This is a genomic window from Ruegeria sp. (assembly GCF_965243365.1).
GTDB lineage: Bacteria > Pseudomonadota > Alphaproteobacteria > Rhodobacterales > Rhodobacteraceae > Ruegeria.
Genome location: NZ_CBDEUW010000001.1, coordinates 634,387 through 749,729 on the forward strand (window position 1 = coordinate 634,387; position 115,343 = coordinate 749,729).

Sequence of the window (115,343 nt, forward strand, 5' to 3'; positions counted from 1 at the left end):
ACGCCGAGAAGTACATGGCAACCAAAGAGGGTGTGTCGGGCGCGTACCGCTCGCAGCTGTTCAACGCTATCCGCGATGTCACTGCCGACACGCAAGGCGGCTGGCGCAAGGTGACCCATATCCAGTCCGGTGGCGGGTTGTTTGCCCAGCGGATCGTGATGCGCAAACACTATCCGATGGAACGCGCCAAGGCACGCGGGCTGCATGCTGCGGGTCTGGATACCGAGGCCACAGCAATGCTGAAACCAGCGGCCGAGTAACCAGATATGGAATTTTCCTTCACCGAAGATCAACTTGCGCTTCGGGAACAACTTTCCCGCATTCTGGGCGAGGATATCGGAACCACCGAGGCGCGGGCTGTTCTTGATGGTTCGGCGGCCTATTCACAGCGAACCTGGCGAGCACTTGCGGATATGGGCGTTTTGGGTATCGGCTTTGACGAAGAAGTCGGCGGCCTTGGGCTTGGTCCGATGTTTACCTGTGTCACGATGCAAGAACTGGGGCGCGTCAATGCGGCGGTGCCTTACGTATCTTCCCTGATCATCGTGGCAGAGGCCATCAGCAGGGCGGGAGACTCCCAGCAGCGCGATACGCTGCTGCCCGCCCTGCTGACAGGGGATCGGATTGCCACATGGGCCGTGGCCGAGGGTCGATTGCCGGAACAGGGGACAGATTTAACTGTCCGGCACGGATCAAACGGGGTGAACGGGATCAAAACGCCGGTGGTTGACGCCGGAATCGCCGATGAGTTCCTTGTGCTGGCCAGCGACGACGCCGGAGAAACCAAGCTGGGGCTGGTCAGTGCCAAGGACCCGGGTGTTTCGATTGAACCACTGAACAGTATCGATCCGTCGCGTCCGATTTCGCGCGTCACCTTTAGCAATGCCACGTTCGAGCCGCTTGACGGGGACGGGTTCCGTGTTTGGTCTGATGTTCTGAACAGTGCCGCAATCTTTTGCGCGTGGGAACAGATCGGCGGCGCCGAGGCCATTCTTGAGATGGCGCGGAACTATGTGATGGAGCGGCAGGCTTTTGGCCGTTCGGTGGCCAGCTATCAGGCCGTAAAGCACAGGCTGGCTGATATGTTTGTCAAAATTGCCATGGCGCGGGCGAATGCCTTGTATGCCGCCAAGACAATGGAGGCCGGGCAGGGTGACTTGACCATTGCCGCCGCGACGGCCCGGATTTCTGCTAGCGAGGCGTTTTCGTACTGTGCCCGCGAAGGGTTGCACCTGCATGGTGGATTGGGCGTGACGTGGGAGGGGGATCCGAACCTATACTACCGTCGCGCGCGTTTCTGCGATCTTCAGTTCGAAACCCGCCGCTGGACCGGGTCACTGGTCGACGCCCTGGCCGCACAAAGAAAGAAGGAACTGGCAGATGTCGCGATTTGACAGCCCGTCCGAAGCCCAATTTCGCCAAGAGGCTCGCGCGTGGCTGGTCGAAAACGCCCGCGCTTTTTCTCAGGAATTCCCCGGCGAAGCCAAAGACGAACAAGACGCGTTGATCCGAGCCAAAGCCTGGCAGAAACGTAAATTCGATGCTGGCTACGCGGGCCTGTTCATCCCGCGCGAATATGGCGGCGGCGGCCGAACTTTTGTCGAGGAGCTGATTTTCCGAGAAGAGCAGCGCCCATTCAAGATGCCGCGCGGTCCATTCGTGATTGGCCTCGGGTTGGCGGCGCCGGTCCTGTTGGCCTATGCCGACGAAGAAACCAAACGCGAATTGCTGCCGCGCGCGTTGAGCGGTGAGGAGATTTGGTGCCAGCTGTTTTCCGAACCCGGGGCAGGGTCCGATCTGGCAGGTATTCGCACCCGCGCAACGCGCGACGGCGATGACTGGATCGTGTCTGGTCAGAAAGTCTGGAACACCTTTGCACATCTGGCGGACCGGGCGATCCTCGTGACCCGCTCGGACCCGACGGTGCCCAAACATAAGGGGCTGACTTTCTTTCAGATCCCCATGACGCTGGGCGGGATTTCGACCCGGCCCTTGCGGATGGTGAACGGCGAGGCTGAATTCAACGAAACTTTTCTGGACGACGTGCGCATCCCGGATGCCTGTCGTCTAGGCGAACCTGGCGATGGCTGGCAGGTATCCATGTCGACCCTGCGGTTCGAGCGGTTTGAAGTTTCGAGCTTTCCGGGCGTGAACCATCAGGACCTGCTGGATTTTGCCCTTGCGCGCGAGATCGACGGGCAGCCCATGATCGCGGACTCTCTGGTGCAGGACAATCTGGCGCGTTGGTACGCGCAGGAAAAGGCCATTGAGAATACGCAACTGATCACATTGGCCGAGCTTTCTCAGGGACGTGAGCCGGGCCCCGAGGTTACGTTCGGCAAATTGGTCGATGCCTCAAAAATGCAAAGCCTGGGGGAGTTCGCCATGGACCTGATGGGGTTCGAAGGGGCTTGCGTTGACAGTTTGTCGGTTGATGCCCCGCAGAACTTTCAGGGCTGCTGGTTGTGGTCGCCGGGCGGACGCATTGCCGGTGGCACGGATGAGATCGTACGCAACGTCATTGCCGAACGGGTTCTGGGCCTTCCAAAAGAAGACCGTCCCGACGCCAATATTCCGTTCAATCAGCTATAATATTCGGCAGGGGAGGGGTCATGTATATACACAGATTTCTGGATTTCCTGGCAACGGATCTGCCGGATGCACTGATGGCGGCGGATGACTATGGGCAGATTGACTATGCTGGCGCCGGGCGCGCGGTAGACCTGCTTGCTGATATGCTGCGTCAAAGCGGTTTGCATCCGGGCGACCGTTTTGCTGTGCTGTCGGAAAATCGGTTTGAAGTCATTCTGCTGGTCTTTGCTGCCAGCCGGACGGGCACTGTCGCAACCATATTGCAGCCTGTAATGCCCTCGGCAGAGCTTGCGACCATTGTACGTGACAGTCAGGCGCGGATACTCTGGCATTCAGACAGCTTGAAGGATGTGGCGCATAGTGTGGCCTCTGATGTGGGGTTGCCGACGCCACTGCCCTTTCCAGAGCGCGATCAGTTAAACACGGCGACCGCCCAGCCAGTAGATGAGACCCCCTCTGACGTGGTTGTGCAGCTATATACCAGCGGGACGACGGGCCGGCCCAAAGGCGTGGTCATGGGGCACCAGACGTTTTCAACCAGCCCGTTATTATACTCTCAGGTCCTGATCAAAAAACCGGGGCCGGGCACTGTGCAACTGGTGGCTACGCCGCTGAGCCATATTGGCGGGCTGGGGTCCGCCATGTGGCCCTGCCTGACCGGCAGCGCAGCTGTCCTTCGGCAGAAATTCGACCCGCTAGGATTCCTCAATGACCTTGTGGATTGGAAAATCGACGGGCTGTTCGTTGTACCGACCATGTTGCAGATGTTGATCGAAGCGCATGAGAACTTTGATCGCGCGGACCAGATCGATGTCAGCCAGATCGCCTATGGCGCGGCACCGATGAGCGTCGATCTTCTGGACCGGGCCACGCGCACATTCGGGTGCGGGTTTTTGCAGCTTTATGGGTTGTCCGAGTCTTCAATCGTGACGGCACTGACACCCGAAGATCATCGAAAGGCCGCAAGCGGCCAGGCGCATATCCTACGCTCGGTCGGGCGATCTTTGCCGACAACGCGGATCGCGATCCGGGACAGGGACGGAAACACGCTGGCACCAGGTGAGGTTGGTGAAATCGTGGCTGAGGCCCCGTCGGCGATGCTGGAATACTGGCGGCTGCCGGATGAGACCAGTGAGGTCATGCGCGACGGGTGGGTTCATACGGGCGATATCGGTGTCATCGACAAGGATGGGTATGTCTATCTGCGGGATCGCAAAAAGGACGTGGTGATCTCGGGCGGAAAGAACATCTATCCGGCTGAAATCGAAAACGCCCTGCACGCCCACCCCAAGATCGATGAAATCGCCGTTGTCGGCGTGCCGGATGAAAAGTTCGGAGAGGTCCCGCTTGCCGCTATCGTCCTCAAACACGGGGAGACTCTGAACCTTGAGGAAGTCGATGCATTCTGCCGGCCTCGGCTGGCGGGCTACAAGATCCCGCGCCTGATCCGGCTGATGCCCGAACTGCCCCACAACGCGACCGGTAAGGTGCTTAAGCCGCGCCTGCGCGAACTGCTTGGAGCGGCGCAAACATTCCCTAATGACAACAAAGAAGACCAACATGACAAATCCTGACACCTCGGACCGGATCATTGCCGTATGCGGCGGCACGGGCGCGCTCGGCTCTGGCCTTGCGTTTCGTTTTGCACTTGCAGGCTATCGGGTTGTTCTTGGCTCACGTGACCCGGATCGCGCAGCGGAAACGGCCGCCGACCTAACGGCGCGCGCAAGGGAGTGGAACAAGAGCGTTACAATTATCGGTCAGGGGAATGCCGAAGCGGCGGGCGTGGCGCAGATGGTTGTACTGGCGGTGCCGTATGCATCACAGGAAGCAACACTGTCAGAAATTGCACCTGCCTTGCAGGGCAAGATTCTGGTGTCGGCAACGGTCCCCCTGAAACCGCCCAAAGTTGCCCGGGTTCAACTTCCGGCTTTGGGGTCAGCGGCGCAGGAGGCGCAGGCCCAGTTAGGGGATGGGGTTGCGGTTGTATCGGCCTTTCAGAATGTGGCCGCAGCCAGTCTGCAAACACCCGGACCTGTGGATTGCGATATTCTGGTGACGGGCGACAGTGTAGACGCGCGCGCGCAGGTTCTGCAGGTCATCCAGGATTGTGGCATGAACGGGTATCACGCCGGACCGCTTGATAATTCTGCGGCAACCGAGGCGCTGACCTCGCTGCTGATTTCGATCAACAAACGTCACAAATGCCATGCGGGAATCCGCATCAGCGGCGTTTCCGCCGAGCAGTAGGAAACTCGGTATGCGCATCACGGTCGAATGTCTGCCCGGCCTGCCCGAGATCAGGCCCGGCGATGACCTGGTCGGGCTGGCACTGGCGGCATGGCCCGGTGTGGGTTGTGCCGATGGCGACATTCTGGTGCTGGCGCAAAAGATCGTGTCGAAGGCAGAAGACCGGATTGTGAACCTTGGCTCGGTCACCGCGTCAGCTGAGGCAACGCGGCTGGGCGAGATCTGCGGCAAGGATGCGCGCCTGGTCGAGCTGATCCTGCAGGAAAGTCAGACAGTCATGCGCGCCGTGCCCGGTGTGCTGATTGTGCGTCATCGCCTTGGGATGGTCATGGCCAATGCGGGGATAGATCAGTCGAATGTCGGGCTTGGACCTGAAGACGTTCTATTATTGCCCGAAGACTCGGACAAATCGGCCAGCACATTGCTGGATCAGTTACAGCATCAGACGGCGAAGAACCTTGGTGTGATCATCGCCGACAGCTTTGGGCGGGCATGGCGTCACGGCACATGTGGCGTTGCCATCGGCTCTGCAGGCGTGACGGCCTTGCGGTCCATGACCGGAACATCTGACCTGCACGGGCGTATCCTGCAACATACCGAAATCGGTACTGCGGATGAAATTGCCGCTATGGCATCGCTGGCCATGGGGCAGGGTGCCGAAGGCACGCCCGCGGCGCTGGTTCGCGGGGCCGGGGCCTTTCTCGGGCAGGGTCGGGCGCAGGATCTGGTGCGCCCCGTTGATCAGGATTTATTCCCATGACGACCTCAAGTGGCAAACATATTCTGGCCCTGTGCGGCGGTGTTGGCGGGGCAAAGCTGGCCTTCGGGCTGTCACAGGTGCTGCCATCCGACAGGCTGACTCTGGTCGTGAATACCGGCGATGATTTCGAGCATCTTGGCCTTCCGATTTGTCCGGACCTCGATACCGTTCTTTACACGCTGGCAGGGTTGAATAATCGCGCGCAGGGTTGGGGACGCGCGGACGAAACATGGGGCGTGTTTTCTGAGCTTGGGCAGCTTGGCGCCCCGGATTGGTTTCAGTTGGGGGATAAAGATATCGCGCTGCACTTGCTGCGGCGTCACCTGCTGGAACAGGGCAACAGCCTGAGCGAGGTCATGAAACAGCTAAGCCTCTCATTGGGCGTCCAACACGGCATCCTCCCCATGTCTGATGATCCGGTACGGACGATGCTGGCGACCGATCAAGGCGAGTTGCCCTTTCAGGAATATTTCGTCGCCCGGCGCTGCACGCCGCGCCTGACCTCGATCCGCTTTGATGGCGCAGCGCAGGCCAAACCTTCACCTGGTTTTCTGGCGCGGTTAAGCAGCCCCGATCTGGCGGCGGTGATCCTTTGCCCCTCAAACCCATTCCTCAGCGTGGACCCGATCCTGTCGGTCCCCGGAATACGCGACAGCCTGATCGGGTTGAACGCGCCAATCGTGGCTGTGACCCCACTGATCGGCGGGCAGGCGGTCAAAGGACCGACGGCCAAGATATGCGCAGAGCTTGGCGTGCCGTCCTCGGCGCATGCTGTTGCGGATTACTACAGCGATTTTCTGGATGGGTTTGTTCTTGATGCTACGGATGCCGAACTTGTGGGCCAGATAGAAGGGCAGATGGCGGTGACCACGGCCCAAACCCTGATGAAAACCGATGAAGACAAGAAGGCGCTTGCCAGAACCGTTCTGGATTTTGCGCAAACCCTGAACCGTACTGATGAGGTGACGCCATGACCTGGTTCATCGTGCCTATGAAAAATGGCTCGAACGCCAAATCCCGACTGGAGAGCGTTTTAAACGGCGACGAGCGTGTCTCATTGGTCCGAGAGATGCTGTCGCATGTTCTTGGTGTTCTGCAAACCAGTGACCGGTGTACCGGTATTCTGGTGGTTACACGGGACGACATTCTGGCCACACTTGCCCGAACATTCGGGGCCGAGGTCTTTTCAACGCCGCAGGACACAGGGCTGAATGCCGCGCTTGGGGCGGCATGTGAACAGCTTGATGAGCGGGGCGTCAGAGATGCCGCCATCCTGCATGCAGACTTACCGCGCGTGTCTTTGCAGGATATCGCAGTCTTGACGAACCGAGCGCAGGGAACCGTTACGCTCGCTTGTTGCAAAAACGGAATGGGCACCAATGCCATTGGGTTTGACCTGCCCATGGTCGGTGATTTTACCTTCGGTGCGGGCAGTTTCAGTCGACATCGGGTACAGTTTGAACAAAGCGGGCGCTCGGTGGTGGTCCTCGACCGGCCCGGGCTGGCAAGAGACGTGGATGTGCCCCCCGATCTGGCCTATCTGGAACCGGACTCGCGGGCAACTCAGGGTATTCCACAGGAACTGGCCTATGCGCTTGTGGATGAACGCCCGGAGGACCTGTCAAAGCTGGCTGCACGAGTGGCGCGCAGAGGGTTCGGGCGTGTTGTTACCTATTCACCCAAAGTCTTCCTGCCACTGACCCAGCTATGCCGCGATGTGTGCCACTACTGCACGTTCGCTCAGTCGCCGAAAAAGCTGGATCAGCTGTACATGTCGCCGGATCAGGTGTTGGACGTGGCAAGGCGTGGCGCAGAGCTTGGATGCAAAGAGGCATTGTTCACGTTGGGCGAGCGGCCCGAGTTACGGTATCCAGCGGCGCGAAAAGCCCTTGAAGCATTGGGGTTCAGCAGTACGCTGGATTATCTTGGGCACATTGCCGGGATGGTTCTGCAAGAGACCGGGCTGCTACCGCACCTCAATCCCGGCGCGATGACCCGCAATGAGATGGAGCGTCTGCGCCCTGTCGCGGCTTCGATGGGCATGATGCTGGAAAGCGGCTCTGAACGGTTGTGTGAAAAAGGCATGCCCCATTTCGGATCCCCGGACAAACAACCCAATACGAGATGGGTAACGTTGCGGGCTGCCGGAGAGTTGCGCATTCCCTTCACAACCGGTCTTTTGGTGGGCATTGGCGAAACGCGATCCGAACGGGTTACCGACCTGCTGGCCATTCGGACACTGCAGGAAGAATTCGGCCACATTCAGGAAGTGATCATTCAGAACTTCTGCGCCAAACCGGGCACCCGGATGGCGAACAACCCCGATGCCTCGTTACCCGAACTGCTGTGGACGATTTCAGCTGCGCGCCTGATTTTGGGGCCAGAGATGAGTATTCAGGCGCCGCCGAACCTAAGCCCGTCGGATACGGGCGCGCTGATCCGTGCGGGGATCAATGACTGGGGCGGCGTGTCTCCGTTGACGCAGGATTACGTCAATCCCGAAGCCCCGTGGCCTCATCTAGAGCAATTGCGCAAGATCACCGAAAAGGAAGACCGGGATCTGGAACAGAGACTGACGATCTATCCGGGTTACGTACGCGAGGTCGAGGCTTGGGCGGCCGCACCCATGCATCACCCGATCCGCGCACTAGCGGATGGTGACGGCTTTGCCATGCCCGATGCCTGGCGGCCGGGATCACAAGCGCAGTTTCCGGCCATTGGACGCAGTACGGCCCGGGTCGCCCGTGGCTTTCAACGGCTTGTTGGACGTGCTGCGGATCGTAAGGAACTTGGGCTGGATGAGATCAAACGCCTGTTTCAGGCCCGCGGGGCCGAGTTCGATCTCGTTTGCCGCACAGCGGATCAATTGCGGCGCGAACAGGTGGGTGAAACGGTTACACATGTGATTAACCGCAACATCAACTACACCAATATCTGCTACTTCAAATGCAGTTTCTGCGCGTTCTCCAAAGGCAAAACGCATGAAGATCTGAGGGGCAAGCCCTATCGTCTCGGGCTGGATGAGATCGTCGCCCGTGCGGCCAATGCGCGGTCACGCGGCGCGACCGAGGTTTGTCTTCAGGGGGGTATTCACCCCGACTACACCGGCGAGACCTATATCGAAATCTGCTCGGCCATCCATGGCGCGGTGCCAGACCTGCATATCCATGCCTTTTCACCACTGGAAGTCTGGCAAGGCGCAAAGACAATGGGTTTGTCCCTGCAATCTTTCCTGCGCCGTCTACAATCAGCGGGGCTGCGATCCTTACCCGGTACCGCAGCTGAAATTCTGAGTGACGATGTTCGCGCGACCTTGTGTCCCGACAAAATCAGCACTGCGGAGTGGCTGCAAGTCATGCGCTCCGCACATGAGGTTGGCCTGAAATCCACCGCAACCATTATGTTTGGCCACGTTGATCGGTATGAGCACTGGGCCAGACATTTGATCCACATCCGCGATATGCAAGCCCAAACCAAAGGGTTTACCGAGATTGTTCCTCTGCCATTTGTTGCGGTACAATCCCCGGTTTATCTGAAACAAGGTTCCCGTTCTGGCCCCAGTGTCCGCGAGTCCGTGGTGATGCATGCAGTGGCGCGATTGGTGTTGGGAGAGCTTTTGCCGAACGTTCAGACCTCGTGGGTTAAACTGGGCGCGGATGGCGCGACCCAATGCCTGAACGCAGGGGCCAATGATCTTGGCGGCACTTTGATGGATGAAACAATCACCAGATCGGCTGGCGGGAAGAACGGATCCGAGATGTCCGTTGACAGGTTAAGAGAGATAAGTAACAGGGCGGGCCGTCCGCTGGCGCAACGGTATACAGACTACACCCTTAGGGATGCGCCGTCTCTGGTCGTTGGGAACTGAAAGTAGGTCAGGCTTTCACGCAAATGCCGTCAAAAATCAGATTACAGACCGCATCCTGCATCGAACTGATTTCTGCGGGGTCGTTCATGTCCACGTTAAACAGATTCATGATTGTTGGCTGGGCGCAGAACGGTTGCGCGCACAGCGACATTATCAAATTGACCAGAATATGAACCGGTTGGTCCCGGAACTGGCCCCGAGCGATGCCGGCCTCGATGCAATCGGCAAAAACCTTGAACCCTTCGCTCAGGAATTCGTCGCACAGCCAGTCCAGCCTCTCGCCCTTCGATACGCCTTCAATCATCACAAGGCGGGTGAACCGCGTGTCCCGTGCGCTTACGATCAGGAACTTTCGGATCAAAACCCGAAGGCGTGAGGAAGGATCTAGATCGACCAACTCAGGCGCGTTTAGCTGCATCTGCCGCCCCCGTTCCTTCATATTGTGCTCGATCGCCGCCTTCCAGATGTCCAGCTTCGATCCAAAATGATAGTGGATCATGGACTGCGCCACGCCCGAGTCTCTGGCGATCTCGGTGGTGGAAACGCCATCATACCCGCGCAAGGAAAAAAGGGTCAGGGCATTCTCAAGAAGTTCGACAAAAGTGGAACGGCGCGCCGCAGAGGCTTTGGCGGTTGGCCGGCCCGGGCGTTTTTTGGAAGTAGGTGCCTGTTTTTTTGGTTTTGCAGTCACTTTCCAGCCCTGTCCCCTGATCCGCATTTCGGTACATGTATGTGCCACAACGGGGGGCTTGCCGCAACTTCATACGTCATGGTCGGATGGGCGGCGCCAGACCAGAGTGATCCGGTATCTGGCGCCGCTGTCAGTTTTATTGCTGAAGCGTACCAAGCGTGTTCATGACATGGTCCAGAACTTCTTGTTGCTCTGCACTTGCCGCGCCCCAATTTACCCGGGCTTCTTCGAATATATCGGCAGCCTTATCAATTTCTGCTTGATCCAGATTCACAAAGGTTTTGCCTTCGGCTTCCTGTGTTTGCCGATCCGCCATCTCTGCTGCATCAAAGGTTTCTCCGTTAAAGCGGGCAAAGTTCTCGCCCATGTGTTTCTCGAACGCCGCTTTGGCCGGATCCGGTAAGGCGTTCCAGGTTGCTTCATTGATTGGCAGCATCAGTGCGAATGCACCAAAGGTAACATCGGTAAGGTAATATGGTGTAACCTGGTGCGACCGAAACGCCGACCCTGCCGCGAAATCGAATGCGACCGCGTCGACGGTCCCGCGGCTCAACCCTTCAGCGACTTCCGGCGCGCGCAGGTTTGAAATCGGCGTCGCCCCCAACGCCTTCACGGCTTCGGTCTGGGCCGCACTGGCCGATCGAATTCTCATACCGTTGAGATCATTCAATGATCCTATGGGCTTGGTCGAATGCAGTGTTTGCGGGAAAGTGGTGCCAAGCCCGACAACCACGACGCCTTCGGGCTTTGGCAGCAATCCGTCTGCGTAAGCGCGCCATAAGGCAACACTGGCCGTGCTGGAGTTTTCGGCGACGCCTGGAATTTCGGTGACCCCATATGCGTCAAGTTCGCCAGGTGTATAGGATGGAATGACAAAGGCCATGTCAGCCACGCCGTCAGTGACCAGTTTCAGTTGCTCTACGGGGCTGCGGCCCAACGCGCCGCTGGGAAAGAACTTGTATTCCAGCGTGCCTTCGCTGTCTGCAACCACTTGATCCAGGAACGGGACAAGTACCTTTGAGTTGAACAGACCTGTTGGCGGTGAAAAGCTGGCGACTTTCAGGGTTACCGTATCCTGCGCCGATGCTCCTGAGCCTATCAGAGCAGCCCCGGCCAGGGCGCAGATACTGCGGATGAGGTTTCTGTAGTTCATCATAGTTCCTTCCTGTTGGATTGGGCGGTGACGCCTGCGATGCAGTATATCACAAATATTGGTAGATCGAACAATTAATTATTACGCAGTTGGAAAGTCGCTTATTCACGCGGTGTATATCAGGTTTCGGCAAAGGCCCGCGCTGCATATCTGGTAGGTTTCAAAGCACTTTGGGTTTGTCAGAACAGCCCGCAAAGCAGTCGGATATGCGGTCGTTCATCCGGCACAAGACCAAGATTGCCCGACATTGGCCAAGCGTCGGGATTAACATTCTTCGTAAGTGCAAACCGCACAGAAGCGTACGCTGCGTTCCGAGGTATTTTCGACCCTAGTGCCGCGCAAATAACATCTGAAAAATAAACTACTTTGAGACTAAGCTCTCACTACTGAAAGAAAACAGGCTTCAAAGCCCCGAATGGAATCAGGTGCCAAGCGCAAACCGCACTTGGCACCTGATCTGCACCCGAACTCGGTTTTGAGGACTCCACCCCAGAACACTCATTCGGGCCGGCTGGGCGAATTAACTCATAACCGGGTCATGACGACCCATCACCACTACAGCCCCGCCAAAGCATAGAACTTAAAGGCAACTCGCTAAGCTTTTTGCCATGTTTCGAATAAGCTGCGGATAAAGATCCGATCCCGGCTCAAGATCCGCGCCAAGCGGGTCAATCACGCTTGTATTAGCATCGGTTCCATCCAGCACGGTATCGACAATTCCCGGGTTGAACTGGGGTTCGGTCAGCACGCAATCGACGCCTTCTTCGCGAATGCGCCCTTGTATCTCAGCAATCCTTGCTGGGCTGGGATCAGACGCGTCGCTGAGTGAAATTGCCCCAGATGCAGGAAAGTCGAACGAGTCCTCGAAATACTGATAGGCATCGTGGAACACGATAAAGCTGCCTCCGCGCACCGGTTCAAGGGTCTCGGCCACTTCGGCGGACAAAGCGTCCATCTCGGCGCGCGCTGCCGCGGCATTGGCAAAATACGCTCCGGCATTATCAGTATCAGCCGCGGAAAGTTGCGCAGCGATCACATTCAGCCATGTGCTGGCATTATCCACTGACAACCAGGCGTGAGGGTCATGTTCTCCATGCGCGTGTGCATGGTCATCATGGTCATGGCCATCTTCATCCGCATGATCGTCATGGTCATGTTCTGCATGTTCTTCATGATCGTGGTCGTCATCATGTGCATGCTCATCGTGGGCATCATCGTGATCGTCATCATGCGCGTGCTCATCGTGTTCATGGTCGTGATCATCTTCTTCTGCGTGTTCATCGCCATGATCATGATCATCGTGGTCCGCGTGATCCTCATGATCATCGTGGTCCTCATGATCGTCATCACCATGGCCATGAGCCTCGAACAGAGCGTTCTCGCGGAAGTCCAGCAAAACCGTCCCGTCTGTTTCCAGAAGAGTGGTTACAGTTGCACCTTCTGCCAGAGTGTCAATCGCACCTTCCATCCAGGGGGTCAGGTCTTCGCCCAGCCAGAACACTATATCGGCCTCTTGCAGCGCTGCTGCTTCGGACGGGCGCAGGTTGTATTCATGCGGAGAAGCGCCGGGCTGAATGACCAGTTTCGGCGCCCCAACACCATCCATGACACGTGCAACCAAAGAGTGGACGGGAGCTATGTCGACTGCCACATTGGGGGCATCCGCAAGTGCAGTTCCCCCCATCAGCGCCGCAGTGATCGAAACAGGTAGAAGCTTTCTGGACATCGGACTCTCTGTGTGATTTTATAACATTGCGAGCCACATATATGATATGAAATAACATGACAAGAGAAACGAGCCCCGTGCCCGCTGATGAGGCGGCTCCGGTCGGGTTCCACAAACATGACCATGCAGTCTGCGTTGAATCGGCCCTTGCTGCGGCCGAAACACGATGCCGCGACGAAGGTCTGCGCCTGACCCCTGTTCGGCGCAAGGTTTTTGAAATGTTGCTGCAAGAACACCGCGCGCTTGGCGCATACGCCATTCTCGATCGGTTGCGCGAAGCCGGGTATGGCTCGCAGCCACCAGTGGCTTATCGTGCGCTCGATTTTTTGGTCGCGAACGGGTTTGTTCACAAAATTGAGCGCCTGAATGCGTTTGTGGCCTGCGCACATCCCGGCTCGGCGCATTCGCCGGCTTTCATGATCTGCCGTCTGTGTGATGCCGTGGCCGAGGCGCAATCTGCACCAGCCAAAGGTGCATTGGGGGCCGCCGCGCGATCCGTTGGGTTCGAGATCGAACGAACGGTGGTTGAGGCCGAAGGTATCTGCCCCGACTGCAGCGAAAAGGCCTGAAGATGACTCTTGTGGCTGTCGAGGGTGTCAGCGTCAGCTATGGCGCAAACACGGTTTTGCGTCATGTCGACATGGCTATTGAACCGGGTGAGATCGTAACAATTGTCGGGCCGAATGGTTCGGGCAAAACAAGTCTGTTGCGAGCGATCATAGGGGCGACCAAACCTGCTGTGGGCCAAATCGCTTTAAAACCCGGGCTCAGGATCGGGTATGTCCCGCAAAAGCTGCATATCGACCCGACCCTGCCGATCTCGGTTGAACGTTTCATGCGCCTTACTCATCCCGTTTCGCGCAAGGACTGTGCGCGCGCGTTGGAAGCAGCGGGTGTCCCGGACTTGTTGAAACGGCAGATGTCCCAATTGTCCGGCGGGCAGTTTCAGCGCGTGCTGCTGGCGCGAGCACTGATCAATCGGCCCGAGATTCTATTGCTGGACGAAGCAACGCAAGGGCTCGACCAGCCCGGCTCTGCTGCGTTTTATCGTCAAATCGAAGCGGTGCGTGGCGAAACTGGCTGCGCGGTGCTGATGATCAGTCACGAACTTCACGTGGTCATGAGCGCATCTGATCGGGTGATCTGCCTGAACGGGCACGTCTGCTGTGAAGGATCACCCGCTGTTGTGGCCTCGGCTCCGGAGTACCGGGCGCTGTTTGGCACCGGAACGGGTGGGGCGCTGGCGCTGTATCGACATGATCACGATCACCATCACGACCATGATCACGGCTCAAACTCTCAGGAAGCAGCGGAATAATGCTGGATGATTTCATGACGCGAGCCACGCTCGCAGGTGTCGGCGTGGCGTTTGCTGCTGCTCCGTTAGGGTGTTTCGTCGTATGGCGGCGGATGGCTTACTTCGGAGATGCGACCGCACACGCTGCGATCCTTGGCGTGGCCCTTTCGCTTACCTTTCAGATATCCGTTTTCACCGGCGCGCTGGCGGTTGCTTTGGCCATGGCTATAACTGTGACGTTTCTGGCAGGGCGCGGCTATGCGATGGACACCCTGCTGGGGGTCCTGGCACATTCCGCACTGGCTTTCGGCCTTGTTGCGGTGTCGTTTCTGTCAGGCGTGCGTATCGACCTGATGGCCTATCTGTTCGGGGACATCCTGGCTGTTTCACGTTCTGATCTGCTGGTGATCTGGGGCGGGGCGGCTTTGGTCGTGGCGCTGATCGCGTGGCGCTGGTCACAGCTTTTGACCGCTACGCTGAACGAAGAACTGGCCTATGCCAGTGGGTATGATCCAAAGCGAGAACAATTGGTTCTGACCTTATCCTTGGCCGTGACGGTCGCCGTTGCGATCAAGGTGGTTGGGGTACTGCTGATCGCCGCACTGCTGATCATTCCTGCAGCAGCAGCCCGCAGCCTGGCCAGATCGCCGGAGTCTATGGCGCTGATCGCGGCAGCCATTGGCGCGATTTCAGCTGTTGCAGGCCTGCGAGCCGCCTACGTGCTCGACACCCCAGCAGGTCCGTCGATTGTTTGTGTGGCGGCCGTTCTCTTCGCATGTCTCAGCCTGATCGGATGGCAGAGTCAGCGTGGATCGTAACTGTTGGGCGCTACCATACTGGTTCAGGTAAAAAATTCTGAAATGAGATGCAATTTGGAATATTCTTCTTGAATGTGTGGTGGTCAATTCGAAGTAAACCCCATATCTAAAGCGCTACGACTCCATCAGGCAGAAAAAAGTCCCGTGTTCGACCTACCGGCGCAGCGTGCGCACCTCTCTGAAAAGTACGACCTCACCCCGTCGCCCGAGCTTGCCGCAAGCATGAGCGACATTTACGATCGCATGTCGCGGGTCGTGTCCCCGGCGGATTGGGCAATCTTTGCGCCGTATGTGAAGGCAATCAACGACCTGAAGGCCGAAAGAAACGCGGTCATTCTGGGCCATAACTACATGACGCCCGAGATTTATCACGGCATTTCGGATTTCGGCGGCGACAGCCTGCAACTTGCGATCAAGGCGACCGAGGTTGAGGCGGATGTGATCGTGCAGTGCGGCGTGCATTTCATGGCCGAGACGTCCAAAATCCTTAGCCCGGAAAAGACCGTGCTGATGCCGGATATGGAGGCGGGTTGTTCGCTGGCGGAATCGATCACCGCCGAAGGGATCGAAGAAATGCGCCGTCGCTACCCCGGCGCGCCTGTGGTTACGTATGTGAACACCACAGCAGAGGTCAAAGCAGCCTCGGATATCTGTTGCACCTCGTCGAACGCGGCCCAGATCGTGGCCGCGCAGGACAGTCACACAGTTATCATGACCCCGGATCAGTACCTTGCGCAGAATGTGGCGCGCGATGTGCCGCAAAAGAATGTGGTCTGGTGGGAGGGTTCGTGCATCGTTCATGAACAATACAGCGCCACCGATCTGCGCGATTTCCGCGAATGGAACCCGGGCACGCGCCTGATCGCACACCCGGAATGCCCCCCTGATGTGGTGGCCGAGGCTGACTTCTCGGGATCGACCAGCGGGATCATCAAGTACGTCACTGACGAAAAGCCGGAAAAGGCGCTGCTGATCACCGAATGCTCGATGGCCTCGAATATCGCCGATGCGTTGCCCGAGGTCGAGTTTGTCGGACCTTGCAATATGTGCCCCTACATGAAGAAGATTACGCTGGAGAAGGTGCTGTTTTCGTTGGATACCATGACGGGTCAGGTCGAAGTGGACGCCGATATTGCCGCCAAGGCCCGCCTTTCGGTTCAGCGCATGATTGATCTGTCGCGCCAGTTGGGCATCTGACGGAGACGATGGGTACTGTCACCACTCCTCGCGTTGTCATCATCGGCGCAGGCCTGGCGGCGGTCTACGCCGCGCTGAAACTTGCCCCGCGCCCGGTTGTGATGATCTCTCCCGAAGCTTTGGGCTCTGGGGCCAGTTCGGTTTGGGCGCAGGGTGGGGTGGCTGCCGCCATGGCACCAACCGACAGTACCGATTCCCATGCGGATGACACGATGCGCGCCGGGGCAGGGTCGGTCTTGCGCGAGGTGGCTGAGTTCGTGACACGCGCAGCACCCGGTCATGTATTGGACCTGTCCGATCTGGGAACGGGTTTTGATCGCACCGAGGACGGAGGATTTGTCCAGTCCCGCGAGGCAGCCCATTCCGCAGCGCGCGTTGTACGAGTCAAAGGGGATCAGGCTGGTGCAGAGATCATGCGAGCGCTGATCGCCGCGTTGCGCGAAACTCCGTCAATTCAGGTTATCGAAGGAGCAATTGCCGTTGGGTTGAACAGTGACGGTCACCGCGTTGACGGCGTTCATCTGGCCTCGGTCGATGCTCCAGACGCCGCTCCAATTCTACTAAAGGGGGCGGCCCATATTCTGGCGACCGGTGGCTCGGCTGGTCTTTTCGCGCAGACCACAAATCCTGCTCGCATCCGGGGGCAGGGGATTGGCATGGCGGCCCGCGCCGGCGCCAAAATCGCTGATGCAGAGTTTGTGCAGTTTCATCCCACTGCCATTGACGTGGGTGAGGATCCAACACCCCTGGCAACCGAGGCCTTGCGCGGCGAAGGTGCCAGTCTGATCGACAAAGCTGGCCGACGGTTCATGCCCGATATCCATCCGGATGCGGAACTCGCCCCGCGCGATGTGGTTGCCCGCGCGGTGTACCTGCAAACACAGGCAGACCAACGGCCTGCATTGGATACGCGCACAGCTATCGGTGCCGAGATTGGATCTCAGTTTCCGACAGTGACAATGGCCTGTGTTCGCAACGGTGTGGATCCGGTGTCGCAACCCATCCCTGTTGTCGCGTCCGCGCACTATCATATGGGCGGTGTAGCAACAGACATGACAGGGCGCAGTTCATTGGCTGGTCTTTGGGTTTGCGGAGAGGCAGCCTCAACCGGGTTGCACGGAGCCAACCGGCTGGCGTCAAACGGGCTGCTGGAGGCGCTGGTTTTTGCCCGCGCGTGCGCTCGCGATATTGCTGGCGCGATCCCTCAGACCGACGCTCCAAAGATAGAAATCTGTTTGAACACAGGCGGTTCGACAGCCGATGCAAATGCTGTGGCCGCGTTGCGGCGGACCATGACAGATAATGTAGGCGTAGTCCGGGACCATGCCGGGTTGTGTTACGCCCTGACAGAAATCGCGCGACTGGAAGCCGATAATGCTGGTTCTGCAACCTTCCTCAACATGGCCGCGACCGCTACTCTGATTGCAGCCGCAGCGCTTGACCGCAAAGAAAGCCGCGGCGCGCATTACCGATCCGACTTTCCACTAGCCACCCCCGGCCCTGGCCTGCGTTCGAGCATGACGCTGGTCGAAGCGTTGGAACTGCGGAAGGCTGTCGCAAAGGAACTTACATGAGTGTATCTGCATTGCCCAACCTGATCCTTGAACCTTTGGTTCGATCAGCGCTGATGGAGGATCTGGGATCCAATGGGGATGTAACTACGCTGACCGTTGTCCCCACGGATACCACCTATTGCGCGAAGCTGAACGCGCGTGAAGAGGCTGTGGTGTCCGGTCTGCAGGTGGCTCAACTGGCTTTCAAACTGGTGGATCCGACACTTCAAATCACTTCACACCTGTATGATGGGCAGCGCTGCGCAAAGGGTGATACGTTGATGGAGATCAGGGGCAGCGCAGCCTCGATCCTGTCAGGCGAACGGGTCGCGTTGAATTTCGCAGGGCGTCTGAGCGGGGTGGCGACCGCGACGGCGGGATTAGTGGCAGAAACGGCTGGAACCAGGGCCCGCATCACCTGTACCCGCAAAACCACGCCCGGGCTGCGCATTGTCGAAAAGCAGGCGGTGCTGCACGGTGGCGGGTTTAATCACAGGTTCTCTCTGTCCGATGCGATCCTGATCAAAGACAATCACATTGCCGCCGCCGGAGGTGTGCGTGCGGTGCTTGAAGCCACAAAAGCCCGGGCCTCACACATGATGAAGGTTGAGATTGAAGTCGACCGGCTGGATCAGTTGACCGAGGTGCTTGAGGTCGGCGGCGCTGACGTGGTGCTGCTGGACAATATGTCACCGGATATGCTGTCTGAAGCGGTGGCAATGGTTGATGGCCGTTTGGTGACTGAGGCTTCGGGCAACGTTACCTGCGAAACCGTGGCGGCCATTGCCGCGACGGGTGTCGACTATATCTCTTCCGGTGCGCTGACCCATTCTTATCGGACAATCGATCTGGGTTTGGATTTCTGATCGCGCAGCGGTTAGTTCAATCCTTTTTGGATTTATGCCCGGATTGTTTGCCCGAACCTTTATGTTTCTTACCGCTCCGTTGTGTGGCGACATGCACGGTCATTCCGGCCTTTTTCAACGTGGGAAGAAATGTGTCCGGCGGGGGCGCATCAAGCACCAGATCGGTCACCTGATCGAACCGGCAGGCCACATTGGCCGCCCGCTCACCAAATTTCGTATGATCCGTAGCCACAATCATGCGTTTGGTGTTGTTGCGCACCGCGCGTGTCAGTTCAGCCTCCAGCGGGTTTGAGGCAAGAACGCCACCGGCCAAAGACAACGCATCGGCCCCGCAGATTACCGCGTCATAGCTGTATTGAACTGCAAGCGCTTCTGCTGCACGGCCAAAACTGCCACGTTCGGCCCGGATCACCTCACCCCCAGCCAGAATAGCGCGGGTGCCGTTGTGGTCGGCCAGTGACGCAACCACGGACAGAGAGTTGCTGACAACGGTCAGGTTATGCAGATCGCGCAGCTGCTCTGCCACATGAGTCATTGTCGAGCCCACGGTAATGAACAACACCATGTCATCATCCAGTATCCGGCGGACCTGCTTGGCGATCTGCGTCTTCTCGGCAGCGTTGTGTTCCAGCGCGCCCGAAAACATCGGTGTGTCCTGCGCGCGCGAAAGGTAGGTGCCGCCGTGTACCCGCTCAACCATGCTTTCACGCGCCAGCGCTTTGACCAGACGCCGGACCGTTTCTTCCGACACGTCCATAACCTGCGCGATTTGCGTGTTACGGGCCGATCCACCCAAACGCGCCAGAACGTCCAGTAATTCGCGCCCGCGGTGAGGGATGTTGCTGCTGTCGTCGCTCATTTCGGAATTCCGTCTTGGTGCCACCCGTAAACCCACAAAAACGTAATAGTTTTGTGACAGTTTTGCGAACGCTGCCAAAGATTCATCAGAAATCCCGTAATTTGGCGCGGTTGGCGGACAAAAAATCCACCTAACGCACTCTATTTCGTTTCGGCCGTATGTTGTTCACCAATCCTGGGCATGTCTTCGATTAGGCGCGTCTCTAGCAATTGTCCGTTGCGATAGAGGATGGGATAGGCCACTGCCGCTATGTGGCTGTTGAATTCCCGGAACGCCCGCAATGTTTCCAGATGGATGTCGCTGGTCTCAAAGCTTTCAGTTTTGCCATGCTGCAATCGCCTGAGATGCCGTTTACGGCTATCCCTCTCGGCCCGCTTGATCTCGGTCTTTTCCAGGCTCAGCAGGCGGGCGCTTTCCAGATCGTCAGAAATCAACACATTTGAGGCGAGTTTGAGATTGGCCAGAATACTCTCATGCATCTCAACCAGTTCAGCCCACCCGTCTTTCGAGAATGAGGCTCCTTTCTTGCGCATGTCGCTGGCCAAAACGGTCAGGCGCTTGGCCACCACGTCACCGGCGGTCTCGAGCCGGATTGCGTACTCCATCAGGTCGCGCGCGACTTTGGCGTTCTCTTTGCCGAACGCGTCCGCCGGAATTGCCGCAACAAAGCTACGGATGCCGGACAAACACTCGTTCACTTCGTCATCCATATCGCGTACGGCGCGGATCTGTTCTTTGTCGCCTGATCGGTACAGTTCCAACGTGGGCCGGAACATGGCATCGATCAGATCACTCATCCGCAGCAACTCGCGCTTGAGGCTGGATAGCGCCTGCGCAGGTGTGCCGATCAGGCTTGTGTCCAACGCGCTGAGGGGGCGACCTGGCAGAGCATGAGCTTCGGAACTCTGAGGTTCCGGCAGCAACCGCTCAAACAAGGCGTTCAGGCGACCACAGAAGGGCAGGGCCAGAACCAAAAGCGTTGCGTTAAAGGCCAGATGCGCATTGACCAGCATCTGTCCACCCTGCAAGTCACCCAAAACGCCAGACCGCAGGGCCAGATTTGCGGCGAATAGAGTAACCACGGCCCATGTGCCGCGCAGAGCAAGGTTGGCGAAGGGTATGCGCCGTGCCGTAATATCCATACCGCGCGTCAGCCAGACCGGAATGAAGGCCGATCCGAAGTTTGCGCCTAACACCAAGGATAGTCCCGCAGCAAATGGGATGGCCCCGATTTGCACCAGCGTCACACACATAAGGATTGCCGCCACAGAAGAATGCATCACAAACGCCAAAGCCCCGCCCACCAAAAAGGCGGTGATATAATCCTGCGCGAGATAATCGGCGATTGCGGGCAAGAAGGCGCTGCCGCGGATCGGGTCCATCGCCTCACGCAGAAACCGTAATGATATAAGAATAAAGGCGATGCCCATCAGGATGCGCCCCATCTGGCGGGGTTTCTTGGCCTCGGCCTTGACGAACAGGTAGCCGCCGATGGCCAGAAGCATCGGCACCAGCCAATCCAGTTTGAACGACAGGATCTGAATGATCAGGGCCGAACCCAGGTCTCCGCCCAACACAATGGCCAGCCCGGCGGGAAAGCTCAGCAACCCTCCGGCGGCAAAGCCCGATGTCAGCAACGCAACTGCCGCCGAACTTTGCAAAACCATCGCCATCACCAGACCCACAAGGCTGGCCTGCGCATAGCTGTGCTGCCGCGTCATGATCCGTTGAAACGAGGCGCCATAGCTGCGTTCAATCCCGGTGCGCACCATGCGAACTGCATAAAGCAGCAGCATTGTCGCCCCCGCCAGACTTATGAGAAAACTGACAATTGCCATGAATCCCCCCTTGCACCAGTCGCCCGGCCTTGCAGCATGGGCACTTCATGTTCCAAAATCATCCCGACATAATCGCGCTAAAACCAACATTAGCAAGATAAAGCGGTCAAATATATTTCACTATGTGTTTTTTTGTGGATATTTCTGAGTTGTCACGCTTTTCCTATAGGGATCAGTTGTAACGATTCAGCCGAAATGGCAGGCAGCTTCAAAGAAAAGGTCACAGCCCCGCGGTCAGGAGCGGCATACGATGAATGATAGGCAAAACGTTCTATTTATCATAATTGATCAGCTACGTGCGGACTGTTTGTTCGGAAGCTTGGCAGACCACGTGGATCTGCCCAACTTACGCGCCTTGATGAATGACAGCGTTACCTTCACTCGGCATTTTTCGGTCACCAATCCTTGCGGCCCGTCGCGCGCGTCATTGTTGACCGGGCAATATTCGATGAACCACCGCTCGGTGCGCAATGGCACGCCGCTGCGCCACGATACGCCTTCGATTGCCAGTGAAATGCGCAAAGCAGGGTATTTGCCGATGCTGTTTGGGTACACGGATACAGCACAAGACCCCCGCGTATTTGATGAAAATGACCCAGCCCTCAAATCCTATGAATTCCATATGCCTGGCTTCCAGGAAATGGTTGAGATGCGGATGGAGATGTCTTTCCCGTGGCGGTCGCATCTGAAGAACCGGGGTTACAGATTCGACACTTATTTCGATGTGTTCAAGCCGGTCGCGCCAGATGGAGGTGCCCCCGCCTTGAACGATCCGGCACTATATAGGGCCGAAGATAGCGACACCGCCTTTCTGACGGATCGTTTCCTTGAAACTATGCCCGCTTACGCCGATGCGGGGCAGGGGTGGTTTGCCCACTTGACCTATCTGCGTCCACACCCACCGTTGGTTGCCCCCGCTCCCTATAATCGGATGTATGATCCGGATGCTCTGCCCCTGCCGAAATGCCTGGGCACACCCAAGGATGAAGACGCGGTCCACAGCTTTCTGGCGGCAGCTCGCGCAAGTAACCGGATCGCGAGCTTCGTCGAAGGGTTTCCAGAGCTGGAGCCGACCGAAAAGGCCGTGCGTGCGCTGCGTGCGATCTATCTGGGCCTGGCGACCGAGGTGGACCATCACGTTGGCCGCGTTGTGCAGTTTCTGAAAGAAACCGGTCAGTATGGCAACACACTTTTGGTGGTGACCTCGGATCATGGGGAAATGCTGGGGGATCGTCATTGCTGGGGCAAAATGTCGATCTTCGATGCGGCTTATCACACCCCACTGATCATCTGCATGCCTGGCGGGGAGTCCGGCAAGCGGATCACCGCGCCGACAGAGTCCATCGACGTCACGCCCACAATTCTCGATTGGGTTGGGCAGGCCATACCTGACGCGATGAACGGCCGGTCCTTACTGCCCTTCCTGCGCGGGGAAACCCCAACGGATTGGCGAGAATACTCATTCTCAGAGCTGGATTTCGCCCATCCGCTAGAGCCAACCCAATGGCAGCGCGATTTGGGCACCGATTTGGCCGATAGCTGTCTGAGCATCTTGCGGAATGACCGGTTCACCTTGGTCGAGTTTGCTGCTGATCTTCCACCGCTGTTGTTTGATAGCTCTGGGAAAGGTGAGTTCGAAAATGTTGCCGCTCGTCCAGAATACGCAGCAACATTGGCTCAGTTGACCCGAGAAATACTGCGCCACCGCATGCGCCACATGGACAAGACGCTTTCCAACTGGATGATCACACCCGAAGGCCCGCGCCATCCGGCCTCACATAAAGAATTGCGGCCCGGTTTCAGGTCGGGTCATCAGTAGCTTTTGGGTCGTTGTACCGGTTGAGATCCAAAATCCCCGCCTGAACGGGATCTTGCTGGGTAAAGAGGGCATGAATTCGGTCGCTATCCGACCAGAAGTCAGGGCTGGTCCTACGCACACCGTAATCCGCAACGAAGGACATCCAATCACTTTGGGTCCGGATCAACTTTAGCGCATCAACAAAACTGTTGAGCTGATCTTGCTGCACCTTGAAGATAAAGTTCGGATAGCTTGCGAACAGCCCCGGAAAGATCGAGAGTACGTCCGCCTCGGGATTGCGACGGGCAGCTTCATGGAACAAGAAAGCTATGTTGTAGTGCGCCTTGTCATGGGTGATCGTGAAAATTTCGGCGTCGCCGTCGCTCTGTTCAACCAGCAATAGAGAAAGGTCTGGCAGGAATTTAACCCACGGGCCGGGCTGGTTTGCGAGGTTACGAAGAGTTGTAACGGTCGCATCCCCGTGACCTTGCAGGCAGCTGTCATTCAGGCATCGGTTGATCGGGTCCACGGTGGGCCACAGACCTTGACCGCGGTCAAGAAGCGCCAGAAGGAACTCCTGTTTTGGTGCATCCGTTTCAAAGTGAGCGCCAGTTGGAAAGCTGTCGTCAATGCGACGCTGATGCCAGTATGTGTGGATTTCAGCCAAAATACCCTGATACCATTCTTCATGCATTCCGGCCCTGAGGTTTCGGGGCATGAAGGTCAAAAACAGGTCTTCGCTCTCCATCCTCAACTCGTCCATATACAGCCGCGTCGCAAGCTGATGTTCGACCCGCCCGAACACGTCATATCCGGCAACGAGGTTATAATAAATCCGCTCGAAAATCGGGAAATCGATGACCCAGGCGGTCTCGGGAATACCTCCGTGAAACCCGGTCGTGGCCGAGGCATTGTCGAAATGCCGGAAAACAGTGATCAGCGCATTGGGGTTTGTGCCTTCGCCATCCCAGATTGCACCATAGTCAAAGCCTGTTTCATGGGCAGAGCTGGCCTGATATCGGGCGTCCCGGAACTCCAGATATTTGGCTTTATTGTGGTGTGAAAACCCTTGCAAATCGCCCAACGTGCCGTGATCGACATCTGCAACCGGCAACTCAAGCACCGATGCGCCATCACGCAAAAAGGCAGGGTCGGTGACCGACAAATCGGCATCAGGGTCCAGAAAGCTGACCCAGAACCGATCTTCGATCACATCAACGGCGGTTTCCCCATGGCACACCGGACCTCGGATGAAGCTGCGAACGAAAAACAGGGCATCGTCCAGCAGGAACTGATAGCGGCTGCGCGCAGGGATCGCCGCGAAAGTACTGAATGGGTTGCCACCATCGGCAACACCATAGGGGGGCAGGTCCGCAACGCTCCACTCGGCATCCAGAAACAGCTCTGTGTATCGCGCCATACGGTCCGGTCCGATCGTGTAAACAAGATGTTCCTTGTGCACGATCGTTTCGCGTACCGGCTGAAGCCGATAGTAGAACAATTCGTAGCCCGGGTCGTCGAGCGGACGGCGGGTCGCAATGACTTCAATGTCAACACCGGACGGGGTTGAGGAACGCACCAATTGGAAAAACCGCCTTGGGTCATCGCCCGAAAAGTGAAGCCGTGCGAGGAACAGATGCTCGAAAAGGTATCTGCTTGTCAGCTGGTTTCGCGGGTCAGTAGCATTCAGAAAATCCTCCCACGCTGAGACTTGCGCGGCGATTTCATCAGGGATATCGACAGGCGATGTGAATGCCGGCGTGCCCGCATTGACCCAGGATTGCAGAGCCTGAAACTCCTGAGGATCCAAAGGTGCGGTGGCATAGGGCATTCCAGCCAGCGGGTGGCTGTCCTCAAACGAGTCGAACTCGTCCGCAGACGGGCAGACCAGTTTTCGATCCAGTTTAAGATCCAGTGCTTCCGGCAGCGGTTGATCTTCTGGCAACGTGGCTTTTCGGCCAAGCGCCAGATACCGCTCGAGCACCGACCCCGCCTGCTGAGGTTCGGTGACCGAATGAAACCCAAGCGCCCGCCACTCGGGAACCGTCTGGGCGTCGACCCCAAGGCGTGTTGGTGGTGCATCCCTCAGCCGTTCCGTGTGATAGACAGCCAGCTTGCTACCACCCCGCAACAGGCCGTCCGGCGAGGTCAGCTTTAACTGGCAGGGGGCGTCATAACAGCTGTGGCAAACGACGCAGCGATGGTCGAGGATCGACTGAACGTCCGCCCAATCTTCAACAGATTGTGCATCGGACGACTGTGCGCTGACTTTTGAGATGCCAATGAAAACAAAGACGGCCAGCGCGATACCAAGCCGAAATATCCAGCGTTCAATTGGTCCAGCGTTCAGCATTTTTGCCTCCTCACCAATAAAATCTCCGACCAACCTTTGGGAAAAGCCTGACCACATAACGCTGCGGTTGCAATCCCTTCACAAGCCGACTCGACGGGAAAACATCCCGGAATCCTTACCCCTGACGCAAGACGTCGGGTATTCGGACAGACACCCATCAATCGGATGAAGCCGACCCGCCGGTTTTGCGCCGATCTGCGGCATGGAAACGGTTCACGATGCTTTCATTCCATTCCAGTTGATCCCCGTCGGTTTCCAAGGCTTCAACTGTGCTGGCTTCCAGCAGGAATGTAGCGTGCATTGGTACAACGCCATCGATCACCATCATTCGATGATCGGAAGGGTCAATGGACAACACGCCTGTCAACCGAACTGGTTCGTGGAAATAAGACGGTGTCCAGTGGTTTTGCAGCCGCACGCGGATCATTTGGTTTGGCGGAGGCGGCGGCATATGACTGCACATGCCCGGTTCGGGCACAAGGTAGGCCACGGATTGGCCGTCAGCGTCAGGTGGTGCGGGGATCGCAAAACCGGCTATCGTGATGGTCTGCCCATCATACTTTGGGTTGCCCTCGGTTCCCGCCAGAGTTCTGCGTTCAATCACGGTCTCGCGCTGGGACAGCAACCAGTCCACGTCGATCTTGTCGGTGGCCAACGCCTCCTCGGTGGCGTTTAGAAGTGCATGCCATTTCTGGCGTTCCTTTTCACTGCCATGGCTCTGCTGCAATCTACCGCGCAATCGAATAACGAACAGAACATCGTCAAGCTGCTCTGCGCTTAGGTCGCGATAGGGGTCTTCGAAGGTTTGCGCCGAAGGGTCAGGAAGGTTCGACCAATCAATCTTCAAACCCGCCAGAACAGCGACGGGACAGACACAGGCCAATGCCAAAACTGTCAGAACCAAAACTGACTTCCGCATGAACAAACCTTTTCCGAACGTATACCTCTTACATCAAATCACTCATCAACCGCAGCCAAAACTAAAAAATCTCGGCTAGATTACTGTCAATTATGGGGATATTGGTATTGATTGAAGGTACGTTTTTGCGTCTTCGGTAGACCTTTTCCAATCATCCTGCTGCCGGAAATTTTAGTCCTACTAAAATAAATTTTGATCTTCCGGCAATAATTCTGTTCAATGGCGTGCACCATCTGAACCGCAGGAGACCCGTATGCAAGCCCCGACCGAGCGTACCAAATCCAAACAAAAAGGTAAGCCGACCGAGCTGGGGCAGGCCATACGTCGGCGTCGCAAAGCGATGGGGAAGACCCTGGAACAGGTGGCCAAATCTGCCGAGTTGACCACAGGGTTTCTGTCTCAGGTGGAACGCGGGCTTAGCTCTCCGTCACTGACGTCTTTGATGGCGATTGCCGCGGCGTTGCAAACCAGCGTCGAACAGCTGCTGAGCGTGCCCGAGGTGTTCTCTCAATATGTTGCAAAGGACAGCAGGCAGACATATTCACTAGGCACGCGCGGGCGATTTTATGAGAAACTGGGCCCGGGTTTTGCCGGAGCTTTGTTTCATCCCCAGATCGTGCATCGCCCCCCCGGACATGTGTCCGAACGGATGTGTCATACGGGCGAGGCGTTCTGTTACCTGCTGTCTGGACAGTTGGAATATCATCTGGGCGATCAGGTTTATACGATCTCACCCGGGGACGTCATTCATCACGATACGTCTACGCTTCACTACTCGATTGTGCTGGGCGAGACCGAAGCCGTCGAACTATGGGTAACAACTTCGCCCATAAGTGACTCGGCCAGGACCAAGTAGTTCGGTAAAAAAAATTCTTACAATACTAAAAATAACTTTAGTATTGCCAAGAATCGCTTATTCTTCCTCTCGTACAAGCACTTGCTTTTGCGGGAGGAGAATAGAATGAAACTAAGAACGGTACTGGGACTAACAGTTGCCGCAACGCTGGCCATGCCTGCGTTCGCGCAGGAAAGGGGCGGAACGCTGAACTTCGCCCGCTATGATGGATCGCGGCTGATTGACCCGATCTATGCGGATCGCAACCCCGACATTTGGATGGTCGGCAGCCTGTTTGACACCTTGTTGCGCAGCAGCCCTGACGGCAACTCGGTCGAACCCGGTCTGGCCGAGGAGTATTCGGTATCCGACGACGGTAAGACCGTTACGCTGACCCTGCGCGAAGGCATTCTTTTCGCTGACGGCTCGCCTATGTCTGGTGAAGACGTTGTGTTCTCTCTTGACCGGGCGCGGAACCCCGATCTCAGCCCTTGGGCAGGTCTTCTGGGGTCGATTGACAGCGTTTCAGCCGATGGCAACGCGATCACGATTGCCTTGAAAGACCCGGATCCGACGCTGCTGTCGATGCTGGCCACTTTCAACACTGCTATTGTCTCCAAAGCGGCATTCGATGCGGCCGCCGGTGAAACGGATCAGGACAAATCCGCCGCGATTTTTGCTTCGACCTCAGCCGGGGTTGGGTCTGGCCCGTTCTATCTGTGTGGCTTCGAACAGGGCGCATCAATGGATTTCTGCGCCAACGAGAATTATTGGCGTATGGGGGCGGACGGGAAGCCATTGCCATATCTTGATGGTGTACATTTCGAGATTATTCCCGACGATGCAACCCGTATCCTGAGCCTTCAGGCCGGTGAAGTGGATGCTGCTGAGTTCATTCCATTCAGCCGCGTGGCGGAACTGGAGGGTGATCCGAACATCCACATGCATCTGTACCCGTCGACAAGAATTATCTACTCGCCGATCAACAGCCGTGACACCCGCTATGACGGATCACCCAACCCGTTGGCTGATGCGCGCGTGCGGCAGGCGCTGAACTACGCGACTGACAAGAACGCACTGATCGGAGTTGTCCTGCACGGCGCGGGCAAACCCATGAGCTCGCCGCTTATGGCGGCGGCGACCCAATATTCTGCCGATCTGAGTGACCGAATGTACGCCTATGACCTGGAAAAGGCCAAGGCACTGGTGGCTGAGGCCGGGCTGGAACCAAATACCAAGGTAACCCTGACCACACTGGCAGGTTCTGCGGATGACGCGACGATCTTTGCCGCGCTTCAGCAGATGTGGGCCCCCTTGGGTATCGCGCTTGAGGTCGAGCAGGTCGATGGTGCAACCCGCGGCGCAAAAAACCGCTCGGGTGAGTTTGACATCCATACCTACGGATGGGTGAATGACGTCAACGATCCATCGCAGGTCGTGGGCTGGCTGGGCTACTCGCCAACCCGCAGCGCTGTTGGCACTGGTTGGGAAAGCGCCGAGTTCAACGAACTGTTCGAGGCCGCCGCGACCGAGATGGACCCCGAGGTCCGCAAAGGCCAGTTCGCCAGAATGCAGGAGATTTATGCCGAGGCATCCCCCCTCCTGTTCATGTATGAAACCCCGTTTGCAGTTGCTTTGGGAACCGCAGTCGAGGGCTATGTTCAGACGCCTTTGGGCAATAACATCTTCGATGAAGCCACAGTCAGCCGTTAAAAGCTGACACCTAAGCCTCGCCGCGAGATGCGGCGGGGCCCTTTGCGGAGCGTAGACTTGTCCAGTCTGAACTACATCTTCAAACGTCTTTTGATGATGGTCCCGACCTTCTTTCTGGTCATGGTCATCATTTTTCTTCTGGTTCGTCTGTTGCCCGGCGATCCGGCCATTGCGATGGCGGGGGACCGTGCTTCTGATGCCGATATCGCGGCGATCCGCGAACGGTTGGGCCTGACCGAACCGATGCTGGTACAATTCTGGCTGTTCCTCACCAACACACTGCAGGGCGATCTGGGTCGGTCGATCTTGATGCGGACGGATGTGATCGACGTGATTGCCGACCGCCTGCCGGTCACCGTGTTTCTGACCGTATATTCGGTTGTGCTGTCGCTGCTCATCGCCGGACCGCTGGCTTTTGTAGCCGCACTCAATCGCGGCCGCTGGCCCGACGCAGTGATCCGCACCGTGTTTCAGGTCGGGCTTTCGATGCCTGTGTTTTATATCGGCCTGGTTCTACTGACCTTCCTTGCCGCGCAACTCCGGTGGTTTCCGGTGGGCGGTTATGGCGACACGTTTGGCGAAAAGCTCTATCACCTGTTTCTGCCATCCGTCACGGTGGCGCTCTATACATCCGCAATCATCATGCGAAACCTGCGCAGCGCGATTATCGAGGTTCTGGACGCCGAATATGTCCAATTCGCCCGCGCCAAGGGGCTGCCTTCGCGTCTGATCCTTGGGCGGCACGTGTTACGCAACGCGTTGATCTCGACGGTTACTCTGCTGGGTCTGTCCATCGGCAACCTGATGAGCGGTACGCTGGTCACCGAAACCGTATTTGCGGTGCCCGGCATGGGGCGACTGATGCTCGAGGCGATTTTTGCCCGCGATTACCCCATGATTCAGGGCCTGACCCTGACCTTTGCCATTCTGGTTTCATTCGTCTTTCTGATGACAGACCTGTTCCAGAGCCGCCTTGACCCGAGGATGCGCCTGCAATGACTGATGCAACCTTTTCCGCAGACCGCCCGTCCTTTGTACGGATGGCGCTCCGCAAGCCGGGTTTTGTCGCCGGGCTGTTGATCATCGGGTTTTCGGTCCTGTTGGCCGTCTTCCCGGGCTTTTTCGCGCCCTATGATCCAAACGCGATCGACTATACGGCGATCCGGCAGCCGCCCTCATGGGTACATCCGTTTGGCACGGACCTGTTGGGTCGCGACAGCCTGTCCCGTGTGATCTGGGCCTATCAGGTCAATATGCAGATGGCTGTATTCGGTACGGTGTTCGCGCTGGTGACCGGAGTTATCGTCGGGGCCCTGGTTGGATATTACCGAGGCATCGCTGACCTGATCTTTGGCCGCATCGTCGATGCCGTTATTACCTTTCCGTTTCTGGTGTTGGTCATCGCAGTAGTTGCGGTGCTGGGACCGGGATTGGTCAACATGTATATCGCCATCTCGGTGGTCTACTGGGTCTACTATGCCCGTCTGATGCGGGCTGAGGTGATTGCCCAGATGGGCAATGACTATGCCTCTGCCGGGGTTGTTATGGGGTATTCCGACCGGCGCATTATCTTTCGCCACCTGCTGCCCAATGCGATTACCCCAGTCATCGTCTACTGGATGACCGATATGGCGCTTGTGATCCTGTTGGGGTCATCGCTGGGTTATCTGGGCCTGGGCGCTCAGCCTCCGCAAGCGGAATGGGGCGTGTTGATCGCCGAAGGGCGCAACTTCATTTCGACCGCATGGTGGCTGAGTCTGATGCCGGGCCTTGCCATCGTTCTGACGGGCCTTGGCTTTTCGCTGTTGGGCGATGGGCTGGCCGATCTGCTGAGACCGCGAGGGTAGGGGATGGACAAAGACACACCGATCCTGCAGGTCGATGGCCTGAACACCACGTTCCACCGCAATGGCCGCCCCTTGCCCGCGCTGCGCGATGTCAGCTTCTCGGTCGCTCGCGGCGAGGTTCTGGGGCTGGTCGGCGAAAGCGGCTCGGGCAAAAGCGTCACCCTGCGTTCGATCATCGGATTGGCGCGCCGCTACGGAGATGTGACCGGACAGGTGCGCTGGCAGGGTCGCGACCTGGTGGGGATGCCGGATCGTGCGCTCCGCCAGATCCAGGGCCGTGAGATTGCGATGATCTTTCAGGAGCCGATGACTTCGCTGAACCCGTTGCTGACGGTTGGCCTGCAACTTGAGGAAACACTGCGCGCCCATACCGATCTGTCACGCAACGCGCGGCGGGATCGCGCAATCGAGATGCTGGATCTGGTTGGTATCCCCTCAGCCGCGCAGCGGCTCAAGGACTATCCGCACCAGTTTTCCGGGGGCATGAGGCAACGTGTGATGATTGCCATCGCACTGGCGGCCAACCCAAAGCTGCTGCTGGCGGATGAGCCGACAACGGCTCTGGATGTGACCATTCAGGCGCAGATCCTCGATCTGATCCTGCGTCTGGCACAGGACATGGATATGGGCGTGGTGCTGGTTACCCACGATCTGGGCGTGGTGGCGCAGACTTGTGACAATGTTGCGGTCATGTACGCGGGCCGGATCGTCGAACAGGGCGCTGTACGGGATGTGCTGCGCGAGCCGCGCCATCCCTACACAGTGGGCCTGATGCGATCGGTGCCTGAAAATCTGCCGCCGCGAACACCTCTCTATTCCGTGCCCGGAGTACCACCCGGACTGGAAGATTTGCCTACGGGTTGCGCATTCGCGCCACGCTGCGCGGCCTGCGTTGCAGCCTGCGAACAGGACCGGCCTGCCTTGTCACTCATTTCGGATGGGCGGCAAGTGGCCTGCTTCAATCCCGTCACAAACTCTCAGGGGAACGCTGCATGACCGGTACGGTAATGGAAATCCGCGACCTGCACCTGCGCTTTCCCATGGGCCGCAGTCCGGCCGACTTTGTCACCGGTCGCCCGGGCCGGGTGGTGAATGCGCTGAACGGCGTCAGCCTGGACCTGATCAAGGGTGAAACACTGGGCGTTGTGGGAGAATCCGGTTGCGGTAAATCCACGTTGGCCCGCTGTATCGTGCGCCTTTACAAACCAAGTGAGGGCGAAATCCGATTTGACGGGCAGGATGTCTTTGACGGCGATCAGCGCAAGGATCGCGCTTACAACCGACGCGTCCAGATGATGTTTCAGGACCCGTATTCCTCGCTCAACCCGCGCATGACCACCGGGCAGATATTGGCCGAAGCGCTGCATGTGCACGAAATGCGCCCCGAAGCCGACATTCCCGGTCGCGTCGCGGAACTTCTGGAACTGGTGCGTCTACCGCAAGACTCACAGCACAAATTGCCCCATGAATTCTCGGGCGGTCAGCGGCAACGCATTGCCATTGCTCGCGCTCTGGCCGTTGAACCCGAGGTATTGATCGCGGATGAGCTGGTTTCGGCGCTGGATGTCTCGGTTCAGGCGCAGGTTGTCAATCTGCTGTTGGAATTGCAGGAAACACTGGGCCTGACGATCCTGTTCGTCGCCCATGATCTGCGTTTGGTCCGTCATGTGTCAAACCGGGTGGCGGTGATCTATCTGGGCCGGATTGTCGAGATCGGGGACAGTGAGACGCTGTTTTCGGCCCCGGCCCACCCCTACAGTCAGGCTTTGTTGTCGGCAGCCCCCTCGCTTAACCCCGATGACCGGGGCGACACGATCAGGCTGGAGGGCGAACTGCCTTCGCCGCTGAATATGCCCTCGGGTTGTCCGTTCCATGTACGCTGCCGCCACGCAAGCGACATCTGCAAACAAAAGGTTCCCACACTGATGCCATTTGAAGGCCGCGGCGAAGTCGCCTGCCATCATGTCGAAGCGATCAATACCCATGCTTGACGCCCCCGAAACAACGCGCGGCCCGGTCGTTGCAGCCCTGAGGGCAGAATTGCAGGCACGCAGATTGGACGCTTTTGTCCTACCCCGCTACGATTCACATCAGTCTGAGTATGTCGCGCCGCATGACGAGCGGTTGGCGCATGTCACCGGATTTACCGGATCGGCGGGGATGGCCATCATCACGATGGAAACGGTCGCTGTGTTCGTGGATGGGCGGTACGTCGTGCAGGCCGCCAATCAGTGTCCCGAACCCCTGTTTTCCCAACATCATCTGCTCAATGACCCACCCGAACATTGGCTGGCCACGCAATCCCAGCCGGGTTGGCGCATTGGGTTCGATCCAATGCATATTCCCCCGGTTTGGTATGATCGTTTCGCTGATGCCTTGCAGCAGGGCGAATTGGTTGCGGTGCACAACAACCCTGTCGATGCAATCTGGAACGACCAACCGTTACCCCCACTCGGCAAGATCGAGCCCTTTCCGGTTCAGTTCTCTGGCAAGTCCGCGCAGGACAAGATCAATGACCTTACGGAAAAGATGCGGGCAAAAGGGGCCGCATTTCTGGTCGAGACGCAGCCGGACAATATCGCCTGGCTGCTGAATGTTCGTGGCGCGGATGCGGAATTCGTTCCCGCACCCCATTCGTTTATTTTGATTGATGCCGAAGGTCAGACGCAGTGGTTTGTCGCGGCGCAAAAACTGGACACAGATGTCAGGGATCATCTACCGGCCTCGGTACAGGTGCACGCAACAGAGGGGTTTTTGCCGACGCTGGAAGCGCAGGTCGCAAAGGGGAAAGGCGTTTTGTTCGATCCCGAATTCTGTCCGTCTGCTGTTCGCTTTGGCTTGGAAAAGGCAGGCGCCAAGCTGATGCCATTGCCCAGTGTTGTAACGGCTGAAAAGGCCCACAAAAATCCGGTAGAACTGGAAGGCATGCGCGCCTGCCATCTGGAAGACGGTATCGCCCTGACCGAGTTCTGCGCCTGGCTTGCCAACGAAGTCCCCCATCGCGCCAAGGCAGGCCAACCGGTGACCGAGCGTGAAGCGGAACAATCGGTCCTGGGATTTCGCAGGGCGCGGTCCGGGTTCCTCGGGGACAGCTTCAACACGATTTCTGCAGCTGCCGGAAATGCGGCTATGTGCCATTACGCGACGCAAGAAGATAACAGCGTCCCGATCCCGGCCAATGCCACCTATCTTCTTGATTCCGGGGGACAATATGACACGGGCACCACGGACGCCACACGCAGTTTTGCCTTTGGCCGCAAGCGGCCCGACGGTTATGATCGGGCTTATACCGCTGTGTTCAAGGCTTTTCATGCCATCGCCACCCTGCGATTTCCCGAAGGAACACAGGGGCATCACATTGATGCAATCTGCCGCCGCCCTCTCTGGGACTTGGGGTTGGATTACGATCACGGCACCGGCCACGGTGTAGGGCATCGCCTATCTGTACACGAACACCCTCAGCGCATCGGCAAACCTTACAACCCGGTAGATCTTGCCCCCGGCATGATCCTGACCATCGAGCCGGGTTACTATGTACCAGAGCAGTTTGGGATACGCATCGAAAACCTGTTTGAAATCACACGGGCTCAGGACGGGTTCATGGAGTTTTCCAACCTGACCTGGTGTCCCATTCAGACCGACATGCTGATCGTCGATATGCTGACCCGCGCCGAGCGTGACTGGTTGAATACCTATCATGCACAGGTTTTGGATCACTTGGGCCCCGGGCTGTCCTCGTCTGCACTGACATGGGCAAAGGCCGCCTGCCAACCGATCGGATAAACGCTTAGTCAGCGACAACCAGATCTATTTCATGCTCGGCCAGCATATTCTGGATTTCGGATGACGGTCGGATGTCTGTGAAGAAAACATCAATCTTTTCAGATGAGTCCAGAGTAACCGGGCCACGTTTACCCAGTTTTTCTCCATCCGCCACCATAACACGGACCTGAGCGTTTCCGATAGCGATGCGGGCCAGATTGGCCTCTTGCAGATCATGCAACATGAACCCCAGTTCGGCGTTCACAGCTCCGGCAGAGAGTACGGCAAAACGAACGTTCAGCCGCCTGACCAAATCCTGTGCTTCAACGCCGAAGGCACCACCGTCATGAGGGCGCAGTTCCCCTCCCGCCATGTAGACCCGATTGTTGTTACGCGAGGCCAGTTCGTTGGCAACAAAGACGGAATTCGTAACCACAAACAGATCTTTATGTTCGCGCAAAGCGCGTGCCACATAGGCGGTGGTCGATCCGATGTCCAAAAAGACTGAATCCCCGTCGCTTATTATTTCCGCGACAGCCTTTGCAAGTTTTTCCTTTGCATCGACCTTCTTATCAAGACGGCTTTGCAAGGTGGGTTCCAAGACGTCCTCAACCAGATGAACCCCGCCGTGAACCTTTCGCACAATGTTGCGCTTTTCAAGGTTCCGTACGTTGCGCCGAATGGTTTCCAACGAAACCCCCAGCTCATTTGCCAAGTAGCTTACGCGGCAGGATCCGCCCGCCTGGAACAACGTCCTCAGGATCTCTTCTTCTCGCTGATTGGTGGTCGTCAGGTTCATGTGAGTGTGCTTTGCCGTGATCCTTTTGGGGTGCTCTAGGGCATAACACAAAACCCACAGAAAGCAACACAACTCGAATTCCCGGCAATCAGTTCAGCTAATTTTGTGGCTTAACGTGGTTTTTATTGACACAAAAGCCCACACTGTGTTCCTCTGCTGGCAATACCTCTGATTCACAAAAAAACCACGATAGGGAGAAGGTATAATGAAACTCAAAACAGGGCTTAGCGCGTTTGCTTTAGCGGTTGCCGGTGTAACATCGGCGGCCTGGGCTGTTGAATCGACCGACCCGATCAAACTGACCTTGCATGACTGGTCGGGGCAGTTGATCAACACCAAGATCATGGGCTCGATCCTGCAAGAAGCCGGATATAACGTAGAATATGTACAGGCCGACTACATCGCTCAGTTCGCGGGTTTGAAAACCGGCGACCTTCATCTGGCGATGGAAATCTGGGAAACAACCGGACGTGAGGCGCTGGATGAGGCGACCGCCACCGGCAATGTGGTCAATGCCGGCGAAACCGGTCTGATGGCGATCGAGGAATGGTGGTATCCGTCCTACATGAAAGATCGCTGCCCCGGCCTGCCCAATTGGGAGGCACTGAAGGACTGCGCAGAAGAATTCGCCACTGCCGAGACTGCGCCAAACGGGCGTTATGTTGGCGGTCCGGTGACCTGGGGTGGCTTTGACGAAGAGCGTGTCGAGGCATTGGAGCTTGAGTTTGAAGTCGTCCACGCAGGCACCGATGCGGCCCTGTTCGCAGAACTGGAATCTGCCTATCAGCGCGAAGACCCGATTATGTTGTGGGTCTATGTTCCTCACTGGGCGCCAGCAAAATACGATGGCGAGTTCGTGGAGTTCCCGCCGTTTTCGCCTGAATGCTACGCAGACCCGTCGGTCGGCGTGAACCCTGATCTGGCCTACGATTGCGGCAAGCCGCGTGGCCCGATCTGGAAGGCAGCCTGGTCCGGTTTGCAGGAAAAATGGCCGGGCGCATACGACATCATCGAAGCTTACACTATCAACAACGATGAGATGAGCGCCATGGTGGGCAAGGCCGATCTGGATGGAGTCGAGATTGACACCGTTGTCGCGGACTGGATGGAAACCAACAAGGACCGCTGGTCCGGCTGGATTTCCAAGTAATCCGCAATGGCCGGAGCGGTGACCCCGCTCTCCCCAACCGCTCCGGCTTTTTCCGCTTTTCAATCGGACACCCCAGATGACCCCCAAGACAAAACTGTCCTGCCGTAATGTGTGGAAACTTTACGGCCCCGGCGCCGAAACCCTGCTGCGACACAACTCCAACCCGTCAGCTGAGGACATCCGCAACGCGGGCGTCATCGGAGCTGTACGCAACGCAAATATCGAAATCGCCGAGGGAGAGATTTTCGTCATTATGGGCTTGTCCGGGTCGGGCAAATCCACTCTGGTCCGGTGTCTGTCGCGTTTGATCGAACCTACGGGAGGAGAGGTTCTGTTTGATGGCAGCGACTTGCTGCGCGCAAACGAAAAAGAACTGATCGAGATCCGACGTCACAAGATGGGGATGGTGTTTCAGCATTTCGCTTTGCTACCGCATCTGACCGTTTTGCAGAACGTGATGTTCCCTTTGACCATTCAGGCCACGCCCAAAGACGAGGCCGCCGCCAAGGCCAGTGAGGTGGTGGAACTGGTCGGTTTGAAAGGGCGCGAGGACTATTACCCGCGCGAGTTGTCCGGCGGCCAGCAACAAAGGGTAGGCATCGCGCGCTCGCTGGTGACCGAACCTGATCTGTGGTTTCTGGATGAACCGTTCTCGGCGCTCGATCCTTTGATCCGGCGTGAAATGCAGGACGAATTCCTGCGCCTTCAGGAACGGCTGCACAAGACCATCGTCTTCATCACCCATGACTTTGAAGAGGCCGTGCGCCTGGCCGACCGCATCGCCATCATGAAAGATGGTGAGGTGATCCAGATCGCCACCCCGGAAGAGCTGGTGATGAATCCGGCCACTGATTATGTCTCTGAATTCACAAAACATATCCCCCGCTCCAAGGTTCTGACCGTCGGCGGCGTCATGGCCCCCGGCGCCGCAGGTGAAGGAGAACCGATCCCTCAATCCGCCCGCGTTTCGGACGTGGCCGAACGGATCATCGCGGCAGATGCTCCGATCCCGGTTGTGGACGCGGACGGGCAGCCCGTGGGCGCGATTGACCGTAAGGCTATTGCGCATGTGCTGTTTGGCACAGGGGATGCAGCATGATCCGGCTGAACCGGACTCAGGCCATTGGGCTGGCGCTGGTTCTGATCACCATCGTGCTGGGCTATTATGGCCGCGATCTGGGCAAGGCGTTGGATGCGCGCTGGTTGACCAAGTTCCCGTCGGCATGGGTGATCCCGTTCAAGACCTATATCTCTTGGGCGATGACATGGCTGATCGAGGATGCCGCCATCGGGCCGGTGTCCTTCACCGATGTCACCCGCGCCATCGCGTGGCTGATCGAACAGCCCTATAATCTGGTGCTGGCCCTGCTGGCCGATGGGTTTGTCAGCGGTCAGGGCAATGACGCGCAGGTCATCCTGCCTGCGATTAGCTGGATCGTTGTGATTGCCGCCGTGATCGCCTTGGGTCAGTACTGCCGCGATTGGGCACTGGCCGCTTTGGTCGGGGCCTGTTTCATCTACCTGGCCGTCTTTGGGCAATGGGACAGCGCGATGGTGACGCTGGCCTCGGTCCTGATCGCGGTTCCTATTGGCGCGGGCGGAGGGCTGCTGCTGGGCATCCTCGCCTATCGCCACCCGCTGTTCGAAAAGATCATCTCGCCCGTTCTGGACCTGATGCAGACGATCCCGATCTTTGCCTATCTGGTGCCGATCCTGTTCATGTTCGGCTTCGGCCCGATCTCGGCTTTGGTGGCAACGATCATCTACGCCACGCCACCGATGGTGCGGATCACGACGCTGGCGCTGAAAGGCGTGGACCCAGAGGTCCTCGATTTCGGCCGCATGGCGGGCACGACGCAGCGGCAGTTGATGTGGCGCGTGCTGGTGCCCTCGGCCAGTCACAGCCTGATGGTGGGCGTCAATCAGGTGATCATGCTGACGCTGAACATGGTCATCATCGCCTCCATGATCGGGGCAGGGGGGCTGGGCTTTGACGTCCTCGCCGCGCTGCGCCGTCTGGATATCGGCGCAGGGTTCGAGGCCGGGATCGCCATCGTGGTGCTGGCAATCGCCGTCGATCGGCTGAGTCAGGCGTTCGCCGAGCGTATGGGGCAGGTGCATCACGAGGTTCCGGGCTCGTGGGTTGCCCGCCATCGCCGCACAGTTCTGGTGCTGATCCTGCTGGTGCTGACATGGGTGCTGGGCCAATTCTCGCCGCTGCTGCTGGAGTATCCCGAAGGCCAGACCATCACGACCGGCGCTTTCTGGGACAACACGGTCGAGTATCTTAACGTCAACTATTTCGACATGTTCGAGGCGATCAAGGTCTTCTTCCTCACGTGGTTCATGATTCCGATCAAGACGGTGCTGCTGGGTATCCCGTGGCCCTGGGCCATTGCGATGCTGACCCTGCTGGGCTGGCACGCGGGCGGCTGGCGGCTGGCGCTGCTGTGTGGCGGTATGGCCTCGCTGATCCTTGTATCGGGCCTGTGGTCCAAGGCGATGGTGACGGTCTACCTGTGCGGCGCGTCGGTCATTCTGGCCACCGTGATCGGAGTGCCTCTGGGCGTGCTGGCGGCGTTGAACAAACGCGCCGGCACGGTCATCAACCTGCTGATCGACACGCTGCAAACCCTGCCCAGCTTCGTCTATCTGATCCCGGTCGTGATGCTGTTCCGAGTTGGAGATTTCACCGCTCTGATCGCCATCGTACTGTATGCGCTGGCCCCGGCGGTGCGCTATGCCGCACACGGAGTGCGTTCCGTCAGCGAAGAACTGATCGAGGCCGGGCTGGTCTCGGGCTGTACCCGGTCGCAACTACTGCGCCACATTCGCTTGCCGATGGCGTTGCCGGAAATCCTTCTGGGCATCAATCAGACCATCATGCTGGCGCTGTCGATGCTGGTGATCACCGCGCTTGTTGGCACCCGTGATCTGGGGCAGGAGGTCTATATCGCCCTGACAAAAGCCGACACTGGCCGGGGGTTGGTCGCCGGTCTGTCCATCGCTTTCATCGCCATCATCGCCGACCGCCTGATCAATGCCAGCGCCCGTCAGGCCCGCATCCGCTTTGGACTGGAGAGTTGACATGAGCCAATCCGATCTGATGATCCGCATCCGCGATCTGCCGATCTGGCAGGGAGAGATTGAGGCCACCCCACTGACCGGCGGCATCACCAATGTGAACTACAAGGTCACGGATGGTGCCGGGTCATATGTGCTGCGCTTGGGCGATGACATCCCTCTGCATCAGGTGATGCGGTTCAACGAATTGGCCGCCAGCAAAGCTGCCCATGCCGCAGGGCTGTCGCCTGCGGTGGTACATTCCTCAGGCGATCTGACCGTGTTGGAGTTCATCGAAAGCCGCACGCTGACCGACGAAGACGTCCGCCACCCAGACATGCTGCCCCGCGTGCTGAAACTGGTGAAAGCCTGCCACACCGAGGTACCCAAGCACCTACGCGGGCCATCGTTGGTCTTCTGGGTCTTCCATGTCATCCGAGACTACGCCGCAACACTCACCGAACGCGGCAGCACCCATTCGGCGTTGATCCCCGATCTGGTCGACGCCAGCGCAATGCTGGAAAAGGAAGCCGGCCCCTACGACATGGTCTTCGGCCACAACGACCTGCTCTGCGGCAACTTTCTGGACGATGGCAAACGCCTGTGGCTGATCGATTTCGACTATGCTGGGTTCAACTCGCCGCTGTTCGATCTGGGCGGGCTCGCCTCGAACAATGGCCTGACACCCGAACAAGAAGACTGGATGCTGGAGACCTATTTCCAGACCCCCGTCACCGACGATCTACGCCATCGCTATACGGCGATGAAATGCGCCTCTCTGCTGCGCGAAACGATGTGGAGCATGGTGTCCGAGATCACCTCGGATATCGACTTTGACTATGCGGCCTACACGGCTGAAAACCTCGCGCGGTTTCGCGCGGCCCTTACCGATTTCAAAAATACCTGAGGACAGACATGACCGACCTTCCGACAACAGCCAAAGCCGTCATTATCGGCGGCGGGATCATCGGCTGCTCGACCGCGTATCACCTGGCCAAACTGGGCTGGACCGACACGGTGCTGCTGGAGCGCAAGAAGCTGACCTCGGGTACCACCTTCCATGCCGCCGGTCTGGTGGGGCAGTTGCGATCGAACGCCAATATCACGCAACTGCTGGGCTATTCGGTCGATCTGTATAACAAGATCGAAGAGGAAACCGGCCTCGGCACCGGTTGGAAAATGAACGGCGGCTTGCGGCTGGCCTGTAACGAGGAACGCTGGACCGAGGTCAAACGTCAGGCCACCACAGCGCATTCCTTTGGTCTGGACATGCAGCTTCTTACGCCCTCCGAGGCGCAGGAGCTGTGGCCGCTGATGGATGTCTCGGACGTGATCGGCGCGGCCTATCTGCCGACAGATGGTCAGGCAAACCCCTCGGACATCACGCAAGCGCTCGCCAAGGGAGCGCGCATAGCCGGGGCGAAGATTTTCGAGGACACCAAGGTCACCGATATCGAGATCGAAGATGGCAAGATCCGCGCCGTGATCACCGAACATGGCCGGATCGAATGCGAAAAGGTGATTTGTTGCGCCGGTCAGTGGACGCGCACCTTTGCTGGGCGTTTTGGGGTGAACGTGCCATTGGTGCCGATGGAGCATCAGTATATGGTCACCGAACCCTTTGATGTGCCCTCAAACCTACCGACCCTGCGCGACCCGGATCGTCTGACCTATTACAAGGAAGAGGTCGGCGGGCTGGTGATGGGAGGTTATGAGCCGAACCCGATCCCATGGGCGACCAAGGGTATTCCGCAGGGCTTCCACTACACGCTGCTGGACAGCAATTTCGACCATTTCGAACAGTTGATGGAACTGGCGCTGGGTCGTGTGCCAGCTTTGGAGAATGCGGGCGTCAAGACGCTGACAAATGGGCCAGAGAGCTTTACGCCCGATGGCAACTTCATCATCGGTGAAGCGCCCGAGTTGAATAACTTTTTCGTCGGCGCGGGCTTTAACGCATTTGGTATTGCCGCCGGGGGCGGCGCAGGTATGGCGTTGGCTGAATGGGTCCACAAGGGAGAACCTCCATTCGACCTATGGTCCGCCGATATCCGCCGCTTTGGCCGCCCACATTTCGACACCGACTGGGTCCGTACCCGCACAGTTGAGGCCTATGGCAAACACTACACAATGGGCTGGCCGTATGAGGAACATGACTCGGGCCGCCCCTGCCGGAAATCGCCGCTATACGACACGCTGAAAGATCAGGGCGCGTGCTTTGGTGAGAAACTGGGATGGGAACGCCCGAACTGGTATGCGGATAAGTCTCTGGGTGAGACTTCCAAGGATCAATACAGCTTTGGACGCCAGAATTGGTTCAACGCCGTTGGTCGCGAGCATAAGGCCGCGCGTGAGGCTGCGGTACTGTTCGACCAGACTTCGTTTGCCAAATTCGCCCTCAAAGGCCCGGATGCGCTGGCGGCGATGAACTGGATCTGCGCCAATGACGTGGACAAGCCGGTGGGCGCGCTGACCTATACCCAGATGCTGAACGAAAAGGGCGGGATCGAATGTGACCTGACCGTGGGTCGCGTGGCGCATGATGAGTTCTACATTGTCACCGGCACCGGCTTTGCCACGCATGATTTCGACTGGATCAGCCGCAATATCCCCGAAGGAATGAACTGCCAGCTTTTCGACATCACCTCATCCAACGCTGTGCTATCCCTGATGGGCCCGAAAGCGCGGGATATTCTGGCAGCCGTGACGCGCGATTATGTTTCGAATGACGGGTTCAAATTCGGCACCATTCGCACCATTGGTATCGCCGGGTGCCCGGTCAAAGCCTTGCGCGTAACCTATGTGGGCGAACTGGGCTGGGAACTGCACCTGCCGGTGGAATATGCCCAGACCGTTTACACCGCGCTTTTGGAGGCGGGCCAGCCCCATGGTCTTGTAAACGCGGGCTATCGCGCCATTGAATCGCTGCGGCTGGAAAAGGGCTATCGCGCCTGGGGTTCGGATATCGGGCCGGACCATACGCCGTTCGAAAGCGGGCTGGGCTGGGCTGTGAAGCTGCGCAAAGATATCAAATTCAAGGGCCGCGCCGCGTCCGAGAAACAAAGGGCTGAAGGTGTCAAAAAAATGCTGGCCTGTTTCACCGTCGACCCGGATGTGGTTCTGCTGGGGCGCGAGACGATCTACCGCGATGGTCAACGGGTGGGCTGGCTGACCTCGGGTGGATTTGGCTACACGGTGGGCAGGTCCATCGGTTATGGTTACGTCCGCAACCCAGATGGCGTCGACGCCGATTTTGTCAATTCCGGCACGTATGAGTTGGAGGTTGCGACCCAGCGCGTCCCTTGCGAGGTCACTCTAGAACCGCTCTACGACCCGAAAATGGAACGGGTCAAAGCGTGACGTTGCTGGATGAGGGGCAGAAGATGTCAGACACGATGGCGCTTGAGGGCCATGCCAGGGCTATCGCCGAAATCGCCTCAGCCACATCGATGCGCCATTTTCGGGGGCAATTGGGTGTCGAATTCAAAGAAGACGAAAGCCCGGTCACGCAAGCCGACAAGAACGTTGAAAAGGAAGTCCGTGCTTATCTGGCCCAACATTTCCCCGATCACGGCGTGTTCGGGGAGGAAGCGGGCAAAGATCTTGGGGACGGACGTCATATGTGGGTCATCGACCCCATCGATGGCACCCGATCCTTTCTTTCCGGGCATCCTTTGTTCGGGTTTCTTCTGGCGCATTTGATCGATGGGCAAACACAGCTGGGTGTCGTGGGTATGCCTGCCCTGAACGAGGTCTTTGTCGGCATAACCGGTAAAGGCGCAACGCTGAATGATCAGCCCATCCACGTTTCAGACAAGACAAGCTTGGATCGGTCGATCCTTTATGTGAATGAGGGCGACAAGATCTTTCACGATCACCCTGTGGTCTTTTCAAGGCTGATGCGGGCTGGGCAGACGCGCCGCTTTGCCTATGATTGCTACCCTCATGCGTTGCTGGCTGCGGGTCACGTTGATGCCGTGGTGGATTATGATCTGCAACCCTATGACTTTCTGGCGCTTTGCCCGCTTATCGAGGCCGCAGGCGGGGTAATGACCGATTGGAGCGGGAACGCTTTGACACTGACATCGGATGGTGCAGTTATATCTGCTGCAACGCCTGAGTTGCATGCAGAGCTTCTTGGCTTATTGAACGCGTGAAGCGGTCAGCCGGTATGTAATGTGAACGGAGTTTCGATGGACCAATTACCTGTTGAAATCCTGAACCCGGATGGGGCCGGGCGCGTTGTACTTTTGTGCGAACATGCCAGTGCCCGTATTCCAGATGAGTATAACGGGCTCAGCTTATCAGATGCGGATCGGCTGAGTCATGCTGCCTGGGATCCCGGCGCTCGCGACCTGACACTTTTGCTGTCTCAGGCGCTGGATGCACCTATTGTCGCTTCGACCGTGTCCAGGCTGGTATACGATTGCAACCGCCCGCCCGAAGCTGCCAGTGCGATGCCTGAAAAATCCGAGTGGATTGAAGTCCCGGGAAATGTCGGTCTCAGTCAGCAAGATCGGGACGCGCGCACGGCTGCAATCTACGATCCGTTCTGCGCGGCTGTTGCCAAAGTTCTGGACGGTCGGGGGCCCGATACGGTGGTGGTTACGGTGCATTCCTTTACGCCTGTCTATTTTGGTCAACCGCGTGCAGTCGAGCTTGGGTTGCTGCATGATGAAGACAGCCGGCTTGTGGATGCCATGCTGACTCATGTTGATCAGATCTCAGGCCGTAACATCGCGCGAAACGAGCCGTATGGCCCGCAGGATGGTGTGACCCATTCCCTGCGTCTGCACGCGATCAGCCGGAGTCTGGCCAATGTCATGATCGAAGTGCGCAATGATCTGTTGCGCTCGGATGAACAGGTCGCCACGGTGGCGGATGAGATACTGGCGCTGCTTCGGCCCGCCATGCAGGAAATCAAGGAGGATGCATCGTGACCGCAACTCTTACGTTTGAACACCTCAAGACGCAGGTTGCCGAGGGTGAGGTGGACACCGTTCTGGTCTGCATCGTGGACATGCAGGGCCGCCTGATGGGCAAACGGTTCCATGCAGGTCATTTTGTGGCGAGCGCATGGGAAGAAACCCATTGCTGCAACTATTTGCTGGCCACTGATCTGGAGATGGGAACGCCTGATGGCTATGCCTCGACCAGTTGGGAAGGGGGGTATGGCGATTACGTCATGAAGCCGGACCTGAGCACACTGCGACCGGTGCCATGGCTTGAAGGCACGGCAATGGTGATGTGCGATGTGCTGGATCATCATACGCATGAAGAGGTGCCGCATGCGCCGCGCTCGATCCTGAAACGCCAGGTGAAGCGTCTGAAGGCCATGGGCTATGACGCGATGTGTGCGACTGAGCTGGAGTTTTTCCTGTTCGAGAAGAGCTTTGATGCGATCCGCAAAGATGGGTTCCGCGATCTGGAACCGATTTCGGGGTATAACGAGGACTATCACATCCTGCAGACCACCAAGGAAGAGCATGTAATGCGCCCGATCCGCAATCACCTGTGGGATGCGGGCATACCGGTCGAGAACTCGAAAGGTGAAGCCGAGACCGGGCAGGAAGAGCTGAACATCAAATATGCGCCGGCGATGGAGACGGCCGAGTATCACTCGATCGCTAAGAACGCGGTGAAGGAGATCGCCTGGCAACATGGTCATGCGGCGACCTTCCTGCCGAAGTGGCATCATGACAAGGTAGGCAGTTCGTCCCATGTGCATCAATCGCTGTGGGCCGATGGCCAGCCTGCGTTTTATGACGCGGAAGATGAGCTGGGCATGTCGGCGCTGATGAAAAGCTACATGGCCGGGCTGCTGAAATACGCCGCCGATTACACGTACTTCATGGCGCCTTACATCAATAGCTACAAGCGGTTCATGAAGGGCACCTTTGCGCCGACGCGGATCATCTGGTCGGTGGACAACCGTACGGCGGGCTTTCGTTTGTGTGGGGATGGCACCAAAGCTGTGCGGGTGGAATGCCGTATTCCGGGCTCGGATATGAACCCCTATCTGGCGATGGCCGGGATGCTGGCGGCCGGTATCGCGGGCATTGAAGAAGGGCTTGAGTTACAGCCCGCCGCCACGGGCGATGTTTATAAGGGCGACACAGGCATGATCCCCGGCAACCTGCGCGCAGCGCGGGATGCGTTGCATGGCTCAGAGATGTTGCGGGCGGCCATAGGGGATGAGGTGGTTGATCACTATGCGCGCGCGGCTGAGGTTGAGATCGAAGAGTTCGAGCGCGTGGTGACGGATTGGGAAGTTGCCCGTGGGTTTGAGCGGGCTTGAGGCGTAGGGAGCGAGGGGCCAGCCCCTCGCGCTCCCCGGGATATTTATGGCCAGATGAAGCAGGGATCCTGCTCTCTTTAGAGATGGAGTGACTATGGGGCAGATGTTGCAATGTGTCTCGCCGATCGATGGATCGGTTTTTGCGGAACGAGAGGTTTTGTCTCGGGATGCGGCGTTTGAGGTGGTGGCGCGGTCGCGGGCGGCGCAGGCTGACTGGGCGAAGCGGCCGTTGCAGGAGCGCATTGATCTTGTGATGGCGGGTGTGGCCGCAATTGGCGCAATGAATGATGAGATCGTGCCGGAACTGGCGCATATGATGGGCCGTCCGGTGCGCTATGGCGGTGAGTTCGGCGGGTTCAACGAGCGCGCCAGTTATATGGCGGAGATTGCCGAGACGTCTCTGGCCGATATTGCGGTGGGGGAGGACGAAACCTTCAGGCGTTATATCAAGCGTATTCCGCATGGTGTGGTCTTTGTGGTGGCGCCGTGGAACTACCCTTACATGACGGCGATCAACACGGTGGCACCGGCGCTGATCGCGGGCAATACGGTGATCCTGAAACATGCCACCCAGACCCTGCTGGTGGGGGAGCGCATGGTGCAGGCTTTCCATACAGCTGGCGTGCCAGAGGACGTGTTCCAAAACGTGTTCCTGAGCCATGACATCACCAATGACCTGATCGCGGGCAACGCGTTCGATTTTGTGAACTTCACCGGTTCGGTCGGCGGCGGGCAGGCGATGGAGCGCGCGGCGGCGGGCACCTTTACCGGGGTCGGCACCGAGTTGGGCGGCAAGGACCCCGGCTATGTCATGGACGATGCCGATCTGGATGCGGCGGTCGATACGCTGATCGACGGGGCGATGTTCAACGCAGGCCAGTGCTGCTGCGGGATCGAGCGGATCTATGTACATGAAAGCCTTTATGACGACTTCGTCGCCAAGGCGGTGGAGATCGTGAAGGGCTATAAGCTGGGCAATCCACTGGAGGCTGAGACCACCATGGGGCCGATGGCCAATGTGCGCTTTGCCGAGGAGGTGCGGGCGCAGATTGCCGAGGCGGTTGCGGCAGGTGCGATGGCGCATATCGGCACCTTCCCCGAGGATGACGGCGGCGCCTATCTGACGCCGCAGATCCTGACCAATGTGACCCACGATATGCGGGTGATGCGGGATGAGAGCTTTGGCCCAGTGGTGGGCATCATGAAAGCGTCTTCGGATGACGAAGCCATCGCACTGATGAATGACAGCGAATTTGGTCTGACCGCATCTCTCTGGACCCGCGATGTGGACCGGGCCATGCGGGTGGGTGACCAGATCGAGACTGGCACCGTGTTCATGAACCGGGCCGATTATCTGGACCCGGGACTATGCTGGACCGGCTGCAAAAACACCGGGCGGGGCGGCGGATTGTCTGTCATCGGATATCACAACCTGACCCGCCCCAAATCCTACCATCTGAAGAAGGTAACATCATGAGCCTTGTTGGAAACTGGTCCTATCCGACCGCAATCAAGTTTGGCGCAGGCCGCATCAGGGAACTGCCCGAGGCCTGTGCGGCGGCGGGGATGAAACGCCCTCTGCTGGTCACCGACAAGGGATTGGCCGATTTGCCGATCACCCAGGCCACGCTGGACATCATGGAGGCTGCGGGTCTGGGTCGGGGTCTGTTTGCGGACGTGGACCCGAACCCGAATGAAAAGAACCTCGATGCCGGGGTGGCGGCCTATAACGCGGGCGGCCATGACGGAGTGATCGCATTTGGCGGTGGCTCGGGCCTGGATTTGGGCAAGATGGTCGCCTTCATGGCCGGGCAGACGCGGCCGGTTTGGGATTTCGAGGATATTGGAGACTGGTGGACCCGCGCCGATGCGGATGTGATCGCGCCGATCATCGCTGTGCCTACCACCGCGGGGACAGGCTCGGAGGTTGGCCGCGCCAGCGTCATCACCAATTCCGAAACTCATGCCAAGAAGATTATCTTCCATCCCAAAGTTCTGCCAACCGTGGTGATCTGCGATCCGGAGCTGACCGTTGGAATGCCCAAGTTTATCACCGCCGGCACGGGCCTTGACGCCTTTGCACATTGTGTCGAGGCCTATTCCAGCCCGCATTACCACCCGATGTCTCAGGGCATCGCCCTGGAAGGCATGCGGCTGGTCATGGAGTATCTGCCGCGCGCCTATGCTGACGGCACCGATATCGAGGCGCGCGCCCAAATGATGAGCGCAGCGGCCATGGGCGCGACGGCTTTCCAAAAGGGGCTTGGTGCGATCCACGCCATGAGTCACCCGATCGGGGCGGTGTTCAACACACATCACGGCACGACAAACGCAGTCTGCATGCCTACGGTGCTGGAATTCAACGCGCCCGCCATTGCCGACCGGTTCCAGTCAGCCGCCGCCTATCTGGACATCGAAGGTGGGTTCGACGGGTTCCGGGCATTCGTTCAGCAGTTCAACGACTCGTTGGGTATTCCGCGCAAGTTGTCCGATCTGGGCGTAACCGAAGCTGCGGTCCCCCAACTGGTACAAGGGGCGATCATTGATCCCTCTTGCGGCGGAAACCCGATCGAACTGACAGAGGACAATCTGGCGCCGCTTTTCAAAGCTGCCTTGTAACAAAAGCCGGGTTCGGCAATCGGTGCCAGACCCAGCCTTTATGTCAACTAGCTGGTTAACCGGGTGCGAGTGACATCACTCCAAAGACACCCACAAGACCTGTGCATCCTCATCACTAGTTGAAATACAACCGTGACCCATACCGCTGTCATAGTATAGAGAGTCTCCGGCCTTCATTGGAAGCGGACGATAGTGCTCGGAGACGAAGGTCAACTCGCCGCTCAGCACATACATGAATTCTTCACCCGAATGCCGGATCCAGTTCTCATATTCTGAGATGTCACGCGCCTTGATCGTTGCGATGTAGGGCAACATGCGCTTGCTGGTGAGCTCGGTGCATAGCAATTCATGCAGGTAGGTGGGCGTGTCTCTCAGCTCTCCCTGACCTTTGGGTGTGTAATCGCGCCGCCCTGTAATCCCGGTCTGCCCGGTTTGCAGAAACAATTGTGGCGTGTTCATATCCAGCGCCTGAGTCAGGCGTCGAACGATGTCAAAGCTTGGCTTGGTCTGGTTGTTCTCGATCTTTGACAATGTCGAACGCCCGATGCCGGCAGCACGGCCAGCTTCCTCTAATGTCCAACCTTTTGCGCGACGTGCATCGCGAATGGATCGGCCCAGTGCTGCGCCATCGTCTTGATCTTCCTGTCCGGAAACGATGCTCTGGTTCTCTTCGCTCAAATGGAATCCCCCTGTTTCAGGAAAGGTTACAAATTCCCTTTTCAGCATGCAACGTCACATTTTAAACAAATATGTTGCCATATGGGGATAAATTCCACTATAGGAAACACAGTTTCGAACTGAGGATTCGATACCGGAGGAAAAGACTATGTTCAAAACATCGCTTAGTGAGGCCGATCCGATCATCGCAGCATCGATTGCGCGGGAAGGCACACGTCAAGCCGAGCAGATCGAACTGATCGCATCTGAAAACATTGTCTCTCAGGCCGTGATTGACGCGCAAGGGTCGGTTCTCACCAATAAATACGCCGAAGGGTATCCCGGTCGTCGCTACTATGGCGGGTGCGAATACGTTGATGAGGTTGAGGTGGAAGCCATTGAACGGCTCAAAAAGCTGTTTGGGTGCGAATACGCAAACGTACAACCGCATTCAGGAGCTCAGGCCAACGGAGCAGTCAAGCTGGCATTGCTCAGCCCCGGCGACACGATCCTTGGTATGTCGCTGGATGCTGGCGGCCACCTGACCCATGGCGCTAAACCCGCACAGTCCGGAAAGTGGTTCCGCCCAATTCAGTATGGTCTGACCGATGCCGGGCTGATTGACTACGATCAGGTTGAGGAACTGGCCAAGGCTGAAAAGCCTAAATTGATCATCGCCGGTGCGTCGGCCTATTCGCAGATCATCGACTTTGCCCGCTTCCGCGCCATCGCGGACGAGGTTGGCGCTTGGTTGCTGGCTGATATGGCGCATATCGCTGGTCTGGTTGCGACCGGACTGCACCCCTCTCCGGTGGGGCATGCGCACGTCATCACATCGACCACTCATAAGACCCTGCGCGGCCCGCGCGGCGGGATCATCCTGACGAATGATGAAGCCTTGGCCAAAAAGATGAATTCGGCAGTATTCCCGGGTTTGCAAGGCGGTCCGCTGATGCATGTGATCGCGGCAAAGGCCGTCGCCTTTGGCGAGGCACTGAAGCCCGAGTTCAAGGAATACATGCAACGCGTGGTCGACAGCGCATCGGCGCTGGCCGGGGTCATGATGTCGCGTGGTTGTGACATTGTTTCAGGCGGGACCGAGAACCACCTGATGCTGGTCGATCTGCGCCCAATTGGGGTGACAGGCAAAGATGCCGAGGCAGCGCTAGAGCGTGCAGGCTTTACCTGCAACAAGAACAGCGTGCCGGGCGACCCCGAGAAACCCACGGTTACAAGCGGTATCCGCCTTGGCACCGCCGCCGGGTGCAGCCGTGGCTTTGGGCCGGAAGAGTTCAAACAGATCGGGAACCTGATCGGTGACGTCCTGGATGCGCTGGCAAAATCGCCCGAGGGTGATGCGGCAGTCGAGAAAGAAACCCGCAAAAAAGTTGCGGCGCTCTGCTCAAGCCATCCGATTTACTAAGAGAAGACCCAATGAGTACCTACGACCTTATTGTCATCGGTGGCGGGCCCGGCGGCTATGTCGCTGCAATCCGCGCGGCGCAGTTGGGCATGAAAGTGGCCTGTGTTGAGGGACGTGGGGCGCTGGGTGGAACCTGTCTGAATGTGGGGTGCATCCCCTCCAAAGCGTTGCTGACCTCCTCGGCCAAATATGCCGAACTTGCTCATCTCTCCTCCCACGGTATTGCGGTCGAGGGGGCCAGCATTGATGTGCCTGCAATGATGGGGCGCAAGGAGAAGATCGTCGGCGATTTGACCAAGGGCATCGCTTTTTTGTTCAAGAAGAACGGCGTTGATCTGATCGAGGGCTGGGCCAGTATTCCCGCCGCCGGGCAGGTCAAAGTGGGTGATGAGGTTCACGAGGCCAAGAATATTCTGATTGCCACCGGGTCCGAGCCGACCTCGCTGCCGGGGATTGAGATTGATGAACAGGACATCCTCAGCTCGACCGGCGCGATTGCACTGGACTCTGTGCCAGAGCATCTGGTCGTGATCGGCGCAGGTGTAATCGGCCTGGAACTGGGTCAGGTCTGGGCACGGTTGGGCGCAAAAGTCACTGTGGTCGAATATCTGGACCGCATCTTGCCCGGCATTGATGGCGAGATTGCCAAACTGGCGCAGCGGGCACTGTCCAAGCGCGGGCTGAAATTTCAGCTGGGACGGGCACTGAAGTCGGTCGAGAAAACCGAAGCCGGCCTGACCCTGACTGTTGATCGCGTCGGCAAGGACAAAGAAGAAGTGATCGAGGCCGACAAGGTCCTGATCGCCGTCGGCCGCCGTCCGGTCACGCGCGGGCTAGGCCTTGAAGACCTCGGCGTTGCTGAGAACCCGCGTGGCTTCATCGAGGTGGATGCCACGTTCCAGACCTCGGTTCCCGGTGTTTATGCCATCGGCGACTGCGTACCCGGCCCGATGCTTGCACATAAGGCCGAAGAAGATGGCGTCGCCTGTGTCGAGATGCTGGCCGGGCAGGGCGGACATGTCGACTACGACACCGTACCCGGCGTCGTGTACACTGATCCCGAAGTCGCCTCGGTCGGTCAAACCGAGGAGGCGTTGAAAGAGGCCGGGGTAGAGTATTCGGTTGGCAAGTTCGCCTTCATGGCAAACTCGCGCGCCCGCTCGACCGGTGAAACCGACGGTGCGGTCAAGGTTCTGGCTGATCCGAACGGCAAAATCCTCGGCGCGCATATCTGCGGTGCCCATGGCGGCGATCTGATCGCCGAGCTGGTTCTGGCCATGACCAAAGGTGCTACCGTCGCCGAAGTCGCAGCCACCTGCCACGCGCACCCGGCCATGGGAGAGGCGGTCAAAGAAGCCTGTCTTGACGCCATGGGCCGCGCAATTCACGCGTAAGGGGGAACCAGCCAGATGACCATCCAGCTTAGACCACGCCACCCTGAAAAGGCCAAGAAGGCTGACAGTGTCATCCCGCGCAAGCCCAAGTGGATTCGGAAGAAAAAGGGCGATAGCGCCGAGTACTACGAAACCCGTCGCCTGATGCGAGAGCATAATCTGGCGACCGTCTGCGAAGAGGCTGCCTGCCCCAATATTGGCGAGTGTTGGTCCAAACGCCATGCGACCATGATGATCATGGGCGAGGTCTGCACGCGCGGCTGTTCCTTCTGCAACGTCGCCACCGGTCGCCCCGACGCGCTGGATGCGTTCGAGCCGGGTCGGGTTGCGGCAGCGGTCAAGAAACTGGGCCTGCGTCATGTGGTGATCACCTCGGTGGATCGAGATGATCTGGCCGATGGCGGGGCCGAACATATCGCCCAGACCATCCGCGCCGTGCGCCATCAGAACCCTGGCACAACGGTCGAGGTTCTGACCCCTGATTTTCTGGGCAAAGGCAATGCAGCAGACATCGTATACGAGGCCGCGCCGGACGTGTTCAACCACAACCTGGAGACCGTCCCGCATCTGTACCCGACGGTCCGCCCCGGTGCGCGCTATTACACATCGCTGCGACTTTTGGACGACGCCAAGCGCGCCAATCCAGAAATTTTCACCAAATCCGGCCTGATGGTCGGCCTTGGCGAAAGCCTGAACGACGTAAGGCAGGTGATGGATGACCTGCGCGCGGCGCAAGTCGATTTTCTGACGGTTGGGCAATACCTGCAACCGACCCCGAAACACCATCCAATCGACCGGTTCTGGTCACCGGAGGAGTTCGCCCAACTGGAACAGATCGCACGTTCCAAGGGCTTTCTGCACGTGTCGGCAACCCCGCTGACCCGTTCATCGTTCCACGCGGACGAAGACTTCGCTGCTCTCAAGCAAGCCCGGCAACGGGCTATCGCGAACAGGGCATAACCAAACGCAAATGGGAGGGATACCATGGAAGCGTTAAATTCAATCGTAGGGGCCATCAATGGCGTCGTGTGGGGGCCGCTGATGCTGGTTCTCATCCTTGGCGTCGGCTTCTTCCTGCAGGTGGGGCTGAAATTCATGCCGATCCTGCGCATTGGCACGGGCTTCAGCCTGCTGTTCAAAGGCCGTGAGGGTCAGGGCGAAGGGCAGATCAGCCCGTTCAACGCGCTGATGACCTCGCTGTCGGCGACCATCGGTACCGGCAACATTGCCGGTGTGGCCACTGCTGTCTTCCTGGGCGGTCCGGGCGCTTTGTTCTGGATGTGGATGACCGCCCTGGTGGGCATGGCCACCAAATACGCCGAAGCTGTCTGTGCGGTGAAATACCGCGAAAAAGACGAGCTGGGCAACTATGTCGGCGGCCCGATGTACTACATCAAGAATGGCCTCGGCGCGAAATGGGCCTGGCTGGGTGTTGCATTCGCCCTGTTCGGCGCAATCGCAGCCTTTGGCATCGGCAACGGCGTGCAGGCCAACGGCGTGGCACAAGTTCTGGAATCGAACTTCGGCGTGAACACCTCGGTCACCGGTGTTGTTCTGATGGTCCTGACCGCAGCAGTTATTTTGGGTGGCATCACCCGCATCGGTGCGGTTGCCGGTAAACTGGTTCCGTTCATGGCGATTGCTTACATCATCGCCGGTCTGCTGGTTCTGCTGATCAACATCGGCAATATCGGCCACGCGCTGTCGCTGGTCTTCACCTACGCCTTCACCCCGTCTGCTGCCGAAGGTGGTTTCGCGGGTGCAGCCGTCTGGGCCGCCATCCGCTTTGGTGTGGCACGTGGCGTGTTCTCGAACGAAGCCGGTCTGGGTTCGGCTCCCATTGCACACGCAGCGGCCGAGACCAAAGGGCCGGTCAACCAAGGCCTGATCGCGATGCTGGGTACGTTCATCGACACCATCATCGTCTGCTCGATCACCGGTCTGGCGATCATCTCGTCGGGCGCATGGACATCGGGTGAATCGGGCGCGGCTTTGACCTCGCTGGCCTTCGCAAACTCGCTGCCGGGCGGTGGTCACCTGATCGCAATCGCTCTGTCGATCTTTGCCTTCACCACCATCCTGGGCTGGTCGTTCTACGGCGAGAAATGCGTCGAGTTCCTGCTGGGCGTTAAATCCCTGATGCCCTACCGCGTGCTGTGGATCATCGCGATCTACTTCGGAGCGACTGCGGATCTGGGCTTCATCTGGCTGCTGGCGGATACGCTGAACGCCATGATGGCGATCCCGAACCTGATCGCCCTGGCCCTGCTGAGCCCGATCGTCTTCAAACTGACGAAAGAGTTCTTCGCCTCGGGTGGACAGTCCGAAGAGCCCGGCGGCAAGCCTGCCGAATAGGTTCGAACCTGACAAATGCGGGGGGCCATCCCGGCCCCCCGGTTTTGAAACAGAATTCCCTATCTTGAGGAGAGACGTGATGGCCACGAAAATCCTGCTGCCCATTGACCATACCGACGAACGCTCGTGGAAAAACGCCTTGCCGCTCGCATTGGAGCAGGCCAAGTTCTACGGGGCCGAACTGCACGCGGTTGCCGTCATCCCCGAGATCATCCAGTTGCCGAACCTGCCCGCCAACTACGGCGCAGGCGCCAAAGATCACGTGCGGGGTGCGGTTCAGACCATTCTGGATCACGGCAATGCCTCCGACGTGCCGGTGCATGTAGAAGAAGGCAGCGTTTACCGGGAAATCCTGAAACTGGCCTATAAGGAAGGTTTCGATCTGATCGTCATGGCATCGACCAAGGGCGACTTCCCGAATTACGAAATTGGCCCGAACCTGTCACGTGTCGTGCGCAACGCACACTGCACGGTTATGGTTGTTCGCGACCAATCCCGCTGATTGAAAGGTTAGAAAGATGACCGCGATTAAACGCACGCCTCTCCACGCATTGCACGTTGAGTTAGGAGGAAAGCTGGTTGATTTTGCTGGTTGGGAGATGCCTGTACAGTATCCTTTGGGGATTATGGGGGAGCATAAGCAGTGTCGTGAGAAGGCGGCGTTGTTTGATGTGTCTCATATGGGTCAGGTGATTTTGCGGGGCGAGAATGTGGGGGAGAAGCTGGAAGCTTTGTGCCCGCAGGCCTATGCGACGCTGAAAGAGGGCAAGGCGCGGTACGGGTTCTTTACCAACGCGGACGGCGGGATCATGGATGATTTGATCGTGTCGAATGCGGGGGATCACTATTTTGTGGTGGTGAACGCGGCGCTGCGGCATCAGGACATTCCGCATATGGAAGCGAACCTCGAAGGTGTCGAAGTGACCGAGATCTTCGACCGGGCTCTGGTGGCTGTGCAAGGTCCCGCAGCGGAAAACGTCGTCGGCGAACTCTGCCCTGCGGCGCGGGATCTGAAGTTCATGGAAACCACCGTGGCGGATATCAACGGCGTTGAATGCCGTATCTCGCGTCTGGGCTATACCGGCGAGGATGGCTATGAGATCTCGATCCCCGAGGACAAGGCGATCGAGATCAGCAAGGCCTTCCTGGCCCATGAGGACTGTGAACCAGCGGGTCTGGGCGCGCGCGACAGCCTGCGGCTGGAGGCGGGTCTGTGTCTCTATGGCAATGACATTGACCAGAGCACCTCACCGATCGAGGCCTCGCTGGGCTGGGCGATCCAGAAACGCCGCAAGGAAGAAGGCGGTTTTCCGGGCGCGGATCGCGTGCAAAAGGAACTGGCCGAGGGCCCCGCACGCAAGCTGGTGGGCATCAAGCCCGAAGGTCGCGCCCCGGCGCGTCAGGGTGTGGAAGTGCAATGTACCAATGGCAACACCATCGGTCAGATCACCTCGGGCAGCTTTGGCCCCACGGTGGGTGGCCCGGTGGCGATGGGCTATGTGAGCAAAGGCCATGGCGAGCCGGGCGAGAAGGTGAACCTGATCATCCGGGGCAAGGCGCAACCGGCGCAGATCGTGGCGCTGCCCTTCGTCAAACAGAATTACAAGCGTTGAAGTCAGGAGAGAGACAACATGGCAACCTATTATTCCGAAGAGCATGAATGGCTGACCGTTGAGGGCGACACCGCCACGCTGGGCATCACCAAACATGCCGCCGAGCAGTTGGGCGAAGTGGTCTTTGTCGAGCAGCAGGAAGCGGGCGACGAGTTCGAAAAGGGTGGCGAGATCGGCGTGATCGAATCCGTCAAGGCAGCCTCGGAACTTTATGCCCCGGTCGATGGCGAGATTACGGAAGTCAACGAAGCGCTGGCCGACAATCCCGGCGCGCTGAACGAAGATCCCGAAGGCGAGGCCTGGATCTACAAGATCAAGATTGCGGACGCGGCGCAGCTGGACGACCTGATGGACGAAGCCGCCTACAAAGCCTTCATCGGCTAACCACATTCGGAGCCCCGCCTTTGGGGCTCCCCCCGCTTCATCAGGGGCTTCCGATTGGGGCTCCGCCCGTTCGGGCCTGAATCTGTCCCCCGGACAGATTCAGGGACGGCCCTCACCCCCCGCCGGAGGCATCTGCCTGCCCGGTCGGACCTGACCTATTCGACAGGAGCGCAACACATGGCCTTCAAACTGACCGATTACGAAGCCTATGACTTCGCCAACCGCCGCCACATCGGCCCGTCGCCCACCGAGATGCGCGACATGCTCAAGGTGATCGGCTTCAAGACGCTGGACGAGCTGATCGACGCCACCGTCCCGCCTGCGATCCGGCAGAAAGAGCCGCTGGACTGGGGTCCGGCGATGACCGAGCGCGACGCGCTGTTCCACATGAAAGAGGTGGCGAGCAAGAACACCGTTCTGACCTCGCTGATCGGTCAGGGCTATTACGGCACCACAACGCCCGCGCCGATCCTGCGCAACATTCTGGAAAACCCGGCCTGGTATACCGCCTACACGCCGTACCAGCCCGAGATCAGCCAGGGCCGTCTTGAGGCGCTGCTGAACTTCCAGACCATGGTCAGCGACCTGACCGGGCTGGACGTGGCCAACGCGTCCTTGCTGGACGAAGCCACAGCCGCGGCGGAGGCGATGGCGATGGCCAAGCGCGGCGGGCGGTCCAAGGCCAACAACGCGGCCTTCTTTGTCGATAAGAACTGCCACCCGCAGACCATCGCGGTCATTAAAACCCGCGCCGAGCCTCTGGGCATCGACGTGCAGGTGGGTGACCCCGACAGCCTTGAGGCCGGTGCCGTCTTTGGTGCGATCTTCCAATATCCCGGCACCCACGGTCACGTGCGCGACTTCACATCGGAAATCGCCGCGCTGCATGAACACAAAGCCATCGCCATCGTCGCCGCCGACATCCTGTCGCTGGCGCTGCTGAAATCCCCCGGCGAGATGGGCGCGGATATCGCCATCGGTTCGACCCAGCGCTTTGGCGTGCCGATGGGCTATGGCGGGCCCCATGCTGCCTATATGGCAACCACCGACAAGCTGAAGCGCTCGATGCCGGGCCGGATCATCGGTGTCAGCATCGACAGCCGTGGCAACAAGGCCTACCGCCTGTCGCTGCAAACCCGCGAGCAGCATATCCGGCGTGAAAAAGCCAACTCGAATGTTTGCACCGCGCAGGCGCTGCTGGCGGTCATTGCCTCGATGTATGCGGTTTATCACGGTCCCGACGGCATCAAGGCCATCGCGCAATCGGTGCACCGCAAGACCTCGCGCCTGGCGGCTGGTCTGGAAGAGGCGGGCTTTGCCGTTGAGCCGGAAGTGTTCTTCGACACCATCACGGTTGAGGTTGGCCACCTGCAAAAAACGGTGATGGAGGCCGCCGTGGCGCGCGGTGTGAACCTGCGCAAGGTCGGCGATACACGCGTGGGCATCAGCCTGGACGAACAGACCCGGCCCGAGACCATCGAGGCCGTCTGGGGTGCCTTCGGCATTGACCGCACCGATGACAGCTCGAACGTGGCCTATCGCCTGCCGGATTACGCACTGCGCGAAAGCGAATACCTGACCCACCCGATCTTCCATCAGAACCGGGCCGAGGCTGAGATCACCCGCTATATGCGCCGTCTGGCCGACCGCGACCTGGCACTGGACCGGGCGATGATCCCGCTGGGGTCCTGCACCATGAAGCTGAACGCCACGATCGAGATGATCCCGGTCACCTGGCCCGAGTTCGGCAATCTGCACCCGTTCTGCCCCGAAGATCAGGCGCAGGGCTATCATGAGATGATCGCCGACCTGAACGACAAGCTGTGCCAGATCACCGGCTATGACGCGATCAGCCAGCAGCCCAACTCGGGCGCGCAGGGGGAATATGCGGGCCTGCTGACCATCCGCAACTACCACTTTGCCCGCGGCGAAGGGCAGCGGAACGTCTGCCTGATCCCGACCTCGGCGCATGGCACCAACCCGGCCTCGGCGCAGATGGTGGGCTGGCAGGTTGTGCCGGTTCTGGCGGATGAAAACGGCAATATCGACCTCGCGGACTTCCGCGCCAAGGCGGAAAAGCACTCGGATCATCTGGCCGCCTGCATGATCACCTATCCGTCCACCCATGGCGTCTTTGAGACCACCGTGCAGGAGGTCTGCCAGATCACCCATGACCATGGCGGTCAGGTCTATATCGACGGGGCCAACATGAATGCCATGGTCGGTCTGTCGCGTCCGGGAGACATTGGCGGCGATGTCAGCCACCTGAACCTGCACAAGACCTTCTGCATCCCCCATGGCGGCGGCGGCCCCGGCATGGGTCCGATCGGCGTCAAGGCGCATCTGACCGAACACCTGCCCGGCCACCCGGAATACGGCACCGCCGTGGGTCCGGTCTCGGCGGCACCCTTTGGCTCGCCGTCCATTCTGCCGGTCTCATGGGCCTACGTGCTGCTGATGGGCGGTGCAGGTCTGACGCAGGCGACCAAAGTGGCGATCCTGAACGCCAACTACATCGCGGCGCGTCTGAAAGACGCCTATCCGATCCTCTACACGTCCGAGACGGGCCGCGTGGCGCATGAATGCATCCTCGACACCAGACCGCTGGACGCCGAGGCGCATGTCAGCGTCGACGATGTGGCCAAGCGCCTGATCGATTCAGGCTTCCACGCGCCGACCATGTCCTGGCCGGTGGCGGGCACTCTGATGGTCGAGCCCACCGAGTCCGAGCCCATGGCGGAACTCGACCGCTTCTGCGATGCCATGCTCTCGATCCGATCCGAGGCGCAGGACATCATCGACGGCAAGATCGACGCGGAAAACAACCCGCTGAAAAACGCCCCCCACACGGTGCGCGATCTGGTCGGCGACTGGGACCGGCCCTACACCCGAGAACAGGCCTGCTTCCCTCCGGGCTCCATGGGCGTCGACAAATACTGGTCCCCCGTCAACCGCGTCGACAACGCATATGGCGACAGAAACCTCATCTGCACATGCCCCCCAATGGACGCATACCAAGACGCAGCCGAGTAAAAACACAAAACAACAAAAACCCCCGCCAAAAAAGGCGGGGGCTAAGCACAATACTGGACAATGCCACACCCGGCATTGTCTGCACCCAACAGGTGGAGGAGCAATGAAACACTATGTCCTCGAGAACGAAGATGCGCGCACGACCCATTCCGCATCCATTGCACCTGACCGCACACGAAACATCGATATCATCCTGTCCGGCGAAAAAGCGGCAACGTCTGCAGAACTGGTCGTCGATTTTTTTCAAGCCCTGAACGATATCGTTGAAGACTATACCTATATCGTCAACACCCGAACCGTTGCGGAAAACCCTCCGGGCGGACCGCTGTATTGGTCTGGGCGAACAGCGGTTTTTTGGGGCGATATCCGCAAAACCTGGAAGTTTGCAGGGCAGGAGAAGGCTTGGATTTCTCAGGTATTGAACCTGTCTGCCCGTTCAATTCTGGTCGGTGATGCAGTTTTTCTGTTGGCGCGTTCGGCCCGCTCGGATCAAACTATTGCTTCCATTCACCCGAACTTTGCAGCGGCAGCACAAGAGGCTGGGCTGGTTGACTGTGGGTCTGCCCTGTACCGCTCGACCGAGGATCGGGTGCACAGCGCGTCCACCAAACTCAGCGCATTATGGCTGCTGTCAGAGTTTGTCTCATTGGACCATGGAGAACACCTTGCTGATGCGCTGCGCGGCTACATCGGGCTGACTGAACCCAGGCCGACATGCAAAAGCCAGCTTGCCACCCGTCTGGTTCAACGTTCAGGTGCCGATCCGGTGGTAGTCCAGGCCATTGATGAGATGCTGAAAAACGTCGAAGATCCATTGACGATTCCCGATCTGTCCCGGGCGCTTGGAACATCCACGCGCCAGCTTCAGCGCCGTTTCCTGGGCAAGACCGGCGTTAAGCTTCTGACCACTTATCGTGAACTTCGCCTTGAACGGGCGCATAGCCTGCTGCGATATACCGATATGACACGGCGTGAGATTTCAACGGCAACGGGCTTTTCTTCCGTCGTTTCATTTGGGCGCGCATTTCGCGCCCAATACAACATTACTCCCGAGCTTGTCCGCAATCGCCGTTATGCGGGAGAACTGTCATAGAACCGCAAGATGAGTCTCGGCTACGTGACTGAAGCGAAGGTCCGCATGACCGACGTGTGAAACTACGCACATCACCAATTCAATTATGACTTAGGATTTCGGGTGCATCGCGCGCCTAAAATGCCGCGTGCCTTGACCCCGGCGGGTGTAAATCCCTCAGCAGAGTTGCTTTCAAAAACTAAATAGTTGACATTCTTGCACACGTGTTCAAGATTTTCCAATGGAAGGGAGGAGAGTCAACTTGATATCCAACAGCGAAAAACTGTCATGAAACTGTGATTTTTCGATGTTGCTCAGCTTTTCTCAAAAATGAAGATCAAAAATTGGCTCTTGTCACACTGGCTACATGAATCGAGGATAACAGGTTTTTGCACACGTGTTCAAATCGTGCATGCCGATCAACAAGGGGATCATACATGACCAAATCAATCCTGAAACGCACTACGGCTGCTCTGCTGCTGAGCGCGATGGCAGTACCGGCGCTGGCCGAGGACGTCACCATCACGGTCTGGGCCGGTGGCTCGAACGACGCTGATGCATACCGCATCGACGCCATTGAAATTGCCGCCGATATGTTGGAGCGTGAAGCCGCAATCGAAGGCCGTGAACTGAACATCACCGTCGAAGGCAAGCGCGACTTTGGCGGTTGGGAAGAGTTCAAGCAAGGCGTGACTCTGGCCGCCGAGGCCGGCACAGCGCCGAACATCGTGGTCACCAGCCACCTGGACATCGCACCATGGAGCCAGGCGGGCTATATCGTTCCGGCCGAGGATTATCTGGATTTCGACGCCTGGCCGCTGAATGACCTTTACCCGAACCTGTTGGAAATCGCTGCTTATAACGGCATCCAGTGGGGTCTGCCTCAAGATGCGGAAAGCCGCCCGTTCTTCTTCTGGAAGGACACGATGCGTGGTATTGGCTATTCGGATGATGACATTGCGGCGCTGCCGGAAAAGGTTGCCGCAGGCGAATACACACTGCAAAACGTTCTGGAAGACGCTAAGAAAGCCGTTGACGCAGGTCTGGTTGAAGAAGGCTATGGCTTCTATCCCCGTCCGTCCAACGGTCCGGATTGGGGCCAGTTCTATCAATCCTTTGGCGGAGTTCTGCAGGACCCCGAGACCGGCAAACTGTTGCTGGACAAGGCCGCAATGGAAGGGTTCTATCAGTTCTTTGCCGACGCAGTTGAGGCTGGTATCACCCGCAAGAACCACCTGGGCACCGATTGGGGCCAGTGGTACACCGAGGTCGCCAACGGCAAAGCCGCGACCTGGCATGGTGGCACATGGCATTATGCCCGCTACACCGGCAAGGAAGGCAATGAGGATTTCTTTGGCACAATCGAATTCTCGCTGATCCCGGCAGGCGACGAAGGTGGCCGTGCCAACACCATCACCCATCCGCTGGTCTACCTGATCACCGATCAGGAAAACGACGACCATGAAGAGATCGCGGCGCAACTGGTCAAAATCGCCTCGGAACCGCGCCTGAACTCGCTGCACGCGATCAAGTCGGCGCATCTGGGCATCGGTCAGCAGCAAGCGAATATCGAGCTTTATGCCAACGACCGTTGGGCTTCGGAAGCGACCGAGCGCCTGCTGATCAGCGCCAATGCGCAGCCGAACAACCTGGATTACGGGGCATACTCCGAAGCCATGTTCAAGGGACTCGAAGCCGCCTGGACCGGTGTGAAAACACCAGCCGAAGCGGTGGCCGAGCTTGAGGCAGAACTGACCGCCAAACTGGGCGACAACCTCATCGTTCAGTAAGATCACCCCCACCGGCCGGGGCATGCGGTCTTGCCCCGGCCACCCTTTTTCGGAGTATGCCATGCCCCGCTTCAACGCGCTTGGGTTCGGATTTCTTGCACCCGCGATGATCGTGGTGACGCTGTTTTTCCTCGCCCCGGTTATCCTGACGGTGTTCTTCGCCTTTACCAACATGTCTACGTCGACGGGCATCACGGGGGGTGAGTATCTGCTGACCCAATCAGACTTGCGCGCAGTCAAGGCCAGCGGCGTGTCGGATGAGACTTTCGACAAGCTAGAAAACGCAGGCTATGTGGTTGATGAGGCCGGTTTGGCCCGTCTGGCAGAAGAGCGCGATCAGGCAACGGCAGACGAACTTGCAACGCTGCATGCAGGGGCCGAGTTTTCGTCACGGCGGGACATGGAGCGGGCGCTGAAGGACTTGCGTCAGAACCGCATCCGGTCAACCCGCGATCGCAAAGCGTTGGCCGAGCTGTTCACCTCAAGCGTGATGGACGAACGGTATCAGACTGAAAATGAGTTTCGCACTGCGCTGACCGCAGCGGGCATTCCCGAGTCAGATCAGAATATTCTGGTCAAAACCGCTTATACGGGCTGGGTCTGGACGACCGAGAACATGAAGCTGCTGTTCTCGCTGGACAGTTCATGGCGCTATGCGATGAACACGCTGTTTTATGTCGTGTTCACTTTGACATTCAACGTCGGTTTTGGCCTGTTTCTGGCGATCTCGACCTTCTATCTACCGTCCGGCATCGCCAATACCTTCCGCACCATCTGGTTTCTGCCACGCATCTTGCCGCCAGTGCTGTACGTGCTGATGTGGTACTGGCTGACATGGGATACCGGTATCATTTCGTCCTTCATGGGCTGGTTCGGCGTCGCCCCGCGAAACTGGATGTTGGATACGGCAACGAATGCCTGGATCCTGGTCATCCTGATCAACGGTTTTGTCGGGGCCTCGCTGGGCATGATCCTGTTTTCCTCGGCGATCCGCACAATCCCGGCCTCAATGCTCTATGCGTCTGAGGTCGATGGCGCGAACCGTTGGCAACAAATCCGCTACATCATCCTGCCGCAACTGCGCTGGCCGATCCTGTTTACCTCGTCCTACCAGACGCTGTCCCTGCTGACCTCGTTTGAATACATCCTGCTGGCCACCGATGGCGGGCCAGGTGGCGCAACCGAAGTCTGGGCCTTGGCCGCTTATCACACCGCGCTGAACAACTATGGTGGCAACCTGCAATACGGTCTGGGCGCGGCTTACGCGCTGGTGCTGGTTGTTATCGGCATCGTGACCAGCGCGCTGTACCTGCGGTTCTTCAACTTCAAAGACCTCGTGGCGAAGCCACGGATCGAGCAATAGAGGCCCCGAGATGACATCGAATTTCCGCGCCTTCCCCATCATTGCGCTCCTGACGATCCTGTCGCTGCCGCTGGTGATCATGTATGCTTTTACGCTGGTGGACTCGATCACCGATGCCGAACCCGGCAGCCTGATCCCATCCGAGATCACCTTCCATCACTGGCGGTTCCTGTGGGATGACACCACCGGGCGCGGCTCGGTCTGGATCGCGACGATCAACACTTTCATCTTTGCCGGATCGACGGCGGCGATTGTCTGCGCGACCTCGCTGACTTCGGCCTATGCGCTGTCGCGGCTGAACTTCCCGGCGCGGCGGTTCTTTCTGGCGGGCGTCATCATCCTGCACGCCTTCCCGACCATCACGCTGATCATCGCGATTTTCCTGATCCTGCAATTCCTTGGCCTTTTCGATACGCTGATCGGGGTCATCATGGTCAAGGCCGCGCTGGAACTACCCTTTGGTATCTGGGTGATGAAGGGCTTCTACGACACCGTCCCGTGGGAGATTGAGATGGCAGGCGTGCAAGACGGCGCCAGCCGCTTCATGGTCTGGCGCAAGCTGGTGTTGCCGCAGGTGCAACCGGGCCTCTCGGCGCTGCTGATCTTTTCCTTCCTGTCGGGATGGAGCGAATTCATCCTGCCCCTGGTCCTTGCTCCGGGCAGCGACGCGCAAGTGTTGTCGACCTATCTGGCCTATTTCCTGCTGGATGACAGTTTGGAAGTCGACTTCAACCTCTTCAAATCGGTGGGCCTGTTCTACGCGCTGCCGGTGATCCTGATCTATCTGATCTTCCAGAAGAAACTCATGAATATCTATGGCGGGGGCTCGAAAGGCTGATGCAACTTAGGCTCACTAACTTCACCAAAACCTTCGACGGCCTGACCGTTATCGACAAGCTGAACCTGACCGTTGAAAGCGGTGAGATGATGGCGTTGCTGGGGCCTTCGGGTTGCGGAAAATCCACCACGCTTTTCACCATCTGCGGCATTCATCGGATGAATGGCGGAACACTGCATTTCGGGGACCGGGATGTATCCGACCTGCCGTCGCAAAAACGCAATGTAGGCGTGGTGTTCCAGAACTATGCGCTTTATCCGCATATGAGCATCCGCGAGAACATCGCCTTCCCGCTGCGGGTGCAGAAGCTGGATAACGCCACGATCAAGCGCAAGGTCGGCGAGATTGCCGAGCTGGTCCACATCCCCGAACTACTCGACCGCCGTCCGGCGCAGCTGTCGGGTGGTCAACAGCAACGTGTCGCGTTGGCCCGTGCTTTGGTGCGGCAACCGGATGTGCTGTTGCTGGATGAACCGCTGGCCAACCTTGACGCCAAGCTGCGGCTTGAGATGCGCTCGGAAATCCGTCGCATTCAGTTGGAGACCGGAATCACCGCCATCCTCGTAACCCATGATCAGGTCGAGGCGATGTCGATGTGCGACCGCATCGCGCTGATGAAGGACGGCAAAATCGTTCAGCTCAGCGAGCCCGATCAGATGTATAACGACCCGGTCGATACCTTTGTGGCTGGTTTTCTGGGCAACCCACCGATCTCTTTCCTCGATGCAACTGTCGCGGACGGCCAGTTCCGCGTCGGCGACAGCGGCATTGCGATTTCCCAGGCGCTGAGGCCCAAGGTCACCGGACAAGTCCAACTCGGCATCCGGCCCGAGTATTTTGGCCCGCAGTTCGGCAACGGGCTGCAAGGCCAGATTAGCTTTGTTGAGACGCAAGGCAGGGAGGATCTTTATAACGTGACCCTGCCAAACGGCGCGGTTCTGCGTTCCATTCAACCGGCGGGCCCCAGGCTGAAACTGGGTGAGACCGTGAATTGGGGCGTCGCCTCGGATCATGCGCTTGCCTTTACACCCGAAGGCGCGCGCATCTGATGACGGGCTGGCTGACCCCCTCCCGGCCCTTGTCGATCGCGCATCGCGGGGCCAGTGCATATGCGCCAGAGAATACTCTGGCCGCGTTTGCACTGGCCGCCGATCTAGGCGCAGATATGTGGGAGGTCGATCTGCACCAAACGGCTGACAGCCAGATATTCGCGTTTCACGACTTCACCTTGCCAGACGGGCGGAACGTTTCGTCCCTATCCTATGCCGAAATCCGCGCCGCCGTGGGTGAAGACGAGGCACCGCTTCTTTCAGAAATCATCGCTCTGGCGCACGCCCGGGCCTGCGGTATCTATGCCGACATAAAGGCACCTGAAGCTTCTGTCCGAATATCCGAAATGCTTGAAGCTGCGGGTATCGAACAAGCCATTCTCGGCGCATTTGATCCCGGTGCGGTAAAGGATTTGCGGGCGGCACAAACACCGTACCCGTTGGCGTCTTTGATCCCCGTTGGGGTGGATCCTTTCGCAGTGTCAGCAGATGCAGACATCATCCATCTGTGCTGGGAACAACTGGACAGGCCTCAGGATTTGCTGGACGATGCCTTCTTTTCCAGATGCCATGAAACAGGTCAGAAAGTGGTTCTGTGGCATGAGGAAGACCCGACCCGAATGGCAGAGATTCGCCGTAAGCCCGTGCTTGGCATCTGCTCGGACCGGCCAGAGCTGGTGAATCCGATCCGGTTTCACAACGATCTGCTCGTTGTGTGCCACAGAGGAGCCAACAAAATCGCTCCGGAAAACACATTGTCGGCTGCGCATGCATGTTTCGCGGCAGGGTTCAGTCATGTCGAAATCGATGTGCATGTCACGGCAGACAATAATCTGGTCGTGCTGCACGATCCGACTCTGGATCGAACAACCAACGGCACCGGCCCTGTCTGCGAACACAGTTTTGCCGAGCTGCAACTACTAAACGCGGGCGCGTGGTTTTCGCCGTTCTACGCTCGGGAAATGATCCCGACATTGGATGACATGCTAAGGCTGGCGAAATCCTATGACGGTCAGCTTTACATTGAACTGAAATCCGCGCCCGCCCGTTTGGTGTGGAACCGGGTTGCGGCCCACCAGATGCAAGACCGGGTGTTCTTTTGGTCCTTCGTCACGCAGTCTCTGCACGACATGCGCGCGCTATCGGATGAGGCGCAGATCATGATGCGGCGACAGGATTTTCAGACACTGGAAGAGGCTATGGCCACGTTGTCTCCGTCTTTGCTGGAATACACCGTGGACGATGATTGGTCAGATTTCCCAGAGTTGCGACAACAGGGCATGCCGATCATGATCGCCTATAACGGCGATGACCGGGCTGTGTTAGAGAAGATCGCCGATGCGGACCCCGATATGGTCAATCTGGACCAGCCGTTTGTTTTTGCCGAAATCTGCCGCGAAAAAGGAGTTGCGAGTTGACGGATGAGCCGACAAAGCCAGTCACGTCCTTTGATGTCGCGCGCCGGGCCGGTGTATCGCGGTCGATGGTGTCTCGGGCATTTACCGAAGGGGCCCACATCTCGGAAAAGTCCCGGGAAAAGGTGCTGAAGGCGGCAGAAGAACTGGGGTACCGTGTGAATTTTCTGGCCCGAGGCCTGCAAACCCGGCAATCCAACCTGGTGGGCATTGTGGCTTCGTCCTTAGACACTCCGTTTCGTTCCCGCCAGGTGCGGATCGCAGCGCAGGAGTTCATCAGTCACGGCTATCGTCCTATCTTGCTGACCTTTGAACCTGATGATGATATCGAACAATGGTTGTCGGTCATGCTGAATTACAACGTAGCTGGCGTCATGGTCACGTCGGCCACGCCGTCACCGAAGATCATTCAGGAGTGTCACCGGCTGCGTATGCCTCTGGTTCTGATCAACAGGGGCAAAAACCAAGATATTGCTGACACCGTTCAGATCGACGTTCAGCAGGCCGGAGAGCTGGCCTATACCATGCTCACGCGATCCGGCACGGGACGGCTGGCCGTTGTGCATCCACAGGTGCCGTCTTACTCCGTGACTGGTCGAGCACGTGCTTTTGTTGACAAATGCCACGCTGAACATGTGGAGGTTCAGGAGTTCGTATCCGCAAATCAAAGCTATCAGGCTGGCTACGATATTGCAGGCAGCATCGGGATCGCACTGGACCGCATCGATGGTGTCTTCTGCGCGACCGATCTTTTAGCATTGGGCGTCATGGACAGGCTGCGCGCCGATTGGAATGTACGCTTTCCAGACGACATGCAAATCGCGGGATGTGACGACATCGAACAGGCCGGGTGGGGGGCCTATCAATTGTCGACAATGCGTCAGGACGCCGAAGAACAAGTGCTGGCCGCCGTCCAGCAAATGCTGGATCGCATCGAGAATCCAGAGATGGAAATACAGCATTTCAATCAAAAACTAACGCCGATTTTCAGGCAAACAACGCTGAGCAGTTATGACTGAACGATTTGACTCGAAACTGGAATTTGCAAAATTTCTTGCTGTTGAGGCAGGTAAACTGGCCCAGAAGCTTTATCAGGAGCAGGATGAAACGTTCATTTCGGTCAAAGGGCTTCAGGATTTTGTCACCGTCGCAGATCGACAGGTGGAAGAGAAAATCCGGGCGCTGATTTCCCAATGTTATTCCAGTGACGCCGTTCTGGGCGAAGAAGAAGGCCTATCGGGCAGCGGTGAGGCGATTTGGGTGATCGACCCCATCGACGGCACCGCAAATTTCATGCGCGGGTTACCCGATTGGGCTGTTTCGATTGGGTATTGTGAAAGGGATGAGATAGAACTCGGCGCAATTTATGCACCAGATCGGGACGAGTTGTGCTGGGCGGCCAAAGGGCAGGGCGCTTTTTGCAATGACCGGCAAGTGCATGTTTCAGATTGCAGTCGGGCGGAACAGGCTTTGCTGCTGTTGGGGCGCTCGACCCGCAATCCAGTGCAGGACTATCTGGCGACAATCGAGCGTACGGTGAACGCGCAGATGGAATACCGCCGAAACGGGTCTGCGGCGGTAAGCCTTATGAACGTGGCGCAGGGCAGAGCCGAAGGATATTACGAGGCACATCTAAACGCATGGGACGCAGTTGCCGGCGTTCTGATTATTCGCGAAGCGGGTGGTCTTGTGCACAGCGCACCAGTTCCCGAGCTATTGAAACACGGCAGCCGCATTCTGGCCGTCACGCCAAAGTTGGAACAGGTGGTTATTGGGTCAGTTGTTCCGTGCGATCGCAAGGTGTCAAGCAGGCCCTGAAAGCCTTATGCCCCGTCGCTTGCTCTCGAACTCCGGTCGGCAAGGTCTGGAAAGCTGCCGCTCAGCGATTCACCGGCATCAAATTAACAATTGAATTAGCTTGTAGGCGTTTGTTTCCATGTCACGGCTTTCTCGGGCCCAAAATGCCGTGAAATAGGGGAAATACGCCTGGTTTTGTTTCAATTCGAAACTCAACACATATGGTAGGTTCGCCACTTTGTTGTGTGGCACAGTAAGCTGAAGACGGCGGCAGTTCTGCTGTTTCAGTTTGGTGTTGTAACGAGTGTGCCGTTCCGATCCGTATCGGAACGGCAGTTCAGCGTCTCAAAGGAACAGCTGAACAATGTATTTTCACAGATTATATATCTATAATTATTTTAATAGCCAAAGTTATTGAATCTTCGCTGAACCTATGAGTTTCTGTCGCGCGGGAAAGGTCACCCAACGACCCAACGGCACAGTTTCCAGGGGAGGGAAACAGACGCATGGCTTGTTTGACAGTTTCAACTCCTGAAACTTTCATATCCTGTGTCGTGCCCAGCCCGGTCGGCCATCCTGCGGCGACGTTCACATGCAAGAGAGACCCTGTACTCTTGCCACGGGAAGAGGTTGAACCTCGCCGCAACCCGGTAGTGGCCAATCGGGCAATCCAGCAAGGCGACCTTTCCGTGACCCGGACCCATAAACGGTTCGCTGTCACTGAGGCAGATGGATCAACTGCGATACTTCAATCCGATGGCTGCGGCCCACTTGGACAGGCCCGCCTCGAGTCAATGGCCACCGGAATGATTTGCAGTTGGTCCTCTGCCCCATACCTGGCCCCTGTCAGGATCTGAATGCCACGATATCATACAAGTATCAGACCGGGCGACGTCGCCCCGGCCAACAAGACGTCTGCGCGGTGCGGTGCCACCTGCAAGCCAGGCCAAATGCAGGAGGAAATGTGTGCCACACAAGCTGAATGACCGGGCCGGGGGCGTCTATATCATCTCTGCCACCCCGTTTTTTGATGATGGGGCGATTGACTACGACAGCGCAACACAACTGGTCGAGTTTTATCTTGAGACAGGCGTTTCCGGGATGACCATTCTTGGAATGATGGGAGAAGCCCCAAAACTGTCGGACGATGAAAGCCTAACCTTCATGCGGCACATGATGAAGGCAGTGAACGGGCGTATTCCGGTCGTGGTCGGCGTGTCCAGTGCCGGGCTCGATACGATGAACGCCCTGACGCAGGCTTCGATGGAGGCCGGTGCAGCCGGGGTCATGGTCGCCCCAAACGCCGCCCATGACACGGACGAAAAGATCTACGGATATTTCGCTGCGGTTTGTGAAAAGCTGGGATCGGAGGTTCCGATTTGCTATCAGGATTTCCCGCTGGCAACCAAAGCACCCGTATCTCCGGCGCTCTTGACGCGGCTGTTCAATGATTTCTCGCAGATCGCAATGCTGAAGCACGAGGACTGGCCCGGATTGAGCAAGATTACCGCGCTACGGCAAGCGTCCGAAAACGGGCAGGTCCGTCGTGTTCCCATCCTTGTCGGAAATGGCGGACTGTATCTACCGCAGGAACTCGCCCGTGGCGCCGACGGCGCAATGACCGGTTTTGCCTTCCCCGAAATGCTGGTGCAGGTCGTCGATCTGTTCAAGTCAGGACAGGAAGACAAAGCGCAGGATCTGTTCGATGCCTACCTGCCAGTGACAAAACACGAACAGCAACCGGGATTTGGGCTGGCGGTTCGCAAGGAAACTCTACGGCGGCGCGGTGTTATTACGTCGGCAGCCACCCGCGCACCGGGCCCAAAACTCAGTGCGACCGATCATACCGAATTGGATAACTTGCTGAAACGCCTTGAAAGACGACTGGAGGAAGCGGGACATGGAGCTTGATCTGGCGGGTAAGAATGTTCTCGCGATGGCCTCCAGTCAGGGTCTGGGGGCAGCCATTGCCCAAACGCTGGTTGAGGAGGGGTGTAATGTTCTTCTGACCGGGCGCGACGGTGAAAAGCTGGAAACTCTGGCAAGCCGGATGGGATGGGCGGCGACCGGATCCGTGCATTACGTGGCCTGTGATCTTTCCGAGCCGAACGCGTCACAAACCCTGTTCCAGGCAGCGCAGGACAAGCTGGGACAGGTCGATATTCTGATCAACAACACGGGTGGTCCACCTGCTGGCCCAGTGACAGGCCCCGACGCCGACAGTTGGCGCGCGCAGTTTGACGCCATGGTTCTGCGGATTATCGAGATAACAAACCTTTGCTTGCCCGGGATGCGTAAACGTGGGTGGGGCCGAGTTCTGACGCTTGCCTCATCTGGCATTGTGCAACCGATCCCCAACCTGGGTATGTCCAACACCTTGCGCTCGGCGTTAGCGGGCTGGTCAAAAACCCTGTCCAACGAAGTTGCAGCGGACGGGGTTACGGTTAACATGCTCCTGCCCGGGCGCATCCATACAGATCGGGTTGATCAGTTGGACGCAGGTGCAGCCAGCCGAACCAATAGTACGATCGACGAGGTCCGCGCCAAATCGCGCGCGACTATTCCGGCTGGGCGATATGGTAAGGTCGAAGAGTTTGCTGCCGTCGCAACCTTTCTGGTGTCCGAGAGGGCAAGCTACGTAACCGGCAGCCAGATCCGCTGTGATGGCGGGTCAATCAAATCGGTCTGACACATCAATGGGGTGGAAATGGACGCTTTTGATCTGATTATCCAAGGGGGCACCGTCGCCACCGCGTCGGACACGTTCCGCGCGGATGTGGGCATTCGGAATGGGAAGATCACCGCTTTGGCCGATAATCTGTCGGGTGCAACGCGGACAATCGATGCGACCGGAAAACTGGTCCTTCCCGGCGGGATCGAAAGCCACGCGCATATCGAACAGGAAAGCGCAACCGGCGCGATGACGTCGGATGACTACTATACCGGGTCTGTTTCAGCCGCATTCGGCGGCAACACCTCGATCATCCCGTTTGCGGCGCAGCATCGGGGGCAGAGCATCGATGATGTACTGGACCTGTATCACAGCCGCGCATCTTCCAAATCGGTGCTGGATTACTCGTTCCACCTGATTGTATCGGACCCGACCCAGGAGGTTCTGACCAAAGGCCTGCCCAAAGCGTTCGAGGGCGGCATAACATCGTTCAAGGTCTTCATGACCTATGACAAGATGATCGTCAGTGACGAGCAGATGCTGGATATTCTGGTCACAGCCCGGGAACACGGGGCACTGACCATGGTGCACGCCGAAAACAACGCCATGATCAAATGGATGGTGAAACGCCTGATTGATCGGGGATACACCAAGCCCCCGTATCATGCAGTCAGTCACCCGGCGGCAGCCGAGGCCGAGGCAATCTCTCGCGGGATTGCGCTTGCGTCTTATGTCGACGCACCATTGCTGATCGTACATGTGTCATCCGAGGCCGGGGCCAATTTGGTGGCCGATGCCCGACGCGCGGGGAAGAAGATTTTCGGCGAAACCTGCCCGCAATACCTGTTTCTGGAAGCCGATGATCTGGACCGCGAAGGTGCGGAAGGATTGAAATATGTCTGCTCGCCACCCTTGCGAAACAAACAGACGCAGGAAGATTTGTGGCGACACCTTCAGGCCGGGACCTTTCACCTTTATTCCTCGGATCACGCGCCCTATCGGTTCGACGAAACCGGGAAATTGTCCAACGGACCAAACCCGCCGTTCACGCAGGTAGCAAACGGCATGCCGGGGATCGAACTGCGCGCACCGTTGTTGTTCCACCATGGCGTGAACAAGGGGCGGATCACGCTGAATCAATTTGTGGCGTATACCAGCACCAACGCTGCCCGCCTGTTTGGGATGCACCCCGAGAAGGGCACGATTGCCATCGGGTCCGACGCCGATATCGCGATCTGGGATCCGGCGCTGACCCGAACGATCACTGCAGACGGCATGCACGACAACATGGATTACACGCCGTTCGAAGGTCACAGCCTGACCGGATGGCCAGTGACCGTGCTCAGCCGGGGAGAAATCATTGTCGATCAGAACAAGCTGTATGCTGAACGCGGCCGTGGGCAATTTGTGCATCGGCGACCATTTGATCCGGTCGGGTACAGCTCACCCACTCCGCCGGAAATGAACCCGGCACTGAACTTTGGCGCGCGGTTGTTGGATTGAGCTTGTGTCCGGCCGCAGCGAAAAACTGATACGGGTCATTAACCCGAATTCTAACGCTAGCGTCACAGAGAACCTCTCGCTGTCGCTTGAAGGGTTGCGACTACCTAATGGGCCGCGCATCGATTGCGTAACGTTTGAAGACGCTCCTTTTGGGATCGAAAGCGCGGATCACATCAATCAAGTGATCCCCATGCTGGAAGATGCGGTGATCTCGGATCGCGAGGCTGACGCCTTTGTCATCGCCTGCTACAGTGACCCCGGGCTTGACGCTTGCCGCGCGCTGACGGATCGCCCGGTTTTTGGCATCCAGAATGCGGGTGTCCTGACGGCCATGGCTTTGGGGCGGCGGTTTGGGGTTGTTGCGCTTAGCGAAACTTCGATCAAAAGGCATTTGGTCTACCTTGAAAACATGGGCGTTCTTTCAAGCCTTGCGGCGGAAAGACCCGTTGATCTGAGTGTTGCCGACAGCGGAACCCCCGATGCATATGCCCGCGTGGCAAAGGCGGCAGTAGCACTGCGTGATGAAGATCGGGCCGATTGTCTTGTTCTCGGTTGTGCAGGTATGTCTGGCCATCGCACCCGACTCGAGCATGAAATCGGCCTGCCGGTTGTGGACCCGACCTGGGCCGCAGTCGCGCTTGCGCTCGGCGCAGTAAAGTGACGATCCAACTGGTTGAAAGACATTTTTACCCCGCTGCGCCTAACCTGTGCTAAGACCGGATCAAAACGCGACTGCACCGGGCTGAGACATGAAGATTACCCGCAAAAACGACCTGAGCTTGCGGTTGCTTGAGATCTTCGGTGCCGTCATGACGGCGCGCACGACAGTTGGGGCCGCTGAAAGCTTGGGAATTTCTCAACCAGCAGTGTCCAATGGTATCCGAAAACTTGAACAGCAAACCAACCTGTCCCTTTTTGAACGGTCTCGGCGCAACCTGATCCCAACCGAAGAGGCAATGATGCTTATGAGCGAAGTGGGGCCTCTGTTTTCCACTCTGGGAGATGTCGAAAAGGCCGTTCGGGATTTGAAGTCGGCCAGGATGGGCAGTCTGCGTATCTTGGCCACCCCTCCGCTTGGTTATTCGGTATTGCCGCTGGCCCTGCACGGCTTTCTGGCCACGCATCCTGAAACCAAAGTGCGCTATGACATTCGTCGCGTGACGCGAGTGGTGGACGAAGTGCGTAATGGCAAGGCCGAGGTGGGATTCATGCTTGGTATGGTGCGGGATGACCATCTCCACACCATTCCATTGGTCGAGAAACCCTTGGTGTGAAAACCCAAAAACCACCAAATCAGGGACTAACCACCTTACATAGTTTGCATCGTTCCTCTCATTAACGTAATTAATACAGAATGTTGCGCGTGACTTCAAGCAGAGTTTATATGTGCTACATATATGTTTTTTGCAGGCACTCTGTCGCAAAAAGTTGCATTTTTGGTGAGAACTATGTACGCATAATCCCGCGTTTTGCACTGCTTTCGCGTTGATCACGGTATGTGTAAGCATATATGCTATATACAAAGCATAGCGATTTTTGAGTCATTTTTTGGCCCTGAATGCAGCCGTACATATATCAATAACTGCTTACATATAACGAGACCAATGCCAATTCGGTCACAAAGCAGCGGGCGATATGTGGCCCGCTGCGCTGATATGCACTGTCCAGGCAACAGCCCGGTCCGTCTCGCCCCGTTCGAGATACTGGTCGAAAACCGTTACCGGGACATTGAGACACAGAACCCTGCCCTCGGAAGGAACCTGTCTGCCGCTGACCCCGATGAGATGCGCGCGTGGTACGACAACGGCCAGGTCCATGCGATTGCCGCACAGGACAGAACAGTTGGGTGTCTCGCCGTCGCGCCTGGTGCGATCGAATGGATCGAGGGATATGAGATTAAGGAAGAGGTCATAACAACAACTCATACGGGCAATGGATACGCTGATGCGGCACAGGCCGTCTGGGCGGCGGATTGTCCGGCCCCGGATCGCCTCGTCATCGGAACGATCGATGGGCGCAACATCGCATCCCGCCGGACGGCGGAGCCTGCGGGGCGCAAACCGGTTCTGGCCTATGTGTTCCTGAAACTTCCCGTCGAACAAGGACGGCAATGACGGGTGGCAAAGGCAGTTTCCAGTTTCCAACACGGGTTCCGTCCGGATACATTGAAACCAAATGGCTTTTCCGGGTTCTGGAAACTGGAAAAGCTGGAAATGGAAACCTCAAAAGGGACAAGTTCGGGATGCGGGATGGAAAAGGGGATCGCTTTGGTCTGCGGATAAAGCTCTGGCGCGACCGCGCCAGCCTGTCGCAGCGGCGGCTTGCCAGTCTTCTGCGCGTGTCACATACCACCCTCGGAAAGATCGAGCGTGGCGAGATGGAACCGGGGGACGATCTGCGCACCCGGTTCGAAGCACTGGAACAGGGTGGCGGTCGGCTTGACGCTGACGCCTCCGATGCAGAATTCGCGCTCATCGCGCAGCTTGCGCCGGAGATCGAGGCGCTGCGCCAGGACGTGGGCGCATTATGCGACATACAGCGCGAAACCAGTACTGCGCTCGGGCAGATCGAACGCAGTTTATCGGATCGACCGGGCATCCTGTTGCGCGCGCTGCGCGGAGGACTCACCATCTGGTGCGTGATCTCGGGACTGTTGGTCGCCGCCCTGTGGGTCGGGCTTGGGACGCAGGGCGTGTTGCGCGTTATCGTCATGGCCGTATCCGCGATACGGTAGAATAATCCCGACGCTGTTGTGGTTCGGCTTTTCTTCCAGCCAGTGAGCGCGTAGCGTTGCGCTGGGTCGGGCCTGCTGTACGGCCAAACCCCTCCGGCAAAGAGGTGTGTGATGAGCAAGGTCAGCGATGAAGAGGTCGAACGGCTGAAAGCGGCCATGGGCGAGGCGCTGGGAGAGACATTCGCCAGGGATGGACCACCCCTGCCCGGCGAGGCCGCGAAAAAAGCGGTGATGATCCGCGCCACCGAACTCACGCAGACCGGCATCCCTTTCGACCGTGCTATCCGTCAGGCAAAGCTGGAATTCGGGCTGTGAACGCGGGCCATGGGTTTTGGCGGGATCGAGGTTCAGGTGGGGTTTCCAGTTTCCAACGCGCGGACCAGATAGGTCTATGAAAATCATTATGCTTTCCAGCGGGCGAAAACTGGAAACGCTGGAAATGGAAACCAACAAGGGATGATGTGGCATGGGCTTTGAGGGAAAACTGAGCGAGGAGGACATCGCCGAACTTGATGGCTATCTCTCCGCCGCTCCCAATGGCAGGATCGGGTCTGTCCATGCCATGGATGGATTGATCACAGCACTCGTCTGTACGCCGGACCCAAGGCCCAGCCCCGACGAATACCTGTCAGTGCTTCACGAAAACACCTCTGGCGGCTTTGTGCTGCGGGACGCCCATGAAGCACAGCGTATCGCGGAGCTGGTCGCGCGGCATTACCAGTCTGTCCTGCGCAGCATCCGTGAGGGGTTTGAGGTCATCAACGGTGAGGTGTTGTACTACGAACCGCTGTTCGATCAGGATGACGGCGGCAATGTCTTCGCAGAGACCTGGTTCGGCGGGTTTTTGGCGGGAGCGCGACTTCGCCCCGATGTTTGGGATTGGCGCTTTAAAGGGTCGGAAGATCGAGATTACAAAAACCCCTTGGATCCACTTGTCCAACTCGTAACGCAACCAGCACGAGGCCCCGGCAGCAACCCCGATAAAGACCCGTTGTCCGTGGAGGAGCAGGATAAGCTTTGGGTTCAGGCGGCCATTGGCATCTGTGATATCTACCGCGATAACCACCCTGAGGTCAGGCCGCCCAAGCCTGCTGCGCATGTCGAAACCGGCACTTATATACGCGACACGCCGAAGGTCGGGCGGAACGACCCGTGCCCCTGCGGGTCCGGCCGCAAATACAAGAAATGCTGCGCCCGGCGGGAGGCTGTGAAATGAAATTGCCCAAAGCCCGGCATGATGCTCTGTTCCGCCTGCTTGTCTCGGACCCCGCGCGCGCCGCCGTTCTGCTGCGCGACTATCTCCCGTCCGAGGTTGTGGCGCGGCTCGATCCTGACCGACTGCCGGTCCACGTTGAGGGAACCGCCATCGATGGCGAGGGGGTCAAAACACAGGCCGATGCCATATTCCGGCTCTATCTCCGGGATGGCGATGAAATCATTGTCTACGCGTTACTGGAGCACAAGGCCCAGAACGATATCCGCACGCCGCTTCAACTGCTGGGGCACATGCTCCGGGTCTGGAAGAATGAGACCGACAAGGGCACCATCACAGATGGTCGGCTGCCGCTGATCCTGCCGGTCGTCTTCTACCACGGTCGCGCCCGCTGGACCGTGCCGCTGTCCATCCAGGACATGATCGCCGCGCCGGATGGGCTGGCACACCTCGCGTGTGACTTCGGTCATTACAGGGTGCAGGAGTTGCGGCGCATCGCGCCCGAGGACATGCCACCCGATACGGATGTGTACGCGGCCCTGCTGGCGTTGGCCCATGCGTTCAGCGAGTATGTTAGTGACCCCGAGGCCGATCTGCTGGTCGCCGGAATTGCCGAAACCGAGTTGGGTCGCTACATTATGGCCTATATCGTCGAACAGGTCAGCCTGTCGCCCGAGCGCATCGAAGCCGCTCTCAAGCGCATCGGCACCGACCCCGATAAAGTGGAGGACATCATGGGAACCGCTGCGCAGGCGTGGATGGAACAGGGCAAGGCTGAGGGGATTGCCGAGGGCAAGGTTGCCGGGATTGCCGAAGGCGAGTTGAAAGCAAAAGTCGCAACCTTCCTGCATCTGGCGCAAGTGAAGTTCGGAGAACTATCACCGTCTCAAGTGGAACGGGTGCGTGGCGCGACATCCGATGAACTTGATATCTGGCTTGAGCGGTTGATTGAAGTTGAAGATTTGTGTGGGGTGTTTGAAGGGCGGCAAAGGCATTGAGGCGGTTCTTCAGCGTCTTGGTGAGCGTGGTAACGGCCATTCTGCTCCGGCGGCAAGCGCTATCAGTTCCGCATGAACGCAATTCTAAGGCAGGCTGTGTTAGAGGACCGGTGATTTGGCTGCCATGAACTGGGTGACAGTCTTTAGGTTCGTGAAAGGCACTGAGCACGGCATAAATGATACTGATTTTGGTAATGAACTTCAGCAGGTGACCTATGACTGTGACAAATAGTATGCTGGCGGGTATTTTCCCATTAATTTTATCAAATGATTTCAATGACAATGCGCTGGATTGAACGAGAGCCATGCTTTTAAAGTAACCATACTATTAAATGCGCAGTGTGACATGAGACAGTTATGACTAAGCAGATCGAAGCCGTTCTAAATTCACTCGGGCCATCCTTGTCAAACAAGGTTGCTGACGCCCTCGCCAAACGTGCTAACATTTCGCATGTTGCCGCCCGTAAGCGTCTGTCGCGTGCGGGGGGAAATGTGCGTAAACTGACGGGTGTTGCATTCGCCCGGAACATCCGCTTTATGTATCTAAAGGATCAATACGGATCCCCAATATTTTGGCAAAATCTTGCTGATGCATTGATTGAAAGCAAATCCGCATTGGGATATGCGATTTTGGCGCTGTGTCAAAGCGGGGGCATGGTGCCAGTAAAACAGTTTCCGATCGTCTGTGGTTCTCCTGTTCTCCAGAGCAAGCATCTTGCCGCCGAGACGGTACTCCAGAAGTTGATTGAGGTTCGGCTGGTCAAAACCATTTTGGCGGACGGGATCGGCGAATGCGTCGCATTTGCCCAAGAAGAACAGTATTATGTGCAAGCTGTTGCCGAACTGCGTGCGCGGTTGTTCACAGAGGACATTCTGTTGGCAGCCACTAGCGATTGGTTGCGAAAACTTGGACTTGCCAGCTATAATCTCGTTACTACACGGAAAGACGACATTCTTCCTAAAGTGGGTACTTTCGTTTGGGATCTGAGCGCGCCATCATATATTAACGCGTTGATTCGATTTTCGCGAGACGGGAAACCCAAGCCAGGGTTTGTCATCTGCGACGTAAACCTCACCGAGAATATGACAATGGATGGTGCTGCGCCATTTATACATAAATGCAAGACACTGCGAGGGTTACGCAATGTTAGCCCGTGCATTCAAATCATAATTGCCAATCGCTTTGACAAAGCCGCCTTTAAGGCTTTACGCACCGATGGGATCATCGCTACGACGCCTGCATTGCTATTCGGTGAAGAAATCGCAGATGCGTTGCTCGAGTTGATTTCGGTTATGACAGCAGCTGCGATTGCATCGTTCGATAGCGTTCGATTCGAAAGGCTCTTCCGGACCCTTTCCAAAATTGAGGGAACTTCAATCCAACTGCGCGGTAAGCTCTTCGAGTATTTGGTCGCCGATATTGTTAACCGTACTCTGTTGGGCGAAGTTACCATTAACCGTCATTTTAAGGTTGCAGGCAAAGGGGAGACCGAAATAGATGTATTATCCGTTGAGCAAAATCGACAGATCACTGTAATTGAATGTAAGGGTTACAGCCCGCGTGCGATCATTCCAGACAACCTCTTTGAACGCTGGCTTAATCGCAATGTACCAGTGGCGTACGCCTATATAAAAGAGCATCCTGAGTGGAAGAATCTAAAGATAACCTTTGAATTTTGGACCAGCGCGCCGATCAGCGAAGGAATGATGACAGTTTTCCAAAACAAACAGCGTAATATCAACACGTACCGATATAGCGTCAGGTTGCGCGGCCCATCTGAAGTTTGGGATGCCTGTGTCAATACGAGAGAAAAGAATCTAATCCAAACATACAAAAATCACTTCATGTTAGATGAAAATTATTCACCGAGTCATTAAAAATTAAATGGTAAAATACATAGGAGCGATAAATGTGGGATGTAGGGCTGAGAGGAACAGTGAAGTGCCATAAGAGGGCCGTGAAGCAGCCCAAGCATGTGGGGTTGCATTCGGTCGATCATCCAAATTGCGGGAAGATCAGAAAGAGATCATTAGGGATCTTGTCAAAAACGGTCGATCAATCTCCGCAGTGGCGCGGTCGTTCAATGTGCATCCATCAACCATCTATTGCTGTCTCAACCCAAAATAGCCCTAATGATACCTCACCGTTCCTCTCAGCCCTACAGCCTCTGTAAGTGCGGGCCGAACCGAAGTGACTTGAACGAGGACCGATGGTGTCGCGTAAAGATCCTGGCCTGTGCGCAAGATTGGAACGATTAGGGTCATAAGCCGGCTTGTAAATGTTAGGAGAATCAAAATGCCTGAATCACAAAGCCCACAATGCAAAAATCTGCCTAACATCAAAGTCAAAAACTTTGGACCAATTGCTAATGGGGAAGTGACATTACGCCCATTAACAGTTTTTATGGGGCCAAGTAACACTGGAAAATCTTGGCTTGCTACTCTTTTATATAGTTTGCAACAACGTCAGAAAAAATTTGCACAATCCTATTTTTATGGTCTTTTTGAAATTGCAACTAACGAAGTTGACAAAGTTGTAAAATTTCCAGAAAACCCTAGTTACTGGTTAAAAAAAATTGACAGTGATAGTGTTATAAAATTATCTACAAGTGAAAAAAATGTAATTAAAAAGTTTTTGGAATATGAGTCAGACTTAATTAAGGATGAGATGTTGCGATGTTTTGGGTTATCAAGTTACGAATACCTTATAAGAGAGAATACCAAGAAATCGATAATTGAATTTAACTCAATAGATAATTATATTTTTGGAAATTATTCTTCAATTCTCAAAATTAATTCTACTACCACTAATTATTTCGTTAATCCCCCAAACTGCATCAACCTTAGCGAAGCAAAGAAAAATTATGAGTACAATATTTTTCGAAAACGTATTCTTAGTTCAAGCGAGGATAATCATATCGATACTCTTCAATTATTTGGTGAATTGATTTTAAATCGTAATCATTTGAGGCACCCCAAAAACCAATCTGCATGGTATCTTCCAGCAGACCGTGGAGGTATTATGCATGCACATCAGGCAGTTGTTAGTGCGCTAATACAGAATGCTTCTCGTGCCGGTATTCGTAAGCAATCATCTATTCCAGTACTATCGGGGATTCTTTCTGACTTTCTCGAAAATTTAATTAGTTTGGCTCAAGATCATAGGGCATACAGTCCTAGACACAAAGGTGGTGGGCATGCGGAGACCCTTGAGAAAAATATTCTTGGTGGCTTAGTCAATATTGATCAAACAGACACCAATTATCCTCGATTTTCATGGAAACCGTATAAGTGGAAAAGATCACTTCCCTTGTTGAGCGCATCTTCAATGGTATCAGAATTAGCTCCCTTGGCTCTTTATTTAAGGCATTTGGTAACTGAAGGTGATCTGTTGATTTTAGAGGAGCCTGAGGCACACTTGCACCCATCGAAGCAAGTTGAACTGATTAATGAAGTTGCGACTTGGGTACAAGCAGGAATTCAAGTTGTTCTAACAACTCATAGCGAATGGGTTCTGGAACAGTTATCTAATATTGTTGGAGCAAGCAAATCAAAGAAAAATATAAGTTTAAATACTAATCAGGTAGGGCTCTGGCAGTTCCAATCTCAGAATGGTAGCGGTTCAGAAATAAGAGAAGTCAAGTGGGATGATGAAGGTGGTTACACTAGTGGTTTCGAATCCGTGGCGGATGACCTACATAATTATTGGGTAAAGCTTGTGGAGGGAGGCGATGATTGAAATAGTAGCTGAAATTGAAAGTAAAGTAAGCAACTGCTGTAAAGTTAATACTATAAGACGTGGAAATTTTAAAGTTGATATCTCTAAAGAAGTATATCCTTGGATTATTATTGATTTTGACATGAAAAATGCTCCATTAAATTATAATCAAACAAAACCAGATTTTTTGTTCGTTAGTAGTATTGGAGGTTTAAATAATTCTGGAAGAGTTATTCCTATTGAAATAAGTAAAGGCCGGAGTAAAAGTGCCGAGAAAATTAGAAATCAACTTCAAGCAGGATCAGACTGGGCTCACAAAGTAATGAGACATAATTTTCAGCCAAAATTGATTCCTTTATACTGTGGGTTACTCAGCAAAAGTACGCGGAGAAACCTGAAATCCTGTCGAATTAAGTTCCGTGGTCAAAAGGTAATACCGAGAATAGTGTCTCGCAACGCGTCACTTCCAAAACAATAGTCATGAAAAGAAATTAGGCGAGCATCAGAACCTGTAGATTTTGAGAGATCGCGATAGGGCTGGAAATCGCCCTCCAAAACTCGTATCAAAAGAGGAAGTTAAAACCTCTACTCGAATTCGAGAGTCCCATGTCCCGCATCGGCTATGCCCGCGTCAGTTCTATTGGACACAGCCTGGATATACAGGTCGCAAAACTGACGCAAGCTACATGTGATCGGATCTATAAGGAAAAGCGTAGCGGTCGAACAGATGCCGATCGCCCTGAATTCAAGAAATGCTCGGATTACCTGCGGGACGGGGACACGCTGATAGTCACGCGACTCGACAGACTTGCCCGATCCGTGGTCCATCTGGCGCAGCTGGCTGAACGGTTCAAAAAGGAAAAGATCGATCTGGTCGTTCTGGACCAGAACATCGACACTAGCACCCCGACCGGTCTACTACTGTTCAATATGCTGGCGTCCATTTCCGAGTTCGAAAATGATCTGCGTCAGGAACGCTTGACAGAAGGGATCGCCAAGGCCAAGCAGAACGGCGTGCGGTTTGGACGGTCGCCAAAGCTGACCGTAGCCGGTAAACAACAGATTTATGTGCGCCATATGGCCGGTGCCAGTGAACGGCAGTTGGCAAGGGAATTCAAAATTGGGGAGGCGACAGTTTATCGGGCTTTAAAAGATGTCGCAACTTCAAATGCATGATTTCAATCAAGGAACTGAATATCGCATGAGTTTCTTTGACCAACCGATCCTGAATTCGCCTTATGTCCAGCCGGGTTGTCATTGGGAACTCGATGACAATGGGCACCCGACCGACAGGGTTATTTCATCTCGTCGCAAGTCCGCACTTTGGACAGCTCTTCCGGGTGCATCGTCAAAATCGTCCAGCAAATCCCAGTCAAATCTGGATTTGGGTGATCAGGATCTTTCAACCGACGCGACCGAATTCAACCCTTCCCCCATCGTGAACGATCTGCGCGTTGAATTGGATACGTGGCGACAGTTACCTAACCCGTCTCAATGGAAGGTGACGCCCACCACTCAGCGTTTGCTGAAACACTGGCGTGCCATACAGTTGGATGCAAACCAAACTATCCGTCCTTTCTTTTGCCAACTTGAAGCGGTGGAGGCAGCTATCTGGCTGGCGGAAGTTGCTCCCCAGATGGGTAAACGCGGCAAACGTTTCCTGAGTTGGATCAACACGGCTAACAATTTTGCCGTGCAGCCGGACGGTGCCGAGCCTTCAGCCATAATCCCGGATTTGCTTCGGGTCGCCTTCAAATTGGCGACTGGCGCGGGAAAAACGACGGTCATGGCCATGCTGATTGCATGGCAGACCCTGAACGCGGTTCGTGCGTCCAACAGTAAGCGCTTTTCAAAAGGATTCCTGATCGTTGTTCCCGGTATCACCATTCGGGATCGCTTGCGTGTCCTTCAGCCCAACGATGCAGAAAGCTATTACTTGCGGCTAAATCTGGTGCCGCATGATCTTCTGCCTGATTTGCACAAGGCAAAGATCGTTATCACCAACTATCATGCTTTCAAACTGCGCGAGACCTTCGATGCAGCTGCGGGTACGAAGCGCGCGTTGGAAGGTCACGGAAATGCCTTGGCGACTACCGAAACCGAGGGTCAGATGATCCAGCGCGTCATGGGCGATCTCATGGGGCTGAAGAATGTTGTTGTCGTCAACGATGAGGCACATCACTGCTATCGGGAACGACCGGTTTCGGAAGTTGAGACGCTGAAGGGAGACGAACGGAAGGAGGCCGAGGCCAACAATGAAGCCGCCCGCCTCTGGATATCCGGCATTGAAGCTCTGAATCGGCAGCAATCCGTGAAGGTTGTATATGACCTTTCGGCAACCCCATTCTTCCTGTCCGGGTCCAATTGGCCCGAAGGAACCTTGTTTCCCTGGGTGATGAGTGATTTTTCTCTCATGGATGCCATCGAATGCGGTATCGTGAAACTTCCCCGCGTGCCGATTTCGGACAATCGCGCAGACGGTGAAAAAATTCTCTATCGGGATCTTTGGCCGACGATCCGGAAACGTATGCCCAGAAAGCAGACAGGCGAAACCAAACCGGACCCCCAGAAACTGCCCATAGAACTCAAGGTGGCTTTGGATGCTCTCTATGGCCACTACGAAAAGACCTTCCAACTTTGGGAAAAAGAGGCAGTTGGTGTGCCGCCTGTCTTCATCGTGGTTTGCAACAACACCACGAATTCCGAGATGGTGCGGGATTATATTGCCGGATACACGCACCTCAACGATCAGGACAAAGAGGTCATCGACCAAGGTGCGCTCGATCTGTTTCGAAATTTTGACAACCATGGTCGGCGCTTGGAGAAGCCACGAACGATCCTGATCGACTCGGTTGCCCTTGAAGGCGGTGGCGAAATCGACAAGGCTTTCCGCGAAGCCCACGCAGAGGAAATCGCGGCCTTCAAGCGCGAACGCGCCAAACGTGGGGCTGGCACCGAGGAAGTCTCCGATGCGGAAATCCTTCGGGAGGTAATGAATACAGTGGGCCGACAGGGCCGCCTCGGAGAACAGGTTCGTTGCGTAGTGTCCGTCTCAATGCTGACCGAAGGTTGGGATGCCAATAACGTCACCCACATCATGGGGCTCAGGGCCTTTGGTTCCCGCCTGATCTGCGAGCAGGTGATCGGTCGCGCGCTTCGAAGGCTGTCATATGATATCGATCCTGAAAATGGTTTGTTTCATACCGAATATGCTGACATCATGGGAATTGACGGTCTCAATTTTGCCGACCAGGGCAAGCCATCGCCACCTCAACGCCCTCGTCCTATTATCCACGTTCATGCTGTCAGTCCTGATCGGGATACTCTGGAAATCGCTTTTCCACGTGTGCAAGGCTACCGCGTTGATTTCCCTAGGGAACGGATAGATGCCGATCTGTCCCGAATGGAACCCTACGTGCTGACAACGGAAAAGGTCAGCGCGACAGAGGTTGTGATGTCCGGGATTATCGGAGAGCCAAACCAACTCAATCTTGAATATCTGGATAACAGGCGGATTTTGACGATCGCTTTTGAAATCGCCAATTACTGGGTATCAGAGAAACTGCGCGATCCCAACGGCGAGCCGAAAACGTACCTGTTCCCTCATGCCAAGCGGATCGTGTTGCAATGGCTCAAATCCGACAAGGTTATATGCAAGGAAGGAACCAGACTGGCGCAGTTCCTTTACAAGCAACTCACGGATGAGGTTTGTGATCTTCTTATGGGGGCGTTGATTGATCAGCCAAATGGCAAGCCTGTCATCCGCGCCACACTTGATCCTTTCACTCCCGAAGGCTCGACAACGGATGTGAATTTCACGACCTCGAAGGAAAGTCGCCACTGGCCGCGGCCCGATCGGAGCCACGTCAACTGGATTGTCACCGATAGCGGGTGGGAAACGAAATTCGCCCAGATTCTGGATGAGCATCCGGATGTGTTCTCCTATACCAAGAACCATAATCTCGGTTTCGAGGTGCCCTACATGAAGGAAGGTGAAGCGCATCGATACCTTCCGGATTTCCTGATCCGATTGAAGACGCAGGACAAAAACCCAATCACGCTGGTCGTGGAAATCAAGGGATATCGCGGCCATGATGCTATGCTCAAAGCTGAAACCATGAAGAACAAATGGATACCGGCGGTGAATCGGCTTGAATGTTTCGGGCGGTGGGGATTTGCCGAATTGCGCTCTATCCAAGACTTGTCTGAAGATCTGGACAAGGCCATTGCCGAACTCGTGGAGATGAAAAAATGATTACAGAAAGCGATGGACTCTTGATTTCATCAGGTGCTTATGACCGTATCAAAGATATCTGCCCTGCAGGAGTAGGTCCCTTCAATGATCCCGAAGGTGTACCGAAACGCAGGGCTTTTTGTTTTGCGGAGGGCTCTCGTTGATGCGCATCCGCAAAGTTGCCGTATTGATTGATGGGGGCTTCTTTCTAAAGAGGCTCAAAAAGTGGCCCGGTATTGACAGGAAGAACCCTGCCGAGGTTGCAAATGCGGTTCGCTGGATGAGCAAACGTCATGTTCAGCGCCTTATATACGAAAATCCCAAAACAAAGCACAGCAAATGGCTGGATCATGTCTATCGGCTGTTTTTCTATGATGCACGGCCCTACGATGGTGTACCACACCACCCGCTCAAGAACCGCCAGATCGACTATGGAAATACTCCAGAAGCACAATTCCGTTTGGAACTTTTCGATGAGATACGAAGGCAGAGAAAATTCGCACTTCGTCTTGGGCACCTGAAGAAAGACGGTGATTGGATACCCTACAATCGACACATGAAGGGGCTGCTCAGGATCAAAGCTCAGTCAGACTATCTGGTTGAAGTGCTCAAGAATCCGGAAAAAGCCGACCCGGACAAGACTGCTCGGGCGCTTGAAATGCTCGGAATCTGGCAAATGCTTGGAGAGGACGACATTCAACTACCGCTGCGCCAGAAAGGCGTTGACATGCGGATAGGTCTCGACATTGCGACCATGACGCTCAAGCGCCAAGTGGATACGATTGTGCTTGTGACTGGCGATAGCGATTTCATCCCTGCCGCCAAGATTGCAAGACGTGAGGGGGTCGAATTCATCCTTGACCCATTCATCCTTGACCCCATGTGGCAAAGCATCGAGGACGAACTTCAGGAACACGTGGATGGTATAGTGTCAGGCTTCGACAGGCCGGGTGTGGTGGCGGTCCTCGCAGTTGACGAGGTGGTGCAATGACTGACAAAAAGCCCATCGGTACAATCGTTCACGACGAGACGCGCGCCAACATTCCGACAGCCGAGTTGGAACCTGTTATGCACCAGGATGACAAGGCACCAATCAAGGTGGCGTATGAACGGCGAAACCGCAATCTTGATCCGCAGTTAATCTGGCGCGGCAAGGATATTGATCAGGAAGAACTTATAGTCGAGGCTCCGCTGATCTACTTGCAGGAACAGGTGCATCCCAAAGCATTGATCGATGACCTACGCGCTGGCCGGGAAAAGGCTGACGATCTGTTCGGGCATTTCGGCCTGACGGATGAGGCCCGCGAGGCCGAGGTGGAATTCTACCGCCACTCCCGTAAATGGTCGAACCGGATGATCCTGGGCGATGGGTTGCAGGTGATGTCGTCACTGTCCGAACGCGAAGGGCTGCGCGGACAGGTGCAGGCGATCTATATCGACCCGCCCTACGGGATTAAATTCAATTCCAACTTCCAGTGGTCCACCATCTCGCGCGATGTGAAGGACGGGAAGAAGGAGCATCTGACCCGAGAGCCGGAACAGGTTAAGGCTTTCCGCGACACCTGGCGCGACGGGATCCATTCCTATCTGAGCTACCTGCGTGATCGTTTGGTGGTGGCGCGGGAATTGCTGACCGAAAGCGGCAGTTGCTTTGTCCAGATTGGAGATGAGAATGTCCATCGGGTGCGGGCGCTGATGGACGAAGTGTTTGGGGAAGAGAATTTCATTTCTTTGATCACCGTGAGAAAGACGAGCGGTTTCCCGTCTGCCACGCTGGCAAATGTATGCGATTATGTTCTTTGGTATTCTCGGAAGCGTGATAGTATGAAGGTCCGCCAACTCTTTGACGAACAACCTTTTGAGTTGGGACAAGGCAATGCCCGGTGGTTGGAAATTGACTACTGCGACTATCGTGGCGTTTCCAAAAAGGAGGCGACTGGAGAGGTCGCAATTCCCTTGAATTCTCGTCCTTACAAACCCGGAGATTTGTCATCCCAAGGGCGCGCAAAAGAAAACCAGCCTTTTTCATATGCTGGTATTTCATCTGATCCATTCAAAAAAAATTCTCACTGGAAACCGAACTACCCAGTTGGAATGAAACGCCTCCTGCAAGCAGGCAGGATTCACGTTGCCAAAAATAGCTTTCAATACAAGAGGTTCCACTCCGACTATCCCTACATGACTCGGGACAATATTTGGGCAGATACTGGCACTGGAAACTTCACCGACGATAAAGTTTATATAGTACAAACAGCTTCCAAACTAATCGAACGCTGCCTCCTGATGACCACTGATCCGGGCGATCTGGTGCTGGATCCCACCTGCGGCTCGGGCACCACGGCCTATGTTGCAGAACAATGGGGTCGGCGCTGGATCACCATCGACACCTCGCGCGTGGCGCTTGCCCTTGCTCGCGCTCGGATTATGGGTGCGAAATACCCTTGGTATTTGCTGGCGGACAGTCCCGAGGGGCAGAAAAAAGAGGCCGAAGTCACCCATTCTGCCCTCGCCACCACAACAACCCATGACGACATTCGCCACGGTTTTGTCTACAATCGCGTGCCGCATATCACATTGAAGAGCATCGCCAATAACACCGAGATCGACACGATCTGGGAGCAGATGCAGCCCGCTGTGGAAGAGGCCCGCGCCGCGCTCAACGCAACCCTGTCCGGCCACACTGCACCGTTCTCCGTCAAAACCGGTGGCCGCAAGGGCGAAAAGATCGACTTCACCGCCTCCGGCGAGGTGAAACTCCCCGGCGGAGAGTTGGCGCCAGCCAACGGCTTTATGGAATGGGAAATCCCACGGGAGGCTCCCGGAGGCTGGCCCGCTCCCGCCAAGGAAGCCTTGGAGGCATTCTGGCAGGCCCGCATCGCTCGGCAGAAAGAGATCGACGCCTCCATCGCCGCCAAGGCGGAGTTTGAATACCTCTATGACAAACCTTATGAGGACAAGAAGCGCGTCCGTGTTGCCGGACCCTTTACCGTTGAAAGCCTCTCGCCCCACCGCATGTCGCCAGTGGACAAAACCGGAGAGATCATTGCAGATGTCGATGTAGCGCGCGGCATTCGCGATGGGCAGGATCAGGAAGCTGAGAACTACCGTAAGGCAATCATGGAGAACCTCGCCAAGGCTGGTGTGCAACAGATCGGTAAGGAAGACGCCATCAAGTTCGATACGCTCACCGTTTGGCCCGGTGACAGGATCGCTGCCGAAGGGCGCTATATGGAGGATGAGATTGAGCGCCGTGCCGGTATTTTCATTGGTCCGGAATACGGCACCGTCAGCCGCGCCGATTTGGTCGAATGCGCTCGTGAGGCGGCGGACGCCGACTTCGACATCGTTATCGCTTGTGCTTTTAATTTTGAAGCGATGGCTCAGGAGTTTCACAAACTCGGCCGCATCCCGATCCTACATGCTCGCATGAATGCCGATCTGCACATGGCAGGTGATTTAAAGGCTGGCGGTGGCAACTTGTTCGTGGTCTTTGGTGAGCCGGATATCCAGGTCAAGCAGGATGGCGATAAGCTAAGAATAGAATTGCTGGGTGTCGATATTTTCAAACCCGCAACTGGTGAGGTCGTAAGTTCCGAGGCGAGCGAAATCGCTTGTTGGTTTATTGACACGGATTATTCCGGCGAGAGTTTCTTCGTTCGTCAGGCTTATTTCCCTGGCGCTGACGTTCCCTACAAAGCGTTAAGGAACACTCTCAAAGGGGAAATCAATGAAGAGGCCTGGGACAGCCTGAAGCGCACAGTCTCGCGCTCATTCGCCAGACCGAAATCGGGGCGGATCGCGGTGAAGGTGATCAACCACTTGGGCGATGAAGTGATGAAAATCATAGGCGTATGAAATTCCGGAAACAGATGAATCCAGATAGATCAAGCAACGGCAGGATATTTGGATCTGCACAATTGACACTTTGCGTAATGCCTTGATGCTGGTGTAGCTGGTTTCGATCACGTGGAAGCAGTCATCCAGCAATAATCTTCAGTCGATTCCCCTCCCCGACTACCGCTTTCATCTTTCACCGGGTCACCCTCACCCACACTCCAACAACTCGGCAATGCGCGCACCGACCCTCTCGGCTGCGGCCTCGACATCCTTGTCGGCGGCGTGAGTGTATCGCAGGGTCATCGCGCACTGGCTGTGACCCAACAGTTTTGACACGACCGGCAAGGGAACGCCTGCCATTACGCTCTGGCTCGCATAGGAATGCCTGAGGTCGTGAAGACGCACGTCCTCAATCCCGATCTCCCGCCGAATCCTATACCAGAGCCTCAGTTCTCCCGAAACGGGCTTCTCCGGGGTTCGCGGCGAGGGGAACAGATACTCCCCCGGCGCTATCGTCATACGCCGTTCGATGATCGCGCGGGCCTCGGGACTGAGATACACGGTTCTCGGACCGGTCTTGCTGTCTACCAGCCTGAGACGGCTCCCGTCGACCTCACGCCGCTTCAAACGGGTGATTTCATTCCTGCGGCAACCGGTGAGCAGGAGGAGCCGGATCATGTCGGCCTGAACGCTTCCGCGCCCGTTGGCGTGCCGGTCGAGTGACGCGTTCAGACGCGCTATCTCATCCCGCGACAGGAACCGCGTCAGCCTCGGTCGCCGGTTTGGGGGTATGCAACCCGCCGGATTGCTTTCGATGAGGCCGCGCTCAATGGCAAAGTTCAGGCTCTGGCGCAGAAGTTTTAGCGCGTGGTTGGCTCCACCCGGCGCGGATGCGCTGTAGGCGTTGAACCAGTCCTCAATGGCCTTCCGAGTGATCCGGTCAAGCCGCAGTCCCCCGAAGGCGGGCAGGAGTTGTCTTGTCAGAATACGGTCTTGCAGACTAACGGTTGAGGGTTTGCATCTTGCGGACCACGTTTCGCGCCAGACATCCTCCACGAAAGCCCGGTAGGTGGGCAGGTCCTTGCCTGGCGCGATACCGTCAATCTGTAACCGAAGACATTCTCGGCGGGCATCTTCTACCGGCATCAACTCGACCCGGCCCAGCGACACCTTCCGCCCGTCCACAATGCAGGTCCATGTCTTTGTGCCCGAAGGATAGACCCGAAGGCTCAGGGACGGCACCGCCCGATCCTGAACCGAGTATTCCCGCGCGGACGGCTTGAACCGCTTCGCGCGCGCATCCGTCAATCGAACCACCCTCATGTCCGTGTCCCCCCGAGAACCGCACCCATCTCGATAGCCGCTCTCTCTGCGTCGGCTTCGGCGTGGTGAGCATATTTAAGAGTTGTTTCGGGATCGCGATGCCCCAGAAGCCGTCCCACCGCAAGAACGGTCTCGCCGCTCGCGATGGCCACGCTCGCATAGGAATGCCGCAGATCATGCAGGCGGACATCCTTCAGACCGGCCTCCGAGCGGACCCGGAACCAAGCAGAGGTGAGCGTCGGCTTTGGGAATGGACCATCGCCTCTAACGGCAGGAAAGACCCAGGGCGAGTTGCGGGGAAGAGCGTCGAGGACCGCGCGGGCCGCTTCTGACAGCCAAACCGTGCGCGGACCCGTCTTGCTGTCGCGCAGGAAGAGATGCCCGTCGCGATAGTCCGCCCAGCGAAGGGTTCTGATCTCGCTCGACCGGCACCCTGTCAAGGCCAGCAGCCGAATGAGCGACACCGCCGCTGATGGAGCTTTCCCACACAGTACTCTGCCCAAGCGACCGAATTCTGTATCGGACAGGAAACGGTCCCGGTTCTGCCGCCTGTATCTCTTGATCCCCTTGCACGGGTTGGACCCCTCCGGGCGCAGGCCATCTGCTTCGGCCACCGCCATGATGACCGACAGAACGGGCATGGACCGGTCCGCCGACACCGGCGTCGCGTGCAGGGAAGCAAACCAGTCCCGCACCTCCTGCGAAGTGATGTCGGCAATCTTCTGTCCCGCGAACCGGGGCAGGATATACTTGTTGAGATAGTGCCGGTTCACCGACAGTGTGCTCGGCTTCCACTGACGGGCATGACGGCGGAATGCCTCTTCCGCCACCGTCTCGAACAGTGTCTCCCCGTCAGGCTGTCCCGACCGAATGGATGCAAGCAGGCCCCGTGCCCGCGCGCGGGCCTCGGCCACCGTCATGTCGGCGGGATCGCCTACGATCTTCCATATGCGTTGCCCATCGTGCTGGCTGTGCAGGAAGAACCGCTTCCGGCCACTGGGCAGAACCCTGACGCCGAAGCCAGCGAGGCTGGTATCCCGAATGTTCCTTGTGGTTTTTTTCGCGCGCAGGTCGCGCACCCGTGCGTCGGTGAGTCGTGGCATGTTTCTGTTCCTCCATCCGGTTGCGGCAGCGGACGAAAACATGCAGGTTCTCGCCCGAAACCTTGACTTTGAGAGGAAAAAAGAAACTCTGTTTCAGAGACTTAGCACCGTAGGTGCGGCCCTTGGTGTGTGTTTTGCCCAATGCGCACCCGCTGTGTCACAGCACAGCGATTACGCCAGCCGATCTTCAGGGCCACAAACTGATCGGCGTAGACGGCAATATCGGTGCTTTGGTCCGCACCGCCTTCATCGAAACCGGCATTCCCTACGACCCTGCAATGGAACTGCGGTATTGCCATACCGCATGTGTTTTGGCCAATGCCGGTGTCGGGGTCACGGTGGTCGACAGTTTTTCCGCTCATTTCATCAGCAGTATCGACGCTCAGATCCGCCCGTTTTTGCCGGAAAAGAAAATCCCCGCGATGGCCGTGCATCGGCGCGGAGCGCATTTGTCCAGAACAGCGCAGGGATTTGTCGAGGAGACACAATCTCAGCTGGCGACACGTGGTTGATCCGGATTTCGTCATTTCCTCGGACTGACTGTGGCGCAGGCAGCCAGTTGGCAAAGAAAGATATGTGACCGCACTCACCGGATCGTTTGAGCGATTTGGAGAAGCGGTAGCTTAGCGCCAGCGCAAGTTACAAAACGTGCCGATCAACTGTGTTATCATCGGAGACGTTCAAAACCCGAATGTTTGAAGTTGACATTGGATTTTGCATTATGGATACAAAATGCACGAAGCAAGACACGTCAACGTCCAATGTGTTCCATTAAACAACTAAGGGGAGTGGTCACCGACGTTTTTGAAGCGTGTTTTTTTAGGGAGGAATCAATGAAAACCAAATTGCTCGCCGCAACTGCGGCGATGACGCTGGTGGGCATTGCGGCACAAGCAAGCACACTGGTTTATTGCTCGGAAGGATCACCAGAAGGGTTTGATCCGGCTTTGTTTACTGCTGGCACCACATTTGATGCATCCGCGCATCCGCTGTACAACCGGCTGCTGGAATTCGAAACCGGTACAACAAATGTGATCCCAGGTCTGGCGGAAAGTGTTGAGGCCAGCGAAGACGGGTTGGAATACACGTTCAAGCTGCGTCAGGGGGTCAAGTTTCATTCGAATGACGACTTTACGCCCAGCCGCGATTTCAACGCGGATGACGTGATCTTCACCTTCATGCGCCAAAAGGATGAATCTCATCCTTATCACGAAATCTCTGGCGGAACCTGGGAATACTTCCAGGGTATGGGAATGCCTGATCTGGTCGACTCCGTCGAAAAGATCGACGACTACACCGTAAAGTTCAAACTGACCAAACCCGAAGCGCCATTTGTCGCCAATATGGCGATGGATTTCGGATCGATCGTATCTGCCGAATACGCCGATGCGATGATGTCCGCCGGAACGCCTGAAAAACTGAACACAGCTCCCATCGGCACTGGTCCGTTTTCATTCGTGGCCTATCAGAAGGACGCGGTGATCCGCTACGCCGCCAACGCAGACTATTGGAAAGAACCGGCACAGATCGAGAACCTGATCTTTGCCATCACTCCGGATGCATCGGTGCGTTATCAAAAGCTGAAGGCCGGCGAATGCCACGTGATGCCCTATCCGAACCCCGCCGACATTCAGGCGATGAAGGACGATGCAGACATCAACATGATGGAGCAGGAAGGTCTGAACGTCGGGTATCTGGCCTACAACAGCACCATGGCGCCGTTCGATAATCCGAAAGTGCGCAAGGCGCTGAACATGGCGATCGATAAGCAGGCGATCATTGACGTGGTGTTCCAGGGCTCGGGCCAGGTGGCCAAAAACCCGATCCCGCCAACCATGTGGAGCTATAACGACGCCATCGTGGACGACCCCTATGATCCCGAAGCGGCCAAGGCCATGCTTGAGGCCGAAGGCGTTTCGGATCTGTCGATGAAGATCTGGGCGATGCCAGTACAGCGTCCTTACAACCCCAATGCGCGTCGTATGGCCGAACTGATCCAGGCCGATTTTGCCAAGGTCGGTGTGGATGTCGAAATCGTCTCGTTCGAATGGGGTGAGTATCTGTCGCGTTCAAGAGAGTTGAACCGTGATGGCGCGGTTCTGCTGGGCTGGACCGGAGATAACGGTGATCCCGACAACTTCCTTGCTGTCTTGCTGGGCTGTGACGGTGTCGAAGCTTCGAACCGCGCACAATGGTGTCACCAGCCGTTCGAGGATCTGATCCAGAAGGCCAAGCAAAGCACAGATCAGGCTGAGCGTGCCAAGCTGTACGAAGAAGCGCAGGTTGTGTTCAAAGATCAGGCCCCCTGGGCAACGATAGCGCACTCGGTTGTTTACATGCCGATGAGCAACAAGGTGAAGGGCTATAAGGTCCATCCGCTGGGCGGTCACATCTTCTATGGTGTGAGCGTCGAATAAACCACCACTCACCTGCCGGAGCCGCCAAACAGGCGGCTTCGGTTTTCTTTCTGAGGAGGTCGGCCTGAATGCCGGATCTGTCCGAGTACCATCAGTTGGCAAAGGACATGTCAGTTGATGCCATAGCCCTTGTGCCCGGCCCGAACTTCACCCGCGCTATTGGAAAAGCCTTTATGAGCCACGAGCGACCCTTTGTGGTTGTGGTCCCGGCCGAAGGCGCTCCGGCAGCGATTGTGCCCAATCTTGAGTTGGGTTCGTGGGCACTGGTTGGGTTTGAGGGCACTGTTTTCGATTGGCGCGATCAGACCGGCTATGACGACGCGTTTGCCGCGCTGGCAGAACACATGCCGATCCGCACGCTGGCGGTCGAAGGGCAAGTGATGCGGGTCTTTGTATCGACGGCCTTCACCCGCGCGTTGCCCGATCTCAGGATCGTTGACGGAGAACGCGAGATTTCAGGTCTGCGTCTTATCAAGACCGCAGACGATATTGCCGCTTTGCAGGCCGCCATCGACATCTCGGAACGGGCACTGCATCGCGTGATTGCGGATGTGCGCGCGGGCCAGACCGAAAAACAGATCGAGCAAGCTTTGATACAGGCGCTGTTTTCGGAAGGGGCCGACTCGCTGTCATTTCCGCCCATCGTGACAGCAGGGGACAATTCGGCCCGTCCGCATGGCAAAGCGCGCGCAGACTACAAGATCAAGGCAGGCGATGCTCTGCTTTTTGACTTCGGGGCGCGCAAGTACGGCTTTGCTGCCGATATCACACGTACATTTTTTGTCGAAAGCGCGTCGGACGAGGGCAGGGCGATTTACGATACGGTTCTGAGTGCCAATCGGGTCGGGTTCGAAGTTTGCCGTCCCGGTGTGACGGCGCATGACATCGACAATGCGGTGACTGGCGTGCTCGAAGCGTCGCCCTTTGCAGACCGCATCCGCACCAAGACGGGCCACGGGCTGGGTCGGGATGTACACGAAGCACCGTATATTATGCGTGGGAACGATCAGAAAATCCTGCCGGGTATGGTTTGGACCAACGAGCCGGGCCTCTATGAACTGGACAATTTTGGCGTTCGCATCGAAGATGACGTGCTCGTCACCGGGGATGGCTGCCGGTCGCTGACCCACTTTCCCAAAGAGCTTACAATCATAGGTCGCTGATGTTTGGCTACTTAATCACTCGCCTGGGCCTGTTCGTGCCGACATTTCTGGGTGTCACACTGATCTCGTTCATGTTCATCCGGGTGCTGCCGGGTGACCCTATCATCGTCATGGCCGGAGAACGCGGCATGACCGAAGAGCGCTATCAGGAAATGGTCGAAAAGCTGGGTTTCGACAAACCGGTGCTGCAGCAATATTGGGATTACCTGATCGGCGTTCTGCAAGGTGATTTGGGCGAAAGCTTTGTTACCAAGAAACCAGTCTGGGATGAGTTCTTTTCGCTGTTCCCGGCCACATTGGAACTATCGCTCTGCGCCATGATTTTCGCAGTCGCACTGGGTCTGCCTGCCGGGGTTATCGCGGCGGTAAATCGGGGAAAGTTCTTCGACCGGGCATTGATGTCTTCCGCTCTGGTCGGGTATTCGATGCCGATTTTCTGGTGGGCGCTGCTGCTGATCATCGTGTTTTCCGGCAATCTTGGTTGGACACCGGTCTCGGGTCGGATTGACCTGCTGTATTTCTTCCCCAGCGTCACAGGCTTCATGCTAATTGACAGCTTGTTGTCTGGACAGGAGGGAGCTTTTGGATCAGCCGTCCGCCACCTGATCTTGCCGACCGTTGTATTGGGCACCATTCCCCTGGCTGTGATCGCACGGCAGACCCGATCAGCGATGCTGGAGGTATTGGGTGAGGACTACATCCGCACCGCTCGCGCCAAGGGGCTGTCACCGTCACGGATCAACGGCCTGCACGCGCTGCGCAACGCTCTGATACCGGTTGTCACGGTGATCGGTCTGTCGGTTGGCACCTTGCTGGCGGGGGCGATCCTGACCGAGACGATCTTCAGTTGGCCAGGCATCGGCAAGTGGATGGTCGACAGCATTTTCCGCCGAGACTACCCGGTGGTGCAGGGTGGGTTGCTGATGATCGCAGTGATCGTGATGCTGGTGAACCTGCTGGTCGACGTTTTGTACGGCATCATCAACCCCAAAATCCGGAGGCGGTGATGGCCGAACTTTCCGCAACCCCGCCAAAGACCGAAGACCGCCCCAGCGCCCTGCGCGAGTTCTGGTATTACTTCAGCGAAAACCGCGGTGCGGTCATCGGTCTTTGGTTTTTCGCCGCCTTTGTGTTCTGCGCTGCCTTCGCCCCCCTTCTGGCACCCTATGACCCGACCGAACAGTTCCGGGACCATATCCTGCAACCGCCCGCATGGCAGGCAGGCGGTAGTTGGGCCTTCCCGTTGGGTACTGATCCGCTGGGCCGGGATATGCTGTCGCGGCTGATCATGGGCTCGCGCTATTCCTTCTTCGTCGGGATCGTTGTGGTCTGTGTGGCGGTGTCAGGCGGCGTGATGATTGGCCTTTTGTCGGGGTTTGCCCCCAAATGGGTCGACACGCTGATCATGCGGGTGATGGATATCATTCTGGCGTTCCCGTCACTACTGCTGGCGCTGGTTCTGGTCGCCATCCTCGGCCCGTCTCTGACCAATGCGATGATTGCTATCGCCATAGTCTTTCAGCCTCACTACGTACGCCTGACCCGCGCATCGGTGCTGGCAGAACGGCAGAAGGACTACGTTACTTCGGCGCGCGTTGCAGGCGCGGGGAAATCGCGGTTGATGTTCATCACCGTGCTACCCAACTGTCTGGCACCGATCATCGTGCAAGCGGCACTGTCTTTCTCAACCGCCATTTTGGACGCCGCCGCCCTCGGGTTTCTTGGTATGGGCGCGCAGCCGCCCACGCCGGAGTGGGGCACCATGCTGGCCGAAGCGCGCGAGTTCATCCTGCGCGCCTGGTGGGTGGTGACCTTCCCCGGTCTGGCGATCCTTGTCACCGTACTTGCCATCAATCTGATGGGCGACGGCCTGCGCGACGCGCTGGACCCGAAACTGAAACGGAGCTGATCGCATGAGCCTTTTGCAGATCCGCAATCTGACTGTTGAATTCGCGACCTCTTCGGGCAAGTTCCGCGCCGTAGACGGCGTCGATCTGTCAGTCGACAAAGGGGAGTTGCTGGCCATTGTGGGCGAAAGCGGCTCGGGTAAATCGGTGTCGATGCTGGCACTGATGGGCTTGCTGCCGTGGACAGCAACGATCACCGCCGACGAGATGAGCTTTGAAGGGCGCGATCTGGCGGGCATCTCGGCACGTGAGCGGCGCAAGATTATCGGCAAGGACATGGCCATGATCTTTCAGGAGCCGATGTCGTCGCTGAACCCCTGTTTCACGGTCGGCTTTCAGATCAAAGAAGCGCTGCGTATTCATCTTGGCTTGAACCGCAAAGATCGTCACGATCGCGCGGTTGAACTGTTTGATCAGGTCGGTATTCCCGCACCTGAAAGCCGCCTGAACACCTTTCCGCATCAGATGTCGGGCGGCATGAACCAGCGCGTGATGATCGCAATGGCCATCGCCTGCAAGCCCAAGTTGCTGATCGCGGATGAGCCCACAACAGCGCTGGATGTAACCATTCAGGCGCAGATACTCGACCTGCTGATCCGCTTGCGGGATGAGCACGATATGGGACTTGTTCTGATTACCCACGACATGGGTGTGGTGGCAGAAACGGCCGAGCGGGTTCAGGTGCAATATGCCGGGCAGAAGGTCGAAGAGCAGGCCGTCGGTGATCTGTTCCGCACCCCGCGCCATCCCTATACCTCGGCCCTGCTGAGCGCGTTGCCCGAGCGTGCAACCTCGAAGATTCTGCCGACCATCCCCGGTGTTGTGCCGGGACAGTTCGACCGGCCCAAAGGATGCCTGTTCAGTCCCCGCTGCCGGTTTGCCGACGCAACCTGCGCGGAAACGCCGCCGACCCCGCATGCAGAAGCATTTGGCAAAGCGCGCTGCCACCACGTTGAAAAGATCGCCGCCGGAGAAATGGCATGACCGCACCCATCGTTCAGGCAAACGCGCTGGCCCGGTTCTACACGGTCAAAGGCGGCCTGCTGTCCAAGTTAGCCACCGTAAAGGCGCTTTCGGGTGTAGATTTCGATCTAAAGCCCGGCAAAACGCTGGCCGTCGTCGGGGAGTCAGGTTGCGGCAAATCAACATTGGCCCGGCTGGTTACCATGATCGAGGAACCAACCTCGGGCAGTCTGACGATTGACGGGGTCGATATAACCCCATCGCAATGGAGCAAGATGCGCGAAACGGTGCAGATCGTGTTTCAGGACCCCTATGGCTCGTTGAACCCGCGCCAGCGGATCGGTCAGATCCTGCAGGAGCCGCTGATTATCAACCGCCCCGACATGTCGAGCGCTGATCGCGAAAGGCAAGCACGTGAAATGATCGAGATGGTGGGCCTGCGCCCGGAACATTATGACCGCTACCCGCATATGTTCTCAGGCGGGCAGCGGCAGCGGATCGCAATTGCCCGCGCGCTGATGCTGAACCCGAAGGTTCTGGTTCTTGATGAGCCCGTCTCGGCGCTCGATGTCTCGATCCAGTCGCAGATCCTGAACCTGCTTGTGGACCTTCAGGAGCGGCTGAATCTGGCTTACCTGTTCATCTCGCATGACCTGTCAGTGGTGAAGCATTTTGCCGACGATGTGATCGTCATGTATCTGGGACGAGCAGTCGAAAAGGCCTCCAAAGAACAGCTTTTTGCTGCTCCGCGACACCCTTATTCCAAGGCTTTGCTTTCAACAACGCCCCGCGCGGACCCCGATGCGCGGAAGGACCGGATCAAACTGGAAGGTGAGTTACCGTCACCGATGAACATCCCCAAAGGGTGTGCCTTTGCGCAAAGATGTTGGCTCGCCACGGATAGCTGCCGGGCGGCGGCACCGGAATTGAGCGGAGACAAACACCAGGTTGCCTGCCTTTATCCGCTGGAATGATTGGACAGCGGTTCCGGGGCCATTCAATCTTCGGCGGTGCGTTTTGAGGCTATCATCTCCAACAACTGATCTTTGGTCCGTTGGATGTGTCGCGTAAGCAGCTCACACGCCTCATCGGTTTTTTTCTGCCGGGCGAGTTCCAGCAGGTCCCGATGTTCTTTCTTGGCAGGCTCGCGCTGTCGCATAACGCTCAAGTGCATACGCACATAGCGATCCGATTGCAGATTGACGCGATCCAGCAACTCGTTGGTCAGGCTTCTGTTCGAAGCGGCATACAAAGCAGAATGGTACTTGTAATTCAGTATTCCCCATTTGCCGACGTCGTTTTCGTCATAAGAGTCTTCCATCTGCGTCAGAATCTCTTCGCAATGGGTGAAATCCGAAGCCGTCATGTTCGGGATCGCGCGGCGAAACAAGTCTACCTCAATCAACATGCGAAGGTCGAATATCTCTCCAATTTCGCTAAGCGAGTGTTTGGTGACGGATCCGCCTCGGTTATTCGTCCACTGGATCAGCCCTTCGGCATTCAATTGCTTTAGCGCTTCGCGGATCGGCATGCGGGAAACATCGTATTCTTCAGCCAAAGCTTCCTGCCGGATGGTCTCGCCCTCAGCCAGTTCACCGCTGAGGATACGCTCGCGAAGATCGTTCGCGATAACATCCGAAAGGCTCCGCATTGTGATTGCGCGTGTCCCTGCCATCTTAAGTTCCCGTCCACCTTCTTTGTTTCGATATTATGCCTAACAGATGCTCCTAATAAAGCAGTGCACCCTATGTCAAAGTGCAAATTCAGATACAGTGCCCGGCTGACATCAGCTGCAGGCGTCAGATCGGGCCGTTCACGCTCAACGGTATTGCGCGACCGGGTCACCCAAAGCGTCGAAAATAGGCGAGATACCCAGACCCGGACGATCCGCTGCAGTCATGCGACCATTCACCCGTCTGGGTGCGCCTTCGGCGATGTCGACCGTGCCGTAGGAGTTGAAATCGGTGGCCGAGAAAACGAACTCGGCAGGTGTTGAACGGGCCAGATGCGCGATCGTCGCAGTTGTGATGTCACCGCCCCATGTGTCTTCGATCGTCATAGGTATACCGTGCGCAACACAAAGATCGCGCATCTGCCGCGCCCTGGTCAGCCCGCCGACTTTTGAGATTTTCAGGTTGATCACATCCATCGCATCCTCTGCTATGGCCCGTACCAGAGCGTTGATCGTGTCGATCACTTCGTCCAGTACAAACGGAAGCGCCGTGCGCCGCCGGATCGAAACGCTTTCTTCGTAAGTCATACAGGGTTGTTCGACATACACATCGAGATCGGCAATCGCCTTGACCACACGGGCGGCCTCATGTTGGGTCCAGCCGGTGTTGGCGTCCGCCACCAGCAGATCACTATCTTTCAACGCGGCCCGGGTGGCATGAATCCGAGCAATATCATCCTCGACCTGCCCGCCGACTTTCAGTTGAAATTTTGTATAACCTTCAGCCGCATAGCCTTCGATTTTCTTTGCCATAACCTCTGGCGCTTCCTGACTGATCGCGCGGTAAAGAACGACATCGTCCTGTGCCGCCCCACCCAGAAGCGTATAAAGGGGCTGGCCCGTGGCTTTGCCCAAAAGGTCCCAGCAGGCGATATCGACCGGGGCCTTCGCATAAGGGTGGCCGCGCAAGGCGGCGTCCATAGTGCGGTTGATCGACCCGATGTTCAGCGGATCCTGCCCGATCAGATGCGGTGCGATCTCGGCCAAACCTGCCCGGACACCCAGCGCAAAGGACGGAAGATAGGCCGATCCCAAAGGACAGCATTCGGCATAGCCACAAAGACCCTCATCAGTCGTGATTTCCAGAACCGTACTGTCGAAAACTTCGACAAAATTGCCGTTTGACCAGCTGTAGCGCCCCTCCCTCAGGGGTAGGTCAACCTGATAGACATTCAGCCCGGTGATCTTCATCGCGTTATCTCCTGGTCAGATGTTAGCCGTTCTGGAACTTCTCTGGCATTGGTCCGATTAGATACTTGTAATCGAAAAACTGTCCTTCATTTTCTGGAAGCCTGCGACCCACTCAGCGCACGTTGGCCAGGAATTTCCGGGTGTGCTCGGACTGGGCGTCACCAAATATCTGTGTCGGGGGGCCGATTTCTTCCATTACGCCTTGATGAAAGAATGCGACCCTGTCTGACACGTCGCGGGCAAAACCCATCTCGTGCGTCACGCAGATCATGGTCATACCTTCCTCGGCCAATAGTCGCATTGTATCAAGAACTTCGCCGACAAGCTCGGGGTCCAGCGCCGAGGTTGCTTCGTCAAAAAGCATGTATTCCGGCTCCATTGCCAGGGCCCGCGCAATAGCCAGCCGCTGCTGCTGTCCCCCGGACAACGCCGAAGGATAGACATTCAGCTTATCGCCCAACCCCACATGGATCAGTTGTTTCGAAGCGATTTCGCGGGCTTCGGCCTTCGATTTGCCCTTCACGATTTTAGGCGCCAGCGCGACATTCTCCAACGCGGTCAGATGGGGAAAGCTGTTCCATTGCTGAAACACCATTCCCAGCTTCTGACGCAGCTTGTTGATGTCGGTTGTCTTGGCGTGCACATCCGTGCCATCAACGACAACGCTGCCTTGCTGAACGGGTTCCAGCCCGTTGATGCAATATAGCAGCGTGGATTTCCCCGACCCCGATGCTCCGATGACCGACAAAACCTCGCCCTTTTCGACATCCAAGTTGATGCCTTTCAGGACGTGAAGGTCCCCGAAATATTTGTGCAGATCACGGACCTCGATCATTGAGCCCACCTTTTCTCCAGAGAAGCCGAATAGCGTGAAATCGGATAGCTGAGCGCGAAGTAGAACGCGCCTGCAAGTGTCAGGATCAGAAACGGTTCCTGTGTGCGGGTGATCAGGATCTGGCTAGCCTTGAGCAATTCAACATACCCCAGAACCGAAACCAGTGCGCTGTCCTTCATGACACCAAGCGCCACCCCGACCCAAGCCGGGAAAACCGCGCGCCCGCCGATCGGAAAGACGACATAGCGCAGGTCTTGCCAATATGTCATCCCAAGGCTGCGCGCCGCACGCCGCATCGGCGCGCCGACTGCCTCGATCCCTCCTCGGGCCACGTTGGCAACCAGCGACGCGGTATAGATGGTCAGGATCACGACACCCGACCCAAACGGATCAAGGTTCAGGCCGACAATCGGGGCAAAGTTGTAAAACAGCACCAGTTGGATGATCAGAGGGACCGAACGGAACACATCCAGAAACGGTGCGAGTGTGAGGGTTGCAAGCAGTTTGCCCTCGTACAGCATCCATCCGAATATCACCCCAAGGAGCGTTCCCAGCGAAATCGACAGCGCCGATATCCAAAGTGTCCGCAATGCGGCCTCACCCAGAAACCACAGATCATTGACGTTAAAGCCGCTGAAAAAGCTGATGGTAGGTTCCATATCTGCCTCTTTCAGTAGCGGAAAAGCCGGGCCGCCAACAGGCGGGAGGCTCCGAGGATAAGTTTCACGAGCACGTAGTAGATCACCGCTGTGACGGCGAAATACTCGAAGATGCGGAAGGTGCGCGAGGCGAAGAACTGGGTTTCACCGGACAGTTCCCGGAACCCGACCAACATGCCCAGCGATGACATCAGAACGGCCCAGACCATCTGGTTGGTGATCGGGTGGTACACGATGCGAAACACCTGCGGGATTATGACGCGCGTATAGGCCTGCCATGCCGTCATTCCGAGTGATCGTGAAGCGCGTAATTGTGTGTCGGGCACGGCCTGAAATCCGCCGCGAAAGTTCTCGGCAAGATAGCCTGCGCAATTGAAGGTCAAGCCGGTCAGCACGATGAAATAGGGCGACAGATGCAGACCAAATGCACCCAAACCAAACCCAAAAAAGAACAGTTGGAACAGCGCCGGCGTGTTGCGCGCCAGTTCTACCCAGGTGGTCGCAAACCAGTAAAGCGGCCCCCGCAAGTGCAACCGTGTCAGAGCAAGGCACAGACCGATCACGATCCCGAAAATCATGGCCAGAACAGCAACCTGAAGCGTCAGCAGCGATGCCTCGAGCAGGTTCGGCAAGCTTTTCATGACCGGGCGCCAGTGGAAGTTATAGTCGAACATGGGGCTCTCTTATACAAAGCTCCGCCCGGTCCATACCGGACGAAGCTGCTTTGTCAGAGGTGATCAGTACATCACACCGGGGATACGCAGTTCAGGCGCTTCGCCGCCGACATATTGCCCCCACAGTTCCTGATAACGACCCGAGCGCACCTGATGGGTAACGAACAGATTCAGGAAGTTCAGCCATGTCACATCTTCGCGCTTGCCGACGACGGATGTATAGTCGGTTGTCCACGGCATACGCGGCCCAGCCAGAATGGTGTCATACTGCTGTGTGATGGGCAAAACTGCGGTGTTGGTTGTAATGCCTATATCAGCTTTACCTTGGGCAACGGCCAGAAAAACCTCGTTTTCCGACTGGTACCCCTGATAATTGCCTTCCTCACCCCATTCCTTGGCGATCTTGAGCCATTCCTGTTCGGGCACCGTACCCACAGCGGCCGCAACGCGTTTGCCGCGAATATCCTCGAACGTTTCGATTCCGCTGTCCGCGTTGACGACACCCTGAGCGTAGTAGATCGCGTAAGGTATGGTGAATCCTACGGTCCGGGCACGCTCAAGACTGTCGGAGGTTGCGCCAAACACAACGTCTGCACGACCGGTCACAATAACCGGAAGACGCTCGGCCCAGGTCAAAGGCAGGATTTCAGCTTCAACCTCAAGCGCTGCGGCCAGATCTTTGCAGTAATCGACATCAAAGCCTGCGGGCTCGTTATTGGCATCCCGATAGCCGATGGGTGGGAAATCGAGCACGACCCCACAGCGCAGAGTGCCGCGGTCCACAACATCATCAAGTGTGTCCGCCACAGCCGGTGCAGCCACCAACGCGGCGAAAGCCGCCAGAGCAGTAAGTTTTTTGATCATTTGGTCCTCCCTGAATCAAAGATGTGATACCAAGTACAGGATAATGTATCCATTATCTACCTTCCTGTAGCGTTATTTGATTTGAAATGAAAAGGTCCGACAGATGGTGCTCAGAGTGCGGTTCCGGTTCGTGTCTGGTTGTTCGGCAGCCCTGCCTTCCGGATTGCGGGCATCGGAAAGCTGGCTAAGGTGCAAGTGCCGCAAGAACCGCTGTATCGCCCGTTACCTGACCAAGGGACTTGGTGCACACGCCGGATGGAGTGATTAAGCCATGAATGAAACTGCTCTGGTCCCCACCCTCGAAACCGAACGTTTACTGTTGAGAGGTCACCAAAAATCGGATTTCGCCGATTGCGTGTCCATGTGGGCTGATCAGCAAGTGGTCGCACACATTTCCGGAGTACCATCCACCCCCGAACAAACGTGGTCACGGCTGTTGCGTTACGCCGGGCATTGGCATCATCTTGGTTATGGCTACTGGGCCGTCACCTCGAAAGAGGGTGGCTCCTTTTTGGGAGAGGTCGGGTTTGCGGACTATCAGCGGGATACCGAACCGTCCCTGAAAGGCAAACCCGAAGCAGGCTGGGTCTTTACTACAAATTCGCACGGCAGAGGATTCGCGACGGAAGCCGTAACTGCGATGCTCGGCTGGGCAGACGCAAACCTTGACCATACGCATACTGCCGCAATGTTCGCCCCGGCCCACTCTGCCTCAATCAATGTTGCGAAGAAGGTGGGGTACTCAAACGGTGTACTCGGGCGATATGGGGACCACGAGTCGTTGTTCATGGAGCGAGCGCGGAAAATTTCCACCTAGAGTTGGTGCTTCCTATTGGATCACGGGTGGGACCGTAAGTTGCCCGCTCTCACATGAATGCACGACAAACCGATTTACCCGATCTCACGCTCCGTCGGTCAGGCGGGAACGATATGGTCCGAAACAGGCCTCGCCGTCACGCATGTGCAGCCTTGCTCATCAGATCAAATGCACTAAGGATGCCGTTGTTCATACCAATCTCGGGTCAATCGCTATCAATTTTCTGAAGGAGCCCCACGATGCCTGCGCCACATAACGGATTCAAGGCCGCGCTAAAGGCGGGGCAAGCTCAGATCGGGTGCTGGCTTGGGATGGCCGACGCCTATGCCGCTGAAATCGCTGCGACCTCTCAATTCGATTGGCTGTTGGTGGATGGCGAACATGCGCCCAATGATTTGCGGTCCATATTGGACCAGATCAGAGTCATCGAAGGCTCCGGATGTCAGCCAGTCGCGCGGTTGCCAATCGGGGAAACCTGGATGATCAAGCAATATCTCGACGCCGGAGTCCAAAGCGTCCTGGTGCCGATGGTCGAAAGTGGCGATCAGGCGCGGGAATTGGCCCGGGCGGTGCAGTACCCACCGAAAGGGATAAGAGGGGTGGGCTCCTCGTTGGCAAGAGCATCCCAATTTGCGGCAATCCCAGATTATTTGACCACCGCAGACGATCAGATTTGTCTGTTGGTGCAGGTCGAAAATCGTCTGGGTCTGGATGCCCTGGATGATATCCTGACAACCGATGTGGACGGCGTCTTCGTGGGCCCTGCGGATCTTGCAGCGGATTTGGGATATCCGGGGAATTCGGATCATCCCGAGGTTCTTGAGGCCATTTTCGATGCGCTCAGCAGGATCGTCGCCGCCGGCAAGGCCGCTGGCATCCTGACGCTCGATCCGGCGATGCAACGAAAATGCCTGGATCTGGGAGTGACTTTCCTGGCTACGAATATCGATGTGACCCTGTTCGCAAATGCAATACGCGCAGCGGCAGAGACTTCGTTGGCGCTCTTGCCAGAGCAGTCAATCTCGGGCGTGGCCCGGACAGATGCGGCAGGGAAATACCTTCAGCAGCTCTGCAAACACTGGTCCCATAAGGCCGAGGTATCTTTCGATGAAAATCAGGGATACGTGTCATTTCCCAGCGGGAACCGACTGACCATGACAGCCGATAGTGATTGCCTGAAGCTGGTTGCCGAAACCGGCCCTCGTGGGGACCTTGCCAATTGGCAGAAGGTGATTGAGGCGCATCTGGTTCGGTTTGCCTTCCGCGAAGATTTCTCGGTCGATTGGTCAGCGTAATCCGTAGAATTGTCGGCAGGGGATCAAATCACCCGAATGCGTTGATCCTCGATCCCCATTGAAATCAGCACAGGGTCCTGAGTCTGACGCGTTTGAAAACTTGTTTTGTCTTCCAGCCCGACCCAATCGGCAAGGATCAGCGATTGCGCCACAGCACCCCCCAATGTCGAGCCAGGACCTGTAACAATGAACACGTCCGGCGCAAATTCCCTGGCCGCCTGCGAGATCGCGCGGGTGAAATCATAAGTCTCTGTCACCTGATGCCCTAGCGTATAGTCCCAAAGCGCATTTGTATCGCACGCACCGGGCCACCAGATTTGGCCGCGCCCGTCGATCATCGGCAGGTTTGGTTGCCGGAAAAGCTCTGCGCCCAATCGCGTGCGACCTGTCTCGGCAACCGGAGTTTGAAGGTGTGAATGGAACCCTGCATGGTTAGCCAGCCGCATGGGAAAACGTTCTTGCACCACCGGAACGGTTTCCTCAAAGGCGCTCAACCCGGCATCATCCCCGGCCAGTACCAGCATACCGCCCAGATCAATCGACAAAGTTAGGGTTGCATCGGTTCCGTTGATATCCTCGACCAAAGCCAGCAAATCAGCTTTGCGAACAGGGTTCGGGTGCCAATCGGCATCCATGAAGGGGTAGATCAGTTGCCCGCCGATCAGGCTCTGTTGCATCAGCGTACCCATGGTGTTCACCACCTTGAACCCGGCTTCTGCTGTTAGCGCGCCACCGCAGGCCAAAGCCGAATACCAGCCCATCGAGTTGCCGGTCACCGCCACGACTTCGACTTTCTCGGGGTCGATGGCGCGGAAATCCCCCAAGGTAGCTGCATAGATCAGGGCCGAGGCATTGTCGCCGCGCGTGTGTTTGGCAATGGAATAGCGCGCCGCGCCATCCAGATCGCTCAGGGTATCCTGACCCTCGGCGCGGCGCATCTCATCGAATTGCGCCAGCAAAGCCTTGTCGGTGAATTGGCGGCCCAAAACCCCCAGCTCGGGTTTGTTATAGGTGCCCCGACCGGGGCAAATGACCACGGCAGTCTGTTTGGCGGAACTCATTTGCCGGTCTCCATCAGGGATCGCGCTGCGGCGACGATGCTGTCTTTAGAGGGCATAGTTGCCGCATAGGCCGGTCCGGTGGCGATGAAACTGTCCTCGGCCGTGATGCGGGCCAGAGGCACCTCGGCAGTTTCGTGGAAATGGGCCATCAGCGCCTCGGCCACGCCACCATGATGGCGGGTTTCGTCGGCGACCAGAATATGTTTCGCTCCGGCGACCGCTTGCGTCAGAGCCTTCTTCGGCAAGGGTGACAGCCAGCGCATATCAATGATACGCGCTTTGATGCCGTCAGCCTCCAACGCGGCACGCGCCTGATGGCTGAGGTAGACGCCGTTGCCAAAGGTGACAATCGCCAGATCCTCGCCATCACCATCTACGCCAACCTCACCGAAACCGATCTTTTCTGACGGGTCGGGGTAGGTCCGCATCCAAGCCGAATCCCCCGCATCATGCAGGTCTCGCATCGGGTAAAGCGCGATGGGTTCCAGGAACACCACCAGCCGCTGATCTTCGCGGGCCAAACGCACGCATTCCCGCAGCATCCGTGCGGCATCGGCGCCGTTGGACGGGCAAGCCAGTATCAGGCCGGGAATGTCACGCAGGACGGCAACCGAGTTGTCGTTATGGAAGTGACCGCCAAACCCCTTTTGGTACCCCAACCCGGCAATCCGCACGACCATCGGGTTGGTGTACTGACCATTCGAGAAGAAGGGCAGGGTAGCAGCCTCACCACGCAGTTGATCCTCGGCATTGTGCAGATAGGCGAGGAACTGGATTTCCGGCATCGGCGTGAAGCCATTCTGGGCCATCCCGATGGCCAGTCCAAGGATCGATTGCTCATCCAGCAACGTGTCGATCATCCGGTCCGACCCAAACCGTGTTTGCAGTTTTTGCGTCACCCCATAGACGCCACCTTTGCGCCCGACATCTTCGCCCATCATGACAATCTCGCCATACTCCAGCATCAGATCGGTCAGTGCCCAGTTGATCAGTCGCGACATGATCTGCGGTTCGGATTGCGCCTTGAGGTCGCCGCCGAACACCTCAGCACGACGTTCAGGGGCAGGCCCATTGGTTGGCACGCAAGGCCGCGCAGGTGGGATCAGACTGGCCATAACGTCCTCGGCGGTTTGCAAACGCGGGCGGGTGATGGCCTGATCCGCCACGCGGGCCACGCGGGCGCACGTGCTGTTATAGACGTCTAGTGCTTCGCGAGATTGCATTGCACCGGACTGGTCCAGCAGCCGCACGGAATGGAGCAGCGGGTCGTTTGCCTCTTCGGCCTCGACCTCGACCTTTGGCATGTAAGTGGTTGGCATATCAGCCCCGGCATGACCATAAAGACGCACAGTGCGGATATGCAGGAAGGCCGGTTTCTTGCGGCTGCGCACGTAGGCGGCGGCCTTTTGCGCAACGCGGAATGTATCGAAAATGTCCAACCCGTCGCACGAAAAGTACTTCAGACCTGGACGGTTCGAGAATGTCGCCGCGATCCAGCCTTTTGGCGTCTTTGTGGAGATCCCGATCCCATTGTCCTCGCAACAGAACAGAAGGGGTAGGGGAACGGACTGAAAGGAAGTCCACTGCGCGGTGTTGAACGCACCCTGCGCGGTAGAGTGGTTGGCCGAGGCATCGCCAAACGAACAATAGACGATGGCATCCTTGGGCACTTCAGCATGTTCAGGGCGGTGACGTTGTGCCGCGCAGACAGCATAGGCAGCCCCGACCGCTTTGGGCAGATGGCTTGCAATTGTGGATGTCTGCGGCGGGATGCACAGCGCCTTTGATCCAAGCACCTTGTGCCGACCACCACTGATCGGGTCTTCCGACGATGAGGCAAACGACAGCAAGATATCCCAGGTCGGGCTTTGACCCGGCACCTGATCGGACCGGGCAATCTGGAATGCCGCATCGCGATAGTGCAGAAAAGCCGGATCGGTTGGGCGCAGGGCTGCCGCAACTGCTGCCATGCCCTCATGCCCTGACGATCCGATCGTGTAGAATCCCTGACCCGCTTTCTGCATGGCCCGGCTTTGCCGGTCTAGCGCACGGCTCAGGCATTGCGCCCGATACAGCGCTACGGCTACAGGTCCGGTCAGAGGCCCTGAGGGTGCAGCACCTTCAGGGAAATCCCGAGCCGCAACCCGGCGCAGGAAATTGTCATGCACGATTGCGGCGCGATCCATGTCAGATGTCCTCAGGCAAAGGCTTGCAGGCCTGTCTGCGCACGACCCAGGATCAGGGCATGCACATCATGGGTGCCTTCATAGGTGTTGACGGTTTCAAGGTTCACCATGTGACGGATTACGTGGAATTCCTGACTGATCCCGTTGCCGCCATGCATGTCACGGGCGTGGCGCGCAATCTCAAGCGCCTTGCCGCAATTGTTGCGCTTGATCAGGCTGACCATCTCGGGCGCAGCGCGGGCTTCGTCCATCAGGCGGCCCACGCGCAGCGCGGCCTGCAGGCCCAGCGAGATTTCGGTCTGCATATTGGCAAGCTTCAGCTGGAACAGTTGCGTCTGCGCGAGCGGGCGGCCGAACTGTTTGCGATCCAGCCCATATTGCCTGGCTGCGTGCCAGCAGGCCTCGGCTGCACCCATCGACCCCCAGGCGATGCCGTAACGCGCGCGGTTCAGACAGCCGAACGGGCCTTTCAAACCTTCGACGTTCGGCAGCAGAGCATCCTCTCCTACCTCAACATTGCTCAGCACGATCTCACCGGTGATCGAAGCGCGCAGGGACAGTTTGCCTTCGATCTTCGGTGCCGACAGGCCAGGTGTGCCCTTGTCCAGAACAAAACCCTTGATCTTGCCGCCATGTGCCTCGGATTTGGCCCAGACCACGAAGACATCGGCGATCGGTGCGTTCGATATCCACATCTTGGTACCGTTGAGCACGTAACCGCCGTCGGTCTTCTTCGCGACGGTCTTCATCGCGCCGGGGTCCGAACCCGCATCAGGTTCGGTCAGGCCGAAGCAGCCGATATATTCGCCGCTAGCCAGCTTCGGCAGGTATTTCTGACGCTGCTCTTCGGTGCCGTATGCGTAGATCGGGTACATCACCAACGACGACTGCACCGACATCATCGAACGGTAACCGCTATCCACCCGCTCAACCTCGCGTGCAACCAGACCATAGGTCACATAGCTGGACCCGATACCGCCATATTCTTCGGGGATGGTGATGCCCAGCAAACCCATCTCACCCATTTCGCGGAAAATCGCCGGATCAGTTTCTTCGTTGGCAAACGCGTCAGTGACGCGGGACATCAGCTTGTCCTGCGCATAAGCATTGGCTGCGTCGCGTACCATGCGTTCATCTTCGGCAAGCTGGTCTTCCAACAGGAACGGATCGTTCCACGTGAACGGGCCGAGGTGCGGGGCGGATTGAGGTTTCATGCAAGCTTCCTTTCGACAGCGGATTTCAGACGAGCAAGGCCCGCTGCAATTGTATCTTCAGCATAGGCGAATGACAGGCGGAGGTGACCCGGCACCCCAAAGGCGCGACCGGGAACCAGAGCGACACCAGCCTCTTCCAGCAACCACGTGCAGAATTCCGCGTCACTGTCAAATGGACCACCCTGATCGTTCAGCAAGTCAGCACAGGAGGGGAAGGCGTAAAACGCTCCGTCCGGCGCGGAACAGCGCATTCCTGGAACGGCGTTCAGCCCGTCCACAACCAGATCGCGGCGCGCGGCAAACAGGGCACGGCGTTCTTCCAGCAATTCAGGCTCGCAGGTGATCGCGGCCAGTGATGCCCATTGCGAGATCGAACATGCGCCCGAAGTGACCTGTCCCTGCACCGCAACCATGGCTTTGATCAGATTGGCAGGCCCGATCCCCCAACCAATACGCCATCCGGTCATCGACCAGGCTTTGGCGACGCCATTGACGATAAGCATACGGTCGGCCAGAGCCGGAGCGGCCTCAGCCACCGATGTGAAAGGCACATAGCTGAGATGGCGGTATATCTCATCCGCCAGAACCCAAACCTGATTGTGGCGCTCAAGAACCGTAGCCAAACCTGCGATCTCGGCCTGCGAGTAAATCGCTCCGGACGGGTTCGATGGTGTATTCAGCATCAGCCATCGGGTACGCGGAGTGATCGCGGCCTCCAACTGTTCGGGCAGCAGTTTGAAGCCTTGCTGCATCGGGCAGTGCAGAACCACCGGCACTCCACCCGCCATGCGCACGATGTCGGAATAGCTGGTCCAATAGGGCGCGGGCATGATGACTTCGTCGCCCGGGTTCAGGCTGGCCAGCATGGCGTTGGCAATCACCTGCTTCGCGCCGGTTGACACAATGACCTGCGCCGCATCGACACCTGCCTGAGCGGCAATTTCAGCACGCAGGGCAGGGACACCGGCCGTTGGCGGATATTTTGTCTTCCCGTCCTGCGCGGCGGCATGGGCGGCTTCGACCACATGCGGTGGCGTCGGCAGGTCCGGTTCACCAGTCGAAAGCGCAAGGATGTCGCGGCCCTCGGCGCGCAGGCGCGCGGCGGCCTCTGATATCTGGACGATCTCGGACAATTCGATCCCGTTCAGACGGGTTGCGCGCTGAAACGACATGGAACCTCCTCCGGTTGCTGCGATCCGGTTCTATCGACAAAACTACTTGAGAAAAAGGTGTGAGTAAGTATCTTATTAGTGATCAAAAGTCATAAATTGAATGCCCAGATATTCTACTCTGCCCTCGCTTGCCCTGATGCGCAGTTTCGAAGCTGCTGCACGGCACGAAAGCTATACCATGGCCGCCGAAGAATTGGGCGTAACCCAAAGCGCAATCAGCCGTCAGGTGCGCGAACTTGAAGCCGCCCTTGGCGTGACACTCTTCCGCCGGGTCGGACGCGCTGTTCGCCTGTCGAAAGCGGGGATTGCGCTGCGTCAGGAGCTGGGAAGTGACCTGGAACGGCTGAGCGGAACAATCGGCCGCGCAATTGCAGCAGGGGACGGCGCCTCTTTGCTGAGCGTCGCGGTTCTGCCGACCTTCGCCACTCGCTGGCTGGTCCCCCGCCTGCCGGATTTCAAAACACAGCACCCGGGAATCGAACTGGACCTGCATTCCTACACGACCCCGTTCAGCCTGGAACAGCAACGCATGGACCTGGCCGTTCATTTCGGGCGGGCTGACTGGCCCGGCGCGCAGATGCGTAAACTCTTCCCTGAACACCTGGTGGTTATTGCGGCACCCACATTGTTGGGCCATCCCCAACTTTCGACCGAAGCACAGGTCTTTGACCTGCCGCTTTTACACCTGACCTCGCGCCCCGATCTTTGGTCGGCGTATCATGACCAGCTGGGGCTTGATCCGGGGGCCGTTTTTCCGGGCATGCGGTTCGACCAGTTCTCGATGCTGATCGCAGCAGCCGTGGCAGGCTTGGGAGCCGCAATTCTGCCCTCATATTTGATCGAGGACGAGCTGGCTTCCGGCGTTCTGAACGAAATCGACCAGATCACCAACACATCAGACAGCGCCTACTACATCGCGACCCCCACGGGGCAGAAAAACGAAGCTGTACAGGTATTTTCAAACTGGATCAGCAAGCAGGTACAGCAACGAAACGGGCGCCGATCTGGCTGAGGTCGCCGAGCCAAACGGCCATCGGTATCCAGCAAAATCCCTCTTGCACATCCCACCCACCGCGTATAGATCACCCGCCACGGTCGGAGTGTAGCTCAGCCTGGTAGAGCACTGTCTTCGGGAGGCAGGGGTCGGAGGTTCGAATCCTCTCACTCCGACCAATAAAACAAAGTCCCCAAACATACCTTTCATACCATCGCGGCAATGCCACGAAGCTTCTTCTTTGGCATGGAAGTGAGCGGCTGCGTCACCTGACCACAAAACAGCTGCGAACGCGCCGCAAATCCGGCAGACATCCCCATTCAATGCTCAAATTCAGGAACCACTTGCAGAGCGGTAGTCCGACAACATGCGGCGCTTTTCAGCCATGGCTTCTCGACGACGGCGTTCAATGCCAAATCTGAAAGACTCTTCCACAAAATCGATATGCGCATGGGCCGCCTTTTCGGCCCGGGCTTCATCCCCATCGATCACCGCCTGCCCAAGTTCCACATGCTGTTCCAGCAATAAACGTCCCGTTCCGTCGATCGATTTCAAGAATTCGCGATTGTAGAAAACACCCTTCCGTGTGAGTTCATAAATCGAGGCCATCATGTGGATCAGCGTGGCGTTCTGGCTGGCATCCACGATCGCGGCATGCAGCGCGAAATCGGCTTCTTGCGAGGCCAGTTGATCTTTTTCCCGCCAGGCCCTTTCGTTCTCCTGCAAGATTTCGGAAATTCTCTCCTTGTCCGCCGAGGTGCCCCGACGTGCCGCCAGCCGTGCGGCAAAACCCTCCTGCTCGCGCCGGTATTCGAGGTAATCGAAGAATGCAGGTTCGTGGCGTTCATAAAGCGCCAATAAGGCGGGCAGCATGGCGCTGCCGGTCAACGCGGCCACGAACGTACCTTCACCGTGTTGCGTAACCACCAATCCGCGCTCTTCCAGAGTCTGAAGCGCCTCACGCAATTTCGGGCGCGACACGCGCAGCATTTCAGCCAGATCACGCTCTGACGGCAGTTTTCGGCCCTGTTTCAGAATGCCCGAGGCGATCAGATCTTCGATTTGCGCCACAACGGCATCAGCAAGCGATTCGTGGCCAATCGGTTCGAAAACGGCTGTAGGGGTCATCAGATGTCACCTTCAGAGCTGTAAGCCAAGTCTTATAGATGGTAAATAAAAGTAACCTCCTAAAAGCGATATTTCAACTGTTTAATTTATTGGGGTAACCCACCACACTTCGGCCGCAAAATATTATTATTCAAAGTTATTTTACCCTTTGATTGCTGTTCCGTGAGCCGCGACAAGGAATTTCCGACCACGACATCAACCTCATCAAAGCACCCACTGCACTAACCAGTGGTAAATAAAATTGTTGACTGATCACTATGGTCAACTTTATTTACCACCTAAGGCGCCGGACAACCGCGCGTCAGAATTTGATCGGACCTGGCGTCCGAACGACCCGGAGGAGACCTCATGAAAAAGACCCTGACGAGCTTGGCTATTGCCGCCAGCCTGATCACCGCACCTGCGCTTGCGGCGGACAAGCTGCTGCTCAAAACCCCAATCGCATTCTCGACCGAGCTGCCCGGACTGGGCTCACCCATCCCGCGCGTGGCCGACCAACTGGACCTGATGTCTGGCGGCACATTGAAGATGAAGGTGTACGAGCCCGGCAAACTGGTGCCCTCATTCGAAATTCTGGACGCGGTATCCACCGGCAAAATCAACTCAGGCTATACCACCGCGGGCTATTGGGCAGGCAAGATCCCAGCCGCTCCGCTATTCTCGGCCGTTCCGTTCGGCCCCGAGGCCGGCGAGTACATGGCGTGGCTCTACTATGGTAATGGCCTGTCGCTGTACCAAGAGATGTATGATCAGGCAGGCTATAACGTACATGTTATCCCTTGCGCCATCATCGCCCCTGAGACATCAGGTTGGTTCGCGACCGAGATCAACTCGCCCGAAGACCTGAACGGCCTGAAGATGCGCTTCTTCGGTCTGGGCGGCAAAGTAATGCAGAAACTGGGCGTCGCGACCTCACTGCTGCCGGGTGGT

Annotated in this window: 98 protein-coding genes, 1 tRNA gene and 1 pseudogene (2 of these 100 only partly in view); 78 read left to right on the forward strand and 22 right to left on the reverse strand. The window is 57.0% G+C overall.

The window, feature by feature from the left end; translation table 11 throughout:
* The 8 genes in view from ACP0GE_RS02880 to cofH are tightly spaced (at most 20 nt apart) and all read left to right on the forward strand, a layout consistent with a single transcriptional unit that may run on beyond the window.
* Window positions 1–260 carry the final stretch of a 4-hydroxyphenylacetate 3-hydroxylase N-terminal domain-containing protein gene (locus tag ACP0GE_RS02880; RefSeq protein ID WP_424830495.1) on the forward strand. 1,153 nt of this gene lie to the left of the window's left edge, so 260 of the gene's 1,413 nt are visible here — the last part of the coding sequence; its start codon lies off the left edge, out of view; its stop codon occupies window positions 258–260.
* A 6-nt stretch (window positions 261–266) separates the two neighbouring features.
* Window positions 267–1,394: an acyl-CoA dehydrogenase family protein gene (locus ACP0GE_RS02885; protein WP_424830496.1), complete on the forward strand. Its 1,128-nt coding sequence runs from the start codon at window positions 267–269 to the stop codon at window positions 1,392–1,394.
* Entirely contained in the window at window positions 1,381–2,592 is a 1,212-nt protein-coding gene (locus tag ACP0GE_RS02890) for an acyl-CoA dehydrogenase family protein (protein WP_424830497.1), read from the forward strand. The genes ACP0GE_RS02885 and ACP0GE_RS02890 overlap by 14 nt, the downstream gene beginning before the upstream one ends.
* A 20-nt stretch (window positions 2,593–2,612) precedes the next feature.
* Window positions 2,613–4,166, forward strand: a complete 1,554-nt coding sequence (locus ACP0GE_RS02895) for a class I adenylate-forming enzyme family protein (protein WP_424830498.1) — start codon at window positions 2,613–2,615, stop codon at window positions 4,164–4,166.
* Window positions 4,153–4,842 (forward strand): NADPH-dependent F420 reductase, encoded by a 690-nt coding sequence (gene npdG / locus ACP0GE_RS02900; RefSeq protein ID WP_424830499.1) that lies wholly within the window; start codon window positions 4,153–4,155, stop codon window positions 4,840–4,842. Before ACP0GE_RS02895 ends, npdG begins: the two co-directional genes overlap by 14 nt.
* 10 nt (window positions 4,843–4,852) lie before the next feature.
* The gene (cofE, locus tag ACP0GE_RS02905) at window positions 4,853–5,602 is read left to right on the forward strand and encodes a coenzyme F420-0:L-glutamate ligase (protein ID WP_424830500.1); all 750 of its coding nucleotides are present in this window, start codon (window positions 4,853–4,855) and stop codon (window positions 5,600–5,602) included.
* Window positions 5,599–6,576 carry a 2-phospho-L-lactate transferase gene (gene cofD, locus ACP0GE_RS02910; RefSeq protein WP_424830501.1) on the forward strand — a complete coding sequence of 326 codons (978 nt, stop codon included), beginning with the start codon at window positions 5,599–5,601 and terminating at the stop codon, window positions 6,574–6,576. Before cofE ends, cofD begins: the two co-directional genes overlap by 4 nt.
* Entirely contained in the window at window positions 6,573–9,470 is a 2,898-nt protein-coding gene (cofH, locus tag ACP0GE_RS02915) for a 5-amino-6-(D-ribitylamino)uracil--L-tyrosine 4-hydroxyphenyl transferase CofH (protein ID WP_424830502.1), read from the forward strand. Before cofD ends, cofH begins: the two co-directional genes overlap by 4 nt.
* Window positions 9,471–9,477: 7 nt before the next feature.
* Here the strand turns inward: cofH and ACP0GE_RS02920 are convergent, their stop codons facing one another.
* The 3 genes from ACP0GE_RS02920 to ACP0GE_RS02930 form a co-directional block, all read right to left on the reverse strand.
* Window positions 9,478–10,161 carry a TetR/AcrR family transcriptional regulator gene (locus ACP0GE_RS02920; protein ID WP_424830503.1) on the reverse strand — a complete coding sequence of 228 codons (684 nt, stop codon included), beginning with the start codon at window positions 10,159–10,161 and terminating at the stop codon, window positions 9,478–9,480.
* Window positions 10,162–10,297: 136 nt separating this feature from the next.
* Window positions 10,298–11,317, reverse strand: a complete 1,020-nt coding sequence (locus ACP0GE_RS02925; protein ID WP_424830504.1) for a TRAP transporter substrate-binding protein — start codon at window positions 11,315–11,317, stop codon at window positions 10,298–10,300.
* A gap of 577 nt (window positions 11,318–11,894) precedes the next feature.
* Complete coding sequence (locus tag ACP0GE_RS02930) at window positions 11,895–13,040, reverse strand: zinc ABC transporter substrate-binding protein (RefSeq protein WP_424830505.1); 1,146 nt, start codon at window positions 13,038–13,040, stop codon at window positions 11,895–11,897.
* A 56-nt stretch (window positions 13,041–13,096) separates the two neighbouring features.
* Here ACP0GE_RS02930 and ACP0GE_RS02935 point away from each other — a divergent pair, with 56 nt between their 5' ends.
* The 6 genes from ACP0GE_RS02935 to nadC all read left to right on the forward strand — a co-directional run bounded on the left by ACP0GE_RS02935 (window position 13,097) and on the right by nadC (window position 18,771).
* Window positions 13,097–13,609, forward strand: a complete 513-nt coding sequence (locus tag ACP0GE_RS02935) for a transcriptional repressor (RefSeq protein ID WP_424830506.1) — start codon at window positions 13,097–13,099, stop codon at window positions 13,607–13,609.
* A 2-nt stretch (window positions 13,610–13,611) separates the two neighbouring features.
* Window positions 13,612–14,358 carry an ATP-binding cassette domain-containing protein gene (locus ACP0GE_RS02940; RefSeq protein WP_424830507.1) on the forward strand — a complete coding sequence of 249 codons (747 nt, stop codon included), beginning with the start codon at window positions 13,612–13,614 and terminating at the stop codon, window positions 14,356–14,358.
* Entirely contained in the window at window positions 14,358–15,155 is a 798-nt protein-coding gene (locus ACP0GE_RS02945) for an iron chelate uptake ABC transporter family permease subunit (protein WP_424830508.1), read from the forward strand. Before ACP0GE_RS02940 ends, ACP0GE_RS02945 begins: the two co-directional genes overlap by 1 nt.
* Window positions 15,156–15,299: 144 nt before the next feature.
* A complete protein-coding gene (nadA, locus tag ACP0GE_RS02950) occupies window positions 15,300–16,352 on the forward strand; it encodes a quinolinate synthase NadA (protein WP_424830509.1) in 1,053 nt (350 codons plus the stop codon).
* 8 nt (window positions 16,353–16,360) lie between these two features.
* Complete coding sequence (locus ACP0GE_RS02955) at window positions 16,361–17,926, forward strand: L-aspartate oxidase (protein WP_424830510.1); 1,566 nt, start codon at window positions 16,361–16,363, stop codon at window positions 17,924–17,926.
* On the forward strand, window positions 17,923–18,771 hold the full coding sequence (gene nadC, locus ACP0GE_RS02960) for a carboxylating nicotinate-nucleotide diphosphorylase (protein ID WP_424830511.1): 849 nt from the start codon (window positions 17,923–17,925) through the stop codon (window positions 18,769–18,771). Before ACP0GE_RS02955 ends, nadC begins: the two co-directional genes overlap by 4 nt.
* 16 nt (window positions 18,772–18,787) lie before the next feature.
* Here nadC and ACP0GE_RS02965 read toward each other — a convergent pair whose 3' ends face one another.
* Together ACP0GE_RS02965 and ACP0GE_RS02970 are read right to left on the reverse strand one after the other, a co-directional pair.
* Window positions 18,788–19,630, reverse strand: coding sequence for a DeoR/GlpR family DNA-binding transcription regulator (locus ACP0GE_RS02965; protein WP_424830512.1), 843 nt, complete (start codon window positions 19,628–19,630; stop codon window positions 18,788–18,790).
* A 140-nt stretch (window positions 19,631–19,770) separates the two neighbouring features.
* Window positions 19,771–21,468 (reverse strand): Na/Pi cotransporter family protein, encoded by a 1,698-nt coding sequence (locus ACP0GE_RS02970; protein WP_424830513.1) that lies wholly within the window; start codon window positions 21,466–21,468, stop codon window positions 19,771–19,773.
* A 250-nt stretch (window positions 21,469–21,718) separates the two neighbouring features.
* On the opposite strand from ACP0GE_RS02970, the gene ACP0GE_RS02975 reads away from it, so the two are divergent.
* Complete coding sequence (locus tag ACP0GE_RS02975) at window positions 21,719–23,287, forward strand: sulfatase-like hydrolase/transferase (protein WP_424830514.1); 1,569 nt, start codon at window positions 21,719–21,721, stop codon at window positions 23,285–23,287.
* On the opposite strand, the gene ACP0GE_RS02980 is transcribed toward ACP0GE_RS02975, so the two are convergent.
* Together ACP0GE_RS02980 and ACP0GE_RS02985 are read right to left on the reverse strand one after the other, a co-directional pair.
* Window positions 23,268–25,619 carry a fatty acid cis/trans isomerase gene (locus tag ACP0GE_RS02980; RefSeq protein ID WP_424830515.1) on the reverse strand — a complete coding sequence of 784 codons (2,352 nt, stop codon included), beginning with the start codon at window positions 25,617–25,619 and terminating at the stop codon, window positions 23,268–23,270. The genes ACP0GE_RS02975 and ACP0GE_RS02980 overlap by 20 nt on opposite strands.
* 157 nt (window positions 25,620–25,776) lie before the next feature.
* Window positions 25,777–26,538, reverse strand: coding sequence for a DUF3299 domain-containing protein (locus ACP0GE_RS02985; protein WP_424830516.1), 762 nt, complete (start codon window positions 26,536–26,538; stop codon window positions 25,777–25,779).
* A gap of 253 nt (window positions 26,539–26,791) precedes the next feature.
* Here ACP0GE_RS02985 and ACP0GE_RS02990 point away from each other — a divergent pair, with 253 nt between their 5' ends.
* The 7 genes from ACP0GE_RS02990 to ACP0GE_RS03020 all read left to right on the forward strand — a co-directional run bounded on the left by ACP0GE_RS02990 (window position 26,792) and on the right by ACP0GE_RS03020 (window position 34,716).
* A complete protein-coding gene (locus ACP0GE_RS02990) occupies window positions 26,792–27,394 on the forward strand; it encodes a helix-turn-helix domain-containing protein (protein WP_424830517.1) in 603 nt (200 codons plus the stop codon).
* Between the two features lie 105 nt (window positions 27,395–27,499).
* Entirely contained in the window at window positions 27,500–29,086 is a 1,587-nt protein-coding gene (locus tag ACP0GE_RS02995) for an ABC transporter substrate-binding protein (protein ID WP_424830518.1), read from the forward strand.
* Between the two features lie 57 nt (window positions 29,087–29,143).
* Window positions 29,144–30,085, forward strand: a complete 942-nt coding sequence (locus ACP0GE_RS03000) for an ABC transporter permease (protein WP_424830519.1) — start codon at window positions 29,144–29,146, stop codon at window positions 30,083–30,085.
* On the forward strand, window positions 30,082–30,933 hold the full coding sequence (locus ACP0GE_RS03005; protein WP_424830520.1) for an ABC transporter permease: 852 nt from the start codon (window positions 30,082–30,084) through the stop codon (window positions 30,931–30,933). Before ACP0GE_RS03000 ends, ACP0GE_RS03005 begins: the two co-directional genes overlap by 4 nt.
* A gap of 3 nt (window positions 30,934–30,936) precedes the next feature.
* The gene (locus ACP0GE_RS03010) at window positions 30,937–31,929 is read left to right on the forward strand and encodes an ABC transporter ATP-binding protein (protein WP_424830521.1); all 993 of its coding nucleotides are present in this window, start codon (window positions 30,937–30,939) and stop codon (window positions 31,927–31,929) included.
* A complete protein-coding gene (locus tag ACP0GE_RS03015; protein WP_424830522.1) occupies window positions 31,926–32,924 on the forward strand; it encodes an ABC transporter ATP-binding protein in 999 nt (332 codons plus the stop codon). The genes ACP0GE_RS03010 and ACP0GE_RS03015 overlap by 4 nt, the downstream gene beginning before the upstream one ends.
* Entirely contained in the window at window positions 32,917–34,716 is a 1,800-nt protein-coding gene (locus tag ACP0GE_RS03020; RefSeq protein ID WP_424830523.1) for an aminopeptidase P family protein, read from the forward strand. The genes ACP0GE_RS03015 and ACP0GE_RS03020 overlap by 8 nt, the downstream gene beginning before the upstream one ends.
* Window positions 34,717–34,720: 4 nt before the next feature.
* Here the strand turns inward: ACP0GE_RS03020 and ACP0GE_RS03025 are convergent, their stop codons facing one another.
* Complete coding sequence (locus ACP0GE_RS03025; protein ID WP_424830524.1) at window positions 34,721–35,494, reverse strand: DeoR/GlpR family DNA-binding transcription regulator; 774 nt, start codon at window positions 35,492–35,494, stop codon at window positions 34,721–34,723.
* A gap of 205 nt (window positions 35,495–35,699) precedes the next feature.
* Between ACP0GE_RS03025 and ACP0GE_RS03030 the strand changes: the two genes are divergently transcribed.
* From ACP0GE_RS03030 to ACP0GE_RS03075, 10 genes are all read left to right on the forward strand, one after another.
* On the forward strand, window positions 35,700–36,644 hold the full coding sequence (locus ACP0GE_RS03030) for an ABC transporter substrate-binding protein (protein WP_424830525.1): 945 nt from the start codon (window positions 35,700–35,702) through the stop codon (window positions 36,642–36,644).
* 76 nt (window positions 36,645–36,720) lie between these two features.
* Window positions 36,721–37,743: a quaternary amine ABC transporter ATP-binding protein gene (locus tag ACP0GE_RS03035; protein ID WP_424830526.1), complete on the forward strand. Its 1,023-nt coding sequence runs from the start codon at window positions 36,721–36,723 to the stop codon at window positions 37,741–37,743.
* Window positions 37,740–39,731, forward strand: a complete 1,992-nt coding sequence (locus tag ACP0GE_RS03040) for an ABC transporter permease (RefSeq protein ID WP_424830527.1) — start codon at window positions 37,740–37,742, stop codon at window positions 39,729–39,731. Before ACP0GE_RS03035 ends, ACP0GE_RS03040 begins: the two co-directional genes overlap by 4 nt.
* Before the next feature lies 1 nt (window position 39,732).
* Window positions 39,733–40,614 carry a phosphotransferase gene (locus tag ACP0GE_RS03045; protein ID WP_424830528.1) on the forward strand — a complete coding sequence of 294 codons (882 nt, stop codon included), beginning with the start codon at window positions 39,733–39,735 and terminating at the stop codon, window positions 40,612–40,614.
* Between the two features lie 8 nt (window positions 40,615–40,622).
* Window positions 40,623–43,067, forward strand: a complete 2,445-nt coding sequence (locus ACP0GE_RS03050) for a GcvT family protein (protein ID WP_424830529.1) — start codon at window positions 40,623–40,625, stop codon at window positions 43,065–43,067.
* A 23-nt stretch (window positions 43,068–43,090) separates the two neighbouring features.
* Complete coding sequence (locus ACP0GE_RS03055; protein WP_424830530.1) at window positions 43,091–43,864, forward strand: inositol monophosphatase family protein; 774 nt, start codon at window positions 43,091–43,093, stop codon at window positions 43,862–43,864.
* A gap of 36 nt (window positions 43,865–43,900) precedes the next feature.
* On the forward strand, window positions 43,901–44,647 hold the full coding sequence (locus ACP0GE_RS03060; RefSeq protein WP_424830531.1) for an N-formylglutamate amidohydrolase: 747 nt from the start codon (window positions 43,901–43,903) through the stop codon (window positions 44,645–44,647).
* Window positions 44,644–46,005: a glutamine synthetase family protein gene (locus ACP0GE_RS03065; protein ID WP_424830532.1), complete on the forward strand. Its 1,362-nt coding sequence runs from the start codon at window positions 44,644–44,646 to the stop codon at window positions 46,003–46,005. Before ACP0GE_RS03060 ends, ACP0GE_RS03065 begins: the two co-directional genes overlap by 4 nt.
* Before the next feature lie 94 nt (window positions 46,006–46,099).
* On the forward strand, window positions 46,100–47,482 hold the full coding sequence (locus tag ACP0GE_RS03070) for an aldehyde dehydrogenase family protein (RefSeq protein WP_424830533.1): 1,383 nt from the start codon (window positions 46,100–46,102) through the stop codon (window positions 47,480–47,482).
* Window positions 47,479–48,624: an iron-containing alcohol dehydrogenase gene (locus tag ACP0GE_RS03075; RefSeq protein ID WP_424830534.1), complete on the forward strand. Its 1,146-nt coding sequence runs from the start codon at window positions 47,479–47,481 to the stop codon at window positions 48,622–48,624. Before ACP0GE_RS03070 ends, ACP0GE_RS03075 begins: the two co-directional genes overlap by 4 nt.
* 75 nt (window positions 48,625–48,699) lie before the next feature.
* Here the strand turns inward: ACP0GE_RS03075 and ACP0GE_RS03080 are convergent, their stop codons facing one another.
* The gene (locus ACP0GE_RS03080) at window positions 48,700–49,302 is read right to left on the reverse strand and encodes a helix-turn-helix domain-containing protein (protein WP_424830535.1); all 603 of its coding nucleotides are present in this window, start codon (window positions 49,300–49,302) and stop codon (window positions 48,700–48,702) included.
* Window positions 49,303–49,450: 148 nt separating this feature from the next.
* Here ACP0GE_RS03080 and glyA point away from each other — a divergent pair, with 148 nt between their 5' ends.
* The 34 genes and pseudogenes from glyA to ACP0GE_RS03250 all read left to right on the forward strand — a co-directional run bounded on the left by glyA (window position 49,451) and on the right by ACP0GE_RS03250 (window position 89,733).
* A complete protein-coding gene (glyA, locus tag ACP0GE_RS03085) occupies window positions 49,451–50,704 on the forward strand; it encodes a serine hydroxymethyltransferase (protein WP_424830536.1) in 1,254 nt (417 codons plus the stop codon).
* 11 nt (window positions 50,705–50,715) lie between these two features.
* Entirely contained in the window at window positions 50,716–52,098 is a 1,383-nt protein-coding gene (gene lpdA / locus ACP0GE_RS03090; RefSeq protein WP_424830537.1) for a dihydrolipoyl dehydrogenase, read from the forward strand.
* 15 nt (window positions 52,099–52,113) lie between these two features.
* Window positions 52,114–53,058, forward strand: coding sequence for a lipoyl synthase (lipA, locus tag ACP0GE_RS03095; RefSeq protein WP_424830538.1), 945 nt, complete (start codon window positions 52,114–52,116; stop codon window positions 53,056–53,058).
* Between the two features lie 24 nt (window positions 53,059–53,082).
* Complete coding sequence (locus ACP0GE_RS03100; protein ID WP_424830539.1) at window positions 53,083–54,453, forward strand: alanine/glycine:cation symporter family protein; 1,371 nt, start codon at window positions 53,083–53,085, stop codon at window positions 54,451–54,453.
* A 79-nt stretch (window positions 54,454–54,532) separates the two neighbouring features.
* Window positions 54,533–54,955 (forward strand): universal stress protein, encoded by a 423-nt coding sequence (locus ACP0GE_RS03105; RefSeq protein ID WP_424830540.1) that lies wholly within the window; start codon window positions 54,533–54,535, stop codon window positions 54,953–54,955.
* Window positions 54,956–54,971: 16 nt separating this feature from the next.
* Complete coding sequence (gene gcvT, locus ACP0GE_RS03110) at window positions 54,972–56,066, forward strand: glycine cleavage system aminomethyltransferase GcvT (RefSeq protein WP_424830541.1); 1,095 nt, start codon at window positions 54,972–54,974, stop codon at window positions 56,064–56,066.
* Window positions 56,067–56,084: 18 nt separating this feature from the next.
* Window positions 56,085–56,450 (forward strand): glycine cleavage system protein GcvH, encoded by a 366-nt coding sequence (gene gcvH / locus ACP0GE_RS03115; RefSeq protein ID WP_424830542.1) that lies wholly within the window; start codon window positions 56,085–56,087, stop codon window positions 56,448–56,450.
* Between the two features lie 177 nt (window positions 56,451–56,627).
* Window positions 56,628–59,483 (forward strand): aminomethyl-transferring glycine dehydrogenase, encoded by a 2,856-nt coding sequence (gcvP, locus tag ACP0GE_RS03120; RefSeq protein WP_424830543.1) that lies wholly within the window; start codon window positions 56,628–56,630, stop codon window positions 59,481–59,483.
* 103 nt (window positions 59,484–59,586) lie between these two features.
* Complete coding sequence (locus ACP0GE_RS03125) at window positions 59,587–60,576, forward strand: helix-turn-helix domain-containing protein (protein ID WP_424830544.1); 990 nt, start codon at window positions 59,587–59,589, stop codon at window positions 60,574–60,576.
* Between the two features lie 416 nt (window positions 60,577–60,992).
* Entirely contained in the window at window positions 60,993–62,345 is a 1,353-nt protein-coding gene (locus tag ACP0GE_RS03130; protein ID WP_424830545.1) for an ABC transporter substrate-binding protein, read from the forward strand.
* 61 nt (window positions 62,346–62,406) lie between these two features.
* The gene (locus tag ACP0GE_RS03135) at window positions 62,407–63,708 is read left to right on the forward strand and encodes a carbohydrate ABC transporter permease (protein WP_424830546.1); all 1,302 of its coding nucleotides are present in this window, start codon (window positions 62,407–62,409) and stop codon (window positions 63,706–63,708) included.
* A gap of 10 nt (window positions 63,709–63,718) precedes the next feature.
* A complete protein-coding gene (locus ACP0GE_RS03140; protein ID WP_424830547.1) occupies window positions 63,719–64,546 on the forward strand; it encodes a carbohydrate ABC transporter permease in 828 nt (275 codons plus the stop codon).
* Window positions 64,546–65,595 (forward strand): ABC transporter ATP-binding protein, encoded by a 1,050-nt coding sequence (locus ACP0GE_RS03145; protein WP_424830548.1) that lies wholly within the window; start codon window positions 64,546–64,548, stop codon window positions 65,593–65,595. Before ACP0GE_RS03140 ends, ACP0GE_RS03145 begins: the two co-directional genes overlap by 1 nt.
* Entirely contained in the window at window positions 65,595–67,013 is a 1,419-nt protein-coding gene (locus ACP0GE_RS03150; protein WP_424830549.1) for a glycerophosphodiester phosphodiesterase family protein, read from the forward strand. The genes ACP0GE_RS03145 and ACP0GE_RS03150 overlap by 1 nt, the downstream gene beginning before the upstream one ends.
* Window positions 67,010–68,029 carry a LacI family DNA-binding transcriptional regulator gene (locus ACP0GE_RS03155; RefSeq protein WP_424830550.1) on the forward strand — a complete coding sequence of 340 codons (1,020 nt, stop codon included), beginning with the start codon at window positions 67,010–67,012 and terminating at the stop codon, window positions 68,027–68,029. The genes ACP0GE_RS03150 and ACP0GE_RS03155 overlap by 4 nt, the downstream gene beginning before the upstream one ends.
* The gene (locus ACP0GE_RS03160; RefSeq protein WP_424830551.1) at window positions 68,022–68,828 is read left to right on the forward strand and encodes an inositol monophosphatase family protein; all 807 of its coding nucleotides are present in this window, start codon (window positions 68,022–68,024) and stop codon (window positions 68,826–68,828) included. The genes ACP0GE_RS03155 and ACP0GE_RS03160 overlap by 8 nt, the downstream gene beginning before the upstream one ends.
* 945 nt (window positions 68,829–69,773) lie before the next feature.
* On the forward strand, window positions 69,774–70,718 hold the full coding sequence (locus ACP0GE_RS03165; protein WP_424830552.1) for a dihydrodipicolinate synthase family protein: 945 nt from the start codon (window positions 69,774–69,776) through the stop codon (window positions 70,716–70,718).
* Window positions 70,708–71,496: an SDR family oxidoreductase gene (locus tag ACP0GE_RS03170; protein WP_424830553.1), complete on the forward strand. Its 789-nt coding sequence runs from the start codon at window positions 70,708–70,710 to the stop codon at window positions 71,494–71,496. The genes ACP0GE_RS03165 and ACP0GE_RS03170 overlap by 11 nt, the downstream gene beginning before the upstream one ends.
* Before the next feature lie 18 nt (window positions 71,497–71,514).
* On the forward strand, window positions 71,515–72,981 hold the full coding sequence (hydA, locus tag ACP0GE_RS03175) for a dihydropyrimidinase (RefSeq protein ID WP_424830554.1): 1,467 nt from the start codon (window positions 71,515–71,517) through the stop codon (window positions 72,979–72,981).
* A gap of 4 nt (window positions 72,982–72,985) precedes the next feature.
* Window positions 72,986–73,642 (forward strand): aspartate/glutamate racemase family protein, encoded by a 657-nt coding sequence (locus ACP0GE_RS03180; protein ID WP_424830555.1) that lies wholly within the window; start codon window positions 72,986–72,988, stop codon window positions 73,640–73,642.
* Between the two features lie 88 nt (window positions 73,643–73,730).
* Window positions 73,731–74,255, forward strand: coding sequence for a LysR family transcriptional regulator (locus ACP0GE_RS03185; protein ID WP_424830556.1), 525 nt, complete (start codon window positions 73,731–73,733; stop codon window positions 74,253–74,255).
* Between the two features lie 381 nt (window positions 74,256–74,636).
* The gene (locus ACP0GE_RS03190) at window positions 74,637–75,095 is read left to right on the forward strand and encodes a hypothetical protein (protein ID WP_424830557.1); all 459 of its coding nucleotides are present in this window, start codon (window positions 74,637–74,639) and stop codon (window positions 75,093–75,095) included.
* The gene (locus tag ACP0GE_RS03195) at window positions 75,092–75,715 is read left to right on the forward strand and encodes a helix-turn-helix domain-containing protein (RefSeq protein WP_424830558.1); all 624 of its coding nucleotides are present in this window, start codon (window positions 75,092–75,094) and stop codon (window positions 75,713–75,715) included. Before ACP0GE_RS03190 ends, ACP0GE_RS03195 begins: the two co-directional genes overlap by 4 nt.
* 111 nt (window positions 75,716–75,826) lie before the next feature.
* Complete coding sequence (locus ACP0GE_RS03200; protein ID WP_424830559.1) at window positions 75,827–76,030, forward strand: hypothetical protein; 204 nt, start codon at window positions 75,827–75,829, stop codon at window positions 76,028–76,030.
* 151 nt (window positions 76,031–76,181) lie between these two features.
* Window positions 76,182–76,931: a UPF0149 family protein gene (locus ACP0GE_RS03205; RefSeq protein WP_424830560.1), complete on the forward strand. Its 750-nt coding sequence runs from the start codon at window positions 76,182–76,184 to the stop codon at window positions 76,929–76,931.
* Window positions 76,928–77,926 carry an Rpn family recombination-promoting nuclease/putative transposase gene (locus ACP0GE_RS03210; protein ID WP_424830561.1) on the forward strand — a complete coding sequence of 333 codons (999 nt, stop codon included), beginning with the start codon at window positions 76,928–76,930 and terminating at the stop codon, window positions 77,924–77,926. The genes ACP0GE_RS03205 and ACP0GE_RS03210 overlap by 4 nt, the downstream gene beginning before the upstream one ends.
* Window positions 77,927–78,283: 357 nt before the next feature.
* Window positions 78,284–79,804 carry a hypothetical protein gene (locus ACP0GE_RS03215; protein WP_424830562.1) on the forward strand — a complete coding sequence of 507 codons (1,521 nt, stop codon included), beginning with the start codon at window positions 78,284–78,286 and terminating at the stop codon, window positions 79,802–79,804.
* A gap of 124 nt (window positions 79,805–79,928) precedes the next feature.
* Window positions 79,929–80,054, forward strand: a pseudogene (locus ACP0GE_RS03220) (helix-turn-helix domain-containing protein); the annotation flags it as partial.
* A 168-nt stretch (window positions 80,055–80,222) separates the two neighbouring features.
* On the forward strand, window positions 80,223–81,665 hold the full coding sequence (locus tag ACP0GE_RS03225) for an AAA family ATPase (protein WP_424830563.1): 1,443 nt from the start codon (window positions 80,223–80,225) through the stop codon (window positions 81,663–81,665).
* Window positions 81,658–82,122: a hypothetical protein gene (locus ACP0GE_RS03230; protein WP_424830564.1), complete on the forward strand. Its 465-nt coding sequence runs from the start codon at window positions 81,658–81,660 to the stop codon at window positions 82,120–82,122. The genes ACP0GE_RS03225 and ACP0GE_RS03230 overlap by 8 nt, the downstream gene beginning before the upstream one ends.
* A 128-nt stretch (window positions 82,123–82,250) precedes the next feature.
* The gene (locus ACP0GE_RS03235) at window positions 82,251–82,820 is read left to right on the forward strand and encodes a recombinase family protein (RefSeq protein ID WP_424830565.1); all 570 of its coding nucleotides are present in this window, start codon (window positions 82,251–82,253) and stop codon (window positions 82,818–82,820) included.
* Between the two features lie 25 nt (window positions 82,821–82,845).
* A complete protein-coding gene (locus tag ACP0GE_RS03240) occupies window positions 82,846–85,899 on the forward strand; it encodes a BPTD_3080 family restriction endonuclease (RefSeq protein ID WP_424830566.1) in 3,054 nt (1,017 codons plus the stop codon).
* 142 nt (window positions 85,900–86,041) lie between these two features.
* Window positions 86,042–86,869: an NYN domain-containing protein gene (locus ACP0GE_RS03245; protein ID WP_424830567.1), complete on the forward strand. Its 828-nt coding sequence runs from the start codon at window positions 86,042–86,044 to the stop codon at window positions 86,867–86,869.
* A gap of 323 nt (window positions 86,870–87,192) precedes the next feature.
* On the forward strand, window positions 87,193–89,733 hold the full coding sequence (locus ACP0GE_RS03250; RefSeq protein ID WP_424830568.1) for a site-specific DNA-methyltransferase: 2,541 nt from the start codon (window positions 87,193–87,195) through the stop codon (window positions 89,731–89,733).
* Window positions 89,734–89,922: 189 nt separating this feature from the next.
* On the opposite strand, the gene ACP0GE_RS03255 is transcribed toward ACP0GE_RS03250, so the two are convergent.
* Both ACP0GE_RS03255 and ACP0GE_RS03260 read right to left on the reverse strand, forming a co-directional pair.
* Window positions 89,923–91,038, reverse strand: coding sequence for a tyrosine-type recombinase/integrase (locus ACP0GE_RS03255; protein WP_424830569.1), 1,116 nt, complete (start codon window positions 91,036–91,038; stop codon window positions 89,923–89,925).
* Window positions 91,035–92,141: a tyrosine-type recombinase/integrase gene (locus ACP0GE_RS03260; protein WP_424830570.1), complete on the reverse strand. Its 1,107-nt coding sequence runs from the start codon at window positions 92,139–92,141 to the stop codon at window positions 91,035–91,037. Before ACP0GE_RS03260 ends, ACP0GE_RS03255 begins: the two co-directional genes overlap by 4 nt.
* A 125-nt stretch (window positions 92,142–92,266) precedes the next feature.
* On the opposite strand from ACP0GE_RS03260, the gene ACP0GE_RS03265 reads away from it, so the two are divergent.
* The 7 genes from ACP0GE_RS03265 to ACP0GE_RS03295 all read left to right on the forward strand — a co-directional run bounded on the left by ACP0GE_RS03265 (window position 92,267) and on the right by ACP0GE_RS03295 (window position 99,565).
* Window positions 92,267–92,653: a LysR substrate-binding domain-containing protein gene (locus ACP0GE_RS03265; RefSeq protein WP_424830571.1), complete on the forward strand. Its 387-nt coding sequence runs from the start codon at window positions 92,267–92,269 to the stop codon at window positions 92,651–92,653.
* Window positions 92,654–92,974: 321 nt separating this feature from the next.
* Complete coding sequence (locus ACP0GE_RS03270; RefSeq protein WP_424830572.1) at window positions 92,975–94,558, forward strand: ABC transporter substrate-binding protein; 1,584 nt, start codon at window positions 92,975–92,977, stop codon at window positions 94,556–94,558.
* Between the two features lie 68 nt (window positions 94,559–94,626).
* Entirely contained in the window at window positions 94,627–95,721 is a 1,095-nt protein-coding gene (locus ACP0GE_RS03275; protein WP_424830573.1) for a M24 family metallopeptidase, read from the forward strand.
* Window positions 95,721–96,728, forward strand: a complete 1,008-nt coding sequence (locus ACP0GE_RS03280) for an ABC transporter permease subunit (protein ID WP_424830574.1) — start codon at window positions 95,721–95,723, stop codon at window positions 96,726–96,728. Before ACP0GE_RS03275 ends, ACP0GE_RS03280 begins: the two co-directional genes overlap by 1 nt.
* On the forward strand, window positions 96,728–97,630 hold the full coding sequence (locus ACP0GE_RS03285; RefSeq protein WP_424830575.1) for an ABC transporter permease subunit: 903 nt from the start codon (window positions 96,728–96,730) through the stop codon (window positions 97,628–97,630). Before ACP0GE_RS03280 ends, ACP0GE_RS03285 begins: the two co-directional genes overlap by 1 nt.
* Before the next feature lie 4 nt (window positions 97,631–97,634).
* Window positions 97,635–98,612: an ABC transporter ATP-binding protein gene (locus tag ACP0GE_RS03290; protein WP_424830576.1), complete on the forward strand. Its 978-nt coding sequence runs from the start codon at window positions 97,635–97,637 to the stop codon at window positions 98,610–98,612.
* Entirely contained in the window at window positions 98,609–99,565 is a 957-nt protein-coding gene (locus ACP0GE_RS03295) for an ABC transporter ATP-binding protein (RefSeq protein ID WP_424830577.1), read from the forward strand. The genes ACP0GE_RS03290 and ACP0GE_RS03295 overlap by 4 nt, the downstream gene beginning before the upstream one ends.
* Window positions 99,566–99,588: 23 nt before the next feature.
* Here the strand turns inward: ACP0GE_RS03295 and ACP0GE_RS03300 are convergent, their stop codons facing one another.
* The 6 genes from ACP0GE_RS03300 to ACP0GE_RS03325 form a co-directional block, all read right to left on the reverse strand.
* Window positions 99,589–100,266 (reverse strand): GntR family transcriptional regulator, encoded by a 678-nt coding sequence (locus ACP0GE_RS03300; protein WP_424830578.1) that lies wholly within the window; start codon window positions 100,264–100,266, stop codon window positions 99,589–99,591.
* A 144-nt stretch (window positions 100,267–100,410) separates the two neighbouring features.
* A complete protein-coding gene (locus ACP0GE_RS03305) occupies window positions 100,411–101,514 on the reverse strand; it encodes a cis-3-hydroxy-L-proline dehydratase (RefSeq protein WP_424830579.1) in 1,104 nt (367 codons plus the stop codon).
* A gap of 112 nt (window positions 101,515–101,626) precedes the next feature.
* A complete protein-coding gene (locus tag ACP0GE_RS03310; RefSeq protein ID WP_424830580.1) occupies window positions 101,627–102,349 on the reverse strand; it encodes an amino acid ABC transporter ATP-binding protein in 723 nt (240 codons plus the stop codon).
* Window positions 102,346–103,008 (reverse strand): amino acid ABC transporter permease, encoded by a 663-nt coding sequence (locus ACP0GE_RS03315; RefSeq protein WP_424830581.1) that lies wholly within the window; start codon window positions 103,006–103,008, stop codon window positions 102,346–102,348. Before ACP0GE_RS03315 ends, ACP0GE_RS03310 begins: the two co-directional genes overlap by 4 nt.
* Window positions 103,009–103,019: 11 nt before the next feature.
* A complete protein-coding gene (locus ACP0GE_RS03320; protein ID WP_424830582.1) occupies window positions 103,020–103,682 on the reverse strand; it encodes an amino acid ABC transporter permease in 663 nt (220 codons plus the stop codon).
* A 63-nt stretch (window positions 103,683–103,745) separates the two neighbouring features.
* A complete protein-coding gene (locus tag ACP0GE_RS03325; RefSeq protein WP_424830583.1) occupies window positions 103,746–104,546 on the reverse strand; it encodes a transporter substrate-binding domain-containing protein in 801 nt (266 codons plus the stop codon).
* A 271-nt stretch (window positions 104,547–104,817) separates the two neighbouring features.
* Here ACP0GE_RS03325 and ACP0GE_RS03330 point away from each other — a divergent pair, with 271 nt between their 5' ends.
* Both ACP0GE_RS03330 and ACP0GE_RS03335 read left to right on the forward strand, forming a co-directional pair.
* Window positions 104,818–105,363, forward strand: a complete 546-nt coding sequence (locus tag ACP0GE_RS03330) for a GNAT family N-acetyltransferase (RefSeq protein WP_424830584.1) — start codon at window positions 104,818–104,820, stop codon at window positions 105,361–105,363.
* A 239-nt stretch (window positions 105,364–105,602) separates the two neighbouring features.
* Window positions 105,603–106,658 (forward strand): aldolase/citrate lyase family protein, encoded by a 1,056-nt coding sequence (locus tag ACP0GE_RS03335; RefSeq protein ID WP_424830585.1) that lies wholly within the window; start codon window positions 105,603–105,605, stop codon window positions 106,656–106,658.
* A gap of 23 nt (window positions 106,659–106,681) precedes the next feature.
* Here the strand turns inward: ACP0GE_RS03335 and ACP0GE_RS03340 are convergent, their stop codons facing one another.
* The 4 genes from ACP0GE_RS03340 to ACP0GE_RS03355 are packed head-to-tail and all read right to left on the reverse strand — an operon-like array spanning window position 106,682 to window position 112,291.
* Window positions 106,682–107,719, reverse strand: coding sequence for an ACP S-malonyltransferase (locus ACP0GE_RS03340; protein ID WP_424830586.1), 1,038 nt, complete (start codon window positions 107,717–107,719; stop codon window positions 106,682–106,684).
* Window positions 107,716–109,905: a thiamine pyrophosphate-dependent enzyme gene (locus ACP0GE_RS03345; RefSeq protein WP_424830587.1), complete on the reverse strand. Its 2,190-nt coding sequence runs from the start codon at window positions 109,903–109,905 to the stop codon at window positions 107,716–107,718. Before ACP0GE_RS03345 ends, ACP0GE_RS03340 begins: the two co-directional genes overlap by 4 nt.
* Before the next feature lie 11 nt (window positions 109,906–109,916).
* Window positions 109,917–111,119, reverse strand: a complete 1,203-nt coding sequence (locus ACP0GE_RS03350) for an acyl-CoA dehydrogenase (RefSeq protein ID WP_424830588.1) — start codon at window positions 111,117–111,119, stop codon at window positions 109,917–109,919.
* On the reverse strand, window positions 111,116–112,291 hold the full coding sequence (locus ACP0GE_RS03355) for a pyridoxal phosphate-dependent aminotransferase (RefSeq protein ID WP_424830589.1): 1,176 nt from the start codon (window positions 112,289–112,291) through the stop codon (window positions 111,116–111,118). Before ACP0GE_RS03355 ends, ACP0GE_RS03350 begins: the two co-directional genes overlap by 4 nt.
* 100 nt (window positions 112,292–112,391) lie before the next feature.
* Between ACP0GE_RS03355 and ACP0GE_RS03360 the strand changes: the two genes are divergently transcribed.
* Entirely contained in the window at window positions 112,392–113,303 is a 912-nt protein-coding gene (locus tag ACP0GE_RS03360; RefSeq protein ID WP_424830590.1) for a LysR substrate-binding domain-containing protein, read from the forward strand.
* Window positions 113,304–113,387: 84 nt separating this feature from the next.
* Window positions 113,388–113,464: transfer RNA gene (locus ACP0GE_RS03365), tRNA-Pro, on the forward strand.
* A 154-nt stretch (window positions 113,465–113,618) separates the two neighbouring features.
* Here the strand turns inward: ACP0GE_RS03365 and ACP0GE_RS03370 are convergent.
* Entirely contained in the window at window positions 113,619–114,413 is a 795-nt protein-coding gene (locus tag ACP0GE_RS03370) for a FadR/GntR family transcriptional regulator (protein WP_424830591.1), read from the reverse strand.
* Window positions 114,414–114,761: 348 nt separating this feature from the next.
* Between ACP0GE_RS03370 and ACP0GE_RS03375 the strand changes: the two genes are divergently transcribed.
* Window positions 114,762–115,343 carry the 5' portion of a TRAP transporter substrate-binding protein gene (locus ACP0GE_RS03375; RefSeq protein ID WP_424830592.1) on the forward strand. The gene runs 468 nt beyond the window's last position, so the window shows 582 of its 1,050 coding nt (coding positions 1–582); its start codon is at window positions 114,762–114,764; its stop codon lies beyond the right edge, outside the window.

Bases quoted from the DNA above. Each gene is read 5' to 3' on its own strand.
- ACP0GE_RS02885 (WP_424830496.1), top strand. From the start codon at position 267: ATGGAATTTTCCTTCACCGAAGATCAACTTGCGCTTCGGGAACAACTT.
- ACP0GE_RS02890 (WP_424830497.1), top strand. From the start codon at position 1,381: ATGTCGCGATTTGACAGCCCGTCCGAAGCCCAATTTCGCCAAGAGGCT.
- ACP0GE_RS02895 (WP_424830498.1), top strand. From the start codon at position 2,613: ATGTATATACACAGATTTCTGGATTTCCTGGCAACGGATCTGCCGGAT.
- npdG (WP_424830499.1), top strand. From the start codon at position 4,153: ATGACAAATCCTGACACCTCGGACCGGATCATTGCCGTATGCGGCGGC.
- cofE (WP_424830500.1), top strand. From the start codon at position 4,853: ATGCGCATCACGGTCGAATGTCTGCCCGGCCTGCCCGAGATCAGGCCC.
- cofD (WP_424830501.1), top strand. From the start codon at position 5,599: ATGACGACCTCAAGTGGCAAACATATTCTGGCCCTGTGCGGCGGTGTT.
- cofH (WP_424830502.1), top strand. From the start codon at position 6,573: ATGACCTGGTTCATCGTGCCTATGAAAAATGGCTCGAACGCCAAATCC.
- ACP0GE_RS02925 (WP_424830504.1), bottom strand. From the start codon at position 11,317: ATGATGAACTACAGAAACCTCATCCGCAGTATCTGCGCCCTGGCCGGG.
- ACP0GE_RS02930 (WP_424830505.1), bottom strand. From the start codon at position 13,040: ATGTCCAGAAAGCTTCTACCTGTTTCGATCACTGCGGCGCTGATGGGG.
- ACP0GE_RS02935 (WP_424830506.1), top strand. From the start codon at position 13,097: ATGACAAGAGAAACGAGCCCCGTGCCCGCTGATGAGGCGGCTCCGGTC.
- ACP0GE_RS02940 (WP_424830507.1), top strand. From the start codon at position 13,612: ATGACTCTTGTGGCTGTCGAGGGTGTCAGCGTCAGCTATGGCGCAAAC.
- ACP0GE_RS02945 (WP_424830508.1), top strand. From the start codon at position 14,358: ATGCTGGATGATTTCATGACGCGAGCCACGCTCGCAGGTGTCGGCGTG.
- ACP0GE_RS02955 (WP_424830510.1), top strand. From the start codon at position 16,361: ATGGGTACTGTCACCACTCCTCGCGTTGTCATCATCGGCGCAGGCCTG.
- nadC (WP_424830511.1), top strand. From the start codon at position 17,923: ATGAGTGTATCTGCATTGCCCAACCTGATCCTTGAACCTTTGGTTCGA.
- ACP0GE_RS02965 (WP_424830512.1), bottom strand. From the start codon at position 19,630: ATGAGCGACGACAGCAGCAACATCCCTCACCGCGGGCGCGAATTACTG.
- ACP0GE_RS02970 (WP_424830513.1), bottom strand. From the start codon at position 21,468: ATGGCAATTGTCAGTTTTCTCATAAGTCTGGCGGGGGCGACAATGCTG.
- ACP0GE_RS02975 (WP_424830514.1), top strand. From the start codon at position 21,719: ATGAATGATAGGCAAAACGTTCTATTTATCATAATTGATCAGCTACGT.
- ACP0GE_RS02980 (WP_424830515.1), bottom strand. From the start codon at position 25,619: ATGCTGAACGCTGGACCAATTGAACGCTGGATATTTCGGCTTGGTATC.
- ACP0GE_RS02985 (WP_424830516.1), bottom strand. From the start codon at position 26,538: ATGCGGAAGTCAGTTTTGGTTCTGACAGTTTTGGCATTGGCCTGTGTC.
- ACP0GE_RS02990 (WP_424830517.1), top strand. From the start codon at position 26,792: ATGCAAGCCCCGACCGAGCGTACCAAATCCAAACAAAAAGGTAAGCCG.
- ACP0GE_RS02995 (WP_424830518.1), top strand. From the start codon at position 27,500: ATGAAACTAAGAACGGTACTGGGACTAACAGTTGCCGCAACGCTGGCC.
- ACP0GE_RS03005 (WP_424830520.1), top strand. From the start codon at position 30,082: ATGACTGATGCAACCTTTTCCGCAGACCGCCCGTCCTTTGTACGGATG.
- ACP0GE_RS03010 (WP_424830521.1), top strand. From the start codon at position 30,937: ATGGACAAAGACACACCGATCCTGCAGGTCGATGGCCTGAACACCACG.
- ACP0GE_RS03015 (WP_424830522.1), top strand. From the start codon at position 31,926: ATGACCGGTACGGTAATGGAAATCCGCGACCTGCACCTGCGCTTTCCC.
- ACP0GE_RS03020 (WP_424830523.1), top strand. From the start codon at position 32,917: ATGCTTGACGCCCCCGAAACAACGCGCGGCCCGGTCGTTGCAGCCCTG.
- ACP0GE_RS03025 (WP_424830524.1), bottom strand. From the start codon at position 35,494: ATGAACCTGACGACCACCAATCAGCGAGAAGAAGAGATCCTGAGGACG.
- ACP0GE_RS03030 (WP_424830525.1), top strand. From the start codon at position 35,700: ATGAAACTCAAAACAGGGCTTAGCGCGTTTGCTTTAGCGGTTGCCGGT.
- ACP0GE_RS03035 (WP_424830526.1), top strand. From the start codon at position 36,721: ATGACCCCCAAGACAAAACTGTCCTGCCGTAATGTGTGGAAACTTTAC.
- ACP0GE_RS03040 (WP_424830527.1), top strand. From the start codon at position 37,740: ATGATCCGGCTGAACCGGACTCAGGCCATTGGGCTGGCGCTGGTTCTG.
- ACP0GE_RS03045 (WP_424830528.1), top strand. From the start codon at position 39,733: ATGAGCCAATCCGATCTGATGATCCGCATCCGCGATCTGCCGATCTGG.
- ACP0GE_RS03050 (WP_424830529.1), top strand. From the start codon at position 40,623: ATGACCGACCTTCCGACAACAGCCAAAGCCGTCATTATCGGCGGCGGG.
- ACP0GE_RS03055 (WP_424830530.1), top strand. From the start codon at position 43,091: ATGTCAGACACGATGGCGCTTGAGGGCCATGCCAGGGCTATCGCCGAA.
- ACP0GE_RS03060 (WP_424830531.1), top strand. From the start codon at position 43,901: ATGGACCAATTACCTGTTGAAATCCTGAACCCGGATGGGGCCGGGCGC.
- ACP0GE_RS03070 (WP_424830533.1), top strand. From the start codon at position 46,100: ATGGGGCAGATGTTGCAATGTGTCTCGCCGATCGATGGATCGGTTTTT.
- ACP0GE_RS03075 (WP_424830534.1), top strand. From the start codon at position 47,479: ATGAGCCTTGTTGGAAACTGGTCCTATCCGACCGCAATCAAGTTTGGC.
- glyA (WP_424830536.1), top strand. From the start codon at position 49,451: ATGTTCAAAACATCGCTTAGTGAGGCCGATCCGATCATCGCAGCATCG.
- lpdA (WP_424830537.1), top strand. From the start codon at position 50,716: ATGAGTACCTACGACCTTATTGTCATCGGTGGCGGGCCCGGCGGCTAT.
- lipA (WP_424830538.1), top strand. From the start codon at position 52,114: ATGACCATCCAGCTTAGACCACGCCACCCTGAAAAGGCCAAGAAGGCT.
- ACP0GE_RS03100 (WP_424830539.1), top strand. From the start codon at position 53,083: ATGGAAGCGTTAAATTCAATCGTAGGGGCCATCAATGGCGTCGTGTGG.
- ACP0GE_RS03105 (WP_424830540.1), top strand. From the start codon at position 54,533: ATGGCCACGAAAATCCTGCTGCCCATTGACCATACCGACGAACGCTCG.
- gcvT (WP_424830541.1), top strand. From the start codon at position 54,972: ATGACCGCGATTAAACGCACGCCTCTCCACGCATTGCACGTTGAGTTA.
- gcvH (WP_424830542.1), top strand. From the start codon at position 56,085: ATGGCAACCTATTATTCCGAAGAGCATGAATGGCTGACCGTTGAGGGC.
- gcvP (WP_424830543.1), top strand. From the start codon at position 56,628: ATGGCCTTCAAACTGACCGATTACGAAGCCTATGACTTCGCCAACCGC.
- ACP0GE_RS03125 (WP_424830544.1), top strand. From the start codon at position 59,587: ATGAAACACTATGTCCTCGAGAACGAAGATGCGCGCACGACCCATTCC.
- ACP0GE_RS03130 (WP_424830545.1), top strand. From the start codon at position 60,993: ATGACCAAATCAATCCTGAAACGCACTACGGCTGCTCTGCTGCTGAGC.
- ACP0GE_RS03135 (WP_424830546.1), top strand. From the start codon at position 62,407: ATGCCCCGCTTCAACGCGCTTGGGTTCGGATTTCTTGCACCCGCGATG.
- ACP0GE_RS03140 (WP_424830547.1), top strand. From the start codon at position 63,719: ATGACATCGAATTTCCGCGCCTTCCCCATCATTGCGCTCCTGACGATC.
- ACP0GE_RS03145 (WP_424830548.1), top strand. From the start codon at position 64,546: ATGCAACTTAGGCTCACTAACTTCACCAAAACCTTCGACGGCCTGACC.
- ACP0GE_RS03150 (WP_424830549.1), top strand. From the start codon at position 65,595: ATGACGGGCTGGCTGACCCCCTCCCGGCCCTTGTCGATCGCGCATCGC.
- ACP0GE_RS03160 (WP_424830551.1), top strand. From the start codon at position 68,022: ATGACTGAACGATTTGACTCGAAACTGGAATTTGCAAAATTTCTTGCT.
- ACP0GE_RS03170 (WP_424830553.1), top strand. From the start codon at position 70,708: ATGGAGCTTGATCTGGCGGGTAAGAATGTTCTCGCGATGGCCTCCAGT.
- hydA (WP_424830554.1), top strand. From the start codon at position 71,515: ATGGACGCTTTTGATCTGATTATCCAAGGGGGCACCGTCGCCACCGCG.
- ACP0GE_RS03185 (WP_424830556.1), top strand. From the start codon at position 73,731: ATGAAGATTACCCGCAAAAACGACCTGAGCTTGCGGTTGCTTGAGATC.
- ACP0GE_RS03190 (WP_424830557.1), top strand. From the start codon at position 74,637: ATGCACTGTCCAGGCAACAGCCCGGTCCGTCTCGCCCCGTTCGAGATA.
- ACP0GE_RS03195 (WP_424830558.1), top strand. From the start codon at position 75,092: ATGACGGGTGGCAAAGGCAGTTTCCAGTTTCCAACACGGGTTCCGTCC.
- ACP0GE_RS03200 (WP_424830559.1), top strand. From the start codon at position 75,827: ATGAGCAAGGTCAGCGATGAAGAGGTCGAACGGCTGAAAGCGGCCATG.
- ACP0GE_RS03205 (WP_424830560.1), top strand. From the start codon at position 76,182: ATGGGCTTTGAGGGAAAACTGAGCGAGGAGGACATCGCCGAACTTGAT.
- ACP0GE_RS03210 (WP_424830561.1), top strand. From the start codon at position 76,928: ATGAAATTGCCCAAAGCCCGGCATGATGCTCTGTTCCGCCTGCTTGTC.
- ACP0GE_RS03215 (WP_424830562.1), top strand. From the start codon at position 78,284: ATGACTAAGCAGATCGAAGCCGTTCTAAATTCACTCGGGCCATCCTTG.
- ACP0GE_RS03225 (WP_424830563.1), top strand. From the start codon at position 80,223: ATGCCTGAATCACAAAGCCCACAATGCAAAAATCTGCCTAACATCAAA.
- ACP0GE_RS03230 (WP_424830564.1), top strand. From the start codon at position 81,658: ATGATTGAAATAGTAGCTGAAATTGAAAGTAAAGTAAGCAACTGCTGT.
- ACP0GE_RS03235 (WP_424830565.1), top strand. From the start codon at position 82,251: ATGTCCCGCATCGGCTATGCCCGCGTCAGTTCTATTGGACACAGCCTG.
- ACP0GE_RS03240 (WP_424830566.1), top strand. From the start codon at position 82,846: ATGAGTTTCTTTGACCAACCGATCCTGAATTCGCCTTATGTCCAGCCG.
- ACP0GE_RS03245 (WP_424830567.1), top strand. From the start codon at position 86,042: ATGCGCATCCGCAAAGTTGCCGTATTGATTGATGGGGGCTTCTTTCTA.
- ACP0GE_RS03255 (WP_424830569.1), bottom strand. From the start codon at position 91,038: ATGAGGGTGGTTCGATTGACGGATGCGCGCGCGAAGCGGTTCAAGCCG.
- ACP0GE_RS03260 (WP_424830570.1), bottom strand. From the start codon at position 92,141: ATGCCACGACTCACCGACGCACGGGTGCGCGACCTGCGCGCGAAAAAA.
- ACP0GE_RS03270 (WP_424830572.1), top strand. From the start codon at position 92,975: ATGAAAACCAAATTGCTCGCCGCAACTGCGGCGATGACGCTGGTGGGC.
- ACP0GE_RS03275 (WP_424830573.1), top strand. From the start codon at position 94,627: ATGCCGGATCTGTCCGAGTACCATCAGTTGGCAAAGGACATGTCAGTT.
- ACP0GE_RS03280 (WP_424830574.1), top strand. From the start codon at position 95,721: ATGTTTGGCTACTTAATCACTCGCCTGGGCCTGTTCGTGCCGACATTT.
- ACP0GE_RS03285 (WP_424830575.1), top strand. From the start codon at position 96,728: ATGGCCGAACTTTCCGCAACCCCGCCAAAGACCGAAGACCGCCCCAGC.
- ACP0GE_RS03290 (WP_424830576.1), top strand. From the start codon at position 97,635: ATGAGCCTTTTGCAGATCCGCAATCTGACTGTTGAATTCGCGACCTCT.
- ACP0GE_RS03295 (WP_424830577.1), top strand. From the start codon at position 98,609: ATGACCGCACCCATCGTTCAGGCAAACGCGCTGGCCCGGTTCTACACG.
- ACP0GE_RS03300 (WP_424830578.1), bottom strand. From the start codon at position 100,266: ATGGCAGGGACACGCGCAATCACAATGCGGAGCCTTTCGGATGTTATC.
- ACP0GE_RS03305 (WP_424830579.1), bottom strand. From the start codon at position 101,514: ATGAAGATCACCGGGCTGAATGTCTATCAGGTTGACCTACCCCTGAGG.
- ACP0GE_RS03310 (WP_424830580.1), bottom strand. From the start codon at position 102,349: ATGATCGAGGTCCGTGATCTGCACAAATATTTCGGGGACCTTCACGTC.
- ACP0GE_RS03315 (WP_424830581.1), bottom strand. From the start codon at position 103,008: ATGGAACCTACCATCAGCTTTTTCAGCGGCTTTAACGTCAATGATCTG.
- ACP0GE_RS03320 (WP_424830582.1), bottom strand. From the start codon at position 103,682: ATGTTCGACTATAACTTCCACTGGCGCCCGGTCATGAAAAGCTTGCCG.
- ACP0GE_RS03325 (WP_424830583.1), bottom strand. From the start codon at position 104,546: ATGATCAAAAAACTTACTGCTCTGGCGGCTTTCGCCGCGTTGGTGGCT.
- ACP0GE_RS03330 (WP_424830584.1), top strand. From the start codon at position 104,818: ATGAATGAAACTGCTCTGGTCCCCACCCTCGAAACCGAACGTTTACTG.
- ACP0GE_RS03335 (WP_424830585.1), top strand. From the start codon at position 105,603: ATGCCTGCGCCACATAACGGATTCAAGGCCGCGCTAAAGGCGGGGCAA.
- ACP0GE_RS03340 (WP_424830586.1), bottom strand. From the start codon at position 107,719: ATGAGTTCCGCCAAACAGACTGCCGTGGTCATTTGCCCCGGTCGGGGC.
- ACP0GE_RS03345 (WP_424830587.1), bottom strand. From the start codon at position 109,905: ATGGATCGCGCCGCAATCGTGCATGACAATTTCCTGCGCCGGGTTGCG.
- ACP0GE_RS03350 (WP_424830588.1), bottom strand. From the start codon at position 111,119: ATGAAACCTCAATCCGCCCCGCACCTCGGCCCGTTCACGTGGAACGAT.
- ACP0GE_RS03355 (WP_424830589.1), bottom strand. From the start codon at position 112,291: ATGTCGTTTCAGCGCGCAACCCGTCTGAACGGGATCGAATTGTCCGAG.
- ACP0GE_RS03360 (WP_424830590.1), top strand. From the start codon at position 112,392: ATGCCCAGATATTCTACTCTGCCCTCGCTTGCCCTGATGCGCAGTTTC.
- ACP0GE_RS03370 (WP_424830591.1), bottom strand. From the start codon at position 114,413: ATGACCCCTACAGCCGTTTTCGAACCGATTGGCCACGAATCGCTTGCT.